The 115,343-nt window shown below is 28.3% G+C and carries 101 protein-coding genes, 7 tRNA genes and 3 rRNA genes (1 of these 111 only partly in view); 50 read left to right on the plus strand and 61 right to left on the minus strand.

What is annotated here, in order from left to right; translation table 11 throughout:
• Nucleotides 1-100 precede the first annotated feature (100 nt).
• The 11 genes from nusG to mraY form a co-directional block, all read right to left on the minus strand.
• Nucleotides 101-628: a transcription termination/antitermination protein NusG gene (gene nusG, locus LPB137_RS11630; RefSeq protein ID WP_076088258.1), complete on the minus strand. Its 528-nt coding sequence runs from the start codon at nt 626-628 to the stop codon at nt 101-103.
• A gap of 11 nt (nt 629-639) precedes the next feature.
• Nucleotides 640-822 (minus strand): preprotein translocase subunit SecE, encoded by a 183-nt coding sequence (gene secE, locus LPB137_RS11635; RefSeq protein ID WP_076088260.1) that lies wholly within the window; start codon nt 820-822, stop codon nt 640-642.
• A 176-nt stretch (nt 823-998) separates the two neighbouring features.
• A tRNA-Trp gene (locus tag LPB137_RS11640) sits at nt 999-1,074 on the minus strand.
• A gap of 44 nt (nt 1,075-1,118) precedes the next feature.
• Nucleotides 1,119-1,289, minus strand: a complete 171-nt coding sequence (gene rpmG / locus LPB137_RS11645) for a 50S ribosomal protein L33 (RefSeq protein ID WP_076088262.1) — start codon at nt 1,287-1,289, stop codon at nt 1,119-1,121.
• A 10-nt stretch (nt 1,290-1,299) separates the two neighbouring features.
• On the minus strand, nt 1,300-2,508 hold the full coding sequence (gene tuf / locus LPB137_RS11650; protein ID WP_076088264.1) for an elongation factor Tu: 1,209 nt from the start codon (nt 2,506-2,508) through the stop codon (nt 1,300-1,302).
• 227 nt (nt 2,509-2,735) lie between these two features.
• Nucleotides 2,736-2,812 (minus strand) — tRNA-Gly (locus LPB137_RS11655).
• Nucleotides 2,813-2,823: 11 nt separating this feature from the next.
• A tRNA-Tyr gene (locus tag LPB137_RS11660) sits at nt 2,824-2,908 on the minus strand.
• 57 nt (nt 2,909-2,965) lie between these two features.
• Nucleotides 2,966-3,043 (minus strand) — tRNA-Thr (locus tag LPB137_RS11665).
• A gap of 12 nt (nt 3,044-3,055) precedes the next feature.
• Nucleotides 3,056-3,131, minus strand: a tRNA-Phe gene (locus LPB137_RS11670).
• A 39-nt stretch (nt 3,132-3,170) separates the two neighbouring features.
• Nucleotides 3,171-4,346, minus strand: a complete 1,176-nt coding sequence (gene murD / locus LPB137_RS11675) for a UDP-N-acetylmuramoyl-L-alanine--D-glutamate ligase (protein ID WP_076088266.1) — start codon at nt 4,344-4,346, stop codon at nt 3,171-3,173.
• Nucleotides 4,347-4,362: 16 nt separating this feature from the next.
• Nucleotides 4,363-5,424, minus strand: coding sequence for a phospho-N-acetylmuramoyl-pentapeptide-transferase (gene mraY / locus LPB137_RS11680; RefSeq protein WP_076088268.1), 1,062 nt, complete (start codon nt 5,422-5,424; stop codon nt 4,363-4,365).
• 68 nt (nt 5,425-5,492) lie between these two features.
• Here mraY and gpmI point away from each other — a divergent pair, with 68 nt between their 5' ends.
• From gpmI to LPB137_RS11695, 3 genes are read left to right on the plus strand one after another with little or no spacing between them, the layout of a single operon-like run.
• Nucleotides 5,493-6,974: a 2,3-bisphosphoglycerate-independent phosphoglycerate mutase gene (gene gpmI / locus LPB137_RS11685; protein ID WP_076088270.1), complete on the plus strand. Its 1,482-nt coding sequence runs from the start codon at nt 5,493-5,495 to the stop codon at nt 6,972-6,974.
• Between the two features lie 6 nt (nt 6,975-6,980).
• The gene (locus tag LPB137_RS11690) at nt 6,981-7,676 is read left to right on the plus strand and encodes an ATP-binding cassette domain-containing protein (RefSeq protein ID WP_076088272.1); all 696 of its coding nucleotides are present in this window, start codon (nt 6,981-6,983) and stop codon (nt 7,674-7,676) included.
• A gap of 1 nt (nt 7,677) precedes the next feature.
• Nucleotides 7,678-9,651: a transglycosylase domain-containing protein gene (locus LPB137_RS11695; RefSeq protein ID WP_076088274.1), complete on the plus strand. Its 1,974-nt coding sequence runs from the start codon at nt 7,678-7,680 to the stop codon at nt 9,649-9,651.
• Between the two features lie 82 nt (nt 9,652-9,733).
• On the opposite strand, the gene glnA is transcribed toward LPB137_RS11695, so the two are convergent.
• The 5 genes from glnA to LPB137_RS11720 all read right to left on the minus strand — a co-directional run bounded on the left by glnA (nt 9,734) and on the right by LPB137_RS11720 (nt 14,002).
• The gene (gene glnA / locus LPB137_RS11700; protein WP_076088276.1) at nt 9,734-11,161 is read right to left on the minus strand and encodes a type I glutamate--ammonia ligase; all 1,428 of its coding nucleotides are present in this window, start codon (nt 11,159-11,161) and stop codon (nt 9,734-9,736) included.
• A gap of 125 nt (nt 11,162-11,286) precedes the next feature.
• The gene (hisJ, locus tag LPB137_RS11705; RefSeq protein WP_076088278.1) at nt 11,287-12,078 is read right to left on the minus strand and encodes a histidinol-phosphatase HisJ; all 792 of its coding nucleotides are present in this window, start codon (nt 12,076-12,078) and stop codon (nt 11,287-11,289) included.
• The gene (locus tag LPB137_RS11710) at nt 12,075-13,331 is read right to left on the minus strand and encodes a GGDEF domain-containing response regulator (protein WP_337251436.1); all 1,257 of its coding nucleotides are present in this window, start codon (nt 13,329-13,331) and stop codon (nt 12,075-12,077) included. The genes hisJ and LPB137_RS11710 overlap by 4 nt, the downstream gene beginning before the upstream one ends.
• Entirely contained in the window at nt 13,322-13,765 is a 444-nt protein-coding gene (locus LPB137_RS11715) for a molybdopterin synthase catalytic subunit (protein ID WP_076088282.1), read from the minus strand. Before LPB137_RS11715 ends, LPB137_RS11710 begins: the two co-directional genes overlap by 10 nt.
• Before the next feature lie 15 nt (nt 13,766-13,780).
• Nucleotides 13,781-14,002 (minus strand): MoaD/ThiS family protein, encoded by a 222-nt coding sequence (locus tag LPB137_RS11720; protein WP_076088284.1) that lies wholly within the window; start codon nt 14,000-14,002, stop codon nt 13,781-13,783.
• A 70-nt stretch (nt 14,003-14,072) separates the two neighbouring features.
• Between LPB137_RS11720 and LPB137_RS11725 the strand changes: the two genes are divergently transcribed.
• Together LPB137_RS11725 and LPB137_RS11730 are read left to right on the plus strand one after the other, a co-directional pair.
• Complete coding sequence (locus LPB137_RS11725; RefSeq protein ID WP_076088286.1) at nt 14,073-14,720, plus strand: MqnA/MqnD/SBP family protein; 648 nt, start codon at nt 14,073-14,075, stop codon at nt 14,718-14,720.
• A 12-nt stretch (nt 14,721-14,732) separates the two neighbouring features.
• Nucleotides 14,733-15,518, plus strand: coding sequence for an undecaprenyl-diphosphate phosphatase (locus tag LPB137_RS11730; RefSeq protein ID WP_076088288.1), 786 nt, complete (start codon nt 14,733-14,735; stop codon nt 15,516-15,518).
• Here the strand turns inward: LPB137_RS11730 and LPB137_RS11735 are convergent.
• Together LPB137_RS11735 and LPB137_RS11740 are read right to left on the minus strand one after the other, a co-directional pair.
• Entirely contained in the window at nt 15,483-16,511 is a 1,029-nt protein-coding gene (locus LPB137_RS11735) for a UDP-N-acetylglucosamine--N-acetylmuramyl-(pentapeptide) pyrophosphoryl-undecaprenol N-acetylglucosamine transferase (protein WP_076088290.1), read from the minus strand. The genes LPB137_RS11730 and LPB137_RS11735 overlap by 36 nt on opposite strands.
• Before the next feature lies 1 nt (nt 16,512).
• Nucleotides 16,513-17,760 (minus strand): FtsW/RodA/SpoVE family cell cycle protein, encoded by a 1,248-nt coding sequence (locus LPB137_RS11740; RefSeq protein WP_076088292.1) that lies wholly within the window; start codon nt 17,758-17,760, stop codon nt 16,513-16,515.
• Nucleotides 17,761-17,788: 28 nt separating this feature from the next.
• Between LPB137_RS11740 and LPB137_RS11745 the strand changes: the two genes are divergently transcribed.
• Together LPB137_RS11745 and LPB137_RS11750 are read left to right on the plus strand one after the other, a co-directional pair.
• Nucleotides 17,789-19,666 carry a peptidoglycan D,D-transpeptidase FtsI family protein gene (locus LPB137_RS11745; protein WP_076088294.1) on the plus strand — a complete coding sequence of 626 codons (1,878 nt, stop codon included), beginning with the start codon at nt 17,789-17,791 and terminating at the stop codon, nt 19,664-19,666.
• A 10-nt stretch (nt 19,667-19,676) separates the two neighbouring features.
• Nucleotides 19,677-20,177, plus strand: a complete 501-nt coding sequence (locus LPB137_RS11750; protein ID WP_076088296.1) for a peptidylprolyl isomerase — start codon at nt 19,677-19,679, stop codon at nt 20,175-20,177.
• A gap of 163 nt (nt 20,178-20,340) precedes the next feature.
• Here LPB137_RS11750 and rrf read toward each other — a convergent pair.
• The 8 genes from rrf to LPB137_RS11790 all read right to left on the minus strand — a co-directional run bounded on the left by rrf (nt 20,341) and on the right by LPB137_RS11790 (nt 28,423).
• Nucleotides 20,341-20,456: ribosomal RNA gene (rrf, locus tag LPB137_RS11755) — 5S ribosomal RNA — on the minus strand.
• A 167-nt stretch (nt 20,457-20,623) separates the two neighbouring features.
• A 23S ribosomal RNA gene (locus tag LPB137_RS11760) occupies nt 20,624-23,538 on the minus strand.
• 339 nt (nt 23,539-23,877) lie between these two features.
• Nucleotides 23,878-23,953 (minus strand) — tRNA-Ala (locus tag LPB137_RS11765).
• A 41-nt stretch (nt 23,954-23,994) separates the two neighbouring features.
• Nucleotides 23,995-24,071, minus strand: a tRNA-Ile gene (locus LPB137_RS11770).
• A 98-nt stretch (nt 24,072-24,169) separates the two neighbouring features.
• A 16S ribosomal RNA gene (locus LPB137_RS11775) occupies nt 24,170-25,686 on the minus strand.
• The 16S, 23S and 5S rRNA genes sit together here with 2 tRNA genes alongside, the layout of an rRNA operon.
• A 354-nt stretch (nt 25,687-26,040) precedes the next feature.
• Complete coding sequence (locus tag LPB137_RS11780) at nt 26,041-26,661, minus strand: type II secretion system protein (protein ID WP_076088298.1); 621 nt, start codon at nt 26,659-26,661, stop codon at nt 26,041-26,043.
• A 5-nt stretch (nt 26,662-26,666) separates the two neighbouring features.
• Nucleotides 26,667-27,857 carry a glycosyltransferase family 39 protein gene (locus LPB137_RS11785; protein ID WP_076088300.1) on the minus strand — a complete coding sequence of 397 codons (1,191 nt, stop codon included), beginning with the start codon at nt 27,855-27,857 and terminating at the stop codon, nt 26,667-26,669.
• The gene (locus LPB137_RS11790) at nt 27,854-28,423 is read right to left on the minus strand and encodes an anthranilate synthase component II (protein WP_076088302.1); all 570 of its coding nucleotides are present in this window, start codon (nt 28,421-28,423) and stop codon (nt 27,854-27,856) included. The genes LPB137_RS11785 and LPB137_RS11790 overlap by 4 nt, the downstream gene beginning before the upstream one ends.
• 109 nt (nt 28,424-28,532) lie before the next feature.
• Between LPB137_RS11790 and LPB137_RS11795 the strand changes: the two genes are divergently transcribed.
• The 3 genes from LPB137_RS11795 to LPB137_RS11805 are packed head-to-tail and all read left to right on the plus strand — an operon-like array spanning nt 28,533 to nt 31,435.
• Entirely contained in the window at nt 28,533-29,696 is a 1,164-nt protein-coding gene (locus tag LPB137_RS11795) for a hypothetical protein (protein ID WP_083657255.1), read from the plus strand.
• A 1-nt stretch (nt 29,697) separates the two neighbouring features.
• A complete protein-coding gene (locus LPB137_RS11800; protein ID WP_076088304.1) occupies nt 29,698-31,077 on the plus strand; it encodes a cytochrome P450 in 1,380 nt (459 codons plus the stop codon).
• 4 nt (nt 31,078-31,081) lie between these two features.
• The gene (locus tag LPB137_RS11805; RefSeq protein ID WP_076088306.1) at nt 31,082-31,435 is read left to right on the plus strand and encodes a hypothetical protein; all 354 of its coding nucleotides are present in this window, start codon (nt 31,082-31,084) and stop codon (nt 31,433-31,435) included.
• 10 nt (nt 31,436-31,445) lie between these two features.
• Here the strand turns inward: LPB137_RS11805 and LPB137_RS11810 are convergent, their stop codons facing one another.
• Genes LPB137_RS11810 through LPB137_RS11910 form a run of 20 tightly spaced genes read right to left on the minus strand, consistent with a single transcriptional unit; the run spans nt 31,446 to nt 56,253 of the window.
• On the minus strand, nt 31,446-32,189 hold the full coding sequence (locus tag LPB137_RS11810; RefSeq protein ID WP_076088308.1) for a Gabija anti-defense Gad2 family protein: 744 nt from the start codon (nt 32,187-32,189) through the stop codon (nt 31,446-31,448).
• A 22-nt stretch (nt 32,190-32,211) separates the two neighbouring features.
• Entirely contained in the window at nt 32,212-33,402 is a 1,191-nt protein-coding gene (locus LPB137_RS11815) for a capsule biosynthesis protein (RefSeq protein WP_076088310.1), read from the minus strand.
• Entirely contained in the window at nt 33,403-34,500 is a 1,098-nt protein-coding gene (locus LPB137_RS14670) for a capsular polysaccharide export protein, LipB/KpsS family (RefSeq protein WP_076088312.1), read from the minus strand.
• Between the two features lie 2 nt (nt 34,501-34,502).
• On the minus strand, nt 34,503-36,368 hold the full coding sequence (locus tag LPB137_RS14675) for a capsular polysaccharide export protein, LipB/KpsS family (protein ID WP_172802485.1): 1,866 nt from the start codon (nt 36,366-36,368) through the stop codon (nt 34,503-34,505).
• The gene (locus tag LPB137_RS11835; RefSeq protein WP_076088314.1) at nt 36,361-37,188 is read right to left on the minus strand and encodes a glycosyltransferase; all 828 of its coding nucleotides are present in this window, start codon (nt 37,186-37,188) and stop codon (nt 36,361-36,363) included. Before LPB137_RS11835 ends, LPB137_RS14675 begins: the two co-directional genes overlap by 8 nt.
• On the minus strand, nt 37,188-38,219 hold the full coding sequence (gene rfbB, locus LPB137_RS11840; RefSeq protein ID WP_076088316.1) for a dTDP-glucose 4,6-dehydratase: 1,032 nt from the start codon (nt 38,217-38,219) through the stop codon (nt 37,188-37,190). The genes LPB137_RS11835 and rfbB overlap by 1 nt, the downstream gene beginning before the upstream one ends.
• Before the next feature lies 1 nt (nt 38,220).
• Nucleotides 38,221-39,048, minus strand: coding sequence for a KilA-N domain-containing protein (locus LPB137_RS11845; RefSeq protein WP_076088318.1), 828 nt, complete (start codon nt 39,046-39,048; stop codon nt 38,221-38,223).
• Entirely contained in the window at nt 39,048-39,941 is an 894-nt protein-coding gene (rfbD, locus tag LPB137_RS11850) for a dTDP-4-dehydrorhamnose reductase (protein ID WP_076088319.1), read from the minus strand. Before rfbD ends, LPB137_RS11845 begins: the two co-directional genes overlap by 1 nt.
• Nucleotides 39,934-40,518 carry a dTDP-4-dehydrorhamnose 3,5-epimerase gene (gene rfbC / locus LPB137_RS11855; protein ID WP_076088321.1) on the minus strand — a complete coding sequence of 195 codons (585 nt, stop codon included), beginning with the start codon at nt 40,516-40,518 and terminating at the stop codon, nt 39,934-39,936. The genes rfbD and rfbC overlap by 8 nt, the downstream gene beginning before the upstream one ends.
• Entirely contained in the window at nt 40,515-41,405 is an 891-nt protein-coding gene (gene rfbA, locus LPB137_RS11860) for a glucose-1-phosphate thymidylyltransferase RfbA (protein WP_076088323.1), read from the minus strand. The genes rfbC and rfbA overlap by 4 nt, the downstream gene beginning before the upstream one ends.
• Entirely contained in the window at nt 41,402-42,043 is a 642-nt protein-coding gene (locus LPB137_RS11865; RefSeq protein WP_076088325.1) for an HAD family hydrolase, read from the minus strand. The genes rfbA and LPB137_RS11865 overlap by 4 nt, the downstream gene beginning before the upstream one ends.
• Nucleotides 42,036-44,363 (minus strand): 3-deoxy-manno-octulosonate cytidylyltransferase, encoded by a 2,328-nt coding sequence (gene kdsB / locus LPB137_RS11870; RefSeq protein ID WP_076088327.1) that lies wholly within the window; start codon nt 44,361-44,363, stop codon nt 42,036-42,038. Before kdsB ends, LPB137_RS11865 begins: the two co-directional genes overlap by 8 nt.
• A complete protein-coding gene (locus LPB137_RS11875; RefSeq protein ID WP_076088329.1) occupies nt 44,356-46,020 on the minus strand; it encodes a hypothetical protein in 1,665 nt (554 codons plus the stop codon). Before LPB137_RS11875 ends, kdsB begins: the two co-directional genes overlap by 8 nt.
• A gap of 6 nt (nt 46,021-46,026) precedes the next feature.
• A complete protein-coding gene (locus LPB137_RS11880; RefSeq protein ID WP_076088331.1) occupies nt 46,027-48,687 on the minus strand; it encodes a glycosyltransferase family 2 protein in 2,661 nt (886 codons plus the stop codon).
• 18 nt (nt 48,688-48,705) lie between these two features.
• Complete coding sequence (locus LPB137_RS11885; RefSeq protein WP_076088333.1) at nt 48,706-50,244, minus strand: methyltransferase domain-containing protein; 1,539 nt, start codon at nt 50,242-50,244, stop codon at nt 48,706-48,708.
• Between the two features lie 38 nt (nt 50,245-50,282).
• The gene (locus LPB137_RS11890; protein ID WP_076088335.1) at nt 50,283-52,154 is read right to left on the minus strand and encodes a glycosyltransferase family 2 protein; all 1,872 of its coding nucleotides are present in this window, start codon (nt 52,152-52,154) and stop codon (nt 50,283-50,285) included.
• Entirely contained in the window at nt 52,151-53,752 is a 1,602-nt protein-coding gene (locus LPB137_RS11895; RefSeq protein WP_076088337.1) for a polysaccharide biosynthesis/export family protein, read from the minus strand. The genes LPB137_RS11890 and LPB137_RS11895 overlap by 4 nt, the downstream gene beginning before the upstream one ends.
• 1 nt (nt 53,753) lies before the next feature.
• On the minus strand, nt 53,754-54,845 hold the full coding sequence (locus LPB137_RS11900) for a KpsE/RkpR family capsule polysaccharide export protein (RefSeq protein WP_076088339.1): 1,092 nt from the start codon (nt 54,843-54,845) through the stop codon (nt 53,754-53,756).
• On the minus strand, nt 54,830-55,483 hold the full coding sequence (locus LPB137_RS11905; protein WP_076088341.1) for an ABC transporter ATP-binding protein: 654 nt from the start codon (nt 55,481-55,483) through the stop codon (nt 54,830-54,832). Before LPB137_RS11905 ends, LPB137_RS11900 begins: the two co-directional genes overlap by 16 nt.
• On the minus strand, nt 55,480-56,253 hold the full coding sequence (locus LPB137_RS11910) for an ABC transporter permease (RefSeq protein ID WP_076088343.1): 774 nt from the start codon (nt 56,251-56,253) through the stop codon (nt 55,480-55,482). The genes LPB137_RS11905 and LPB137_RS11910 overlap by 4 nt, the downstream gene beginning before the upstream one ends.
• 186 nt (nt 56,254-56,439) lie before the next feature.
• On the opposite strand from LPB137_RS11910, the gene LPB137_RS11915 reads away from it, so the two are divergent.
• From LPB137_RS11915 to LPB137_RS11930, 4 genes are read left to right on the plus strand one after another with little or no spacing between them, the layout of a single operon-like run.
• Complete coding sequence (locus tag LPB137_RS11915) at nt 56,440-57,444, plus strand: Fe(3+) ABC transporter substrate-binding protein (RefSeq protein WP_076088345.1); 1,005 nt, start codon at nt 56,440-56,442, stop codon at nt 57,442-57,444.
• A gap of 5 nt (nt 57,445-57,449) precedes the next feature.
• Entirely contained in the window at nt 57,450-59,069 is a 1,620-nt protein-coding gene (locus LPB137_RS11920; RefSeq protein ID WP_156981741.1) for an ABC transporter permease, read from the plus strand.
• Nucleotides 59,056-60,051: an ABC transporter ATP-binding protein gene (locus LPB137_RS11925; protein WP_076088349.1), complete on the plus strand. Its 996-nt coding sequence runs from the start codon at nt 59,056-59,058 to the stop codon at nt 60,049-60,051. The genes LPB137_RS11920 and LPB137_RS11925 overlap by 14 nt, the downstream gene beginning before the upstream one ends.
• A 44-nt stretch (nt 60,052-60,095) precedes the next feature.
• On the plus strand, nt 60,096-60,773 hold the full coding sequence (locus tag LPB137_RS11930) for a GGDEF domain-containing protein (RefSeq protein WP_076088351.1): 678 nt from the start codon (nt 60,096-60,098) through the stop codon (nt 60,771-60,773).
• A gap of 22 nt (nt 60,774-60,795) precedes the next feature.
• Here the strand turns inward: LPB137_RS11930 and LPB137_RS11935 are convergent, their stop codons facing one another.
• Complete coding sequence (locus LPB137_RS11935; protein ID WP_076088353.1) at nt 60,796-62,610, minus strand: menaquinone biosynthesis decarboxylase; 1,815 nt, start codon at nt 62,608-62,610, stop codon at nt 60,796-60,798.
• Nucleotides 62,611-62,699: 89 nt separating this feature from the next.
• Between LPB137_RS11935 and LPB137_RS11940 the strand changes: the two genes are divergently transcribed.
• The 24 genes from LPB137_RS11940 (at nt 62,700) to LPB137_RS12055 (ending at nt 90,286) form a co-directional block, all read left to right on the plus strand.
• Nucleotides 62,700-63,878: a MalY/PatB family protein gene (locus LPB137_RS11940; RefSeq protein ID WP_076088355.1), complete on the plus strand. Its 1,179-nt coding sequence runs from the start codon at nt 62,700-62,702 to the stop codon at nt 63,876-63,878.
• Nucleotides 63,879-63,999: 121 nt separating this feature from the next.
• Nucleotides 64,000-64,362 (plus strand): NADH-quinone oxidoreductase subunit A, encoded by a 363-nt coding sequence (locus tag LPB137_RS11945; RefSeq protein WP_076088357.1) that lies wholly within the window; start codon nt 64,000-64,002, stop codon nt 64,360-64,362.
• Complete coding sequence (locus tag LPB137_RS11950) at nt 64,353-64,868, plus strand: NADH-quinone oxidoreductase subunit B (RefSeq protein WP_076088359.1); 516 nt, start codon at nt 64,353-64,355, stop codon at nt 64,866-64,868. Before LPB137_RS11945 ends, LPB137_RS11950 begins: the two co-directional genes overlap by 10 nt.
• Entirely contained in the window at nt 64,861-66,495 is a 1,635-nt protein-coding gene (locus tag LPB137_RS11955) for an NADH-quinone oxidoreductase subunit D (protein ID WP_076088361.1), read from the plus strand. Before LPB137_RS11950 ends, LPB137_RS11955 begins: the two co-directional genes overlap by 8 nt.
• On the plus strand, nt 66,495-66,971 hold the full coding sequence (locus LPB137_RS11960) for an NADH-quinone oxidoreductase subunit NuoE family protein (protein ID WP_076088363.1): 477 nt from the start codon (nt 66,495-66,497) through the stop codon (nt 66,969-66,971). The genes LPB137_RS11955 and LPB137_RS11960 overlap by 1 nt, the downstream gene beginning before the upstream one ends.
• On the plus strand, nt 66,971-68,218 hold the full coding sequence (nuoF, locus tag LPB137_RS11965; protein WP_076088365.1) for an NADH-quinone oxidoreductase subunit NuoF: 1,248 nt from the start codon (nt 66,971-66,973) through the stop codon (nt 68,216-68,218). The genes LPB137_RS11960 and nuoF overlap by 1 nt, the downstream gene beginning before the upstream one ends.
• Nucleotides 68,219-68,242: 24 nt before the next feature.
• Nucleotides 68,243-69,529, plus strand: coding sequence for a citrate synthase (locus LPB137_RS11970; RefSeq protein WP_076088367.1), 1,287 nt, complete (start codon nt 68,243-68,245; stop codon nt 69,527-69,529).
• A gap of 34 nt (nt 69,530-69,563) precedes the next feature.
• Nucleotides 69,564-71,000, plus strand: a complete 1,437-nt coding sequence (locus tag LPB137_RS11975) for an NADH-quinone oxidoreductase subunit G (protein WP_076088369.1) — start codon at nt 69,564-69,566, stop codon at nt 70,998-71,000.
• A complete protein-coding gene (locus LPB137_RS11980; RefSeq protein ID WP_076088371.1) occupies nt 70,997-72,277 on the plus strand; it encodes a complex I subunit 1/NuoH family protein in 1,281 nt (426 codons plus the stop codon). Before LPB137_RS11975 ends, LPB137_RS11980 begins: the two co-directional genes overlap by 4 nt.
• A gap of 1 nt (nt 72,278) precedes the next feature.
• On the plus strand, nt 72,279-72,785 hold the full coding sequence (locus LPB137_RS11985) for a NuoI/complex I 23 kDa subunit family protein (protein WP_076088373.1): 507 nt from the start codon (nt 72,279-72,281) through the stop codon (nt 72,783-72,785).
• The gene (locus tag LPB137_RS11990) at nt 72,778-73,305 is read left to right on the plus strand and encodes an NADH-quinone oxidoreductase subunit J family protein (protein WP_076088375.1); all 528 of its coding nucleotides are present in this window, start codon (nt 72,778-72,780) and stop codon (nt 73,303-73,305) included. Before LPB137_RS11985 ends, LPB137_RS11990 begins: the two co-directional genes overlap by 8 nt.
• On the plus strand, nt 73,302-73,616 hold the full coding sequence (gene nuoK / locus LPB137_RS11995; RefSeq protein WP_076088377.1) for an NADH-quinone oxidoreductase subunit NuoK: 315 nt from the start codon (nt 73,302-73,304) through the stop codon (nt 73,614-73,616). Before LPB137_RS11990 ends, nuoK begins: the two co-directional genes overlap by 4 nt.
• Nucleotides 73,613-75,499, plus strand: a complete 1,887-nt coding sequence (gene nuoL / locus LPB137_RS12000) for an NADH-quinone oxidoreductase subunit L (RefSeq protein ID WP_076088379.1) — start codon at nt 73,613-73,615, stop codon at nt 75,497-75,499. The genes nuoK and nuoL overlap by 4 nt, the downstream gene beginning before the upstream one ends.
• Before the next feature lies 1 nt (nt 75,500).
• Nucleotides 75,501-76,988, plus strand: a complete 1,488-nt coding sequence (locus LPB137_RS12005; protein ID WP_076088381.1) for a complex I subunit 4 family protein — start codon at nt 75,501-75,503, stop codon at nt 76,986-76,988.
• On the plus strand, nt 76,985-78,505 hold the full coding sequence (locus tag LPB137_RS12010) for an NADH-quinone oxidoreductase subunit N (RefSeq protein WP_076088383.1): 1,521 nt from the start codon (nt 76,985-76,987) through the stop codon (nt 78,503-78,505). Before LPB137_RS12005 ends, LPB137_RS12010 begins: the two co-directional genes overlap by 4 nt.
• A 223-nt stretch (nt 78,506-78,728) precedes the next feature.
• Entirely contained in the window at nt 78,729-79,529 is an 801-nt protein-coding gene (locus LPB137_RS12015; protein ID WP_076088385.1) for a fumarate reductase cytochrome b subunit, read from the plus strand.
• Entirely contained in the window at nt 79,529-81,514 is a 1,986-nt protein-coding gene (locus tag LPB137_RS12020) for a fumarate reductase flavoprotein subunit (RefSeq protein WP_076088387.1), read from the plus strand. The genes LPB137_RS12015 and LPB137_RS12020 overlap by 1 nt, the downstream gene beginning before the upstream one ends.
• Nucleotides 81,514-82,248 (plus strand): fumarate reductase iron-sulfur subunit, encoded by a 735-nt coding sequence (locus tag LPB137_RS12025; protein ID WP_076088389.1) that lies wholly within the window; start codon nt 81,514-81,516, stop codon nt 82,246-82,248. Before LPB137_RS12020 ends, LPB137_RS12025 begins: the two co-directional genes overlap by 1 nt.
• A gap of 97 nt (nt 82,249-82,345) precedes the next feature.
• Nucleotides 82,346-84,694, plus strand: coding sequence for a dynamin family protein (locus LPB137_RS12030; RefSeq protein WP_076088391.1), 2,349 nt, complete (start codon nt 82,346-82,348; stop codon nt 84,692-84,694).
• Complete coding sequence (locus LPB137_RS12035; RefSeq protein WP_076088393.1) at nt 84,694-86,727, plus strand: dynamin family protein; 2,034 nt, start codon at nt 84,694-84,696, stop codon at nt 86,725-86,727. The genes LPB137_RS12030 and LPB137_RS12035 overlap by 1 nt, the downstream gene beginning before the upstream one ends.
• A complete protein-coding gene (locus tag LPB137_RS12040) occupies nt 86,728-87,900 on the plus strand; it encodes a hypothetical protein (RefSeq protein WP_076088395.1) in 1,173 nt (390 codons plus the stop codon).
• Nucleotides 87,901-87,910: 10 nt separating this feature from the next.
• Nucleotides 87,911-88,309 carry a hypothetical protein gene (locus LPB137_RS12045; RefSeq protein WP_076088397.1) on the plus strand — a complete coding sequence of 133 codons (399 nt, stop codon included), beginning with the start codon at nt 87,911-87,913 and terminating at the stop codon, nt 88,307-88,309.
• Entirely contained in the window at nt 88,299-89,780 is a 1,482-nt protein-coding gene (locus LPB137_RS12050; protein WP_076088399.1) for a HAMP domain-containing sensor histidine kinase, read from the plus strand. The genes LPB137_RS12045 and LPB137_RS12050 overlap by 11 nt, the downstream gene beginning before the upstream one ends.
• 14 nt (nt 89,781-89,794) lie before the next feature.
• Nucleotides 89,795-90,286 (plus strand): YgjP-like metallopeptidase domain-containing protein, encoded by a 492-nt coding sequence (locus tag LPB137_RS12055; RefSeq protein ID WP_076088401.1) that lies wholly within the window; start codon nt 89,795-89,797, stop codon nt 90,284-90,286.
• Nucleotides 90,287-90,316: 30 nt separating this feature from the next.
• On the opposite strand, the gene LPB137_RS12060 is transcribed toward LPB137_RS12055, so the two are convergent.
• Nucleotides 90,317-91,891 (minus strand): nitrite/sulfite reductase, encoded by a 1,575-nt coding sequence (locus LPB137_RS12060; RefSeq protein ID WP_076088403.1) that lies wholly within the window; start codon nt 91,889-91,891, stop codon nt 90,317-90,319.
• A gap of 246 nt (nt 91,892-92,137) precedes the next feature.
• Between LPB137_RS12060 and LPB137_RS12065 the strand changes: the two genes are divergently transcribed.
• A complete protein-coding gene (locus LPB137_RS12065) occupies nt 92,138-92,842 on the plus strand; it encodes a 2OG-Fe(II) oxygenase (RefSeq protein ID WP_076088405.1) in 705 nt (234 codons plus the stop codon).
• Between the two features lie 41 nt (nt 92,843-92,883).
• On the opposite strand, the gene LPB137_RS12070 is transcribed toward LPB137_RS12065, so the two are convergent.
• Both LPB137_RS12070 and LPB137_RS12075 read right to left on the minus strand, forming a co-directional pair.
• Entirely contained in the window at nt 92,884-93,309 is a 426-nt protein-coding gene (locus LPB137_RS12070; protein ID WP_076088407.1) for a DsrE family protein, read from the minus strand.
• A gap of 160 nt (nt 93,310-93,469) precedes the next feature.
• Nucleotides 93,470-93,895, minus strand: coding sequence for a DsrE family protein (locus LPB137_RS12075; protein WP_076088409.1), 426 nt, complete (start codon nt 93,893-93,895; stop codon nt 93,470-93,472).
• Between the two features lie 172 nt (nt 93,896-94,067).
• On the opposite strand from LPB137_RS12075, the gene LPB137_RS12080 reads away from it, so the two are divergent.
• The 5 genes from LPB137_RS12080 to LPB137_RS12100 all read left to right on the plus strand — a co-directional run bounded on the left by LPB137_RS12080 (nt 94,068) and on the right by LPB137_RS12100 (nt 99,614).
• Complete coding sequence (locus LPB137_RS12080) at nt 94,068-94,802, plus strand: phytanoyl-CoA dioxygenase family protein (protein WP_076088411.1); 735 nt, start codon at nt 94,068-94,070, stop codon at nt 94,800-94,802.
• Nucleotides 94,795-96,918, plus strand: coding sequence for a Tex-like N-terminal domain-containing protein (locus tag LPB137_RS12085; RefSeq protein ID WP_076088413.1), 2,124 nt, complete (start codon nt 94,795-94,797; stop codon nt 96,916-96,918). Before LPB137_RS12080 ends, LPB137_RS12085 begins: the two co-directional genes overlap by 8 nt.
• Before the next feature lie 27 nt (nt 96,919-96,945).
• Nucleotides 96,946-97,341, plus strand: a complete 396-nt coding sequence (locus tag LPB137_RS12090; protein WP_076088415.1) for a hypothetical protein — start codon at nt 96,946-96,948, stop codon at nt 97,339-97,341.
• A 166-nt stretch (nt 97,342-97,507) separates the two neighbouring features.
• Nucleotides 97,508-97,942 carry a hypothetical protein gene (locus LPB137_RS12095; protein ID WP_076088417.1) on the plus strand — a complete coding sequence of 145 codons (435 nt, stop codon included), beginning with the start codon at nt 97,508-97,510 and terminating at the stop codon, nt 97,940-97,942.
• Between the two features lie 202 nt (nt 97,943-98,144).
• Nucleotides 98,145-99,614, plus strand: coding sequence for an OmpA family protein (locus LPB137_RS12100; protein ID WP_076088419.1), 1,470 nt, complete (start codon nt 98,145-98,147; stop codon nt 99,612-99,614).
• 24 nt (nt 99,615-99,638) lie between these two features.
• Here the strand turns inward: LPB137_RS12100 and LPB137_RS12105 are convergent, their stop codons facing one another.
• The 7 genes from LPB137_RS12105 to LPB137_RS12135 are packed head-to-tail and all read right to left on the minus strand — an operon-like array spanning nt 99,639 to nt 104,707.
• Nucleotides 99,639-100,022 (minus strand): RidA family protein, encoded by a 384-nt coding sequence (locus LPB137_RS12105; RefSeq protein WP_076088421.1) that lies wholly within the window; start codon nt 100,020-100,022, stop codon nt 99,639-99,641.
• Nucleotides 100,023-100,081: 59 nt separating this feature from the next.
• Nucleotides 100,082-100,852 carry an NUDIX domain-containing protein gene (locus LPB137_RS12110; RefSeq protein WP_076088423.1) on the minus strand — a complete coding sequence of 257 codons (771 nt, stop codon included), beginning with the start codon at nt 100,850-100,852 and terminating at the stop codon, nt 100,082-100,084.
• A gap of 28 nt (nt 100,853-100,880) precedes the next feature.
• Complete coding sequence (locus LPB137_RS12115) at nt 100,881-101,498, minus strand: LysE/ArgO family amino acid transporter (protein WP_076088426.1); 618 nt, start codon at nt 101,496-101,498, stop codon at nt 100,881-100,883.
• Complete coding sequence (locus LPB137_RS12120) at nt 101,498-102,136, minus strand: MarC family protein (protein WP_122893974.1); 639 nt, start codon at nt 102,134-102,136, stop codon at nt 101,498-101,500. The genes LPB137_RS12115 and LPB137_RS12120 overlap by 1 nt, the downstream gene beginning before the upstream one ends.
• Nucleotides 102,137-103,102 carry an amino acid ABC transporter permease gene (locus LPB137_RS12125; RefSeq protein WP_076088428.1) on the minus strand — a complete coding sequence of 322 codons (966 nt, stop codon included), beginning with the start codon at nt 103,100-103,102 and terminating at the stop codon, nt 102,137-102,139.
• Nucleotides 103,103-103,105: 3 nt separating this feature from the next.
• Nucleotides 103,106-103,942, minus strand: coding sequence for a transporter substrate-binding domain-containing protein (locus LPB137_RS12130; protein ID WP_076088430.1), 837 nt, complete (start codon nt 103,940-103,942; stop codon nt 103,106-103,108).
• Between the two features lie 36 nt (nt 103,943-103,978).
• A complete protein-coding gene (locus LPB137_RS12135) occupies nt 103,979-104,707 on the minus strand; it encodes an amino acid ABC transporter ATP-binding protein (RefSeq protein WP_228144714.1) in 729 nt (242 codons plus the stop codon).
• A gap of 152 nt (nt 104,708-104,859) precedes the next feature.
• Between LPB137_RS12135 and LPB137_RS12140 the strand changes: the two genes are divergently transcribed.
• The 4 genes from LPB137_RS12140 (at nt 104,860) to LPB137_RS12155 (ending at nt 107,964) form a co-directional block, all read left to right on the plus strand.
• Nucleotides 104,860-105,744 (plus strand): DMT family transporter, encoded by an 885-nt coding sequence (locus LPB137_RS12140; RefSeq protein WP_076088434.1) that lies wholly within the window; start codon nt 104,860-104,862, stop codon nt 105,742-105,744.
• Between the two features lie 72 nt (nt 105,745-105,816).
• Complete coding sequence (locus LPB137_RS12145; RefSeq protein WP_076088436.1) at nt 105,817-106,929, plus strand: glycosyltransferase; 1,113 nt, start codon at nt 105,817-105,819, stop codon at nt 106,927-106,929.
• Nucleotides 106,930-107,024: 95 nt separating this feature from the next.
• Nucleotides 107,025-107,588, plus strand: coding sequence for an HPP family protein (locus LPB137_RS12150; RefSeq protein ID WP_076088438.1), 564 nt, complete (start codon nt 107,025-107,027; stop codon nt 107,586-107,588).
• 148 nt (nt 107,589-107,736) lie between these two features.
• Nucleotides 107,737-107,964 (plus strand): hypothetical protein, encoded by a 228-nt coding sequence (locus tag LPB137_RS12155; protein WP_076088440.1) that lies wholly within the window; start codon nt 107,737-107,739, stop codon nt 107,962-107,964.
• A 40-nt stretch (nt 107,965-108,004) separates the two neighbouring features.
• Here the strand turns inward: LPB137_RS12155 and LPB137_RS12160 are convergent, their stop codons facing one another.
• Together LPB137_RS12160 and recQ are read right to left on the minus strand one after the other, a co-directional pair.
• Nucleotides 108,005-108,796, minus strand: coding sequence for a class I SAM-dependent methyltransferase (locus LPB137_RS12160; RefSeq protein WP_076088442.1), 792 nt, complete (start codon nt 108,794-108,796; stop codon nt 108,005-108,007).
• Between the two features lie 21 nt (nt 108,797-108,817).
• Entirely contained in the window at nt 108,818-110,920 is a 2,103-nt protein-coding gene (recQ, locus tag LPB137_RS12165) for a DNA helicase RecQ (RefSeq protein ID WP_076088444.1), read from the minus strand.
• Between the two features lie 91 nt (nt 110,921-111,011).
• Here recQ and LPB137_RS12170 point away from each other — a divergent pair, with 91 nt between their 5' ends.
• The gene (locus LPB137_RS12170; RefSeq protein ID WP_076088446.1) at nt 111,012-112,232 is read left to right on the plus strand and encodes a MotA/TolQ/ExbB proton channel family protein; all 1,221 of its coding nucleotides are present in this window, start codon (nt 111,012-111,014) and stop codon (nt 112,230-112,232) included.
• A gap of 6 nt (nt 112,233-112,238) precedes the next feature.
• Complete coding sequence (locus tag LPB137_RS12175) at nt 112,239-113,474, plus strand: OmpA family protein (protein ID WP_076088448.1); 1,236 nt, start codon at nt 112,239-112,241, stop codon at nt 113,472-113,474.
• A gap of 109 nt (nt 113,475-113,583) precedes the next feature.
• On the opposite strand, the gene LPB137_RS12180 is transcribed toward LPB137_RS12175, so the two are convergent.
• Nucleotides 113,584-114,516 carry a D-2-hydroxyacid dehydrogenase gene (locus LPB137_RS12180; RefSeq protein WP_076088450.1) on the minus strand — a complete coding sequence of 311 codons (933 nt, stop codon included), beginning with the start codon at nt 114,514-114,516 and terminating at the stop codon, nt 113,584-113,586.
• Nucleotides 114,513-115,343: the 3' portion of a DMT family transporter gene (locus tag LPB137_RS12185; RefSeq protein ID WP_076088452.1), read on the minus strand. It continues 48 nt past the right edge of the window; 831 of the gene's 879 nt are visible here — the last part of the coding sequence; its start codon lies beyond the right edge, outside the window — the gene reads right to left on this strand; it ends in the stop codon at nt 114,513-114,515. Before LPB137_RS12185 ends, LPB137_RS12180 begins: the two co-directional genes overlap by 4 nt.

Consider the following 115,343-nt stretch of genomic DNA (forward strand, 5'->3'; position numbering starts at 1 on the left):
CTATTCCTTTTATATTTTAATGATTTTTAATGATTAGGCATTAGGCAAAAAAACTCTATTGGAAGCGAAGTTTTTTTGCCTAATGCCTAAAGAGTAATAATTATACTACTCTTTCAACTTGTGTATATGAAATTTCAACTGGAGTATTTCTTCCGAAAATTGAAACATTTAATTTTAATATTCCCGATGCCATGTCAAAGTCTTCAACAATACCATTGAAGTTCGCAAATGGACCTTCATTAACTCTTACCATTTCACCTTCATCAAATGAAACTTTTGGTTTTGCAGCTGCTCTATTATTAACTTTATCTAAAATAGCTGTAATATCTTTTTCAGATAATGGTGTTGGTTTTTTCGATTCGCCAATGAATCTTCCAACTTTTGGCATTGCCTGAATTCCATGCCATAGTGCAGTATCTAAATCAATTTTTGCAAATGCATAAGCAGGATATAAAGGTCTTTCAACAATCGACTTTTTACCTTTTTTAACTTCAATTAGATCTTCTGTTGGAACTAATACTTCAGCTATTTTACCATCAGCCATTTCTTCTGATAATTGAATTAAAGCTCTTTTTACTGCTAGTTCACTACCAGAGTAAGTTTGAATTGCGTACCATTTGTGTGCCATTATATTATTCCTTAGTTCATTATAGAAGATAAGCTTAATGACATTACCGCATCAATAAGAGCTAAAAATAAAGATATAACTGTTACAACTATAAATACTGAAAGATATGCTGATCTAATTTGTTCTTTAATTGGGAAAATTACTTTAAACAGTTCTTCTTTTGCATTTTTATAATATGTTTTTAATTTATTCACTATTGACTCCGGATAAAATAATAATAAGCTTTTAAATTCTTTTAAAAAAAGTTGAGACTACTTTTAAAAAAATTTTAAATCTTTAATAGGACGGGAATTATATCTAAATAAACTTTGAACTAGCTTATATAATATTTTTTATAAATAAAGTGTGATGGGATTTTTGTATAAAAAAATGGCAGGCCAGGAGGGACTCGAACCCACAACCGTCGGATTTGGAATCCGGCGCTCTACCATTGGAGCTACTGACCTAATTTAATTTAAATGGAAGAAGCTAAGTGCTTCTTCCTAAAGTCTTATGACTTTAATTTTACTTCTTTGTGTAAAGTATGTTTTTTTAATCTTGGACTATATTTCTTAGTCTCAAACTTTTCAGTATGAGTCTTAGGGTTTTTCATAGTAGTGTAGTTAATATCACCACACTCTTGACATTTTAATCCAATTTTGATTCTAGTTCCGCTTGCCATAAATCAATCCTTACTTAAGGATTTCAGCAACAACACCAGCACCAACAGTTCTTCCACCTTCTCTAATAGCGAACTGTGTTCCCTTTTCAAGAGCGATAGGAGCAACTAATGCTACTGTCATTTCAACGTTATCACCAGGCATAACCATTTCAGTACCTTCAGGAAGAGTACAAGAACCAGTTACGTCAGTTGTTCTTACATAGAATTGTGGTCTGTATCCAGAGAAGAATGGAGTATGTCTACCACCCTCTTCTTTAGAAAGGATATACACTTCACATCTGAATTCAGTATGTGGAGTAATTGTACCTGGCTTAATAAGAACTTGTCCTCTTTGAACGTCTTCTTTTTTAATACCTCTAATTAAGATACCAGCATTATCACCAGCTTCTGCATATTCCATTTCTTTTCTAAACATTTCAACACCAGTTACAGTAGTAGTTTGAGTGTCTTTTAAACCTACGATTTCAATTTGATCACCTAAGTTAATTCTACCTTTAGAAATAGCACCAGTTACAACTGTACCTCTTCCAGAGATTGAGAAAACATCTTCAACAGGCATTAAGAAATCTTTATCAGTATCTCTTACTGGAGTTGGGATGTAAGAATCAACAGCATCCATTAATTCCATAATTTTTGCAGACCATGGTCCATTTGTTCCAGCTTTAGCTTCTTCTAATGCTTGGAATGCAGATCCAGCGATGATTGGAGTATCGTCACCTGGGAAATCGTAATCAGAAAGTAATTCTCTAATTTCCATTTCAACTAATTCTAACATTTCTTCTTTATCTTCGTCATCTAATTGATCTTCTTTGTTCATGAAGATAACAATGTAAGGAACACCTACTTGCTTAGATAATAAGATATGCTCTCTAGTTTGTGCCATAGGTCCATCAGTAGCAGCGATAACTAAGATAGCTCCATCCATTTGTGCAGCACCAGTAATCATGTTCTTAACATAATCGGCGTGACCTGGACAATCTACGTGAGCGTAGTGTCTAGTAGCTGTTTCATACTCAATGTGAGAAGTAGCAATAGTAATTCCTCTTTCTCTTTCTTCTGGTGCATTATCGATTTGATCGTAATCCATCATTTCTCCACCCATCGCGTTAGTTAAAACTGCTGAGATAGCTGCTGTTAATGTAGTTTTACCATGATCAACGTGACCAATAGTACCGATATTTACGTGCGGTTTACTTCGTTCGAATTTTTCTTTTGCCATAGAATTTTCCTTCTAGTTTTTAGGTTGTTGCCCTCTGAGTAGATAAGCCCACTAGCTTCTCTATTCAGAGGGGATTTATTATTATAGTTACAAATATTTAAGTATCTGTAAAATTTGTGCGTGTATTATATTAAATTAATACTAAAAAAAAACTTAGTGGGATAAATATTTATAAAGAGTTATAAAATTTGTGCTTAAAACTAAGCTCCCAATAATCAATAAATTAATGGAGCGGGAAACGAGACTCGAACTCGCGACAATCTGCTTGGAAGGCAGAGGCTCTAGCCAACTGAGCTATTCCCGCGCTCATTATAATGGTGGGAAGAGAAGGATTCGAACCTTCGAAGCCGTAGGCGACGGATTTACAATCCGTAGGATTTGACCACTCTCCAACCTTCCCGTTGAAAATTATTGTTTCGTTTAGTGTTATTCTAATAAGAATTAGGCACTATATAAATGGAGCTGGTGAAGGGACTTGAACCCCCGACCTGCTGATTACAAATCAGCTGCTCTAGCCAAGCTGAGCTACACCAGCGCCTAATTTAAATGGTGGCTCGAGACAGAATCGAACTGTCGACACAAGGATTTTCAATCCTTTGCTCTACCGACTGAGCTATCGCGCCATTTCCTTAAATTGGAGTGGAAGTATACACATAAGATAATTAAAGTTTACTTAAATCTAAAACTAAATCTTTAAAAGTTTTTCCTCTTTGTGCATAAGATTTAAATTGATCTAGAGAGGCAGCTGATGGAGACAGTATTCCAATAGAATTATCTTTTAGATTTTTATTTATTTTAATTACTGCATTTTTTAATATTTCACAATTTTCAACTTCAATATTATATTCATTACAATACTTTTCTACTCTTTTATTATTACTTCCTATTGCATAAACTTTAACATTTAAGTTTTTTATTACTTCAAAAAGAGGTAGTAAATTTGCACCCTTATCATCACCACCTAGAATTAAATGTATATTCTTGTCCTTATAAGGTACTAAGGCATTTATAGTAGCATCCACATTTGTAGCTTTTGAATCATTAACCCAAACTCTATTTTTATTATCAATAAACTCTTCTACTTTATGTTCATCAATAGTAAATGTATTTATTTTCTTATAATCAATTTCATCGAATATTATCTTTTTACTTGCAAGTGCTAAAAGTGCATCCAATAAAAATGGTTCTTTAAACTTTATTTTGCTTTTATCAATTCCGAATTTCTCACATAAATCATCACTATCTTTATAAGTGATTTTATGTGCATTGCTTTTGTAGTCTTTATAACATTGGGGAATTATTGCAATTTCACCTTTTTTCATCAATGAAAGAGGTTTTAATTTTGCATTTTCATACTCTTCAAATGAGCCATGCCATGTAATATGATCTTCAGAAATTGGCAGTAATAAATATAAATTAGGTTTTGCAGTATTTGTATAATGCAAGGTAAAAGATGATGTCTCAAGTATCCATATTGATGCATTAGTATCTAATTTACTAAGAGGTGTACCTATATTACCACCACAAACGGAGTTTCTTTCATTTAGTATATGTTGACACATTTGTGTAGTAGTAGTTTTACCATTAGTACCTGATATCCAAATAGAAAAAGGCATTACTTCATCAAATAAATCATAATCACTTTGAACATTTTTAGCTTTTGTAATCATTTCATTATATGGAGGTATTCCAGGACTTACTATGGTTTTTTCACATGAAGACAAATCATAATCTTTGAAGTCATTATCATCATAAAGAAGTGCATTTGGAAACTTTTCTTTTATAGCTTGAGCAGTAAGTCCTTTTCCAAGGACTCTGATTTTCTCATTTGTATTCATATATACTCTTTTTTGTTTATCTGATTTTTAAGCTCATTAATGCAAGTAAGTTTGTCATAAAAGAAATTATCCAAAACCTTACAATAATCTTATTCTCTTTCCAGCCTTTTTGTTCAAAATGATGATGAATTGGAGCCATTAAAAAAACACGTTTTTGTCGTAGTTTATAAGAACCAACTTGTAAGATAACCGAGACAGTTTCTAATACAAATATGAATCCAATAACTGCTAAAAGAATTTCTGACTTCGCCACAATTGCCATATAACCCATAAAAGCCCCCAATGGCAAAGAACCAGAATCTCCCATAAAAACTTCTGCAGGGTGAGAATTAAACCATAAAAATGCAATTAATGAACCAGAAATTGCTGCACCCATTATTGCTAATTCACCTGCTAGTTTAATATTTGGAACTAAAAGATAAGAAGAAAAAATTGCATGGCCTGTTACATACACTAAAGCTGATAATGTGAAAAAGGCCATTATTGATGGAACTGTAGCTAAACCATCTAATCCATCCGTAAGATTAACTGCATTTGAAGCAGCTACCATTATTAGCATCCAAAATAAAATAGCAAAAATTCCCATATCAAATAGTGGCAACTTGTAAAAAGGTGTATATAATGTAGTTGTATGACTATAATAATATATAATAAAACCTACAATTCCTGCACAAACAAACTGTAATAGTAGTTTTGCACGAGCACTTAAGCCAGCAGAATTTTGATTTTTTGCTATTTTTGAATAATCATCTTGAATCCCAATTAATGAAAACAATCCAATTGTTACAAGCCCACCTATTATATAAAAGTTATTTAACTTTGCAGATAATAGTGTTGCAATTATAGTTGCAAAAATAAAAACCATTCCACCCATTGTAGGGGTTCCTGCTTTTTCTTGATGACCTTCAGGTGCATGCTCATATATTGGCTGAGATGCATTTTTTGATTTAGCCCATTTAATAAACTTTGGTAATAAAAACATTGTTAAAAAAAATGCTATTATAAAACTAATCCCAGCACGTACTGAGATATATTGGAAAATATTTATGTCTAAATGTCTATAGAACCAGTAAAACAAACTCAAACCTTCATTTTGATATAATGTGTGCGATTATATTATATTATACTTTTTAAAAGGTTTAAACAATGACAAACAAAACTATTCTTGTGATTACTGATGGTATTGGACATAACGAATCATCAGATTTTAATGCTTTTTCGCAAGCTAAAACTCCTACTTATGATAATTTATTTAAAAATACACCATATTCACTAATACATACATATGGTAAACATGTTGGTTTACCTAATGGCCAAATGGGTAATTCTGAAGTTGGACATATGACAATTGGTTCAGGAAGGGTTTTATATCAAGATTTAGTAAAAATAAATATCGCCATTGAAGAAAACACATTAAAAGATAATAAGGTTTTTAAAGATTGTATGAATGCCTCTAATAATATTCATTTAGTTGCACTCTTAAGTGATGGAGGAGTTCACTCTCATATTAGCCATGTTATTGCAATGGCAAAAATTGCAAAAACAGAAAATAAAAAAGTTTTCATTCATATGATAACAGATGGAAGAGATGTAGCACCAGATAGTGCAAAGAAATATATACAAGAAATAATCAATATTTGTGATGAAAATATTAAAATTGCTACTATTGCAGGTAGATATTATACAATGGATAGAGATAATAGATGGGATAGAATACAAAAAGGTCATGATGCCATTGCCTTTGCAAATCCAAAAACTTTATTATCTCCAATTGATTTTGTTGAAAGTTCATATAAAAAAGATATTTACGATGAGTTTATTATACCAACAGCTTTTAATGATTATGAAGGATTAAAAGATAATGATTCAATAATCTTCTGTAATTTTAGATCAGATAGAATGAGAGAAATATCATCTGTATTTGCAGGTAATGATTTTTCACATTTTACAAAATTTACTGAAAAATTAAATATTGCAACTATGACACAATATGATAAAAATATTCCAATACCTATTTTATTTCCAAAAGAAACACCAAAAAACACTCTGGCTGAAGTAATATCAAATGCAGGTCTAAATCAACTTCATACAGCTGAAACTGAAAAGTATGCACATGTAACTTTTTTCTTTAATGGTGGAGTTGAAGAACCATTCTTAAATGAAACAAGAGTTTTAACTCCGTCTCCAAATGTAGCAACTTATGATTTACAACCTGAAATGTCAGCACCACAAGTTGGAGAAAATGTAAGAGCTGCAATGGATGATAATACTGATTTTATAGTAGTTAATTTTGCAAATGGTGATATGGTAGGCCATACAGGTAGTTTTGAAGCAAGTAAAAAAGCAGTTGAAGCAGTAGATTTTGAACTAGGACTTATTATTCAAAAAGTTAAAGAGCAAAGGTATAATCTAATTTTAACGTCTGATCATGGAAACTGTGAAAGAATGAGAGATGAAGATGGAAATACTTTAACAAACCATACTGTAGGTGATGTTTATTGTTTTATTATATCAGAAAAAGTTAAAGAAGTAAAAAGTGGAAGTCTAAATAATATTGCTCCAACTGTATTAAAACTAATGGATTTACAAATACCAGAAGAAATGGATGAAACTTTAATAAAAAGTTAATTACTGATGCTAAATATTGAAATACAGAAACTAAAAGTAAAAAGCCAAGAAAAAATCTTGCTTGATATATCTTTTAAAATCACAAAATCAACTGCATTAATTGGTGAAAGTGGAAGCGGTAAATCTTTAACATTAAAAGCTTTACTAAATCTTTTACCAAGCTCACTAGATTGCGAAAAAGAAATCAATTCAAATTTTGACTTAGATTTTAATTCAATTGGTTTTATTCCTCAAAACCCTTTTACTTCATTATCTCCAATGACTAAAATTAATAAACAATTCTTTTGCAAAAAAGAAAAAAAAGAAGAAGTATTAAAATTAGTTGATTTGGATACTTGGGTATTAGATAAGTTCCCAAGTCAATTAAGTGGTGGACAAATACAAAGAGTAATAATAGCAATAGCATTAAGTAAAGAAATCAAATTTTTATTACTTGATGAACCTACGACTGCTCTTGATATTGAAAATAGAAATAATATTATCAATTTAGTTGATAATCTAAGAAAAGATTTAAAAATACTAATTCTTTTTGTAACACATGATATTGAATCAGTAAAAGATATTTGTGAAGAGATAGTTATAATTAAAAATGGACTTATAATAGAGCAAGGAAATACAAAAAGTGTTTTAAGTAATCCAACACACGATTATACAAAAACATTAATAAACTCAACATTTAAAAATAAAGATTTTAGGAAATAATATGATTAAATATATTTTTGGCTTTTTCCTGCTTGTAGGATTAGTTATTGCAGGATGGCTATATAATTTATATGAAGAAATTAAACATGATATTGATGTAGTAATAAATTATGCACCAAAACAAAGTACACAATTCTTTGATAAGAATGGAAAGTTAATTGCAAATACTTTTGTAGGAGAAAATAGAGAATATGTTAAATATGATGATATTCCAGCAAGAATAGTTGAAGGACTAGTAGCAATTGAAGATACACAGTACTTTGAGCATATTGGAATAAATCCTGATGCAATTAGTAGAGCGATTATTAAAGATATAAAAGCACGTGCTTTTGTTGAAGGAGCTAGTACTTTAACTCAACAATTAGTAAAAATGTTAGTTTTATCAAGTGAAAAAAAGATTATTAGAAAAATTAAAGAAGCACTTCTTGCAATTAGACTTGAAACAATACTTACAAAGGAAGAAATATTAGAAAGATATTTAAATAATGTATATTTTGGTCATGGATATTATGGAGTAAGAACAGCAGCAAGAGGATATTTTAATAAAGATTTATATGAATTATCATTAAAAGAAATGGCAATTTTAGTAGGACTTCCAAGAGCTCCTAGTTTTTATGCACCTACTAAAAACTTAAAAATATCACTAGCAAGAGCAAATCAAGTTATTACAAGATTAAACACACTTGGTTGGATTAATAAAGAACAATATGAAAGAGCAATAAAAGAAGTACCAACAATTCATAAACAAACACTTACAAAAAATAAAGCACCTTATGTTGTTGATTATGTTCTTAAACTATTAAAAGATGATATTCCTGATATTAAATCAGGTGGATATAAAATTAAACTTACAGTTGATTTAGATGCACAAGAAATAGCGCAAAAAGCATTAAACAACTCACATAAAGAAGCTGTAAAAAGAGATTTAGCAATAAGGAAGAAAACTAAAAAGCTTGATAATGATTCATATATTAAAAATTTAAATGGAGCTGTAGTTTCAATAGAAAGTAGTACAGGTAAAATTTTAGCACTAGTAGGAGGTATTGATTATAAAAAATCAATGTTCAATCGTGCAGTCCAATCTAAAAGACAACCAGGAAGTGCAATAAAGCCTTTTTTATATCAAATAGGTCTAAATGAAGGATTAAATCCAGCTTCTGAACTTGTTGATATTTCAAGAACTTATGATTATAAAGTAAATAATGTAAATAAAAAATGGCAACCAAAAAACTATGGTGGAAATTTCAAAGGAGTTGTTAATCTTCGTGAATCTTTAGTATACTCAAGAAATCTATCTACAATTAATCTTGTTACTGATACAGGAGTTGGAATTGTTTATAAAGGTTTAGAAGAGTATGGATTTAGTAATTTACCAAATGATTTATCAATCACACTTGGAACAATGTCTGTATCTCCATTAGAATTTAGTGAATACTTTAGTGCATTTGCAAATAATGGAACAAAAGTAAAACCTTATATTATTGAACAAATTACAAATAAAGCAGGAGAAACAATTACCTTTGAGCCACAAACTACACCAATAAACACTCCTGAGCAAACATTTTTAATAACATCAATACTAAAAGATGTTGTTACAAGAGGAACAGCAACAAGAGCAAAAGTTTCAGGAATTGAATTAGCAGGAAAAACAGGTACAACAAATAAAAATGTTGATGCTTGGTTTGCAGGATATTCACCTTCAATTCAAACAATAATTTGGTTTGGTAATGATGATAATACTCCAATGAGAAGAACAGAAACAGGTGGTAAAATTGCAGCTCCTGTCTTTTCATACTTTTACAAAAACTATCTAGAATCACATCCTGAAATTCCTAGAAGATTTATTAAACCAACAAAAGTTTATTCATCTAAAATAAATGGGAAAACTGAGTATTATACTGATGTTTCTCCACTACCCGAAATTGAAATTGTTATTCCTCCTGAAAATCCAGGAGAAGAAGTAATCGAGTTTTAAATTCTATTAAGATAATTTAAAAGACATAAAAAAAGGTAAGTTCATATGAACTTACCTTTTTTTTATAATTTATTCTTAGTTATTAACAAGAATAAGTTGATTTAAATTCAAATGCTGTTGGTCTAGCTTCGTCAGGTAGAACTTGTGTATCAAATTTGTACTCTTGGTAAGTATCTACCATTTCTTTAGTAAATACTGGTTGTAAGAAATCATTATCTCTGATTAATGCTTCTAATGAACCTCTTAAAGTATGAGGCATTTGAGGGATTTTTCTTTCTCTAATTTCAGATAAAGACATTTCAAATAAATCTTCATCCATTGGACCAATTGGTTCATATTTATTTTTAATTCCATCAAGTCCAGCCATTAACATAGCAGCAAATGCTAAGTAAGGACAAGCAGTTGAATCTGGGAATCTCATTTCAATTCTAGTTGCTTTTTCACCAGCACCATAAGGAACTCTACAAGAAGCAGATCTATTTTGAGAAGAATAAGTTAAGATTGAAGGTGCTTCAAATCCTGGAATTAATCTTTTGTATGAGTTAGTTGAAGGGTTAGTAAATGCAGCAACTGCTCTAGCGTGTTTAAATACACCACCAACATAATGTCTAGCCATTTCAGAAAGGTTACCATATTCACCTTCTGTATAGAATAAGTTTCTACCATCTTTCCAAATTGATTGGTGAACATGCATACCATTACCATTATCACCATAAAGTGGTTTAGGCATAAATGTACAAGATTTACCATTTAAGTGTGCAACCATTTTACATACATATTTATATTTTTGTACATTATCTGCAGCTTCAATTAAATCTCCAAATACAATACCAATTTCACCTTGTGCTTGTGCAACTTCATGGTGTCCTAAAATTACTTCTAATCCAACTTGCTCAAGAACTAACATCATTTCAGCTCTTAAATCTACCATTGAATCAGTTGGTTGTGCTGGGAAATAACCACCTTTAGTTCCAGGTCTGTGACCCATATTTCCACCTTCGTAATCAGTTGACGAAGCCCATTCACCTTCTTCAGAATCTACTTTGTAGTATGATTCATTAATATTATCAACAATTTTCACATCGTCAAAAATAAAGAATTCATTTTCTGGTCCAAAGTATGCAGCATCACCAATACCAGACTCGCTTAAGTGTGTTAATGCTTTTTTAGCAATAGATCTTGGACATTTTTCATACATTTCACCTTTATAGATATCATAAACATCACAAATCATAATAATAGTTGAATCAGCAGTAAAAGGATCTAAGAAAGAAGTTCCAACATCTGGCTTTAAAATCATATCTGATTTATTAATTGGTTGCCAAGCATCAACAGATGAACCATCAAAAGGCATACCAAAATTTAATTGATCTTGAGTAACTGCACTCATCATATAAGAAATATGATGCCACATTCCCTTCATATCTGTAAATCTAAAATCTACAAACTTTACTTCATTTTCTTCACAATATTTAAAAAACTCTTCTGTATTGTTAACAAATTTACCCATTGGTATATCTCCTTGAATTTATATATAATAATTCTATCAAAAATAAAATAAACTAAGCTAAATTAATTGTATAAAAAGTATACAAGTAAGAGAAAAAAGTATATTTTTTCCTTATATACCCAAAATTAAAACTGTACTAGTTTCGAATCTCTATTAGAAAAAGTTAAACATTTAGTAAAGCCTATGTCTTGAGCAAGTGATTTTACTTCTTCATATTTAAAACCAACTTGATCTACAGCATGTGCATCAGAACCAAATGTTATATTTATATCTAATTCATAAGCTAATTCAAGTAAAGTCCTTGAAGGATATGTTTCTTTTATTGGCTTTCTTAAACCAGCAGGATTAATTTCTAAAGCCATGTTAGATTTTTTAATAGCAATAAGTGCATTTTTAGCTAATAATCTAATATCTTTTTTTGGTAAAAATTTAAATACTTTAATTAAATCTAAGTGTCCTACAATATCAAAAAGATTAGTTTTTGCCATTGCTTCAATAGCATCAAAATATTCACTCCAAATAGTATCAATATCTTTAGATTCATATACTCCAATAAATTCAGGATTATCGAAACCCCACATATCATTTTTATTTTTTAAGAAATGAACAGAACCTATTAAGTAATCAACTTTAGCATTTAGTATTTCGTCTAATAAATATCCATCTAAATAGTCAACTTCATAAGCTAATAATATTTCAATATCTTTTTTATATTTATCTTTTAAATCTAATATTTCTTTTTCATATAAAGGCTTTGAAGATATATCCATTCTATACTTTGGATCATAATTCATAGGTGCATGATCTGAGAAGCCATAAACATCAATTCCTAATTCAATTGCTCTTAATATATATTCTTCTGTAGTACCACTTGCGTGATTACATAATGTTGTATGATTGTGTAAGTCTACTCTCATCTATATCTCACTTGATTTCTTCCATTTTTTTTTGCATCATATAATCCTTTATCTGCAAGTTGTAGCATATCATCAATATTTTTTCCATATTCAAAACTACATCCAATTGATACTGTATAATTAATCTTTAGCTCATTAATTTCAATAAAATTATTTTCAAAATTTCTTCTAATAACTTCTAAAAGTTTTTCAATTTCATCTTTTGTTCTATTATAAAAAAGAATACAAAATTCTTCTCCACCTAATCTTGCAATTAAAGAATTAGAAATTATATTTTTATTTAAAATTTTTGCTACTTCTTTTATAGCTTCATCACCTACATCATGTCCATAAGAGTCATTAATATTTTTAAAATTGTCTATATCAATTATAGATAAAGCTAATGACTTATTAGCTTTTTTATTATCTTCATATATCTTTTTACCAAATTCAAAAAAATATCTTCTATTATATAAGCCTGTCATATAATCTTTATTTACTTTATTTTTCATATCTTCAAAAAGTTCAATAATCTCTAAATTAGAATTTATTCTAACAAAAAATTCTTCTTTAGAAAACCCTTTATATAAAAAATCATTCGCACCTAATTTTAAAAATTTAGAAGGAATTCTACTATCTGAGGCATTTGATGTAACTATAATAGAAAGTTCATCTTTAGAATAATTACTTCTAATTCTTTTAGTTAGTTCTATCCCATCCATTTTAGGCATCAAATAATCTGTTAATACAATTTTAATATCTTTATTTTCTTTTAAAGTTTTTAAAGCATCTTCTCCATTTGTACTAAGTAATGGAATAAGTTTATATCTATTTATAAAATCTTCTGCTTGTTTTAGAAAAGTTTTAGAATCATCAACAACAAGTATTTTTATATATTGATTCTTAATAATTCTATTTACTATAGAAGCAGCATATTGTAAGGCTGAAATACCATCTTTTACAATATAATCAACAATGTTTTTGTTTCTAAAATTATTTTCAATATCAATATTATCAGAACCAGTTAAAATTACAATTGGTGTAGTAAATTTAGCCAAGAAATCAACTACTTCACCATTAGGAGCATCAGGTAAACCCAAATCAGCTAAGATTACATCAAACTTTCCTTTATACTCAAGAATTAATTGTGCACTTTCTTTTTTTGTTTTAGCAATGTAAACTTCAATATTTATATTACTTTCAATTAAATTCTTTAAGGTTTTTCCTATTGATATACTATCATCAATAACTAATACTTTATATTTTATGCTAATAACCCTGACCCTTTGATAGAAGTACTTCTATCTTCAGCATAAACTCTATCACCTTTAATAATATCATATTTCCAAATAGGAGCTTGAGCTTTAAAATCTTCTACAAACTCATCAATTAATTCTAAAGCAACTCTTCTTTTTGGAGAACAAACTGCTGCAATGTATGAGCTTTCATGGTTTAATACATCACCACGACTATGAGCCATTAAAACAATTGCATTAAGCTCTTTTGCTTTTTCTTCCCAAGAATTAAACCAAGAATTTAATATAGGTTCATAAATATCAAATGATAAACCATCAATTTTATTCTCATCACGAACAACACCAACAAATGTAATTATTGCACCATAATTTGAATTTCTGTATTTATCATACCATGCATTTGTAATTTTTTCTACAGGTAATTTACCTTCAAATAGTTCTAAATTTTCCACATTAAACCTTTAATCTCATCCACCACAAACAGGAGGTAATAATGAAATTTTATCTCCAGAGTTTAATTTTACATCTTTACTCGAAACTAAAGTATCATTTATAGCTACGGCACATGTTTGTAACCATGTTGCCACTTCATTATCTTTTTTTAATACTTCACTTAGTTGTGAAAGATTAGAAATGTCAAGATTCATTGATTCTTTATTAATTGGTCCTAGGAATTCAACTTTAACCACTTTAACCCCTTATTTATTGTTTTTTGATTATTATACCAAAAGAATTTTAAGTTAAAGGAATTACCTTTTCATGGTTTTCGCAAAAATAGATTTTATCAATTTATTACCCTTTCATGTATATATAAAAAAACATATTAGATCAACTCAAACAAAAGCAATAATTGAATATAAAAAATCATACCCATCTGCTATAAATAAGAAATTTAAAAAAAGAAAAGTTGATTCAGCTTTTATTTCATCAATCGCTTCAAGACATGAAAAAAAATTAAACTTAGGAATTGTTGCAAAAAAAGATGTATTATCAGTATTATTAATTCCAGGAAAAGACGAAAAAGATTTTCAAAGTGACACATCGAATGCACTTGCAAAAGTTTTAAACTTAAAAGGAAAAGTAATAATAGGAGATAAAGCTCTAAAATTTTATCATCAAGATAAAGATAAAAAATTTATTGACTTAGCAGAAGAATGGAATAAAAAATACAATTTACCATTTGTTTTTGCAGTTTTGTGTTATTCCTCACATAAAAAACAACTTGAAAAAATAACAAAAAACTTTAATAAAAACCATATAAAAATTCCAACATATATATTAAATCAATATTCTAAAAGAACAGGTATTTCAAATGAAAACATTTTAGAGTATTTGCAAAAAATTGATTATAAAATTGGAATAAAAGAAAAAAGAAGTTTAAAACTTTTTTTAAAACTAACAAAATAAAGGGAAAGATGTATGACAATATTTGATACTATAATCTTAGGAATAATTGAAGGAATTACAGAATTTCTTCCAATTTCTTCAACAGGACACTTAATAGTAGCAAGTGAATTTTTAGGAATTGAGCAAACAAATATTAATAAAGCTTTTGAAGTAATTATTCAATTTGCAGCAATTCTAGCAGTAGTATTAAATTATCCATCAAAATTTACTTTTAAACACGTAGATTTGTGGACAAAAGTTATGATTGCATTTTTACCAATAGCTATAATTGGATTTATATTTTCAAAGCAAGTAAAAGCTATGTTCTCAATTGAAATAGTTGCATATATGTTTATAGTTGGGGGTATTATCTTTTTAATTGTAGAAAAATTCTACAAAGAAAATGAAACTCATACTTTAGATGTTGAAGATGTTACATATAAACAAGCTGCATGGATTGGGTTTGCTCAAATATTTGCATTAATTCCAGGAACTTCAAGAGCAGGTTCTAGTATTATTGGAGCTATGTTAGTGGGATTAAATAGAAAAGCAAGTGCTGAGTTTTCTTTTCTTTTAGCTTTTCCTGTTATGTGTGCTACAACTGCTTATGATTTATTAAAGCATTATAAAGAACTATTTACAGATGCAAATATAATGAACTTAGCAGTTGGTTTTGTTGTCTCTTTTCTTGTTGCATTTGTTGCAATAAAACTGTTTTTAAAATTTTTAGAAAATTTTACTTTTGTAGCTTTTGGTATCTATAGAATTTTATTTGGTGTTTTATTACTTGTTATTTTGAACTATAATATTACATATTAAAGAAACAGCATTTGAATTAATTGATGAAGCTAGATTTTTACTAATAGTATGAATATCACTATTTATTGCTTTAAAGAAATCTTCTTCATTCAAATCTTCTTCTCTTTGTAAAAAACATAAACCTCTATCTTTTAAATCTTTTGCATTATAAAACTGATGATCTCCTGCTGCATATTTGTAAGGAATAAAAAATGTTGGTAAACAATTAGCACAAAGTTCCCATAAAGTTGAAGCCCCAGCTCTGCTTACACAAAAATCCGCTTCTTGCATTTTTAAAGGAATTTCTTTAGAAAAATCAAAAACATCAGCTTTTATATTTAATTTTTCATATTCATCTTTTACTCTTAGAAAATCATTCTTTCCTGCTTGATGAATAATTTTAATATCCATTTCATTTAATTTAAAAGCTACTTTTAATGCAAAATCATTGATAGCTAAGGCTCCTTGAGAACCACCAAAAAATGCTATTGTTTTAACTTCTTCTCTAATTCTACCTAATTCAAAGAACTCTTGAGAAACAGGATAATCTTTAATTTTAGAACTTTTTAAAAAAGAGGAAAAAACTTCAGTAGCAAATTTTGAAGTAAGCTTATTTAAACTTCCCATTACAGAGTTTTGTTCATGAATATAAAGCTTACAATCCAGCTTTGCAATTGAAGCAAATGTAGCAGCTGCTGCTGAAAAACCACCAACAGAGATAACAGTTTTTACATTATATTTTGTAAATAAACCTAAGCAATAAGCAGTTTTAGAAAGAATATTAAATAATGATTTTACTTTTCCAAGTGCATTTTTATTCACTACACCTTTTGTATCTAGAAAATATGTTTTTTTAAACCTTTTATCATTCTCAAACCATTGTTTATCTTGACCATTTGAAGAGCCAATAAATATTACAGGTATACCTCTTTTATTAAATTCATCAACAAAAGCATCAGCAACTTTTAAATGTCCACCTGTACCTCCTCCAGTTACTACAACACTTCCTCTCATTTTATACCTTTTTCTCATTTATTTTTATATCTTCATCACTTACAACTCTACTTATGGATAAAACTAAACCAATTGCAATAGACATGGATAGCATAGAAGAACCACCATAAGAAAGAAGAGGTACAGCAATACCTTTAATTGGTATCATTCCTGATATACCATAAGAATTGATTAAAAAGGCGATTATAATCATTAAAGCAATTCCTAATGTAAATAGATGATAAATAGGATTTTTAACACGTCTACTTATTCTAAATATTCTCCAAATGATAGAAAACATTATTCCAATAATACACATTAATCCAAGAAGTCCAACTTCTTCAGTAATACCTGCTAAAACAAAATCTGTATGAACTTCAGATAAAAATCCAACTTTAATATCGCCATTTGAAATACCTTGACCTAAAAAACTTCCATTATGCATTGCATTTAAAGAATGTGAAACCTGATAAGGTTCAGGTAGTTCATCAATTCTTAAATATGATTCAGCCCAAGAAGGTAGTACAGATAAAATACCATCTTGAACCATAGCCCACCAAGAATAAATTCTCTGAATTCTATGAGGAGCCGCAAGAATCAATCCAACTAAACCTAAAAGTGCTCCCGCTCCTAAAACTAGAAATATTTTAAAAGACCTATTTGCAAAAATTAAAAGAACAACTAATATTATTCCTAAAAGAACAACTTGACCTAAATCTTTTTGTAAAAAAGCCACAATAAATACAACAGCAAAAAATGTTAAAAAATATGGTGCTAAAAGTAATGACTCTTTTTTTAAGCCAATTTTTTTAGGTTGGTCCATAACTTTTCTATGAAAAGACCATGATAGAAAATATATAAAACCTATTTTGAAAAACTCTACAGGAGACAAAGAAAAACCAGGCATTCTTATCCATCTGTTTGCACCTCCTGATGCTGTTACCATTGAGGCTGGAAGAGCTGGCATTATTGCCATAAGAAAGAAAAATAGTAAAAATAAACTCATTCCCACTTTTCCTACTAATTTATCAGGATGAATTAATGAAAAAGACCACATTATAAGTATTGCAACAACAGCAACCATAGCTTGTCTAATAAAAAAATGAAATTGACTATATCCATAATATTCAACAGTATAAATACTTAAAGAATAGGAGAAAACAACGCTTAATGAAATTAATAAAGATACTAAAATAAGTAAAGGATAGTCAGCTTGTTGACAATTTAAATTATTTTTTAGTGCTTTAATCTTATTTTTGTTAGAATACATATCTTATTATATAATATTATGGATAAAGATGTCTTCAAACAAAATCGAAAAAATAAATAAAACAAAGAAAATAGCAATATTATTTATGATTATTTTCTTATTTTTGTTAATACTAATTATTTCAGTATTTAGAACAATAACTGAATATAGGCACATGCCGACTCTTCAGAGTGAAAAAAAAGAACTATCTGTGCGTGGTGATATTGTAAGTTCTGATAATTTCAAAATTGCATCTTCTAAGAAACTTTATAAGGCCTCAATTGATACTAGACATTTATCAGAAGATAAAAAAGAACTCTTTTTGCAACTATTTTCAATTTATAGCAAAATTCCATATAAAAAATTAAAGAAGAAACTACAAAAAGCTAAAAATAAACCTGGGAATTTAGTATTATCTTATAGTATTGATTCAAGAACAGCTAAAAACTTAAAAGAACTTGCATTTAAACTTAGACGTCTTGATGTTTTTATTTCAAGAAAAGTTAAAGGTGGAAAAATCTTAAGAGGTTTGAGTATTAGAGAAAGTGGAGAAAAAAGACTTTTTTCTTACGAAGACACTCTAACTCCAGTAATTGGGTATATATCAAAATTTGAGAGTAAAGAAGGAACAACAAAAGTAAAAGGAATTAAAGGTTTAGAAAAAAGTTACAATAAAGTTTTAAATGAATCAAAAGATGGCATCTTACAAGGAAATAGAGATGTTCTTTCATATATTGCATTTGATAAAGATTCAGTAATTAGAAAAAGAATTGATGGAGCTACACTAAACTTAAATATTCCACTTAAACTGCAAAAAAACAATGAATTAACACTTGATGTTCATAAAAAGAAACTAAGTGCAGATGAAATAATGGTATCAATAATGAATAGTAAAACAGGTGAAGTTTTAACACTTGCAAGTTCTAATAGATTTAACCCAGAGAAAATTAGACAAAAAGATATACCATCATTAAATGTAAATGCAATAGAATATCAATTTGAACCAGGTTCAATTGTCAAACCAATCTCGATATCACTTGTAATGGATAAAAATAGAATTAAAAAAAATGAACTCTTTTTTGCATATAATACAAAAGGTAAAGCAAATAGTAAAGGTGAATTTCCAAAAGGTAAATATAAATTAGGCCGATATACGATTGGTGATGATCATAGATTTAAAAAACACTACTTAACATTAAAAGATGTTGTAATTTACTCTTCTAATATTGGTACATTAAAGATTGCTCAAAGATTAACAGGTCCAGAGTTTTATGAAGGTTATAAAAGATTTGGTTTAGCTAGAAAAACAGGAATAGACTTGCCATATGAGAAAAAAGGAGTGATTCATAGTGTAAGACAATATTCAGCTGGAGATAGAGATAAAGAAGATAATATTTTTAAAGCTACAGATTCTTACGGACAAGGTATTACAGCAACATTTATGCAAATGATGAAAGCCTATACAGTTTTTAATAGCGAAGGATATATGTCTACACCAAAAATAGTTTCACACTTATTACATGACAATAGTAAGTATAAAGCTTATGACAACAAACCTGAAAAAGTGATTTCAAAAGAAACTGCTCTTAGAATGAAAAAACTATTAATACAAACTGTTGAAGAAGGAACAGGAAAAGCTGCAAAAATAGAAGGTCTTGAAATTGGTGGGAAAACTGGTACAGCACAAATTGCAAGAGGTGGGAAATATCTAAAAAAATATATTTCTTCATTTTTTGGTTTTGTTAGTGATGGCGAAAATTCTTATACCATAGGTGTTACAGTGATGAATCCAAATTCAACAGGTAAATATTGGTACTATAGATATGCTTCATCTTCAGCAGTACCAGTATTTAAAGAAATTGTACAAAATTTAATTAAATTAAACTATCTTACACCTAAAAACGATATAATTTCAAAAAATAAATAAAAGGTATATAATGTTCGGAAAAAAATTAAAAAAATATGATTATACAGCAGAAGAATTAGCAAAATTCCAATATGCAAAATTTACTACAAGTAAGGGAGTAATTTTAATTAAATTATTCAATGAAGAAACACCAAATACAGTTGCTAACTTTGCAACTTTAGCAAATGATGATTTTTATAATGGTCTTAACTTTCATAGAGTAATTGATGGATTTATGGCACAAGGTGGATGCCCAAATAAAACTGGTACTGGTGGACCAGATTGGGCAATTGAATGTGAAGTAGATAAAGAGAAACAAGTACATAATAAAGGTAGCTTATCTATGGCTCATGCGGGTCCAAATACAGGTGGAAGTCAATTCTTTATTTGTTTTGTACCTTGTCCTCATTTAGATAGACATCATACAGTATTTGGTGAAATACAAGCAGATGATAGTGATAGTTTTTCTGTTTTAGACTCGATTGAGCAAAAAGATGAAATAATTTCAATTGAAATATTAGAATCAATATAAGTTTTAATATATATAAAAATAAAAAAGGTTAATCGAAAGGTTAGCCTTTTTTTATGTAAAATTTAAAAGTAAAAAGCTAAACCCGAAAATGAGGCTAAAAAAAAAGCTTTCAGCTAAAAGAACAAAGTTCAAATAGCTAAAAGCTTGTAAATAAATACTCAAGAGCTGGCAGCGGCCTACGTTTCCACAAGGGGACCCTGCAGTATTATCAGCGATGAAGAGCTTGACTTCCAGGTTCGAAATGGAGCTGGGTATTTCCTCTTCTCTATAACCACCAGCAAAACTGAGTAATCAATATACCATTGCAAAAATGCTAGTATACTCATTACTCAACTTAATCTGTGAGTAAAGATATTAATAATGTTAAAGTCAACACATTTTATTTTTTATTCATACATTGCGTACACTTAATAAGATAGTAAACCAAAGAATACTAAATTTGAATTATAAATAAGCCAAACGATCTATTAGTACTAGTCAGCTAAACGTCTTACAACGCTTACACATCTAGCCTATCAACCAGCTAGTCTTGCTGGGATCTTCAGGGAAAGTTAATCTTGGAGTTGGCTTCGTGCTTAGATGCTTTCAGCGCTTATCTCATCCGTACGTAGCTACCCAACGATGCTCTTGGCAGAACAATTGGTACACTAGTGGTACGTTCATCCCGGTCCTCTCGTACTAGGGACAAATCTCCTCAACTTTCCTACGCCCACGGAAGATAGGGACCGAACTGTCTCACGACGTTCTGAACCCAGCTCGCGTACCGCTTTAAATGGCGAACAGCCATACCCTTGGGACCTGCTTCAGCCCCAGGATGCGATGAGCCGACATCGAGGTGCCAAACCTCCCCGTCGATGTGAGCTCTTGGGGGAGATCAGCCTGTTATCCCCGGCGTACCTTTTATCCTTTGAGCGATGGCCCTTCCACACAGAACCACCGGATCACTATGACCGACTTTCGTCTCTGTTCGACTTGTATGTCTCACAGTCAAGCTAGTTTATGCCATTATACTCAACTGGCGATTTCCATCCGCCATGAACTAACCTTTGTAAGCCTCCGTTACTTTTTAGGAGGCGACCGCCCCAGTCAAACTACCCACCAGACATTGTCCTGAACGAGGATAACTCGTCCCAGTTAGTAACTCAAATATTCAAGGGTGGTATCTCAAGGATGGCTCCACTAGAATTGGCATCCTAGTTTCATAGCCTCCCACCTATCCTGCACATGAATATCCAAGCTACAGTGTCAAGCTGTAGTAAAGGTGCACGGGGTCTTTCCGTCTTTCCGCGGGTAGGAGGAATTTTCACCTCCACTACAATTCCACTGGATCCCTGGTTGAGACAGCTCCCATCTCGTTACGCCATTCATGCAGGTCGGTATTTAACCGACAAGGAATTTCGCTACCTTAGGACCGTTATAGTTACGGCCGCCGTTTACTCGGGCTTCAATCAAATGCTTCGATAAATCTAACATCATCAGTTAACCTTCGAGCACCGGGCAGGCGTCACACCTTATACATCCTCTTACGAGTTAGCAAAGTGCTGTGTTTTTGGTAAACAGTCGGGAGGGACTCTTTGTTGCAACCTCTCTAGCTTTCGGAAGTAAATTCCTATACCAAAGTAGGCACACCTTATACCGAAGATACGGTGCTAGTTTGCAGAGTTCCTTAACCAGGGTTCTTCCACGCGCCTTAGAATACTCATCCCACCCACCTGTGTCGGTTTACGGTACGGGCAACAAACAATATGCTTAGTGGCTTTTCTTGGCACGACAGTATCATCGATTCTCCATCTCCTCCGAAGAGTGTCAGGAGCCTGTAAGATCTCGGTCTCATGTAATCCGGATTTGCCTAAATTACGACCTACGTCCTTCGACCCACTATTCCATCAGTGAGCTCGATTAACTCTATGCGTCCCCACATCACGCTTGTTTGTTGGTATTGAAATATTAATCAATTTGCCATCGTCTACCCCTTTCGGACTCGACTTAGGACCCGACTAACCCTACGATGACGAGCATCGCGTAGGAAACCTTGGGTTTTCGGCGTTGAGGATTCTCACCTCAATTATCGCTACTCATGCCTGCATGCTCACTTCTATCCGCTCCAACGCTCCTTACCGGTACATCTTCAACGCTGAATAGAACGCTCTCCTACCACTCAATATAAATATTGAATCTAAAGCTTCGGTGCATATCTTAGCCCCGTTATATTTTCCGCGCAGAATCACTAGACCAGTGAGCTGTTACGCTTTCTTTAAAGGATGGCTGCTTCTAAGCCAACCTCCTGGTTGTCACAGTAACTCCACATCGTTTTCCACTTAGATATGACTTTGGGACCTTAGCTGTTAGTCTGGGTTGTTCCCCTCTCGACATAGGATTTTATCACCCTACGCCTGACTCCTGCGATTACACATATAGTATTCATAGTTTGATAGGGTTTGGTACCGCGGTAAGCAGCCCTAGCCCATTCAGTGCTCTACCCCTATATGCTACTACGCAAGGCTATACCTAAATATATTTCGGAGAGAACCAGCTATCACGAAGTTTGATTGGCCTTTCACCCCTATCCACAAGTCATCCGAGCACTTTTCAACGCACACCGGTTCGGTCCTCCACTGGCTCTTACACCAGCTTCAACCTGCTCATGGATAGATCACTTCGTTTCGGGTCTGCAGCATCTGACTAAGTCGCCCTATTAAGACTCGCTTTCGCTACGGCTTCGCACTTGGCTTAACCTTGCCAGACACCACAACTCGCAGGCTCATTATGCAAAAGGCAGTCCGTCACCCTGATAAATCATAGGGCTCCGAATGATTGTAAGCTAATGGTTTCAGGTTCTATTTCACTCTCCTCGCTGGAGTACTTTTCACCTTTCCCTCACGGTACTTGTTCACTATCGATCTGTAAGTAGTATTTAGGATTAGAGGGTGGTCCCCCTAGATTCAGACAAAATATCACGTGTTCCGTCCTACTCAGGATACCAATAGAGCTATTGAACATTTCGATTACAGGAGTATCACCTTCTACGCTTAACCTTTCCAGGTTATTCATCTATATTCTCTAGTCTCACATCTTGGTCCTACAACCCCCTATGCAAGCATAGGGTTTGTCCTAATCCCATTTCGCTCGCCGCTACTTTGGGAATCTCTTTTGATTTCTCTTCCTCTGGTTACTGAGATGTTTCACTTCACCAGGTTTGCCCACTTTCGTGTAACTAATATCTCTATTAGCTGGGTTGTCCCATTCGGAGATCTACGGATCAAAACTTCTTGACAGTTCCCCGTAGCTTTTCGCAGTCTAGTACGTCCTTCATCGCCTCTTACAGTCTAGGCATCCACCATTAGCCCTTAATAGCTTATAATAAACAGAATTTAATCTGTCGCATTTGATAATTATTCTTTGGCTACTATCTTATTAAACATACTTTAATGCATATTTCATAAAATAATAAATTGTGTTCTATCTAATCTCTTAGATAGTTTTTAAAATTGTTTATTAATCTTTACTAATAAATTAGTATTAATTAATGAAAAAATTAAAAGACTTTAACATTATATTTTTAAATATCTTGCTAGCTTAAAAAAACAAGTTTTTTCAAGGTAACGCGTTTTGGTAATTAAACCAAATATAAATACTTCTTTTAAGTACTTATATTTAGTTTAGCAACTAAACTTTTATCAGTGTAATTTGGTTTATATGATGGTGGAGAATAGCGGGATCGAACCGCTGACCTCCTACGTGCAAGGCAGGCGCTCTCCCAGCTGAGCTAATTCCCCATCGTAGTATATTAATTATTAAGTTATAGATTATTTAAGAATGGTGGGCCTACCAGGACTTGAACCTGGGACCTCACGATTATCAGTCGAGCGCTCTAGCCAGCTGAGCTATAGGCCCCTATTACCTATTAAATAAATAATCTTTATAAACCGAACATAATACTCTTTATTGTTTTTCTTGACGAACTTAGAAACGAATCTAAGTTCATATCTCTGAAAGGAGGTGATCCAACCGCAGGTTCTCCTACGGTTACCTTGTTACGACTTCACCCCAGTTACTGAATCCACTGTGGAGGGTAGCTACTTTAGCATTCCCGCTTCGAATGAGTTCAATTCCCATGGTGTGACGGGCGGTGAGTACAAGACCCGGGAACGTATTCACCGTAGCATTGCTGATCTACGATTACTAGCGATTCCAACTTCAAGCAGTCGAGTTGCAGACTGCTATCCGAACTGGGAGATATTTTTGAGATTTGCTCCACCTCACGGTATTGCTGCTCTTTGTATACCCCATTGTAGCACGTGTGTAGCCCTGGACGTAAGGGCCATGATGACTTGACGTCGTCCTCACCTTCCTCCTGGTTACCCAGGCAGTCTCATTAGAGTTCTCAGCCGAACTGTTAGCAACTAATGACGAGGGTTGCGCTCGTTGCGGGACTTAACCCAACATCTCACGACACGAGCTGACGACAGCCGTGCAGCACCTGTATGATAGTTCTAGCAAGCTAGCACTATTACATCTCTGTTATATTCTATCTATGTCAAGTCCAGGTAAGGTTCTTCGCGTATCGTCGAATTAAACCACATGCTCCACCGCTTGTGCGGGTCCCCGTCTATTCCTTTGAGTTTTAATCTTGCGACCGTACTCCCCAGGCGGCACACTTAATGTGTTAACTGCATTACTGCAAGGTCTAGCCTCACAACAACTAGTGTGCATCGTTTAGGGCGTGGACTACCAGGGTATCTAATCCTGTTTGCTCCCCACGCTTTCGAATCTCAGCGTCAATAATGTTCCAGTAGATCGCCTTCGCAATCGGTATTCCTTCTGATCTCTACGGATTTTACCCCTACACCAGAAATTCCATCTACCTCTCCCATATTCTAGATAGAAAGTTTCAAAAGCAGTTCAATAGTTGAGCTATTGGATTTCACTTCTGACTTTTCTATCCGCCTACATTCTCTTTACGCCCAGTGATTCCGAGTAACGCTTGCACCCTCCGTATTACCGCGGCTGCTGGCACGGAGTTAGCCGGTGCTTATTCATATAGTACCGTCATTATCTTCCTATATAAAAGGAGTTTACGCACCGAAATGTGTCATCCTCCACGCGGCGTTGCTGCATCAGACTTTCGTCCATTGTGCAATATTCCCCACTGCTGCCTCCCGTAGGAGTCTGGACCGTGTCTCAGTTCCAGTGTGACTGATCATCCTCTCAAACCAGTTAAGCGTCATTGTCTTGGTGAGCCATTACCTCACCAACTAACTGATACTGTACAGGCCGATCTTCAAGCTATAAATATTTCCCTTGCTCCCTTATGGGATAAAGGCATATAGGGTATTAGCAATCGTTTCCAATTGTTATCCCCTTCTTGAAGGCACGTTACCTATATATTACTCACCCGTGCGCCACTTAGCTGACAATTAAAGCAAGCTTTAATCCGTTCTCGTTCGACTTGCATGTGTTAAGCACGCCGCCAGCGTTCACTCTGAGCCAGGATCAAACTCTCCATAAAGAAGTGCGATACAAAGTTGACTTAATGTCAAGTTTTATAAACGCGTCTAGTTTGATACTGACAAATTTGTATTGTTATACAAAATTATCACTCAAATTTATAGACAAGAATTACATTCTTGTTATAATATTTTTATTTTTTTTAAATCTATTTATTTTAGATTATATATTAGAGTATTATATTCAGTTTATAAAGATTACTTTACAAACTTCATTACATTGTTAAAGATCATCCGTTTATGTGTCGCTTGCGCTCTACTTAAATTGGACGGGAATTATAGAGAATTTTTTATGCTTTGTCAAGAGGTATAACTTAAATTCTGTTTAAATTTTTAGATTTGTGTTTTTTTGGGTTTTATTCTTTATAGATATATCCTGTTTTACTTTCTAGATTTATAGTTCTTTTTTGATCTAAATTATCTACTAATTCTATCTTACAGTTATTCATGATTTCATATGAATTTGAATCATTTGAGATATTACTTAGTTTTGAATATATTTTACCATCACTTGCAAAAGATAATTGTCCTAGAGAACTTGTTTCATTACATGAAACATTTACAGACTTGATATTAAAATTTTGTGTGATTAATACGTATTTACTATTTTTAATATTTTCTTTACAATGATTTGTACTATATATATTTTTTAAAGTAAGACTATCTTTTAAACTATCTTCAATACTTGGATGACCTGAATTGTTTTTATCACTATAAATTGAATAGTAAATTCCACCTACACTTTCTCGACATCTAAAAAACTTCAAAGTCCATCTTTTTTTGTGCCAGAGATTATTGTTATTATCAAATTTGTCATTTATCATAGATTGGTATCTTGTTTGTTTTAAATACAATACAAGCCTATTTGCCAATTCATCTATATTACTAATTTTAGTTTTTGGTATAAAGGCTGTATATAAAAAGCCTAATAGAGAAATTATTAACACTAGTTCTAAAAGAGTAAAAGATTTTTTCATTTAATTTATTTAATATAAACTTTATATAGATCTTTATTATAGTAACTTACAGTCATTTTTAATTTATATGAATCAAATTCATCTAAGCTAATATAATGTTTTGTCCCTTCATTTATTCCATAAAATTTCAATCTTAATAGTAATTGCTCATCATTACTAGAAATCATATCGATATTATTTCGTTTGAGTTCTTCTGCTAATTCTTTTATAAAATGGTATTTGTAAACAAAATGTTTTTTTGCATTTGGAAGCACTAAGTATAAAGGTTTATTTACAATTGTAAAAAACACATTTATAAAAAGCATAAATAAAACTAGTACTACAGCAATATTATGTTTTTTTCTAAATTCTTTTAATCTAACTCTATATGAATGGAAAAATATCTTTAACATAAAAGGTAAAGAAATTACAACGTAAGGTGCAAAATCTTCAATATACACTCTTTGTCTAAAAGAAAATAAAAAAGATAAAATTAATGCAGTAGTAGAAATATACCATGTTAATGATTTTTCTTTTTCTTTAAAACCAATTCTATAAATACTATAAAAAAAGTATAAAAAAAGTAGTGGAGAAAAGATTGATGCATAAATTGCAAACGTGTCAAGAAAGAAACCTCTTGGTTTTCCTATTGTTGAAAAACCATAAATATACATCGATAAAGAAAAAAGAATTAATGAGATCCAAGGTAATAAACTTTTTTTATCTTTTAATGAATAAAAAAATAGTGCTAAAAATAATATAGCAAAAGAATTATCAATAAAGACAAATAAACACAAAAGAACATAGGAATGTTTATTTGTGATTTTATAATAATACAAATATAGTAAAGTAAGGAAAGTTACAATAATTGCACTATTTACTAATAACGAAGCACTTAAAACTCCAGGTAAAAGCATAAAAATACAAATAGATATAAATCTATCACTTTCTTTATTAAAGTAATTTTCTGTAATTTTATACATCATTAAAACACTTAAAATATAAAAGAGTATAAAGGGTAGACGTAAGGCTATATCATTTTGCCCAAAAATATAAAGTGATGTATTTGTAACATAAGTTAATACAGAGTTATTTACAAATACATTTAGAGCTTCTTTGTATGAAATACTAAGTGTATTTGAGACAAACAGCAGTACAACAACTAATATTGATAGTAATAAATAAAAGTAGTAATTGTATCTGTTCGTATTTATCATAATTTTAAAAAGTTATCAATCATTTCATATCCATGCTCACTCATAATTGATTCTGGATGAAATTGTACTCCGTATATTTGTTTGTCTTTGATTTCTAATGACATGATTTCATCATCATCAAGACTCATTGATGTTGGAATTACAACATCTGGTAAATTATCTTTGTTTACAGTTAGAGAATGATATCTTGTTTCTATAAACTCATTTGGTAAATCTTTAAAAATAACTGTATCTTTTAGAACTTTTACTTTTGAAGTTTTTCCATGCATCATATTCTTTGCTCTAATTACCTCAGCTCCAAATACTTGTGCGATACTTTGATGACCTAAGCATATCCCAAATATTGGTTTTGTGTCACTAAAATGCTTTATTACATCAAGACAAACCCCTGCATCATTAGGTGTTGCAGGTCCGGGAGAGATGATAATTTTTTCTGGGTTTAGTTTTTCTATTTCTTCTATACTTAATTCATCATTTCTTATAACTTTTAAATCTGCTCCTAATTCTAAGCAGTATTGAACAATATTGTATGTGAATGAATCATAGTTATCAATCATTAAAATCATTTTATTTTTATCCTTGTCGTTAGATTATATCTTATTTACTTTAGGTTTTACATAAAACTTTTGGGTAAATTTTTATATAATATAAACAAATTATTAAATAAAGTTATAAATGAAAGAAATACAAGAAAGAGAAGTTTTTTATATAGCAGGATATGATCCAAGAGGTTATAGATACTACTATTCTTTATATAAAAAGAATGCTAAAAAACAAAATAAAATAAATAATCTTAATATAAAACTTTCAAAAACAAAGATAATCAATGATTATATTTCTTCATGTGAAATAACTACAGATAAAAAAACAAATACTACCTACAACTTTTTTTCATGGAATGATATAGTTAAACAAACTTGGGCTGAGGGTTTTTTACGAAATTTTATAGATACTCTTTATTTTATTAAGATGTACATGTTTACAGGAATTTATACAAAAGTTGCAAAAGAATCACCACGACAGATAATAGCTGGATCGTATCCTTTGGTTTATTTATTTATTACAATATTTACTACTGCTTATTTATCATTTTATAGTTATGAAATTCTTAGTGAGTATATGAATAATTTGATATCGGTAATCTTAGCTTTCGCTCTTTTTCTTTTAGGTATTAAACTCATTGAAAAAGTTGGTGATAAAGTCGCAGTTTTTTGGCTATCAAGAATTTATGCTTTTTGTGCAAGATTTTCTGAAAAAAGGGTTGAAAATATTGATGAAAGAATCGAACTATTTTCTAATCATATTTTTAATCAAATCAAAAACAATACAAATAGTAAAAAAGAATTTATTTTATCAACTCATAGTGTAGGAACTATTCTTGCTATTAGAATTACAAGTGATGTTATTAGAAAATGTGTGAAAGAAAATATAGATTATTCAAACTTTAAACTTTTAACTTTGGGAAATTGTTTACCTCTTGTATGTTATCAAAAAAAGTTTTTAGAATTTAGAGAAGATCTAGAACTTTTAGGAAAAACAAAAAACTTTACATGGCTTGATTATACTGCCACAATTGATGGTGCATGTTTTCCTATGGTTGATCCTATTGTTTCTTCTGGAATAAAAAGAGAAAAAGACTGTGGTCCAATATTATTATCTACAAGATTTTTTAAACTTTTTACAAAAGAAAACTACAAAAAAATTAAAAAAGAAAAATATAAAGCACATTTTTTATATTTAATGTCTACTGAACTTGCAGGAAACTATGACTATTTTGATATAACTGCAGGAAATAAAGCACTAGAAGACCGAATACAAAACTACAAGAAGGAAAAATAACATGGGACAATGTCCATTTCACCCAAAACCACACAAAAACAAAGCTTCACTTTTTACTACACTTTTTTTGAAAAGACGTTCATGGCTTGATGGCTTATATGAAAAAAGTTATAAAATGAAAATGGGTAGAGTTAAAATGCCTGGTCTTGATTTACATGTTGTAAATGATCCTAAAGAAGTACGAAGAATAATGGTTGATGAAGTAAGAGAATTTCCTAAAAGTGAACTATTACATGAATTACTAAATCCTTTACTAGGTGATAGTATTTTTACTACAAATGACAAAGTTTGGGAAAAACAAAGAGATCTAATCAAACCATCTTTTGAAATGACAAGAATTTCAAGAGTATTCACTCATATGAAAAATGCTGCAAATGATTTAATAGAACATTTAGACAAAAATAAAAGTGGTTCAGTTGTTGAAGTAGATGAAGAGATGACTTATACTACAGCTGATGTTATTTTCAGAACAATTATGTCGGAGCGATTAGACAGAGAAGAAGGTAAAAAAGTAATAAATGCTTTTATAACTTTCCAAGAAGAAACAGCACGTGCAGCTATGAGAAAAATGTTTTGTTTTCCAAGATGGATATCTTATTTTTTAGGTGAGAAAAGAAGATTAGCAGCTGGAGAGGAAATAAGAGTAGTATTATCAAATATCATAAAACCAAGATATGATGCAGTTACAAATGGAAAAGAAATTGAAAATGAAGATATTTTATCTTCTCTTTTACAAGTAGTAGACTGTGATACAAATGAAAGATTTTCTTTTGAAGAGATATTAGATCAAGTTGCTATGTTATTTTTAGCAGGTCATGAAACTACTGCTAGTTCTTTAACTTGGACACTTTACTTACTAAGTATGTTCCAAGAAGAACAAGAAAAAGCCTATGCTGAAGTTTTAGAAGTACAAGGTGAAGAAGAAGTAACAATTCAACATATACGAAAGATGAAATATCTTACAAATATATTCAAAGAAGCTTTAAGACTTTATCCTCCTGTTGGGTTCTATGCAAGAGAATCTAAACGTGAACATATTGTGATGAGGAGTAAGAATATCAAAAAAGGTTCAGCTATAGTTGTAGCACCATGGCTAATTCATAGACATGAAGAGTTTTGGGAAAATCCAAATGATTTTGATCCTAAGAGACATGAGAATCCTAAAGAAATCAAAAAAGACACCTATCTTCCTTTTGGTATGGGTGAACGTGTTTGCATAGGACAAGGTTTTGCTATGCAAGAATCAATACTAATACTATCTTCAATACTAAAAAATTATAAGCTAGAACTTGAAGAGGGATTTGTTCCAGATGTAGTTGGTCGTCTAACAGTACGTTCTGCAAATGGAATGAATATAATTTTAACAAAAAGAGAAAAGTAAAATAATGAAAGAAAAATTAGCTGGTACAATTCTACTTTGTGCAATAGTTCCACTTGCCGTTATTAGTTATCTTTTTATAGTAATTGTAGGAACTTTTGGAAAAGTATCAAGAGTAAGACAAGGTGTACGAGCACTTGATCACTTTGTAAATGCTACACTTTTTAATGGCTACGCATGGGAATCACTATCTTCTCATGCTTGGAGGAAACGAGATAAAAAATGGGCTAAAATTATCATAAAAATTACAGACTCTTTCCAAAAAGATCACTGCAAAAGAGCCAACAAAAGAGAACAAGTTGTAGTTGATTTAATTTTAGAAAGAAATCTTGATAAACAAACAGTTGGAAAACAGTTATAAAGTTCGCTTTTTATTTTCCAATTTCATCTTGCTTATCCTCTATATAATGACTAATAGCATCTTTTATATTTTCTAACTTATTTGGGTTTCCTTGAAGTCTAATAAAGTGTTTATCAATATCTTCATTTTCTTTTATTTTTAGATCTGCAACTTTTGAGCAAATATCTAAAAATACAGAATAAGGTACATCATCTCCACGTTTTAAAAAATGTATTGCTCTTTGTAGTGATACAAAAGGATTTGCACTAACTTTTTCTAGGTTATTTACTTTTGTATTGATATAGTTTATAAACTCTATTCTTAAATCACATTTTACAATAGTAAATAATCTTTTTTTTGTATCATAATTACATTCAAAAGCAATTTTTGTAGAATCAAAATCAAAGCCATCTACTAAAAAATTCAAAGTTGCATCTTTGAATTTTTCTCTAAATACAAGTTGATATAGATCGTTTTTATATCTATATGTATATGAGTTATTTTCATATTCAAAATAGTCTTTGTTTAAAGCATCGTTGATTAGTTCTCTATCATTGCTAACTGGAAAAATCATATCAAGATCTCTAAAAATATCAGACTTTATACAAGAGCCTGCTAAGAAAAATTTTATATTTCTTTTTTTAATATTTTTTATTAGTAGTCTTTGAAAAAAATCATTTAGTTTTATAGCTACATTATCTAGTCTATAATCAAAGGTACGTGATTGTTCATATGACAAAAGTTCTTGATACTCTTCCCAAAAATTATAAATCATTTATTATACTTCCTTTTTACAATTATAAGTAAAAGTTACTATTTACTTGAGTTGTTTGTATAAGATAAGCTCTATACTTTCTAAATAACTCTACATCTACTTCTTTATAATTTTCCCAAAACTCATCAATAGACATATCTTTTGAAATAAGTCCTTCTATATCATATATTGCATCACCTAAGCAAATAGTTGGTGTTTTATGATATAAAGAGGAAAGACCAACTGTACTATTTATCACAATAGTTCCAATAGCATTTTTTAAAAAAGTTGGAAGATGTACATCCCAAGTGATAATAACTCTATCTTTTATACCTAAAGTATAAGCAATATTTCTTATATACTTTGCGTGATTTTGTCTTCCTCTATCTACTGGATGATGTTTAAATACTAAAAGTTTATCTTTAGGTGCATTTTTAGCAAAGGAGTTTAATACTTCTTCTATAAATACATGAATAGTTTTATATTTAGAATGAGTCTTAATCTGAAAATCACCATGCGTTTGTAAAGGTACAAAATAATACTTTTTTGAAAGCTCTGTTTTAAACTTCTCATTTAGACCTTTTTCTTTTACTTTGTATATATACTTTCTAAAAACATTTAAACAACCAGATTTAAACTCATCCCATAAAGAAAAGTTTCTATGATGAATATAGTTCGGATATCTATAATAAAATAAGTTTGCTAACCAATAGTAGATTATAGCTTCTTTTGCCATCTTATTAAATGTTGGTTTGAATTTTACAGCTTGATTGATTTCTTTAATTAATAATTCATCAAGTTTAAAATTATCATAGAATTCTCTATTTTTAGGTTGTATACTATGTGCATTTACACCATGTTTTTCAAGTGTAATAAAATTTGGTCTAATATACCCCTCTTCAAATACAAATATTTCTATATTTATTTTTCTTGCAAGGTTTACAGCTATTGATTGATAAAATCTACAATCACCAAAAACAAATAACTTATCAATCTTATGTTTATCATAATAGTTTGAGATAAACTTACCCCAGTTTTTAGGAGTATCTTTATAGCCAGTATAGTTCTTTGAATTTGCAAAGAATTCATCTGCCGCATTGAATCCTATACGAAAAGTATTTGCTTTGTCTTTTGTGAATTTTTCATCTAAAGTATTGAAAAAACTTCCCATTGGACCTTGTAATAATAGTATGTTTTTATTTTTTACATCGCCAACTATTTTTTTTATTTTCATTTACTTCACCAAACTTAATATCTTTTGACTTAATCTACTTAAATATGAGTATATTTTACTCTTATATTTATATATTATATTATTATTTATCTTCTTTTTTTCTTTTTCTAATTCATCAATTAATGCACTTGGAGTACAATAGTTTAAAGTCTGCGGATTTACATATCTTGGATATAGTATATATACAGCACAAACTAGTTCATCAAGAGTTAGGATTCTGTTTCTTCTTTCACAAGTTTCTTTATCATCTGTCAATCCCCATCCCGCATAAAAAGGTAAACCATAAGTTACAACTTTCTTACCATAAAGAAGACCCTCAAATCCTGTAAGTGATGTCATCGTATGTACTTCATCAACTGCATCTAAAACAGATGACATACTAACATCAATGATTACTTCATCACAATACTTTAAAGCAAGTTTTTCTTCTATATTTCCTACCCTATTTCCACTTAATACATCTGGATGTGGTTTAAAAACTATATATGCTTTTGGATTGTCTTGCTTTACTTCTTTTAAAAGCTGTAAATTTGTCATTCCACTTGCACCATACTTTATAGAAGCATCATCTTCTACTTGACCTGAAACTAATATTTTTATTTTATCTTTTGGTAAAGATAACTCTTTATGATTTGAAGTGTTATATTTTGATATCTTTGTTTTTAGTATCTTTTCCCTTAACTCTTTAGCTTCTTTTAATAACTCTTGATTTGATTGAAAATCATAAGTTTTAAGTATAGTTTCTAAACTACTAGCTTGTGTAGGATCAAAGTATATACCTCCTTTATCTATTACAAGTGAATAAGGGCGTGTCAAATCAGAACCTAAACCAACAGATCTGATAAAACCATCTTCTATTCTAGTGATTTTTATATTACTTTCTTGAGCAAAGTTTTCTATATCTTTAAACTCTTTTCTTCCCCAAATAAATATTTCACTATTTTTATCTAAGCCTTTTTTTAATGCTAACTTATAATGAGTAGAAAGTATAGGATTAATAAAATGAATATTTTCATCTTTATACTCTTTTAAAAATGCTTTTACAAAGTTATGTTTCCAACGTGAGAAACCAAATAAGTATATTTCTTTTGATATCATTGTTAATTCTTTTTATTAGATATAATATAATTAATTATATCTAATATATTACTCTTTTTATTTGTGCATGGATTTTTATAGTTTGAATATAAAATATAAGATCCTATAAAAACTTCTTCAACAGATAATTTCCTTTTTCTTCTTTTAAATACATTTTTAACTCTATCATCTGTTATTCCCCATCCTGCGTAAAAAGGAACTCCAAAGCATATACATTCTTTACCTAATAAAACAGCTTCAAACCCCATTTGTGAAGTTCTTGTATAAACTTTTTCAAAATATTTTAATAAAGATATCGAATTCACATCTTTATCAATAATTTTACATCTCTTATTATGAAAATGAAATTCAAAACTATTTTTTTGTATTTCATCTGGATGAACTTTTATGTAAACTATTGAATCTGGATTTTCATTTATAGCTACGCTAACAATATCTTCTAATGTTGTATTATTTGTCAGTCCATACTTTAGTGATTGATCATTTTTGGCTTGTGCAATGACTAATACTTTTTTTTCATCATTAAAGTAATCTTTTGAAATGTTTTCTGAATGATTATATTTTGATATGTTATGTTCTAAAATTAAATCTATAGCTTCTCTAGCTTCTTCGATTATTTTAGGATTATTTTTGAAATCATAAGTATTTAAAATAACTTCTAAGTCACTAGGTTTTGTAGCATCATAATATATCCCAAGTTTATCTTTTACAGTTGAAAATGATGGAATTAATGATTTATCTAATTCTGTAGAACGTATAAAGCCATCTTCTAAAAGAGTTAATTTACCATTAAATAACTTACTACAAAAATAAGCAAATTTACCTGTAGGTTTTTTCCCCCAACCTTTAAAGTTTTTTGATTTAAATATTTGAGATATATTATAAATATAAAAATTCTTTTTAGAAATATCTTTTTTTAAAAGTAAACCTAAAATAAAAATAATTCTGTAAAAAAAGTCCCTTTTATAAAATGAATATTTAATCACGTTATAAATCTTTTTTATGCTAGATGTCTCTTTTGATAGATATTCTTGAAACTTTATCAATACTATCTTATCATTTTTAGGAAGGCTGTAATTTTTTAGAATATATGAGATTAATAAAAGGCGATTAGTTTTTATATAAGGTAGATAAAAATTTCTTTCTAAAATTGATTTTATAATATTTTTCAATTTTTTATTATTTTGTATCTTTTTACTATTATTACTGACATTAGTAGTATGAATTCTGTACTTTACTAATTTATTATCTAGAGTTATTCTTTTACCAAATATCTCATTTATTAAAGAAATCCAATAATCATGATTTTCTATATATACGGGAAAAGGTAATATTTTTTCTTTTAATGCTTTATTAAACATTATTGTATTGCCCATAACTCCACAAGGACCTAGAATATGTCCTAAATCTTTTTCTTTTTTTAATTTATATTTTCTATATTTAAAATATGAAGTATTAAAAATCTTATCTTCATCATTTATCATAGTCAAATCAGAATGTATTAATAAAGGCAAATCAATATTATTTTCTTCTTTTTGAATATTCTTTAGTAATAACTCTAGTTTTTGAGGTTCCCATATATCATCTTGATCACTTAATGCAATATATTTTGAGCTTGAAAGTTTAATCGCTTTTTCAAAATTTCTAGCATATCCTAGATTCTTTTCATTAATATATAGTTTAATAAAATTAAATTGTTTTAAATATTCTTTGATTATATTTACTGTATTGTCAGTAGAACAATCATCACATATTACAATCTCTATATTTTTATGAGTTTGTGTTATTATAGAATCTAACTGTTTTTTTAAATATTTTTCACCATTGTAAGTTGTCATTGCTATTGAAATTAGAACAATATTATTCATAAATAAGCTTTCCAAACTTTTTATTTCTAAAATCTTTTATTCCCAAAAAAATCATGTTAAATGATTTTATCTTTTCTTTTGAAAATAAAATATGTTTAATAAAGAATCTTTGAAGATACTTATCTCTTTTTAAGAAAAATTCTTTTTGTTCCTCTTTATATTTTTCTCTTAAATATAAATAGTTTCTCATCATATAATATAATCTAAAAGGTTTATATATAGTAATGTTTTTTTTGTTTTTAGTTCCTAATTCATGATTTATAGCAATTCTATAATCTTGTAATATTGTATATTTATTTTTAATTGTTTTAAAACAAAAATCATGATCTACTTCATCAATAAATAGTTTTTCTTCAAATCCATTTATTAACAAGGCTTTTTCTATATTTAAAATATTTCCAGATGTCATGACAAATGACTCTTCTTGATAATAATCTTTAATAAATTTTTTGTTATGAATTGGTGAATAAATCATTAGTTTTGATTTATTAGGTATCTTTGAAAAATAAGCTAGTAGTTTAGTAAAATCTTTTTTTATAAAAGAACTATCTTGATCCATAGTCATAATCCATTTAAAGTTATCATTAGCAGCTTGTTCTAATGCTAAATTTATAGCTTTTGAAATACCTAAGTTTTCACCATTGTGAAGTAATTTTATATTAGTTAGTTTTTGTAATTTTAATAAAAAATCATCTCTTATCAAAGAGTTACCAACTATATACAAGGTTTTTAAATCTCTTGCATATGTTAAAATATTTTCATAAACCTCTTTATAATTGGGTTTGTAAAGTATTATTATAGCTGCTAACTCTTCTTTCATTATTTGTATTTATCTAAATACCAATCAACAGTTAACACAATCCCAGTATCAAAGTTCTCATCAGCTTTCCAACCAAGTTCATCTTCTAGTTTTGTTGCATCAATAGCGTATCTTCTATCATGTCCTGCTCTATCTTCTACGAAGGTAATTAGCTCTTTATAAGAAGTTAGAGTTTTTGATGGAACTTTAGTATCTAAAATAGTACAAATAGCATCTACTATTTGAAGATTTGTTCTTTCATTTCTTCCACCAATATTATATGTATTTGCAGTCTTTCCTGTATGATAAACTATATCAATACCTTTACAGTGATCTAATACATACAACCAATCTCTAATATTCTTACCATCTCCATAAATTGGAATTGATTCATTGTTAAGTGCTTTTCTAATTATTGTAGGTATTAGTTTTTCATCATGTTGTTTTGGTCCATAGTTATTTGAACAGTTTGTTATTACTGTATTCATTCCATATGTTTCATTATATGCTCTTATTATCATATCACTTGATGCTTTAGAAGCTGAATATGGAGAGTTTGGTGCATATGGAGTAGTTTCAGTAAACAAGTCTTTTGGATCATCTGTAAGCGTTCCATATACTTCATCTGTTGAGATATGATGAAATCTACTTTTCTTGTAATCTGCTTTATAATTAAATGGTTTATCCATCCAGTATTTATATGCTACATCTATTAGAGTAAAAGTTCCATTTACATTTGTATTTACAAACACACCAGGATTTTTAATAGAGTTATCTACATGTGATTCTGCTGCAAAGTGAATTACACCTTGAATATCATATTCAGTAAATATAAACTCTACTAAATCACGATTACAAATATCACCTTTTATAAATTTATATCTAGGATTTTCTTCACACTCTTTTAGATTTTCTAAGTTACCTGCGTATGTTAGAAGGTCTAGGTTTATTAGATTATATTCAGGGTATTTATCTAGGAAGTATGGCACAAAGTTTGATCCTATAAAGCCTGCACATCCTGTTACTAGTATTGTTTGATTGTTGTTATTCATATTATTTTTTCTCCAGTTGGTCTATTGTCTTTAAACTTGTAATTGATTTTAGTTGTGTTATAGCCATATTATTTAATATTTCTAATCTTTCTTCTTGTTTTATATTATTTTTGATTAATTCAGCATTCATACTTTCCATATTAGATAAAACTACAAGTTGTTCTATACTAGAATAGTCTCTTATATTACCTTGTAGTTTTGGATTATGTTCTTTCCACTGTTTTGCAGTAATTCCAAATAATGCTACATTTAAGATATCTGCTTCATTTGCATATATAAAAGAGCTTTGAGCTTTTGTTATCTTTTGTGGTATAAGATTTTCTTTGATTGCATCAGTATGTATTTTATAGTTTATTTTAGCTATATTTCTTTTTAAATCCCAACCTAATTGATTTTTTTCTATTTCGTCATTTTTAAGTCGTTGAAATTCTTTAATTAAATATAATTTAAACTCAGCACTTACCCAACTTGCAAATTCAAATGCAATATCTTTATGTGCAAATGTTCCACCATTTTTACCTACTTTAGTAATAAGTCCTATTGCATTTGTAGTAGAAGTCCATTTAGTAGGAGATAGTGTAAAACTATTTGAACCAGCTTCATTTTTAAAGGAGTCGAATTCGACCCCTTTAAAATCATTATTATTAATAGTTTCCCAAAGACCTAAAAATTCAATAGTATTTTTGCTTCTAAGCCAGTTTTTGACTACATCTTTTGGTTCATCTTGATTTTTACTTCTAGCAATGTCAGTTAAGGATATAAAATCACTTTTATTTATTTTAGTTAATGAAACAGTTATATCTTTAACAAACAATTTATTTTGAGGCATTACTTTCTTTCACCCAGTTTTCTCAAAACTTTATCTAAACTATCTTTCCAAAAAGGAATAGTTATATTAAACTCATTTTTTATTTTTGCTTTATTTAAAAGTGAAAAATGAGGTCTTGCTGCTGGTGTTGGGTATTGATATGTCTCAATTGGGTTAATAGTACAATCAATCTTTGCCATTTTCATAATCTCTTTAGCAAAGTCATACCAAGAAAGTACTCCTTCATTTGAGTAGTTATATATACTTACTTTATCATTTTTTATATTTGGCAAGATATCTAAAATAGCTTTTGCAAGATCAGCTGCATTTGTAGGAGTTCCTACTTGATCAAATATTACACCAAGTTCTTGCTTTTCTTTTCCAAGTCTTAGCATTGTTTTAACAAAGTTATTTCCAAATGATGAGTAAACCCATGATGTTCTTATAATAATAGAATTTAATGGATTAATATTAATCATTTCATTTTCACCATCAAGTTTTGTTTTACCATAAACTGAGTTTGGGTTTGTTTGAAACTCTTCACAATATGGTTTAAAGTTTTTACCATCAAACACATAATCAGTTGAAATATGAATTAGTTTTATATTTAACTCTTTTGAAACAAGTGCTAGTTTTTTTACAGCTTTTCTATTTGTTAGGTCTGCATTTTCAACATCACTTTCAGCCTTATCAACTGCTGTATATGCTGCACAGTTTATGATTGAATTAATATTATTTGATTCACAGAAGTTTTTTATACTATCTTTACACGTAATATCTAGGTTTTCTCTTGTTGTAAAAAAGAAGTTATAAGAGTACTCTTTTTCTAGTTCTCTTATTTCACTTCCTAATTGCCCATTTGAGCCTGTTACTAGTATATTTAAAGTATTAGAGTTTGAATTATTTTTATTCATAGTAATTTATACCTGCTTCAAATATTTCTTTATTATCTTCTATATTAAATAGCTTTGGTTGTTTTGTATCTTTTTCTGATAGTTTTAACTCACCATGTTCTAATTGCCAGTTGATATTTAAATCTTTATCATCAAAGGCTATTCCTCTATCACATTGTGGGCTATAATAATTATCTACTTTATATGCAAATACTGTATCATCTTCAAGTACTACAAAGCCATGAGCAAAGCCTCTTGGAACTAGAAGTTGTTTTTTATTATCAGCTGATAATTCAACGCTCACGTGTTGACCAAATGTTGGAGAGTTACGTCTGATATCAACTGCAACATCTAATACAGATCCTTGGATAACTCTTACAAGTTTTGTTTGTGCATGAGGTGGTAGTTGATAGTGAAGTCCTCGCAAGACCCCTTTACTTGATTTTGATTCATTATCTTGGCAGAAGTTTATTTTATATCCCAATAATTCTTCAAGTTTATCTGCTCTAAAAGTTTCTACGAAGTAACCTCTATGATCTCCATGAACAGTAGGTTCTACTATAACTACATCAGGTATTGTTGTTCTTATGAAATTCATCTAGCTACTTTTCCTTCTTTTACTCTTTTAATTAGGTATTGACCATAGTTATTCTTTTTAAGAGGTTGTGCTAATTCTAAAAGTTTCTCTTTAGTTATATAACCCATTTCATAAGCTATTTCTTCTAAACAAGCAACTTTAAGACCTTGTCTATGTTCAATAGTTTGAATAAAGTTAGAAGCTTCTAGCATAGATTCATGTGTTCCAGTATCAAGCCAAGCGTATCCTCTTCCCATTAGTTCAACTTTTAATCTTTCTTCTTTTAGGTAATCTTGATTTAGTGTTGTAATTTCTAATTCACCACGATCAGAAGGTTTTACTTGTTTTGCTTTTTCTACTACATCAGAAGGATAAAAGTAAAGTCCTACAACTGCGTAGTTTGATTTTGGTTCAAGTGGTTTTTCTTCGATTGAAGTTACATTACCTTCATCATCAAATCCTGCAACTCCATATCTCTCAGGGTCATTTACTCTATATCCAAATACTGTTGCTTTATTTTCATCTTTAGCATTTTTAATTGAGTTAGCTAAAAGGTTAGTCATTCCATGTCCATAGAAGATATTATCACCTAAAACTAAACAAGCATCATCACCATCTAGGAATTTTTCACCTAGTGTAAAAGCTTGTGCTAATCCATCTGGGCTTGGTTGAACTATATATTCAAATTTCATACCAATATCAGAACCATCACCTAGAAGTTCTTCAAATCTTGGAAGATCATGTGGAGTTGAGATAATTAATACTTCTTGAATACCTGCAAGCATTAAAATTGAAAGGGGATAATATACCATTGGTTTATCATAGATTGGAACTAGTTGTTTTGAAACTCCCTTTGTGATTGGGTATAGTCTTGTTCCACTTCCTCCTGCTAATATAATTCCTTTCATTTTTGCTCCTTTATTACTTTTTTGAAATCATTAAAGTTAGATATATAACTACCTAATTTAATAAGTTCCATATTATTGAACCCATAGAACTTAATATTATTAGCTACCGATGCTTTATAATCAGTTATACTATCACCAATGAGAATACATTCTCTTATATTATATTTATATTTAGATAAAATATTCTTTACTAAGTCATTTTTATGAGTTGGAGAACCTTCTATTGTCTTAAAGTATTTACTTAGACCTAACTCTTTACATAGGAAATTCAACTCTTTTTCTTCTGAACCTGAAACAATATGAAAATTGTAATCTTTATAGTTTTTTTCTATAAATTCTACTGTTTGTGAAATAAGGTATTTTTCATCTACTAATTTTTCTTTCATCAATATAGAAAATTCATTTGCAAAGTTGTTTATTTCTTCTTGTGAAATAGATTTATTTAGCATATTTTCATATAGGTGTTTTATTTTTACAAATCTTGATAGTCCTGCATTATATCTATGATATGTGATAAATTCATCTATTATATTTTGAGAATTAGTAGCTTGTTTAGCTATTAATTCAAAGCCTATATCTCTTACTGCCATAGAGTCAATTATAACTCCATCAAAATCCCAAAATATTGTTTTAGACAATTTTACAATCCTTATAAAGTGGAAAAAGTTTATCTTCTTTCATCATATCTCTAACTATTTCTAAACCTTCTTGTGTATCAACACTTATTGCATCACTTTCAACTTCAACACCTTTAATCTTATATCCATATTCCATTGCTCTTAACAACTCATGTGATTCAATATAATCATATTCAGTTTGTTCTAATTTTTCATAAATTTTTAGCATTTCTTTAGTATATGTCATTATGTGATAAGCTTTTAAAAGATATTTTGCTTTATTTCTACATTCAGAAGGGATATCACTTCTTGATATATACATCACTTCTGATTTTTTATTTAAAACTATTTTAAAATCTGAACAAGAATTTCTTTTGCTATATTTATTATATAAAAGAGAAATATGACAAGAAGGATCTTTTATAAGTGCATTTACTCCTTCTGTTATATAATCAGGATTAACTAAAGCTTCATCTCCATTAATTAATGTATAAATATCAGCTTCAATATGTTTAGCAACCTCTATCATTCTTTCACTACCATTATTATGATTTATAGAAGTCATAATTACTTTTCCACCATATTTTTCAACAACTTTTTTTATTCTTTCATCATCTGTTGCTACAATTACTTCATCTAAATTTTTGTTCATTGAAACTCTTTTTAGAACATGCACAATCATTGGTAAACCTACTATATTAAGTAAAGGTTTTCCAGGTAATCGTGTTGATCCATATCTTGCAGGTATTACTCCAACTATTTTTGGTTTTGATTTTGATTCAAATAGTGATGAAGTGATAAAATCTATTCTTATTGATTGTGATAAAATTTTTATAGCATTTTGTATTGATTCGTTTAATTCATTTATTGACTTAGTATCTATTAGACTATCTTTTTCATCATAAGTATAGTTTTCATTTGTAGTACTAAAGCCATCTACACCTGCTATATTTACACTTGCAAATTGATTTTTAATTAAATAATTTATCATCATAACAGCTGAGTTATCATTGTGTAGGTTTTCTATATGACTTAGTGTTTTATACTCAACTTTATATTTTGCTTTTGATTTTATATTGTTTGAAACGATAACTTTGTTATGATCTAAATCATCACTAAATTCATTGTATCTTTTTTGACTACTAAAAAAGTAATAATCAGGTGTTATGTCTTTTGGAATATGATTTAATGAAATCATTAAATATTCTTTTTTATTATTTTTAATCTCATCTATCTTTTCATTTAGATTTTTTCCAGAACCTAAAAGCAATACTTTTTTATCTTTGCTTAATAATGGTTCATTTATAGTTTCTTGTTTATTTTCATTGTAGTTTATATATAGTTTTTCTATATATTGTTTGTTGTATTCATATTTTTCATTGTCAGGTACTTGTGCCATGATACGTTTGATTTCATTGATTGTAAGATGTTTTGTATCTAATAAATATGAAGCATAGTTTGGATGACACTCTAAAGATGCTGATAAAAAGTGAGCTAATGAATAACCCCATCCTTGAGTTTTGTATATATTATAATAATAACCATCTATTAGTTCAAGTATTTCTTCAATATTATATTTTAGGTTTATTTTTTTATTAATAAAATCTGCTAAAAGTTCTGTATTAAGATTTCCTGCACCTCTTCCCATACCATATACTGATGAATCTATTATGATATTTTTGTTTTTTGCTATTTCTATAAAAGTTATAGCAATAGAATAAGATAGTTGCATATTGTTATGTGAGTGAAAACCTAATGAGATTGTATCATCTAGTATTTTATCCATATCTTCATATAGCTTTTTAAAATCATCTGAAAACATAGAACCTTGTGTATCTACTACGTATACTGCATAAGGTTTTAAGGGATTTACAGTTTTAAGTAAATATTCTAATTCTTCTTTTGTATAACTAAGTGTTGATATAGGTTGTATAAATAGCTCATAACCTTTGGCTTTGATTTTAGGCATTTCTAAAAGTGCTTTTTGAAAATCAGATTTTCTAAAAGAAAATCTAATTCCTTTTACTTTACTATCTTTTGTAAGTTCTGGCAAAGTGTCTATATCATATTTTGTATATTCTACCATTGCTACTAGCATTTGATTATCTTTGATATTAATATCTTTTACAAGATTTTCGAGGTCTTGCATAGATTTAAATCTAGTACAATTTTTACTTTTACCTTTTTCTTTGTCTAAGAAACCACATTCTACTATCTCTATATTTGCATTTATAAGTTTTTGGATTGTTTTAAACGAATCTTTATCATCAAAAGCCCAGTTGTTTACATATCCACCATCTCGGAGTGTACAATCTAGAATATTTATGTTTATTTTACTCACTTTTAATTCCTTTTCTATTTTCTTTTATTCCATGTCTATAAAAATGGAGTAAAGGATTTACTTTTGCTTTTTTAATATCTGGATATTTTTCAAGATAATAAAATGTGTCAAAAATATCATTGATACTTAAGTTCATTTTACGCCAATTATTAATATAGTGTATAATCGGATCAGTAGATAAATCTTCAATCATATTATTTTTATGATAATCTTTCCAACAGATATCATAACCTTTCAGTTCATTAAATTCTTTAATAATATGACTTTCAGGAACTATATAATCTTTAAAAATTGTATCTCTTAATTTTTCTATTTTTTCTGTTGGAACATCTATAATTTTTATATTTGTACCTTTAATTTGATTAAGTACTTCTGCTGTTAGATTATAGATGTGTTGCCATGGGATGTAATAACTGTCAAAACTATCATCAGGTTTCCCTTTTTCTTTTATATCTATTATCATTGAATGATTTGCACATTTTATAGTATTAGTATTAATTTCTCCAAAAAGCCATAGTTTTGAATTAGAGTGTAAAACTCCAGGTTTTTTACAAAATCTTAAAGGAATTATACTTGATGTTCCTGCAGATGTAATAAATAGATTTATAGTACTACAATAACATATTTTAGTTTTATAGTCTTTACCAATTAAAGAAGTTAAATTTATTGATTTGTCTTTGATAAAAGCTTCATCTAAGTTTTTAAATATTTCTTCTTCTTCTTTATTTTGTATAGTTAGTCCATCCTCCGCTGTCATTCCATCTATATATATTTTTATTGTCTTAAAATATTTCTTTAATAAATTAACAATATTAATAAAAGCTTCATTTTGGTCTATCCAAGATCTTTTTTCTACTGATATTGAAAACCATAAAATCAAATCAAAATCTTCTTTCCTCACAATCTTGTCAAAATCTTTCATGGATTGAGTATATACTGAATGTTCCATCCTCTCATCAATTTTTTCGATTACCTTCTCAAATTCTAAGTTTCTATTTCCTTTTTTAAAACGGCTGATTCCATGCATAAGAGAAGGAATTAAATAAACTCCATCAGATATGATTCCCTTATCAAAATTCTCTGGTAGAAAAAAAGTTTTTTCACATAGAATTTTTTTAGGGTAGTTGTTTTCTAATAGATAAAGATAATTTATTTGATCATAGAAATGATGATAAGGTCTTGGTTGCTGAAGTCTAAACCCTGCAAATTTTACATTATATTTTATTGATTGTAGAGAATTAATAAATACACTTTCTATTTTATTAAGACTTGAAAGAACTATATTTGATTCTAATATAGATTCACTACGGTAGATATTATCCATAGTAACTATAATATCTACCATTCTTACAAGCTGTCCTAAAATCCATGGATTTTCTAGATTTTCATCTGCAAATATTACGAAATTGGATGTTCCAATTTGAGTACTCTCTATAGCTCTCGTTTTTAAGTTTGGAATAATAGGGTGATCTAATTCTAAGTATTCTTGAGAAATTATATCTTTCCAAAAATTAAGGAGTTTATTAAAGTCTTTATTTTTTTGCCATTGATATAAGTTAGATATTTCATCTTCTTTTATATTAATATATTCTTTTACAATATATTCATCTTCCCAATTTTTTATTTTTTTTAAAATCTTTTCTATTTCTTTACTCATATTTAATTATCCCTCTACCTCAAAATTCTCATGATCTAATGTTAAATTTACATTATAAAATGGATCTCCTTTTTTAAGGAATTCTTTATGTCTAGTTTTTATAAATTCTATTTCCTTATTAAATCTTTCTATTTTTTTTGAATTATCTTCAGCTCCTCTAGAGATTGATTCATGATGATAAGCTTCACAATATGGTGTAAAAATATTTTTGTAACCTTGTTCTTGTACCCGTAAACAAAAATCAACATCATTAAAGGCAATTTTTAAATCTATTTCATTTAGTCCCTTTACTTCATCAAATATCTCTTTTTTTACCATAAGACAAGCTGCTGTTACAGCAGAAAAATTTTGAATTAAATTAAGTCTAGAAAAGTATCCAGGATCTTCTCTCTCAAAATATTTATGAGAATGACCTGCTATTCCTCCAATACCTATTATCACTCCAGCATGTTGAATTTGTTCATTAGGGAAGTATAACTTAGCACCAACACACCCAACTTCTTTTCTTTGAGAATGCATTAGCATTTCTTCTATCCAACGTTCAGATATAATTTCTATATCATTATTTAGAAGAAGTATATGTTCACCATTTGCATAAGTATTAACAGCATGATTATTAATATCTGAATAATTAAAAGGTACATTGTATTCATAAAATTGAATTCTATTATCAAGATTCTTTAATCTATTCATTTCATCAAAAGTTTCTGATTCCTCACTGTTATTACTGATTCCTATAATTTCATAATTTTGATATGTAGATTTATCAAGGATTGATTCAATACACATTTTTAGTAATTCTGGTTTATCTTTATATGGTATAACTATACTTACAAGAGGATTGTTTTCTATTTCATAAGCTACTTTATAAGTTCCTGGATATTTACCATTTGATGCCATTGCTTTTATATTTCTTCTCTTCATTGCATTATTAAGTGCTTTTGTTCCTGCTTCTTGAGCATAGGATTTATCACTATATTCAGCTGCTGTAGAACCTGGAATTTTTCTCCAATGATACAATACTTTTGGGATATGAACTATATTATTTGTATGTTCTAATACTTTTAGATATAAGTCGTAATCTTGTGATCCTTCTAAACCAATAGCCCAACCCCCAACTTTTTCAATAAGAGCTTTCTTTATTACGCCTATATGACTTATATAATTTTGTGATAAAAACATATCAGGTGCATAGTCTGGTTTAAAGTGAGGTTCTGTGAATAAACCATCCATTTCTAGTTTATCTTCATCACTGTATATAAAGTCTGCATTTTTTTCATTGATTACTTTTACTATTTCATATAAAGCATCTGGAGTTAATTCATCATCATTATCCATTAGTAGTATATATCCTCCTGATGTTAAGGTTAGTGCTTCATTTGAAGCTCCTGAAATATTTAAGTTTTTTTCTAAAAACTTAATTTTAATTTTATCACTATCTATTGTTTTTAAATATTCTATTGTCTCTTTTTTTGTACTTTTATCATCTACAATACATAGTTCCCAATTTTTATACCATTGATTATTTAAAGATTGTATTGCCAGGTGAATCCATTTTGTATCCACATTATATACTGGCATGACTATTGAAATTAAAGGTTTATAATCAAATTTTTCTAATTGATTTTTTATATCTTCTGTTAATTCAGGATTTATATATGTATATGTTTTATTTCCAGGTATTTTTCTTGAACCAGAAAGGATCTCTGAAATACCGAATAGAAGAAAATGCTCATAAGGAGATTTTATACTATTACTTTTTAATGCCTCTAATATATCATTATTAGATAAAAGATATAAAGATTCACTAATAATAGGTAAATCATTATGTATTCTTCTTTGTCCAAACCTAACTTCATTTATCCCATTTTGTATAAAATGTTCAAAACCATTTTGAAAATCATTATTTTGAACAGCATTTTTAATATCTATATTTGCATCTAAATATGATTCTTCATTAAAAACTAATTTTATTTTTTCTATCAAACTACTATTTAGATCAAAAGGATAATATCCACCAATATTTCGTTGTAATGCTAAAAATTCTTTTGCTCCATTTTCAATAAAATGATTAAATGCTGAATCAATACCTTGATTTTCCAAAGCATTTTTAATATCATTATTTAATCTTATATATTCATTTTCTACAAAGAATGGAAATTCTATTCCTAATCTTCTTTTACTTTCTTTTATTTCAATCGCACCATATAAATTAAAATGTTCTGAAGCATTTTGAAAAATTTTGTTTTCAATTGCTTCACTTATATCTGGATTAGCTAATAAATAACTTTCTTCATCTACATAGCTAAAAAGATCTTCTTTTATAACTGCAATATTTAATTCTTTTTCATTATAGCTTCCTGATAATCTCAACTCTTCACTATTTTGAAACCTATTCTCTTTTTTACCAAATAATATATAATGACTAAAAGAATCAATTTTATCTATTTCTACATCTTTATAATATTCTTTATACCAAATAGGATCAAAATCTTTATTTGGTTTCCTATTTTCTTTTATTCCGTAATTAACATAATGATCTATGGGTAAAATATCTGCAAGTCGTACATCTCTATATTCTTTTAAATAATAAATTTTATCAAATAGTTCACTTTTTTCTATTCTTTTTTTTAGTTTTTTAATTTTATTTTTTTCTTTATTAAACATTGTTATTTTCCCTTAAGCCTATTTCTTCATTTCTTTAATATGTATAATATCTGATAATAACTCTTCAATATTTATAGTTAGACTCGAATTTTCTTCTACAAGTTTTGTATTTTTTTCTTTTTCTACTTCTATCTCTTGTATTACTAATTGTTTTGTTTCTTTTACTATTTCTAAATCATTTAATATCTCGTCCATATTTTTATTTAGATTTTCTATATCTTGTGTTTTTTGATTATATTCATTTTCTAGATTATCTTTTTGAGTGCTTAACTCTTGGATTGTAGAATTTAGATTCGAATTTTCTTCTACAAGTTTTGCATTTTTTTCTTTTTCTACTTCTATCTCTTCTATTACTAATTGTTTTGTTTCTTTTACTATTTCTAAATCATTTAATATCTCGTCCATATTTTTATTTAGATTTTCTATATCTTGTGTTTTTTGATTATATTCATTTTCTAGATTATCTTTTTGAGTGCTTAATTCTTGGATTGTAGAATTTAGATTCGAATTTTCTTCTACAAGTTTTGCATTTTTTTCTTTTTCTACTTCTATCTCTTCTATTACTAATTGTTTTGTTTCTTTTACTATTTCTAAATCATTTAATATCTCGTCCATATTTTTATTTAGATTTTCTATATCTTGTGTTTTTTGATTATATTCATTTTCTAGATTATCTTTTTGAGTGCTTAACTCTTGGATTGTAGAATTTAGATTCGAATTTTCTTCTTTTTGAATATTTAACTTATTTTTTAGTTCTGAGATGTATTCTAAAATCTTTTTTATAAAAGGAATTTCATTTAAGAAGATACTATTGTCTTCTGCCAATTTATTAGGAAGTCTTCCTTCTAAAATACCATGATTTAGAAAATGCTCATAAGGATTTATTATAGACTTATCAATATCTAAATATTGTTTTAAATAATAAATTTCATCAAACTTAAGCAAGTTGAATAATTCTTTATGATTATTTTTTATATTGTGTGATAAATTATTTCTTTTTGTATAGATACCATTTTTAATTCCCCAAAAATATAAATCATGACTTTCTTTATTTACTAAAAATTGATATTTATAAAAATACTTCTCTATGTCATTTCCAAAAGTTATTTTTATATCATCTTCAACTAGATTTTTATAATAATCTTGCCAAGATTCATCACTTTGAAGTAAAGGTGCTGATTCCGGTTCACTTCTTCTTGTGCCATGTTCAGGTCTTCCTTCTGTTGCACATGAAAAAAGAAATAATCCACCAGATTTAAGCATACGATACATATTTTTTATACTTTGTTCATAATACATATCATGTTCAAGCATTTCTGTACTAATTATTGTATCAAATGTAAATTCTGGAAATTGGAGTTCATGTGCTTTTTGTACTATATCAACGTTTTTACCTTCTCCAATATCTACTCCAATATATTTCACTCTTTCAAATAAATATTGATTATTTCCATTGATGTCTAAAGAACCTACATCCAAAACAAATGTATCTTTAAAATAATCAGGATAAAGTTCTCGAACTTTTTCACAAAAATCAATTTGTTCTTTATGTGCCATTTTATATTTCCTTCTTTCTAAATATTTTAAACATTTTATTATCTATCTTTTATTCCAAAATTTTCATGTATTAAACAAAGATTATTATTATAATAATAATCTTTTATAAGATAATCTCCCCACATATTTTTCATATACTCTACTTCTGTATTAAATCTTTTTATTTTTTTAGGATTATCTTCTTTCCCTCTACTTATAGATTCATGATGGTATAATTCTACATATGGAGTCCATAAGTTTTTGTATCCTAATTTAAGAAGTTTAAGACAAAAATCTATATCATTAAAAGCTACTTTTAGATTTTCTTCATTTAATCCTTTTACCTCTTCATATAGCTTTTTTCTTACAACAATACAGGCACCTGTAACAGCAGAAAAATTTTGTATTATCTTAAGTCTTGAAAAGTAACCATTTTCATTTCTTTTGAAATATTTATGCGAATGGGCTGCAACTCCACCAATACCAAGAATAACCCCAGCATGTTGAATACTATCATCATCATAGTATAACATAGCTCCAACAGCTCCTATTTCTTCTCTTATAGCATGTGATACCATTTCTGTAAGCCAATTTTTACTGATGACTTCTACATCATTGTTAAGTAGAGTAATAATCTCTCCTGATGCATGCTTTACTGCATAGTTATTTATAGCTGAGTAGTTAAAAGGTTTATCATAATCTAGTATTTCTATTTTGTCATGATTTTTAATTTTTTCAAAGTATTTTAATATTCTAGGTCCATTACTTCCATTATTTACAACTAATATTTCGTAGTTTTTATAAGTTGTTTTTTCAAAAATACTATTGATACATTTACTTAGAAGAGTGTATTTATTTCTTGTTGGAATTATTATAGTTACTTTTGGCTGATCTTCAGGAATAGGATATATTACTTTATATGTATTTGCTAGTAGACCACCTTCTACAGTGATATTCTCATTTTTTTTAGAAAAATAGTCTTTAAGTACTTTTAATCCAGCTATATGAGCATAATTTTTTTCTTTGCTATTTAATGCTGTTGAGCCTTTAATTGCTCTCCAATGATATAGTATTTTTTCTATTCGATTAATTTCATTATAATTTATTTCGTTTAAATATCTAAGAAGTAAATCATAATCTTGACTTCCTTCATATCCTTTTCTAAATCCACCTATTTTATCTACAATACTTTTTTTAAGTAAAACTAAATGACATAGATAGTTTTGAGAATAAAACATATCAGGATTCCATCCTGATTTAAAGTGTGGATCAAATCTATTTCCTTTTTCATCTATTTTGTCTTCATCACTGTATATTAATTTTAAGTTTTTATTTTCATTTAGTTTTTTAGTCATTTCATACAAGGCATTTATAGATAAGGTATCATCATGATCTAAAAGTACTAGATATTCTCCCCATGCTAAATTTAAGGCACTATTTGAAGCTTCTGATATGTGGCCATTTTCTTTTCTACAAATTACTTTAATATTTTCATATTTTGTTTCATAATCTTTTAGCATGTCAATAGTATCACTACTTGTTGAAGCATCATCTGCTATACATAGTTCCCAATTTGTATATGTTTGAGAGATTACTGATTCTATCATCTCTTTTAAGTATTTTATTTCTGTGTTATATGTGGGTGTGATTATTGAGATTAATGGTGTATAATCTAAATCTTCTATCAGATGAATATCTTCTTCATTCTCTTCTATCCAGTTTTGATATGCTTTTTTTTGATCTAAATATTTGCTATTTGTATTGTTTGTTTTTTTGTATTCATCATCTAGACGACTTATCATACTTTTAAAGCCATCTTGTCTATATTTTCTATAAGCTTTTTTATGGATGCAAAAAGGATCACCTCGTAAAGTATCTTTATATACTATATAAGAAAACTTTAAAATTGATTTAGATATTTTTTTTATCATAATCTTACTAATACTCCAGCACCAACTGCTATTTGGTACAGTATTTGAGTTATACTTTTTATTATCGGAATACTTTTTGAGTCTAGCTTTCCTAAGACTAGGACACTATCTCCTGGCTCAATTGTGATAATTTGATTTGAAAAGACACTATTATCATAAGTTGTTACATTTCCATCTTGTTTTATTACTAAGATATTGTCTTCATCAGCCCTTGAGCTAAGTCCTCCACACTGTTCTAGATAGTTTTCTAAACTCATATCTTCTACAAAAGAGAGTGATGAAGGTATTTTTACTTCACCTTGTACTGTTACTACATGGTTTCTTTTTGGTATAAATATTTTGTCTTCATCTTCTAGAACTATTTGAGAGAAGTCACTGTTTTTATTTAAGACTACTCGCCCTTTTGGTTCTACTTCTTTTGCTCTTTTGATAAAGTCAAGCACTGAGCTAGCCTCTTGTACTCTTATAGTAGATTCTTCTGTTGTAATTGAACCTGTTTTTAAAACTGATGATTCTAGTTCTTGTAAACTTGCATCTATTAGTTCTTTTTGAAGTTTTGCTACACTTTGTCTATATAGGTTTATGTTTTCTTTTGATGATAATTCTGAGAAGTTTAGTGTTGAGATAAGCTCTTGAAGTGTTGTACCTTTTTTTACTACTATATTTTTAAGGCCATTGTGTTCACCGTCTATTTTGATTTCAATTGTTTTTGTATTGTTATTAGATACAAACTTTACATGTTGATTTGCTTCTACTTTTACTTCTTTATCATTTATTGAATACATATTTAATGTTTTTTCATTGCTAATATCAAATTTTGAAATGATTATATCACTAGCTTCTGTATATGGCTGTACTAGTTTTGCTATTGTATTTATAGTTAAATATCCATTTGTTTCAATTTTTAGTGGTTTTTGTACATCACCATCAACTGTAATGTAACCTTTTAGGTACTCAATATTTATAATATCACCTGTTTTAAACTGTAGTAAATCTAATCTACCATTTAGTAAGTACTGATATAAATCTACATTTGAAATAATATTATTATCTCTAAGAACAGAGATATTCCTAAAACTTCCATTTTGAGCTATTCCTTTAGCTTTATCTATAAACTGTAAAATAGAATCAGAAGATAATCCTTCATAAAGTCCAGGCTTAACAGCACCACCTGATACAAAAACTGATATAGGCTGAAAGTTGTCAAGGTTTGCATAAATATATACATTATCTTTGTAAGTTTTTTGAAGTCTTTTTTTAATCTTTTCTGATAGGTCTTTATTTGCTACACCTAAAAGTTTGATAGCTCCTACTTTTGGTACGAAAATATTACCTTGCTCATCAATAGTAAGCTTCATATCTAAATCAACTGCACCCCAAAGTTTTAAGTTGATAGTATCAGATATGTTTAGAAGATAATCAGGATTGTATCTGTGTTGTGAAGATTTTGAAAATTCACCATTAAAAAGATTTTCTCCAAAGATTTTTATCTTTTTATTGTCTTTTAGTATTATCTCTTCTTTTTTATTTTCTTCACTTGGTATTTCAAGTGCGTTTGAAAAGTAGATTAAACTTAGTATTAAAAATATTATTTTCATATTACTCCCTATGATCTTTTATTATGGCATTTATCATAGATAAAATCCCATATAGTAGTGATAATACAAGTATCACAGTTACAAGCTCTCGAAATCTTTTCGGTTCACTATAGCTTTGTGCAAAGTTTGGATTTACTAGTACTTGTAGTGTTTTATTCTCTTTATTTACATCTATTTTTGCACTTTGTAGTTGAAGAAGGGCTTGCTTATAAAGTTCAGTATTTAAGTCTACTTCTGCTTTGATTTTTTCAAATTCGAAGATAGTTTTATTTAGTGTTGTTTTACTTCCTCTACCTGATTGTTCTTTTTTGATTTGATTTATTGAATTTTTGATTTGTGATATTTCTCTTTTTAAATCAATTATTTCAAAAGAACTGTTTGTAAGATACTTTGATAGCTTTTGTAGTTTTGCTGTGTTTTCTACTAGTCTTCCTTTTAGTTCAGAAAGAATTGTTGTATTTGTACTAGCTTGGCTATTTGGATCAAGCGTATTTTGAGTATCTTGGTATTTCGCAAGATTTTTAATAGACTTTTCTAATACTTCTTTTTGCTTACTTGTTTCTTCTTCTATAAAGTAGAGTTGTTTTGAAGCAGTTTGTTTATTGTATTCGTTTAGTTTGTATTCTGCTTCTTTTATCAAAAAGTTCACAATCTCTTGTGCTTTTTTTGCATCTACATGCAAAAAAGATATAGTAGTGATATTTGATGTTTCATCATATATGATTCCTAGATGCTTATTGTATAGTTCTACATACTCTTCATAAGAGTTGAAGCTATACATTTTTTGTAAAAAATCTAAATCAAAACTACTGTAATATGTATTTAAATCAAATTGTTTATTAAGCTTGTCATAAACTTCATATGATTTTAAATACTCTTCTAAAATCATAGTATCTTGAGTACTGTTATTTGACTGTCCACTTACAAATCCTAATAAACTTGATGTTGTAGATATATCATCTAAGTTTTTTATAGTAATTACTGCACTTGATTGGAAGAAACTTGTCTTTATAAGTCCTACGTAAACTATACTAAGCACTAAAAGTACTATAAAAACTATTTTAAACTTCACTCTTTTTACTTTTGATAACAATCTATTGCCTCCTGAACATCTTCAAAATATTGTATTTTACCACTATCTAGATAAATACCTACATCACAAACTTCTTTTAATATAGGCATTTGATGGCTAACTATAATTGCATTAGACTTTTTAATTTTTTCCATAAGTCTATCTTTTGCCTTATTCCTAAACTTTGGATCACCTACGGCAAGAACTTCATCTATAAGCATATAATCAAAATCAAAGAAAAGACTCATTCCAAAACTTAATTTTGATCTCATACCGCTAGAATAAGTCTTTAAAGGCATATCAAAATAAACACCTAATCCACTGAATTCATTTACATATTCTATTGCTTCTTTCATATGATTATCATCTTTACCATATATTCTACATACAAACTTTACATTTTGACGTCCTGTCATGCTTGCTTGAAATCCACTAGAAAGTCCCATAGGCCATGAAAATCTTTTTTTACTTCTAATTGTGCCTTTATTTGGAAAATCAATTCCTCCTAACATTCGAAGAAGTGTCGATTTTCCAGCGCCATTTGAACCAAGGATTGCTATACTTTTATCTGATGGTATTGTAAAAGTAACATCATCTAGAATATAGTTTTTACCTATATTTGTTTCATAATACTTTGTGGCATTTATAAGTTCTATCATGATGTTATTATCTTTCTTTCACTTCTTAAATAGATAAATAAAGACAGAAATAGTGGAACTATAGTCCATAAAGTCATATAAGTATAATCTACATATCTATCATCTAAAACATTTATATAATTTGCATGTATTGCTTCCACAAAATGAAGTACTGGATTGTAAAGTAATATTTCTATTATAACTTGTGGTAAGTCTTTAAGAGAATAAAATAATCCTGATGTAAATAACAATGGCATTGTAGTAAGATTTACTATTTTTTTAAATGTCTCATAAAATGAAACAATAATTGCAAAAAGTAAACCTAAACTAGCACCAAATAGGGCAAACCAAGCTAGTAATAGTATAATATTAAGAAGGTTTTCAGGAAAAAAATCAAAATGAAAAAACCAAGCGATAAGTAAAAAGAAAGAGCTTACAAAAATAAATATTAAAAATTCAATTAGGATCCTAGAGATTATAGTATAAATTGGTCTAACTTGTCTGTAGTTAAATAAAGCTTTATTAGCATCAAAAGCTGACATACCCATCATCATTATATTTTTAAAAAAGTTATATGATAAAAAACCAACTGCAATAAAAACTGCTATATCGTATCCAGAATTTGAAGTCCCAATAGCTGCATGAATAAAAGTAAAAATTAATATCTGAACAGATGGTTCAACAACTGCCCAAAAATAACCCATTTTTTGAGAACCAAATCGCGTTTGGATTTCTCGTAAGAATAATGCATATATAACATTGAAAAAATTAATATTTGTGTTAAAGAACAAACTTGCCTTTCTATATTATATTTGATTTTTTTAACGAGCGTTATTCTAACTAAAAAATAATTAAAAAAAGTTAAAAAGTTATTTAACAAACTTGATAATCATTCTTAGTATTAAGAATAAATAAAGCTTCTTTTTTCTATTATTCTAATAACAATTATCATTATAGATAAAATAAGAAGGAAGATTATGATAAAAAAATTAGCACTAAGTGCAATAATATTAACAAGTTCATTAATAGCAAGTAATAATGTAAATGTATATTCGAGTAGACATTACGATACTGATAAACAATTATTTAAAATGTTTGAAAAAAACACTGGAATAAAAGTAAAAGTAATTCAAGCAAAAGATGATGCACTAATTAAAAGAATGGAAAGTGAAGGTAAAAATTCACCTGCTGATGTATTTATTACTGTTGATGCTGCAAGAATTCAAAGAGCAACTGAAAAAAAACTTTTTCAGCCAATACAATCAGATTTTTTAGTAAAAAATATCGATAGCAAATTAAGAGATAAAGACAATCAATGGTTCGCACTTACTAAAAGAGCTAGAATGGTTACAGTAAGAAAAGATAGCAAACTTTCAAATAGTATTAAAACGTATGAAGAGTTGGCTGATCCTAAATATAAGGGTCAAATTATGGTTAGATCTTCAAGTAATGTATATAACCAATCTTTAATGGCAGCAATGATTAAACATCATGGTGTTGAATATGCAACAACTTGGGCAAAAGGCGTGGTTGCTAATATGGCAAGAGATCCTAAAGGAAGTGATAGAGATCAAGCAAGAGGAATAAATGCAGGTCTTGGTTCAATTGCAATTATGAATACATATTACTTAGGAAAGCTTGCAAATGGAAGCTTATCAGATAAAGAAGTAGTAGAAAATGTAAATGTGATTTTTCCAAAGTTTGAAAATGGTGGAACTCATGTAAATATTTCTGCAGCTGGAGTTGCAAGATATGCTAAAAATAAAGAAAATGCAATCAAATTTATTGAATTTTTACTTTCAAAAGAAGCTCAAGAAGTGTTTGCAAAAGGAAACTATGAATATCCTATAATAAAAGGCGCTGAAATTTCACCACTTGTTGCATCTTGGGGAAAAATTCAAGATGATAATGTTACAATTAACGACTTAGGTAAATTTAATAAAGATGCTGTAAAAGCTCTTGATGTTGCAGGTTGGAAATAACATATTTGAAAAATAAACTCTCTAGTTTAAAAATAAGTAGTGTATTAATCACACTACTTATTTCTATTCCTATGATTACAATATTTGTATATCTTTTTATTCATGACTCCGAAAATTGGGAACATATAAAAAATACTGTACTTCTTGAGTACATATACAATACCCTATTTGTGATGATAGGAGTTGGAATTCTTACAACTATTATTGGCTTTACAACTGCATATCTTACATCTTTTTATACTTTTTCTTTTTCAAATTATTTTGATTATGGTTTGATTTTACCTTTTGCATTTCCTACTTATATAATAGCTTTTATGTACAATGGAATGTTTGGGATTAGTGGAAATGTTACAACTTATATATTAAATCTTCTAGATAAAAATCTTAGTGAAGTAGTCTTTTTTGATATTCAATCTATTGAAGGTGCCGTTTTAGTGATGTCTTTAGTTTTATATCCTTATGTGTATTTGGTATGTAGAACTTATTTTAATTTTGAATCTGCTTCAATTATTGAAGCAGCTAAAACATTTAACCTCTCTTCATGGCAAGTTTTAAAAAAAGTGATTTTACCAATATCAAGACCTGCAATAATAGCTGGTGCAACGTTAGCAGTTATGGAAGCAACTGCTGATTATGGTGTTATGCAATACTTTGGTGTAAACACTTTTGTAACTGGTATTTTTAAAACATGGGAAGGTATGGGAAGTATTGAAGATGCTTCAAAACTAGCTAGTATGCTAATGACTTTTCTATTTATATTAATAATTTTAGAAAAATTTCAAAGAAGAAATAAAGTATATAAAAGTTCAGGAAAAGATTTCAGACCCATTGAAAAGATTAAACTAGAAGGAAGTAAGAACTTTCTTGCATCTTTTGTATGTTTTATTCCTTTTTTCTTTGGATTCTTATTACCATTTGTTCAGCTTACAATTTGGTTCTTTATTTCTTATGAAGAGATAATTGATGAAGAATTTGTTGATTTATTACTAAAAACTTTAAAATTAGGGATAATATCTGCAACGCTTTTAACTGCTATTGCAATACTTATTGTTTATAATTCACGTGTAAATAAAGACAAAAGTTCAAGCTCATTACCTCAAATACTAAAACTTGGTTATTCAATTCCTGGAGCTGTTGTTGCAGTTGGAATATTATCATTTTTTGGAATATTACATAAATATGTTTTAGATGTATTATCAATAGATTTTCTAATCTCAGGAACTGTTGTAGCTGTTATATTTGGATATGTTGTAAGATTTATAGCAATTAGTATTAATAACTTTGAAGCAGGATTTAATCGTATTCCTCAAAGCTATGATGATGCGGCTAAAATATCTGGAATTGGTCAAGTTAAAACATTTACAAAAGTATTTATTCCTTTGATTAAAAACTCTGCTGCTGCTTCATTTATTGTGATTTTTATCGAAGTTGTAAAAGAATTACCTCTTACAATGGTGTTAAGACCTTTTGATTACAACACACTTGCAATTAGAGCATTAGAATTAAATGAGCAATCACAAACAATAGAATCATCAGTTCCATCTATGTTTATAGTATTAATTGGAATTATATCAGTATTATTGCTGACAAAAAATATGAAAAAGGCACAGAATGCTAAGTATTAACAACTTTTCAATATCTTTTAATGAAACAAAAATTTTAGAAGATATTAACTTTGATGTAAAGCAAGGAGAAATTGTAACTCTTTTAGGTTCAAGTGGTTGTGGAAAGACTACAATTTTAAGAGCAATTGCTGGTTTACAAAAAGAGCATGATGGAAATATTTGTATTGGAGACACTTGTGTATCATCTAAAGAAGTTTATAAACAAGATAGAGAAGTTGGATATATTTTCCAAGATTATGCACTTTTCCCACATTTAAATGTTGAAGAAAACATATCTTTTGCTCTAGATAAATTATCTAAAAAAGACAGAAATAAAAGAGTAGATCAACTTCTAGAACAGTTTGATATTATAGCTCATAAACACAAACAGATCCATCAACTTTCAGGTGGACAGCAACAAAGAGTAGCAATCGCTAGGGCAATGGCAAATAAACCAAAAATATTACTACTTGATGAACCTTTTGCAAATCTTGATTCACAACTTAGATATAAGACAAAAATGTGGTTAAAAAATCTAATTAAGAAATATAATTTATCTGCTGTTTTAGTAACTCATGATAAAAAAGAAGCTTTAAGTATTTCAGATAAAATTGGAATAATTCATAATAAAAAACTTTTACAATTTGACGCAACACAAGATATATATTCAAAACCAGTAAATTTTTATATTGCAAACTTTTTATCTGAGATAAATATACTGCCAAAAGCATTAATTGAAAAATTAGAATTAAATGTGAAAGAAAACCAAACAGCAATAATAGAAATTTCAAAATCTAAACTTACTAATAAAAACACTTTACTTGAAGTAGAAATAGTAGATAAATCTTTTTGTGGAGAATACTACGAAATTTTAGTAAAAGATGTAAAAAATAATGAGACTGATGAATTATCAATGATTAAATCAACATTGGAAAATATCGATTTAAATGAAAAAATATACTTAGATTTAAAAAGAGAAAATATAAAAATAATACTAAAATAATAAAGTATCTTATTATTTATAAAATTTAGTGTATAATTTATTTTATGAAATTTAAAAATATACTACTAACACCTTTTATATTAGTTTCTCCTCTTTTTTCTAATGATGAAATATTATTAGAAAAATACCTTTATACCTTTACTATTCCTTTATTACTTATAATTTTAATTATCTTAATTATTAATCATAAAATGAGAAATGAAATATCTAGAAGAAGAAAAGCTGAAAAAGAATTACAAAATTATGCTAATAAAGATAGCTTGACTCAAATATTTAATAGAGGAAAAATTGATTTACTAATAAGTGATGAAATCAAAAAATCAAAAGATAAGAAGCAAACCTTTTCAATAATATTTTTTGATATAGATAACTTCAAACGAATAAATGACGATTTTGGACATATAAAAGGAGATAAAGTTTTAGTTCAAGTAAGTTACTTAGTTTCTAAAAATATTAGAGATACAGATACAATTGGAAGATGGGGTGGAGAAGAATTTGTAATTTTACTTCCAAATACAAGTTCTAATAAGGCATTTATAATAGCCGATGATTTAAAACAATTAGTTTCTAAAACAGATTTTGGAATAAATAGTGCTTTAACTATAAGTTTAGGAATTACACAATATATGCAAAATGACACAAAAGAATGTTTAATACAAAGAGCTGATAAAGCGATGTATTTTATAAAAAACAATGGTAAAAATGCAGTTAAAATTTTATAAAGGTAAGATTTTACTCTTATCTTTATAATTGGTATAGCTTTTTAAACTCATCACTAATATCAATAACTCCACGTTCTTGAAGCGATTTTAAAACACTTGGAGTACAATCAACATCATCAGGCCATGTTCTTTTATAATTATCAAATGAGTTTTTATTTGTAGCATCGATACAAATAGTATTTGCTTCAAAATACATATCTCTATTTGAATCGATATTATTAACAACTCTCCAAACTAGCATATAAGGATTATTTACGTCATTTTGATGTGAAGCATCAATTATTATTAGAATTTTTACATTCTCTAAAATTGGTTTTAAATCTTCAAAAAGATGCTTTTGAGTTCTTGTTTTTTCAACTGTTATAATTGTAACTGGGTTTTTTGTATTTGTAAAATATTGTTTTAATTCTTTTACTTCACTTGTAATTGATTGCATTTTAAACAATAATTCATCATCTTCAATAAGAGTAATACCAAGTTCTTCAATCTCTTCACCTGTACAATCAAGTCCTAGTTTTCCACCAACTGCAAACTTTGGACTTGAGTGATCAAGTGCATCAACTACACCTTTTGAAATCATCATATCATCGATATTTATTCGATTTAATATATGTTCAGCAATTGCTTTATGATCTGTTAAATCAGGTGCGTCTTCATTTACAAATAAGGCATGTTTTACAAAACTCATTTGTCCAACACCCCAAAATGCGTGCATCATTTGTTGTGCATGTCCTGGATATAAAGTTTTGATTTTTGCTAAAATAAGATTATGAAAAACTCCATTTTCTGGCATATAATAATCAATTAAATCAGGTGCAGTTGTTTTAAGTAATGGCAAGAAAATACGCTCTGTAGCATGTCCCATATATTTATCTTCTAAAGGTGGTTTTCCAACTACAGTTGCTAAATATGTAGGCTTTGCTTTACTTGTAATTGCTGTAACTTCCATAAACGGATACTCTTCTTCAAGTGTGTAATAACCAGTATGATCACCAAATGGACCTTCAATTCTAAGTTTAGTAGGATCAACAAAACCTTCTATAATAAAGTCATTATCTTTTGGAACCCAAATATCATTTGTAATTGATTTTACAAGTTGTGCATTTTTATTTTTAACAAAACCATAAAGCATTAACTCAAAAATACCAATTGGTAATGGAGCTTGTCCACACCAAATATACATAGGATCTCCACCAATTCCAACTGAAACTGGCATTTTCTTACCTGCTTTTTTATATTCATGGAAGAAGTGATTTGAATCTTTATGAATTTGCCAATGAAGACCTAAAGTATTATCAGGGAAAACTTGAAGTCTGTACATTCCAAGATTTTTCATTTCCCCATTTAAAGAAGTTGTGTAAACCTGCCCCATTGTAATAAATGGACCACCATCTTGCTCCCACGTTGTAAGAACAGGTAAATCAGTAAGTTTTGCATCATTTCCTAGTTTTATAACTTGTTGACACTCACCTTTTCCTCTATTTTTTTTAGGAATTGTATTTTTTAATGCAAAAAGCTTTCCAAAAGTTGTAAGTTTTTCACCTAGAGTTGTTGGTGGCTTCATTTTTAATAAAGATTCAATCTCTGAACCAATCTTATCTCCATCACCTATAAATAACTCAACTGCTTTTTCATTACAAAACACATTCATCAAAACAGGAATGTCAAATTTTTTATCATTTGCTTTATCTACAACATTTGTAAATAATAATGCTTTTGAATCTTCTTTTTTAACTTCAATATATGCTATATGTGGAATTTCTAAATTAATATCTAATTCATCATCTATAATTCTTAGTAAATCATTCTTTTTTAATAATTCGATTGCTTCTTTCATATTTTCCTCTATGTAACCTAATCAGGTAATTAGTATAAATCTTATATCATTTTATCAATAAAATATAGTTTATGGTAGGAGATTTATATATGATTGATAAGAATAAATACAATTTTGATGAAAAAGTAAATAGAAAAGGTACAAATTGTGCAAAGTATGATGGTTTAAAAAAATATTTTGGATATGAAGATTTAAATCCACTTTGGGTGGCTGACATGGATTTTAAAACTCCAAAGTTTATAAATGATGAAATAATCAAAGCAGCTCAAAACTCTGCTTATGGTTATAGTATTGATAGTGATGAATTATATGATTCAATTATAAATTGGCAAAATACAAGACATAATTGGCAAATAGAGAAAAAAGATATTTATATGATAAATGGTGTTGTACCTGCATACTCAGCATGTGTTGAAGCTTTTAGCGAAATTGGAGATGAAGTAATTGTTCAAACACCTGTTTACCCTCCTTTATTTAAATGTGTACTTGCAAATAATAGAAAAGTAATAACAAATGAATTAAAAGAAGAAAATGGTTATTACACAATGGATTTAGAAGATTTAAAATCTAAAATAACTAAAAAAACAAAAATTCTTTGTTTATGCTCACCTCATAATCCAGTAGGACGTGTTTGGAGTAAAGAAGAACTTGAAGCTTTAGCAGATATTTGTATTGACCATAATATTACAATTGTTTCTGATGAAATTCACTCTGATATTACTTTTAAAAAATTTACACCTCTTGCTTCAATTAGTCAAAAAATCGCAAATATTACAATCACTCTTAATTCAGCAGGTAAAACATTTAATATTGCAGGATTAAATTGTGCTTATGCAATTAGTAAAAACTCTGATATTTTAGATAAATTTAAAACTATTGCAATTAAAAGAGAAATTCAGTCAATAAACTTTTTTGGTTTTATTTCAACAAAGGCTGCTTATGAAAATGGAGGAGAGTTTGTAGATCAATTAAAAGATTATTTACAAAAAAATATGCAATTTACTAAAGATTATTTACAAAAAAATGCTCCAAATATTGATTTTATGTTACCAGAAGCAACATACCTTTTATGGTTAAATTTTAAAAATACTTCATTAAATCACAAAGAAATTAAAAACAGACTCTTAACACAATCAAAAGTTGCATTAAATGATGGTGTTTCTTTTGGTAGCAATGGAGTTTCACACTTTAGACTAAATATTGCACTTAGCAAAGATGCTTTAAAAGTTGCTCTAGACGATATATCTAAGAGTTTTAATAGCAATTAAATAGCAAAGTATTACCTTTTTTCTCATTCTATTAAATTAAATTTTTGGAAAGCTACTAAAGCTTTTCAGAAGTGTAAAATTAGTGTACACTAGAAAACGAAATTAAAAAATAGGATATGAAATGTCAACAGAACTGATTCTTGCCTCTGTTATTTTTGTTACAATTGGTTTCATTTTAGTGGCTGTTTTTGTACTTACTCGGTATATAGGTCCAAAAGACGAAGAAGCACAAATGAAAAACACAGTATACGAAAGTGGTGTTTCAAACCCAGTAGGAAATACTAATATAAGATTCTCTATCAAGTTTTACTTAGTAGCAATTTTATTTGTTCTGTTTGATGTGGAAATAATTTTCATGTTCCCTTGGGCTGTAAATATTAAAGAACTAGGATATTTAGGACTTTTTGAAATGTTTATGTTTATGGGACTATTATTTTCAGGACTAATTTATATCTATAAGAAAAAGGCATTATCATGGGATTAGGAGCTGAAGCTGGTTTAGGCGATTCTATTGTAACTACAAAACTTGATCATGCGATTAACTGGGGTAGATCATACTCTTTATGGCCAATGGTTTTTGGAACGGCATGTTGTGGTATTGAATTTATGAGTGTTGCAGGTGCTAAATATGACCTTTCAAGATTTGGTGCAGAAGTTGTAAGATTTTCTCCAAGACAAGCAGATTTATTAATAGTTGCTGGAACTATTTCATATAAACAAGCTCCTATTTTAAAGAAAATATATGAGCAAATGTGTGAACCTAAATGGGTTATTTCAATGGGTGCATGTGCATGTTCTGGTGGATTTTATGATAACTATACGACTTTACAAGGAATTGATCAAATAATCCCTGTAGATGAATATGTAGCAGGTTGTCCACCAAGACCTGAAGCTGTGTTAGATGCAATTATGAGAATTCAAGAAAAAGCAAATGACGAATCACTATTAAAAGATAGAGTTAAACCTTTCAAAGGATTTCTAGATGCTTAAGTGTGATATGCTAGTTGATTCTACACAAATCAAAGAAACGATATTAAAATTAAAAAATGAAGAAAATTATAATATTCTTTTAGATGTAACAATTGTAGATTATTTAAAATATCCTGATGTTACACCATCACGATTTGCAGTTGTTTATATTCTAAGAGACAAAACATTCAAAAAACAAATATCTGTCAAATCTTATATAGATGATGCAACTTTAACTGTTGATTCTTTAACTTCACTTTACAAATCAGCAAACTGGGCTGAAAGAGAAGCTTATGACCAATACGGAATAAACTTCAATGGTCATCCAAATTTAAAAAGACTTTTAAATCATCATCAATTTGTAGGACATCCTCTAAGAAAAGATTATGAAATTACAAAAGGTCAAATCTGTACTGAAACTGAAGATTTAATGGATGAAATGGATCCATTATTAGTTCAAAAAGGTTACACTCCTGAAGAAATAAATGATTTAATGCTTTTAAATGTTGGTCCTTCTCACCCTGCTTCTCATGGTACTATTAGAAACTTTGTAGCAATGGAAGGTGAAACAATTAGTGCTTGTGTAACTGAAATTGGATACTTACACAGAGGTTTTGAAAAATCTTGTGAGAACCATACTTACTCACAAGTAATTCCTTATACTGATAGATTAAACTATTGTAGCGCTATTTTAAATAACATTGGTTATTCAAAAGCTGTTGAAGAAATGTTAAAAATTGATATCACTCAAAGAGCTAAATCAATTAGAGTAATAATTGGAGAGTTAAGTAGAATCATTGATCATCTTGTTTGTAATGCAGCAAATATGGTTGATTTAGGTGGTCTTACTAATTTCTGGTATTTATTTGCTCCACGTGATACTGCTTATGATTTATTATCAAAACTAACAGGTGCAAGACTTACTAATACCTATACAAGAATTGGTGGTTTAGAGTTTGATTTATATGATGGTTTTGCTGATGATTTAGAAAATGTATTAAAAGAAGTAGAAAAAGCATGCTCTGATGCTTTAAGTTTAATTGCTCATAATAAAATATTCCATGATAGAACACAAGATGTAGGTGTAATTGAATCTGATTTTGCATTAAGTGCAGGAATTTCAGGAGTAAATTTAAGAGCAACTGGAATTCCACATGATTTAAGAAAAGATAAGCCTTACTATGGTTATGAAAACTATGACTTTGATATAGTTGTAGGTTCTCATGGTGATGTTTATGACAGAATGATGTGTAGATTTGAAGAAATGGTTCAAAGTACAAAAATCATTAGACAAGCTATGAAAGAACTACCAGATGGTCCTATAAATGTTGATGCACCTGGTGTTTTACTTCCATCTAAAAAAGATGTTTATGGAAATATTGAAGGCTTGATGAATCAATTTAAACTTACATTTGAAGGAATAAAAGTACCAAAAGGTGAATATTATTCTTCAACTGAAGCTGGAAATGGTGAACTTGGATTCTTTATTGTGAGTGATGGAGATGGGAAACCATATAAAGTAAAATGTAGACCTCCATGTTTTTATTCACTTGGAGCATATTCTAATATAGTTGAAGGTGGAATGCTTGCGGATGCTGTTGTTACAATGGCAAGTATGAACTTTATTGCTGGGGAGTTTGATAGATAATGAAAACATTTGTATTTACAGAAGAAAACGAAAAAAAATATCAAGAACAATTAAAAAAATATCCTAATTCAGATGCTATGATGTTACCTTGTTTATGGCTAGTTCAAGAGCAAGAAAACTGGATATCTCCAGAAGCTATGATATTTGTTGCAAATAAATTAAAGAAAACTCCTATTCAAGTATATGAAGTTGCTACTTTCTATACTATGTTTAATTTAAAACCAATTGGTACTTATCATATTGAAGTTTGTAAAACATTATCTTGCATGTTAATGGGTGCAAATGATTTAATCAAATTTATGAAAGATACAGTTGGAATTGAACCTGGGCAAACAAGTGAAGATGGTAAGTTTCATTTAAGTGCAGTTGAGTGTTTAGGTGCTTGCGGTGGAGCTCCTATGTTTGCATTTAATGGAGAATATAAAGAAAACCAAAGTGTAGAATCCTTAAAAAAATTAATTGAGGAGAGTAAATAATGGTAGTTAAAGTAGTAAGCAAAAAATTTGATATTCCAAACTATCATAAACTAGAAGTTGCACAACAAAATGGTGCATACTCTTCAATAGAAAAACTTTTCACAATGACTCCTGATGATGTAACAACTGAGGTTGTTAACTCAGGATTAAGAGGAAAAGGTGGAGGAGGAGCTGCTTGTGGTCCAAAATGGCAACTTATGCCAAAAAATGATCCAAGACCTGCGTATTTGATTGTAAATGGTGATGAATCAGAACCTGGAACTTTTAAAGATAGACAAATTTTTCAATATGATCCTCATCTTTTAATTGAAGGTATTATTTGTTCTTCATATGCAATTAATGCACATCATGCTTATATCTATATAAGAGGTGAATATAAATTCTTTAGTGATAGAGTTGATGAAGCAATACAAGAAGCTTATGCAGCAGGAATAATTGGTGATAGTGTTATGGGCCATGATTATAAAATGGAAATAACAGTTCACCGAGGAGCTGGTGCATATATTTGTGGTGAGAAATCAGCACTAATTGAATCACTTGAAGGAAAACGAGGACATCCAAGACTTAAACCGCATCAAAAAGAGTGTGAATGGTTCTTTGATAATCCTGCAACTGTAAACAATGTAGAAACAATTGCAACAGTTCCTTTTATTATTGAAAATGGTTATGAAGCTTATACAGCTTATGGAACTGAGAAATCACCTGGAACAATGTTATTTGCAATGAGTGGGGCTGTTAAAAACCCAGGAGTTTATGAATTAGCATTTGGAAACAAAATGATTGACTTCTTAAATGAAGTTGGTGGTGGTATGAAAGAAGGTAAAAAGTTAAAAGCAATTATTCCAGGAGGTTCATCTTGTCCAATTTTAACAGCTGATGAAGTACAAAAAGCTGTATTAGATTATGAATCTATGTGGGATATTGGTTCAACTTTAGGTACTGGAGGAATGATTGTAATAGATGAAGACATGTGTATGGTTGAAGCTGCTAAAAACTTAATAGAGTTTTACCATCATGAATCATGTGGACAATGTACACCTTGTAGAGAAGGTTGTGGTTGGATTGATGATGTCTTAGCGAAAATTCTAGCAGGTGATGGTTCAAAAAAAGATATAGATACTATTCTTGATGTATGTGTATCTTTAAATGGTAAAACAATTTGTGTATTTGCACCAGCGGTTAAAGATATTATCCAAAGCATGGTACAAAAATTCCCAGAAGAATTCGAAGCATATTTTAAAAAATAAATTTTATATTAGGAGAAACAAATAATGGCAAAAAATACATTTACTTTAACAGATAATAGAAACGGGAATTCATACGAATATAACGTAATTGACGGGACTAGAGGACCAAGTGTTGTTGATATTTCAACTTTTTATAAAGATTCAGGAATGTTCACTTATGACCCAGGTTATACTTCAACTGCATCTTGTGATTCAAAAATCACTTTTATTGATGGTGAAAATTCAGAATTAAGATATAGAGGTTATGATATCGGTGACTTAGCTGGTAAAAAATCTTTCTTAGATGTTTGTTACTTATTAATGAGAGGTGAATTACCAGGAAAAGAAGCTTCAGAAAATTTTGATTTAGAAATTAGACATAGATCATTTTTAAATGAAGGATTAATTAGAATTTTTGATGCATTACCAGATGGAGCACATCCAATGGCAACTATGGGTGCTGCTACTATGGCACTTGCAGCATTTTATAAAGATCACTTAAATTTAGAAGATGACAAACAATTTAAAATAATGAGAAGAAGAATTGTTGCAAAAATGCCAACAATTGCAGCTATGGCATATAGAAATTCAATTGGTACTCCACTAATTTACCCAGATGTAAATAGATACTTCACTGAAAACTTCTTATATATGTTAAGAGCATATCCAGGTGGAACTATGAAAAGACTTCCAGATGGTACTAATGAAGAAATTAAACAAATTGAAGTTGATGCTCTTGATGCTATCTTCACTTTACATGCAGATCATGAACAAAATGCATCAACTACAACTGTAAGAAATGTTGGTTCTACTGAAGCACATCCATATGTTGCTATTTCTTCAGGTATTGCTGCTTTATGGGGTTCTGCTCATGGTGGTGCAAATGAAAAAGTAATGGATCAATTAAAAATGATTGGTGATATTAAAAATGTTCCTTCATTTATTGCTAAAGCAAAAGATAGAAATGATCCATTTAGATTAATGGGATTCGGACATAGAGTTTATAAGAATAGAGATCCAAGAGCTGAATGTTTAAAAGGTTTACAAGATCAATTAAAAGAAGCATTAAACTTAGATTCAAAACTATTAGATATTGCTGCTGCTGTTGAAGAAGCTGCTTTAAATGATGATTATTTCAAAGATAGAGGTTTATACCCAAATATCGATTTCTATTCTGGTGTAATCTTAACTGCTCTTAAAATTCCAGTTGAAATGTTTACTCCTATTTTTGTTATTGGTAGAACTCCAGGTTGGATTGCACAATGGTCAGAATTAAAACAAGATCCTAAGAGTAAAATTGCAAGACCTAGACAATTATATACAGGTAACTAGAAATAATTAAATTGAAGTGTAAGGGGTAAATTAAATGAGTGAAATGGTAGAATTAACAGTCAATGGCGCACAAATGGAAGCTTCTAAAGGAAGTTTGTTAATTGATAAATTATTGGATGAAAATATCCATATTCCTCATTTTTGTTACCACCAAGCTTTAGGTAAAGATGGTAACTGTAGAATGTGTATGGTAGAAATTGAAGGTCAAAAAAGACCTCAGATTGCCTGCGATACACCAATCAAAGAAGGAATGATTGTAAGAACTAAGGGTGAAAATATCGAGAAAGTTAGACGAGATATTTTAGAACTTGAACTTATAAACCACCCAATTGATTGTCCTACCTGTGATCAAGCTGGAGAGTGTAAATTACAAGATTACTATATGGAATCTGGTTTTTATGACTCAAGAGTAAATACAGATACGAAAGTTAATGCAAGAAAAAGAGTTGATTTAGGCTCTAATGTAATGCTTGACCAAGAAAGATGTGTACTTTGTACTAGATGTGTGAGATTCTGCTCTGATATTACAAAGACTAATGAATTAGGTGTAATAAATAGAGCTAATCATTCTGTAATTGGAACTTTTCCAGGACAAGAATTAAGTAATCCATATGCTATGAATGTTATTGATATTTGTCCAGTTGGAGCTTTAACAAACAAAGATTTTAGATTTAAACAAAGAGTTTGGTTTTTAGAAACTTTTGATGCAATTTGTAATGGTTGTTCAAAAGGCTGTAATATTTATGTTGATCATAGAAAAGAAAAATATAAAGATGACCAAATATTTAGATTTAGACCAAGAAGAAATGATGCTGTAAATGGATTCTTTATGTGTGATGAAGGAAGACTGTCATACGAAAATGAAGCTAATAATAGATTTACAACACCTTTATTAAATAATGCTCAAACTGAAATAAGTAACACAATTACAAATATGTTTAAAGAATTAACAACTCAAAAAAATATTTTATTTGTATTAAGTCCAAATCTTTCTTTAGAAGAAATGCAAAATGTAAATAATCTAGCAAATAAATTAAATGCAAATGTTTCAGGATACTCTCCTGATACATTTGATGAAGAGTTTAAAGATGATTATTTAAAAACAAATGATAAAACTTCTAATAGAGCTTCATTTAAACAATTAGAAATAAATGAAGAACAATCTTTCTTTGATGAAAAAATCAAAGATGCAACGCTTGTAATTACAATTGATAATAAATATTTTGATGATAATTTAGAATTACTAAAGAATAAAAAAGTAATTTCATTATTTTCACATCATTGTTTAACAATTGGCTCTTCTGATATTGCAATTCCAATTGCTTCATTTTATGAAAAATCAGGAACATATATTAATGTAAATGGAACAAAACAAAAAGTAATCTCAAAAATGAATAAAGATAATCCAATGGAAACAATTACAAGTGTAATTGAACATTTAAAATCTATGATTGAAAAAGGAACTCTATGAGTAGTGCAATTGTAATAGCTGTAAACATAGCACTAGCTGCTTTTTTAGCAGTTGGTCTTACTCCTGTTTTCGTTTGGTGGGAAAGACGTGTATCTGGTTTCATGCAAGATAGAACTGGTCCAAATAGATGTGGAATTGGTCCAATTAGACTTGGTGGATTAATTCAAAGTTTTGCAGATATGTTAAAACTTGTATTTAAAGAAGACTTTACACCTTCACATATAAAGTACAAATTCTTCTTTACAATTGCACCTGTAATTGTATTTTTCTGTTCTTTTCTTACTTTTGCAACTATTCCTTTTGCTGATAACCTTGTAATTGATGGTCATTCGTTTATTATGTCAGCAATTCCAAATGAACTTGGAATCATGTGGTTCTTAGCCTTTGCTGGTTTATCTATTTATGGAATCATTTTAGGTGGTTATTCATCAAATAGTAAATATGGACTTTTAGGTTCAATTAGAGCAGCAGCGCAAGTAATTTCTTATGAAGCAGCAATGGCCTTAGCAATTATATCGATGCTTTTATCTTATGGTTCTATTCACTTAACTGATATTGTAAATGCACAAGCAGGAACATTTTTTGGAGTTATTCCAATGTGGGGAATATTTATTCAACCAATTGCAGCAATTATTTTTATAGTTTGTTGTTTTGCTGAAACAAATAGAGCTCCTTTTGATATAGCAGAAGGTGAATCTGAAATTGTTGCAGGTTATCATACTGAATATTCAGCTATGAGATTTGGTCTTTTCCAAGTTGGTGAATATGCTGCTATGAGTGCAAGTGCCGCAATTATTGTTACACTTGTATTTGGTGGTTATCAAATTCCATGGCTAGATACAGCAGCTGTTCAAAATAACTTAGATTATATTATGATGGCAATGATTGTTATTTTACCTATTAAAGCATATTTTATTACAGCTTGGATGAAAAAGAATAATAAATCAAAAGATGTAAATGATAAATCAAGAGATACTGAAACAAAAATTTTATCTATTGCATTTTGGGTTTTATCGCTAGGCGTTGCTGTTTTATTAGCAATATTCTTAGTACTAGGACTTGGAGAAAATGGTGTAAATATTGCAACAGCTGTATTACAAATAGGAACATTTTTAGTTAAATTCTTTATGATGGCTTTTGTATTCATTTGGATTAGATGGACAGTATTAAGATTTAGATATGACCAATTACAAATGCTAGGTTGGAAAGTATTATTGCCATTAGCACTTTTAAATATAGTAGTAACTGCAACATTTATTGTAGTTCAAGGGAGTTAAAATGGGAATTAAAGTAGTACCAAGATACGGTAAATCATTTAAGGATAAATTATATCTTCCTGCAATTTTTGGAGGAATGAAAACAACTTTTTCACACTTTACAAAAAACTTTAAAGATGTTGAGCAGTTAAAAACAATGCAATATCCAGAAGTTCAACCAACAGATTTAAATGAAAGATATAGAGGTGTTCACAGACTTACAAAATGGGAAGATGAAACAGAAAAATGTGTTGCGTGTTATATGTGTGCAACTGCATGTCCTGCTGATTGTATTTTTATTGAAGCTGAAGAGCGATTTGATGAGCATGATGAAAAAAGACCTAAAGAGTTTAAAATTGATTTACTTGAATGTGTTTTTTGTGGTTATTGTGTGGAAGCTTGTCCTTGTGATGCAATTAGAATGGATACTGGAATTTTTTCATTTACAGCAAGTTCAAGAGAAGAGTTTGTTCTAGATAAAAAAGCACTAATGGCAAATGACAGATCAAAGGATTTAAGTGATGATTGATGTAATATTTATAGCACTTGCTTTTCTAGCAATTTCAGGTGCCATTGCTATGATTGTATATGCAAATCCTATGTATTCTGCACTTGGTGTTTTAATTTCAATGCTTAGTGTTGCTGGAATGTTTGCGCTTTTAAATGCAACATTTTTATTTTTAGTTCAAATCATTGTTTATGCAGGTGCAATTATGACTTTGATTTTATTCATCTTAATGTTTTTAAACATTAAAGAAGAAGACTTACCAAAAGAGCCTAAGAAATTTAAACTAATAGCACTTGGTGCTGTTATTATGATTCCTTTAAATGTATTAATTTTAAAAGCAGTTTCAAAACTACCTGCAAAAGATTTTTCAATTTCAAGTAGTGATTTTGGTGATATAAAACCAATTGGACTTCAATTATATAATAACTGGTTATTAGCTTTTGAGTTAATTTCTATCTTACTTTTAGTAGCACTAATTGGTGCAGTTGTACTTGCTAAAAAAAGAAAGTCAAAAATAAATAATGAAGGAGAGCAATCATGATTTCATTAACATCTTATGCATTTGTTGCAATGATGCTTTTTTCTATTGGGGCAATTGGTGTAATTTCAAGAAGAAATATTTTTGTAATTTATATGTCAATTGAAATGATGTTAAATGGAGTTAACTTATTTTTAGTTACATTTGCTAGATATCATTTTAATATGGATCCTCAAGTAATTACAGTTATGGTAATTGCTATTGCTGCTGCAGAGGCTGCAATTTTCCTTTCAGTTATTATTCTTTTATATAGATCAAGAAAATCTCTTGATACTGATATTTTCAATACTTTAAAACAAGGAGAGAGAACATGAGTACAAACTTACTAGTTTGGATTATCTTAGCTCCTTTACTTGGAGCTATTTTAAATGCAGGATTTTACTTCTATCATATAAAAAAAGAAAAAGTATCTGATTTAGTTTTTTCAATTATTGGAACAGGAACACCACTTATTTCTTTTTTAATTACACTTTCTTTATTTTTAAGAATGAACGAAGAAAATATTATATTCAAGCAAGATTTATTTACTTGGGTTAGTATTGATAAACTTCATATAGGAATGTCACTTTTAGGTGATAACCTATCAATTTTTATGTCTATGTTTGTTACTTTTGTTGGTTGGTTAATTCATATTTATGCAATTGGTTATATGAAAGGCGATAAGGGTTTTGGTAAGTTTTTTGCATACTTTAACTTATTCTTAGCATCAATGTTAATTTTAGTATTAGCAGATAATCCAATTATTCTTTTCATTGGTTGGGAAGGGGTTGGAGTTTGTTCATACCTTTTAATTAAATTCTATTATGGAAAAGCTGAAAATGTAATCGCTGCAAATAAAGCTTTTATTGCAAATAGAGTTGGAGATTTTGGTTTCTTACTTGGTGTTGTAACACTATTTTTTGCTCTAGGAGAAGTTGATTTATCATTTGCTTCAATTGAAGCAAATATGGCAAATGCAAGTAGTGAACTTTTAGTGCTTTCTGGAATTTTACTATTTATTGGAGCTATGGGTAAATCTGCGCAAATTCCATTATATGTTTGGCTTCCAGATGCAATGGCAGGTCCTACTCCAATTTCAGCGTTAATTCATGCTGCAACTATGGTAACAGCTGGTGTATATATGGTTGCAAGATTTCATTTCCTTTATTCAGGAATGGAAGATATAGGATTGTTTATTGCATATATTGGTGCATTTTCAGCTCTTTTTGCTGCAATTATTGCAACGAAACAAACTGATATTAAAAAAATCCTTGCTTACTCAACTATGAGTCAATTAGGTTATATGTTTATAGCTGTTGGTCTTGGTTTTTATTCAACTGGATTATTTCACGTGTTTACACATGCCTTTTTCAAAGCAATGTTATTTATGGGTGCAGGTGGAGTTATAATAGCTGTTCATCATGAACAAAATATTTTTAAAATCGCACAACATAGAGCAACATTACCAATTATTGGATTTACTTTCTTAGTTGGTGTTATAGCAATTTCTGGAATACCTCCATTTTCTGGATTCTTTTCAAAAGATGCAATCTTAGCAGCAGCTTTCCAAGAAGGTCAATATTTAATATGGCTTATTGCAATGTTTACAGCATTCTTAACTGCATTTTATATGTTTAGATTATATTTTATTGTTTTCGTTGCACCTTCGCAACATAAAGAAAAATATGAATATACATCAAAAACAATTACCTTCCCTCTTGTATTATTAGCAATTGGAGCAATTGGGGCAGGATTCTTAAACTTCCCTGCAATATTTGGAGGAGAACATCAAGTTGATACTTGGTTAGCTCAGCTAAATTCAAAAACTATTCATATGTCACATACAACTGAATATATACTAATGGTATTATCAATTATAGTAGCAGCTGCTGGTATAAAAGTTGCTCATAGTAAATATGCAAACTTTGATGTATCAAAACCTGAAGAAGAAACAGGACTAATTGGAAATAAATTCTATATTGATGAACTATATGACAGATTATTTGTACAATCAAGTAAAAAACTATCAGTATTTATTGATAAAGTTTTAGATGATAAAATTATTGATGGCTTTATAATGAAATCTTCAATAAATTTTGTTAATTTAGGGAAGAAAGTTTCGATGATTCAAAATGCAAATGTAAGATTTTACGCTGCAACAATGCTTGTTGGAATGACTTGCATATTTATTTATTTATATATTAAGTTAGGATTATAGTATGAGCTCAGATATACTTTCATTTATCATATTTTTACCTGCAATTGTAGCATTTGGTTTAATGCTAACAACTAGGGATGTTAATACAATTAGAAATATTGCATTTCTTACAACTACTGTTATTTTAGCTCTTGTACTTAAAATTTATATAGAGTTTGAACCAAGTGCTGGAATGCAGTTTGTAACAAACTCAACTTGGATTGAATCTTATGGAATTAACTATTATGTTGGATTAGATGGTTTTTCTTTAACAATTTTAATGATGATTGCTATCTTAATTCCTACTTCTTATCTTTTATTATGGGAAGGAAGAACAAAAGGATATTGGATAAATATGCTTTTAGTTCAAACAGGAGTTACAGGAACACTATTATCTTTAGATGTTGTTTTATTTTACTTCTTCTGGGAAGTAATGCTTTTACCGGTATTTTTAATGATAGGTTCTTATGGATTTGGAGATAAAATATTTACAACAATAAAAGTAACTGTTTATACAATGGTTGGTTCTTTATTAATGTTTATTGCTATCTTATATTTAGGTGTTGCTTATCATTCAGAATTTGGAGTATGGTCGTTTGCTTATAATGATTTAATGAAAATTACAACTATAGAATACTCAACAAAAGTATGGTTATTCTTAGCATTCCTTGCAGCATTTGCTATTAAAATTCCTATTTTTCCATTACATACATGGATTATGGAAACATATAAAAATGCACCTACGGGAGCTGTATTTTTACTTTCTTCTATTATGGCAAAACTTGGTGTTTATGCAATTGTTCGATTTATGATTCCTATTTTTCCAGAAATTTATATTGAGTTTTCAGTATATTTTGTAGCTATTGGATTATTTGGACTTGTGTATTTTGGAATTGCTGCGCTTATGCAAGATGATATAAAAAGAATGTTTGCTTATTCATCTGCATCTCACTTAAGTTTTATTGCTGCTGGTATTTTTTCATTAAACGAATATGGAATTAATGGAGCTTTATATTTAATAATAGCTCATGCAATAGCAACTGGAGCACTTTTCTTACTTATAGGTTTAATTCATGAAGAAACTGGATTTAAAACAATAAAAGATTTAGGTGGAATTGCTAAACAAGCACCAATTTTAACTTTTATATTTGCAATTATGTTATTTGCAAATATCGGATTACCAGGTACTAATGGTTTTGTATCTGAATTATTAATCATTTTTGGTATTTATGAATTTAATCATACTTTAGGATATATATCTGCAGTTACAGTAATCATTGGTGCTTCATATATGTTATGGATGTTCCAAAGAGCTATTTTAGAAGATAGAAAAGAAGGAGCTCCTGCTTTAAAAATGAGAGACCTTAAAATAAAAGAAATCATTGGACTTGCTCCTTGGGTTGTTTTAGTATTTTTAATGGGTATTTATCCTGATATCTTTATTGATAAATTTGAACCTACAGTTACTCACTACTTAAGTGATATCTTACATATTGGAGCAGCAAAATGAGTGAATTTATCTATTTAATTCCAGCAATTACTGTATTAATTGGAGCACTTACTCTAATGTTTATGAGTATGTATGAAAAATATTCTGTTAAAAGCTTCATTACTGTTTCTACATTATTTTTAGTTATTGCTCTAGGGTTCTCATTATTAAGATTTACGGAGTCTTATTCTGTTCAGCCTTTCAATGAATTATTAAATAATGTACTAATCTTTGATACTTTTTCAAACTTCTTTGATATTTTATTAATTCTTGGAACGATTTTAACACTTTTAATTGGTGAGCATTATTTCCAACATAGATCATATTTTAAAGGTGAGTTTTTCTCAATTTTATTATTTGCTTTATTTGGAATGATGCTATTAGGTCATACTAATGAACTTGTAACTGCATATATTGCATTAGAAATTGCATCATTTTCTGTTTATATTATGGTTGGTGTTAATACGGAAGACTCAAAAAGAGTTGAAGCTATATTTAAATACTTAGTTTTAGGTGCTTTTATTGGAGCATTTTACTTACTAGGAACTGTATTAGTTTACGGAGCAACTGCAACTACAAACTTAAGTGAATTAGGTGCATATATAACATCACATTCTGGTGATGATATGATTTTAGTGTATATTGGATTAACATTAATTTTATTTACATTCCTTTTCAAAATTGCAGCTTTCCCATTCCAATCATGGGTTTTAGATGTATATAGAGGTGCACCAATGGTGATTACTGCTTATATGGCATCTACTTTTAAAATTGCAATTTTCTCATTTTTCTTAAGAGCAATACTTCAAGACATTGCTCCTATTATTGATTTTTGGGATGGTATTATTTCTGTAATTATAGTTTTAACTTTAGTATTTGGTACATGGTTAGCAGTTACACAAACAATTATAAAAAGAATGCTTGCGGCTTCATCTATTGTTCATACAGGATATTTATTATTAGCATTCATAGCTCTTTCATATAAAGATGGAGAAATTTTAAATATTGATTCTGCATATGCTACAATGTTTTACTTAATTGCCTATCTTTTATCAGCACTAGGAGCTTTTGGATTAGCTTCGCATATTATTTCTGAAACAAATGTTAGAGTTACTTATGATGACTTTAAAGGTTTAGCTCATGAACGACCTTTTTTAGCTGCTATGATGACAATCTTTTTATTCTCTCTTGCTGGAATTCCTTCAACAATTGGATTTATAGGTAAGTTTTATGTATTTACTGAAGCTATTCACGCTGGATATATTGGTCTTACAACACTAGCTGTAATTGCTACAATTGTTTCAGTTTACTACTACTTTAAATTAATTGCAGTAATGTATTTCTACCCTGCACCACTTACTTGTAGTATTGAAGGATTTAATGATAAAAGAGTTTCAACTTATGCTATTGCATTTGTTGCAATTTTAACAATATTAGGTGGAGTTGGATCTGCAATTGTATTCTTTATTCCAGTTTTAAATATTGATTCAATAATTACATTAAGTCAAACTGCAGTTCAATCATTATTTATAAAATAGAGTGTGTTAATACGTAACATATAAAAATATTTAAGACTTCTTAAAGAAAACAAAAAACTCTATGGAATGAAAGCCCTTTAAATGGGCTTTCTTTTTCTACACAAATGCTACTTTTTACACAAATGTACATTTTTAGTACAGACAAATACAACGATATTGAAGCACTTCTTTGCTATTATTATGCTATTAAAAAATAAAATTAAATCACTGGAAAGGATTGAATATGAGTAACCTAATAGAAGGCTATTTAGGTAAAACTGTTGAGGGGAAGAAAAGTAGATTACCTGCTAAACTTGATTATTTACAAAGTGTTACAGGTGGATTTTTAGCACTTTTCATGTGGGCACATATGTTACTAGTATCTTCAATATTAATTTCTGAAGACTTTATGTACACAATTACAAAACTTTTAGAAGCAAGTTTTATTATTGATGGAGGAAGCCCATTATTAGTAAGTATTACTGCTTTTGTAATTTTTGTAATTTTTATTGCTCATGCTGGATTAGGAATGAGAAAATTACCTGGAAACTTTAAACAATACCAAGTAATGAAAGCACATGCAAAGCATATGCAACATGATGATACAAAACTATGGTTTACACAAGCGGGAACTGGTTTTACTATGTTCTTCTTAGGTTCTGTACACCTTTATATCATTATGACAAATTCAGATGCAATTGGTCCATATGCAAGTGCTGATAGAATTTGGTCTGAGTGGATGTGGCCATTATATATTTTATTATTAATTGCTGTTGAATTACATGGAACAATTGGTCTTTACAGATTATGTGTTAAATGGGGATGGTTTGATGGAGAAAATCCAAAAGCTACAAGAATTGCCCTTAAAAAAGTTAAATGGGGACTAACTGTGTTCTTCCTAGCATTAGGTTTTGCTTCTTTAGCAGCTTATATGAAAATTGGTATGGAACAAGTAGAGAGAAATAATGTTGGTAACAAATTTGTACCAACTGCAAAAATTATGGAATATAAAATTCCGAATAAAATTATTGGAGGAATCGCATAATGAAAATTAATTACTGTGATGCATTAGTAATTGGTGGAGGACTTGCAGGTTTAAGAGCTGCAGTTGCTGCACAAAAAAAGGATTTAAGTACTGTTGTATTGTCACTTGTTCCTGTTAAAAGATCTCATAGTGCTGCTGCACAAGGTGGTATGCAAGCATCTTTAGGTAACTCTAAAATGTCTGATGGAGATAATGAAGATTTACACTTTGCTGATACTGTAAAAGGATCTGACTGGGGATGTGATCAAGAAGTTGCAAGAATGTTTGTACATACTGCTCCAAAAGCAATTAGAGAATTAGCTGGATGGGGTGTTCCTTGGACTAGAGTTAGAGAAGGTTCAAGAGAAGCTGTAATTAATGCTAAAAAAACAACAATTACTGAAGATGCTGATAGACATGGTTTAATTATGTCAAGAGACTTTGGTGGTACTAAAAAATGGAGAACATGTTACACTGCTGATGCAACTGGACATACTATGTTATTTGGTGTTGCTAATGAAGCACTAAAACATGATGTTGATATTAGAGATAGAAAAGAAGCACTTTCATTAATCCATGAAAACGAAAGATGTTATGGAGCAATTGTAAGAGATTTAATTACAGGTGAATTAGAAGCTTACGTTGCTAAGGGAACATGTATTGCTACTGGTGGATACGGAAGAGTATTTAAGCAAACTACTAATGCTGTAATTTGTGAAGGTATCGGTGCTGCTATTGCACTTGAAACTGGAGTTGCTACTTTAGGAAATATGGAAGCAGTTCAATTTCACCCAACACCAATTGTACCATCAGGGATTTTATTAACTGAAGGATGTCGTGGTGATGGTGGAATCTTAAGAGACGTTGATGGTCACAGATTCATGCCAGATTACGAGCCAGAGAAAAAAGAACTTGCTTCAAGAGATGTTGTTTCTAGAAGAATGATTGAACATATTAGAAATGGTAAAGGTGTTCCTTCTCCATATGGTGATCACATTTGGTTAGATATTTCTATTCTTGGTAGAGAGCATATTGAAAAGAACTTAAGAGATGTTCAAGAAATCTGTCAAATCTTTAATGGTATTGATCCAGCAGATGAAGGTAAAAAAGGATGGGCTCCAGTTTTACCAATGCAACATTACTCAATGGGTGGAATTAGAACTAAACCAACAGGTGAATCTCAAAAATTAAATGGATTATTTGTTTGTGGTGAAGCATCTTGTTGGGATATGCATGGATTCAATAGACTTGGAGGAAACTCAGTTTCTGAAACAGTTGTTGCTGGTATGATTGTTGGTAATTATTTTGCTGATTATTGTATTGCAAATGATGTTGTGATTGGAACAAAAACTGTTCAATCTTTCCTTGACGCTCAAGATACTTATCTTGATGAAATTTTAGCTTACGAAGGTAATGAAGATATTTTTAGAATTAAAAATAGAATGCAAAACCTAATGGATGAAAAAGTTGGAATTTTTAGAGATGGTAAAGGACTTTCTGAAGCTGTTGATGAATTAGAAGACTTACTTAAAAAGACTAAACAAATTAATGTTAAATCTAAAGAAAGAGTTGGTAATCCAGAATTAGAAGAAGCATATAGAGTTCCAAGAATGTTAAAAGTTGCACTTTGTGTTGCTAAAGGTGGAAGAGAAAGAACTGAATCAAGAGGTGCTCACTATAGAGAAGATTTCTTAAAAAGAGATGATGCTAATTGGTTAAATAGAACACTTACTTCATGGCCAAACCCAAGTGATACTCAACCAACTATCACTTATGAAGAATTAGATATTATGACAATGGAAATGCCTCCAGCATTCAGAGGTTATGGTGCTAAAGGTATGATTATTGAAAATGAATTATCAGAAAAAAGACAAGCGCAAGTAGATGAAACAGTTGAAAAAATGCAAGCTGAAGGTAAAGATAGACATGAAATTCAACATGAATTAATGCCATTTGATTTACCAATGAACTACAGAGAGAAAAATGAAAGAGCAGGAGACTTATAATGAGTATTGAAAAAGGTAGAGATATAACAATATCAGTTCTTAAATTTAATCCAAGATCTAAGGTTTCAAAACCTCATTTCGTGGATTACCATTTAGAAGAAACTCCAGGAATGACTTTGTTCATTGCTTTAATGAAAATTAGAGAAGAGTATGATCCAGATTTATCATTTGACTTTGTATGTCGTGCGGGAATTTGTGGTTCTTGTGGAATGGTAGTAAACGGTAAACCTGCACTTGCTTGTAGAACACTAATTGCAAACTACCCAACTGGTGTATTACAATTAATGCCTATGCCAGCGTTCGAGCTTATCAAAGATTTATCAGTTAATACTGGTAAATGGATGGATGCAATGTCAAAAAGAGTTGAATCTTGGATTGTTGATAATGGCGAAGAAAACGATATTACTAAAATGGAAGAAAGAGTTGATCCAGATGTAGCTGATGCAACTTTTGAATTAGACAGATGTATTGAATGTGGTATTTGTGTTGCTTCTTGTGGTACAAAACTTATGAGACCAGATTTTGTTGGACCTGTTGGACTTAATAGAGTTGCAAGATTTGAAGTAGATCCTCATGATAAAAGAACTGCTGAAGACTTCTATGAGTTAATTGGTGATGATGATGGAATCTTTGGTTGTATGTCTTTACTTGCATGTGAAGATCATTGTCCAAAACACTTACCATTACAAAATAAAATTGCTTATTTAAGAAGAAAATTAGTAGCACTAAGATAATTATAAAAGGGATAAATCCCTTTTATAATTTAATTCAAGTATAAAAAGTTAAGTATCAAATTTTGATATTTAACTTTTTGTATTTTAGGGAGATTTAATGAGCTTAGCTAACGACTATTTTTTACTTTACCACGGTATTACATTTGAACAAAATTTAGATGTTGAACCAATTGAAACAAATATTGATGATCAAACATATTCTATTTATGCTTTAATTTTAAGTGCTACAAGAAAAGATTATGAAAAATATATTCCACTAAACTCTTTTATTACTTTATGTAAACAGCTTAATATTAAAACACCTTCAAATATTAGTGAATTAAATCACTTACAACATAATATTGTTGAGAGTATAAAAGTTAATAAATCAAAGAAAAATATTGATACTTTACATGATTCATTTGAATATCTTAAAAGTAATTCTATTTTGAATCATGAAAATTATGACAAATTAGTTTCTTTATTCGATTACCAAGAATTAAATATAAATGAAGAAGAAATAGAAGAAATATCTACACCAATTATTGAAAATAAATCTTCATTTAAAGATTTAAAAAGTCTATTAGAAAATATCATTATTGAATTAAAAACAAATGCCTCAAATGAAGAAATTAAAAATGAACTTAATGAAGTTGATTCATACTTAAATAACCAAAAATTCTCAATTGGAATTACAGGTGTTATGAATGCTGGTAAATCTACAATGTTAAATGCTTTAATGGGAAAAGAAATATTAGGAAGTGCAGTTGTACCTGAAACAGCAAACTTAACAATAGTAAAACATAATGAAACTGAGAAAGCAAAAGTTTTTTATTGGAATCAAGCTGAATGGGATAGAATAGAAAAATCAGCAACACAACTTGAATCTATGAGAGCTTATGTAAATGAGACAAAAGAGATTTTTGGCGATACATTAAGCTCTTATGTAAAAAAAGAATCTAGATTTGATGAAGTTGATATAAATGATTTATCTTCATATACATCAGCTGAAGCTGAAGGTAAAAAATGTAACTTAGTTAAATATGTAGAATTAGGTTCTAACCTTGATTTTTTAAGAGATGGTATTGAAATTGTTGATACTCCAGGACTTGATGATCCTGTTATTCAAAGAGAAGAAATCACAAAAGAGTATGTATCTGCTTGTGATATGATGTTACATTTAATGAATGTATCTCAAAGTGCAACTCTAAAAGATGTTGAATTTATTATTGATGCACTTTTATATCAAAATATTTCCAAACTTTTAGTTGTAATTACAAGAGCGGATACTGTTTCGAAAGAACAACTTGAAGAAGTAATTGAATATACAAAAACGTCAATCAAAAGACAACTAAAAGCACAAAATAAAGACTCACAACTTGACTATATTTTAAAAACAATAAAATTCATACCAATTTCAGGGAAAATGGCATTACTACATAGAACAGGAAGAGAACAAGAAGCACTAGATGCAGGATTTAGTATTGAAGATACAGGAATTCTTGAAATTGAAGAATATTTAAATGAAACGCTATTTGGTTCAAACTCACAAAAAGGTGAGCTAATTATCCAATCTGGAAAATCACAAATTCTTAAAACTATAGAAAAAGAAAATCTGAGTTTAAATTATGAGTTACAACTCTTATCAAAATCTAAAGATGAATTAGAGAATGAACTTGATATGTTTAACAAGAAAAAAGCAGTAAATGGAAGAATGTTTACAGCTATGAGTGAAGATATTACTTATTATAAAAATGATGCAAATAGTTATATAGAATCTCTTGAGACTTTTCTAGAGAGTGAATTAATAGATTTACAAACAGTAATCAAACAAAGAGTTATTTCTGATGTTAGATATTCATTTGAGAAAACGAAAAAAAGACCAGAAAATTCTAGAATTAAAGTAATAGTAGAAACAGCAATAAAAGACGGAATAATTGATGTAATTAGAGATTATAGATATAAATTTATTAAAAAATCTCAAACAATTGGTGAACAATGTGAACAAAAATATCATGACTTTGGTTTTTCAATTGGACATAAAAATGATAACTTTGATGCAAGAGGTTTCTTTCAAGATGATTTTAAAGCAGGTTTCTTAACATCAAGTAATGAAGTACTTATTTCACAAATTGTTAATGCTGTATCAGTATCAAAAGCCAACAAGTTAAATGAATTAGATAGAGAGATTGAAGGATTTATTAAAAGTGAATTTTCAAGTATTGAAACAGATATAAAAGCAAAAGCAAAAAAAGTATCAAAAGTATTAATTGAATCTTTCTTTGAAACTTTAAATGCACCATTAAAAACAGTTGAACAAAAAATGATTAATGATGAAAAAATCATTCAAAATCAAATAGCTTCATTTGAAAATAATGATGAAAATAGAGCTGCCTTATCAATAGAAATACACAAAAAAATCAAAAAACTTAATGCAACAAGTAATAATATTAAAGGACTTAACTAATGAGTGCAAATATCAAAATATTAGAAAGTTTTATTAATGAATATAAAGAAGCTTATACTGAAAAAGAAATAGTTTATGAAAATACTCTTGTTGGTGATATTAAAAAAATTCAAGATAAATTACTTGATGAAAAGTTTTTACCTTCATCTCAATTAGTAAATATCTTAAATAAGCAAATAAGACGTGCAAGATTTCCAATGGAAGTTGCAATTACTGGACAATTTTCAGCAGGTAAATCAACTTTTCTAAATGCCCTACTTTCAAGAAATATCCTTCCAACAGGAATTACTCCTGTTACATCTAAAGTAAACTTTATAAATTATGGAGAAGAGTATAAATTAAAAATTACTTACTATTCTGGAGCTCAAGAATACGCTCCTATTGAAGCGATTTCTGATTTTACAGATCAAAGACAAGATGAAATGAAAGATATCAAATATCTTACATTATATGCACCTATGGATATTTTAAAAGAAATATCATTTGTAGATACTCCAGGACTTAATTCTCAATCCCAAGGTGATACAGATACAACAAGAAGTGTATTAAGAGATGTAGGTGGAATTATATGGCTGACACTTATTGATAATGCAGGGAAATTATCTGAAGCAGAAGTATTAGAAGAGTATATGGAACACTTTAAGGAAAAATCTTTATGTGTATTAAACCAAAAAGATAAGTTCACGCCTGAACAAGTTGAAACTACGACAAAATATGTATCAGAAAAATTTGGTAAATATTTTTCTCAAGTAACACCAATTTCAGCCAAAATGGCACTTGATTCAAGACAGTTACAAAAATCTGTTTTAATTGAGAATTCTGTAGATTCAATTTTAAAAGAATTCAAAAAAGATTTAAATGAAAATATGGATGATAATTCACTTGAATTCTTCAAAAGCAAATATGATAATTTTCAAAAAAATATAAAAGAAATTAAACAAAAAGATGTTTCTTCAAACTTAAAGCTATTAGAAGAATCAAATATTCAAGATGTTTTAGACTTCATAGAAAATACTATTAGACCACAAGCAGAAGAATCAAAAGAGTATGCAATTAAAAAAGATTTAAAAGGTGTTTGTGATATTCTAGAAAAAGAATACCAAACTATTATTGGTGTTTATGATGCACTTGAAGAAGTATTAAAATCATGTGAAGAACATGTGCTTGAATCATTTAATACTATTCATAAAAAATATTCTCAAGAGCTTTTTACTATTTATAATTCGCTTGAAGCAATTATGGAAAAAATTGCACATGAAACATATAAAAATATTAAAAGAAAAAAATCTCATAGATTTGAAGAATCAAAAGGTTCATTTTTAAAAAGTGATAAAATTCAGAAATTTGAATATGAAACATTCTGGATTGACTCTGATAATGTATATAAAAGCTTATTTTATGATGACCAAACAATTGATAAAATGTTTAAAAGGTCAATAAAATTACTTAAAAACATTGAAATAGATACAGTTGAAGCCTTTAGAGTTGTATATAGACATATTCATTCTGAAGTTGAGAAATGGCAAGAACCTTATGAGCTTATAAAAAAACACAGAGAGATTGCTTCAGATACTGAGTTTTCAAATACAAGACACTTTGCAGCAAAAGTTTATGAAAATGTTTTAAGAACTTTTTATAGAGCAATTTTGGAAAACATTTCAGCACTTAGAAAAAAGTTTGCTTATTTTAATGGTGCATTATCATATTCATATATCCAAACAACACAAGCAACTATTTCACATTTTGAGCAACAAATTGCAGAATCAGAAGAGTTATTTAAAAAAGAACCTACAAGATTTGCAGTACAACATCCAAGAGAAGATGAAATTCTTACAAAACTAAAAGCAAATTTTGGTTTTGAAAAAATTGAAGACTTTTTAACTTCAAAGAGAAACTATTTATTTAAAATTACTAAATACTCAAAAGAACAATATTTAGAATTAAATGAAGATAGAATTGCTTTTGTAAATTCTAAAAAAGAAGAGTATGTAGATAAAATAGAAGATTTACAAAAGATTAAAGAAGAAATCTAATTGAAAATATTTTTATTTTTAACTTTCTTTGTATTAATAAATCTAAATGCAAATGAAAATAAACTTGATACAAAATTTTTTGGGACCTTAGGTGGAGTTTATAATGACAACAGTGCTTATAAATTCACAAGAGGTGCTCATTCTAATGATGGCTCATCTAATGATTTAAATCTCTATGTAGATAGTATTCTAGGTCTACAATCAACATACAAACTTAACGATAACTTTTCTGTAATAGCACAAGGAATTGTAAATAAAAATGATAAAGGTAATGTAAAAGCAAAAATTAATTCAGCTTACTTAAAATATGATTCAAATGAAAATATAAGCTTTAAAATCGGTCGAATTAAATTGCCTTACTACAAGAATTCTGATAATAATGATATTGGATTCTCAAAGCTTATGATTAGAGAACCTATTTCTGTTTATGGACAAATGCCTCTTGATACATATAATGGAATAGAGTTTATTTATTCTAATATTATAAACAAATATTTTTATACAATTCAAGGAAACTATGGGCAAGAAAAATTTGATGTTCCTATTCAAACAATGGATCAAGTATTTGAAAATGAGTTAAAAGAGATAAAAGCCTTGAACTTTACATTTGGAAATGATGTAATTGAAGCTAGAGCCTCTTATTTGTATGGGAAAATTTCTACAAATAATCAAATATTAGATTCAATATTTTCAAATGTATCAAAAGAATTAGCACAAAAATATGAAATGAAAGATAAAAAAGCACAATATTTCGGTTTAGGAGTATTTGTTGATTACAATAATTTTATTTTCTCAAGTGAGTATGGAAAAAGAAAAGTTGATTCATTTTACTTAGATACTCATGGTTTTTATACAACTTTGGGATATAGATTTGGTTCAATAATTCCATATATCTCTTATGAAAAAGTAATGATGACTAAAGACACTTCGCTGAATACAGGTAATACAATTGCTAACAAACAATTAGATTATTTAGTTGAAATCCAAAATGTTGCACAAAGTTCAAGTACAATAGGATTTAAATATAACATAAATAAAAATTTAGATTTTAAGTTTGAATATCAAAGAGTAAAACCAAAGGGAAATCATGGTGGATTTAACCTAGAAGCAGAAGATCCATATACAAACTCAAATTCAAATATCTATTCTTTTGTAATAGATTTTGTGTTTTAGGAGCTGTTAGATGAAAATATTCACACTTCTATTTATTTTTATATTTACTACTTATCTTCAAGCACAAATCGTACTTGTTACAAATAAGAAATCAGATATAAATCATTTAACAAAAGAATCAATCAAATACTTGTATCTAGCAAAAGTAAGTAAAATTGCAGGAATAAAAATTAAACCCTTGCGTACTAATAATATGATATTACATAAAGAATTCATTAATGAAATCATTGATAAAGATATTCATCAATACAGAAGTTATTGGGCAAGACTTGTATTTACAGGAAGAAAAGCTATTCCACAAAGATTAAATAAAGAAGAAATTAGACAAGCGTTAAAAGAACTAAATACTATTATGTATATTAATAAAAAAGACATGAATACAAATTGGAAGATTATTTATGAGAAATAGTATTAACTTTTTAAGTAACTTTGTTAAATATTATAACTCCTTATCTATTTTAAAAAAATTTCTTATACCTTCATTACTTGGATTTATGTTTTTTTTACTTTTTTATATCTACATATTATCAAATACAACATATATGAAAGAAAAAATTCATGAAATAAATACACAAACAATTCCTTTGTATGAAACTATTTTTGATAATGAATTTTTATTACAAAAAATCTCACATGAGCTTCAAAGTGCAGTTTCTGCAGATGAATTGGAGTTGATTAAAGATACTGAAATTTATGCAAATAAATTTAGAAAAAACCTTGAAAGAATTAAAAAAAGTTCATCAACAAATAAATTAATTCATATTGAAAATGCCTTTAATAACTATTATAAAGAAGCTTCAAATTTAGCAAAAGATATGATTATTAATAAAGATGATTATCTTTATTTACATAAAAAAACACAACTTGTTGTAAATAAATATAATAAACTTTTAGATCTTTTTCAAAAGTCTAGAAAAGAAATAAAAGAAGAAATAAAATTTAATGTAACATCTGTTTATTCAGTTTCAAGTGAAATTTTATTTGGTAGTAGTTTAGCTTTTACATTATGGATGATTTTATCTATTCTAGGACTTTTATATGTTTATAAAGATATGAAATCTAGAATAAAACAAATTGTAGAAGAATCTGAAAATATTGCATCAGGAAAAGCAAATTTTCATAAAAGACTATCTTCAATCTCATCTGATGAATTAGGACTTGTTGTTAATTCTATTAATACATTTATTTCAAAATTAGAAAAGAATCATCATGAATTAGAAGATGCAAGAGATGATATTAAACGGTTTATAGCAGATACAGTTCATCAAATAAGAACTCCTCTTTCTAGTATTTTAATTAATGCAGAAATGATAAGAGATTCACAAAAAGATGATTCTTTAACTGTATTTGTTGATTCAATTGATGCTTCTATTAATATGCTTTCAAACTCTTATGAAGATCTATCATATGTGACATCTTATGATTCAATTCAGTACAAAGCAAATGTACTAAAATTAAGTAATTTAGTAGAAAAAAGAATAGATTTTTTTGGTACTATTTGTAAAATGAATTTAAAAGAAATTGAATCAAATATTGAAAAAAATCTTGAAACTTTTATTAATACTGTTGAATGTGAAAGAATAATTGATAATAATATTGCAAATGCAATAAAATATGCAGATATCGAGAAACCTATTTATATCAATTTATCAAAAGTTGATTCAAGCAATAAAATTATCTTAGAATTTAAAAGTTTCGCAAAAGAGATAAAAGACAAAAACAAAATTTTTGAAAAAAACTATAGAGAAGAAGACTCAAAAAGAGGTCTAGGACTTGGCTTAAATATTGTAAAAAACATCTGCGATAAATATAATATCTTATACAAAGCAAGTTACAATGATAATCAAAATATCTTTACTTATGTTTTTGAAGAAATTTAAAGAAAAGATTATAGATGAAATATTTAGAACACTATCCACAAAATATTCAAGAGCAAATTCAAACGCTTATAAATAAGGGTAAATTAACAGACTACTTAAAAAACAAGTATCCAAAAGAAAATACTTATAAAACAGATAAAGCATTATATTCTTACGTAATGGAATATAAAAATGAATATTTTAAAAAGTATCAACTTTCAAAAGTAATTTATGATGGAAAAATAAATGTTATAAATAATGCATTAGGTTTACATACAATTATTTCAAGAGTTCAAGGTAGTAAGTTAAAATCAAAAAATGAAATACGTGTTGCTTCAATTTTTAAGAATGCACCTATTAAATTTTTGGAAATGATTGTAGTTCATGAATTATCACATTTAAAAGAGAAAGAACATAATAAAGCTTTTTACAATTTATGTACTTTTATTCAAGATGATTATCATCAAATTGAGTTTGATTTGAGAGTTTATTTGTTACATTTAGATTTATATGGAAAACTTTATTAAGCTTTCCATATAAGATTTATTTTATTAATTTTATTTTTCTAGTTCAACTATATTTAAATAGTTTCTAAAAGAGTCTTGCCCTAAGTTATCAGTTTTATATGAAGCAATTAAATCACTTACAAACCCAACAAGTTTTGAAGCTTCAACTTTTACGCCGCTTTTATGAGCAATTCTACTTCCATTAGCACCATGAAGTTGTCCACCTAATAAAACATCGTAACCTTCAACTCTTTTTCCTTCTTCATCTCTAACTTTAGTTCCAACAAAACCAATATCAGAAATTTGTGGATGAGAACATCCATTTCCACATCCTGAAATTGCAATCATCACACTTTCATTAAAGTCTGGATTTTTCTCTTCTAATTCAAGTACAACTTTTTTAGCATACTCTTTTGTCTCTGTAATTCCAAACTTACAGAACTCTCTTCCTGTACATGATTGTAGTCTTGCTCTAAAAGTTGATGGCTCATATGGATAACCTAAGTCTTTAATTTCATTTGCTAAATTTAAAGCATCTTCATCTTTAATTCCATAAATTATGAAGTTTTGAGTAGAAGTTAAAGCCATTCCACCCGCATTATATTTTTTACAAATATCACTTATTAATTTGAAATCATTTCCATCAACTCTTCCTGAGTTAGTTGCAAACTCTACGAAAGATTCACCTTCTTGCTTAGATTTATTAATACCAAAATGGTTTCTATTTTCTAAAGGTGTAATTGTTGGTTCTTCTAAACCATCTTGTAACTCATAACCAATTACTTTTTCAATTTCATCAACAAACTTTTCTAAACCCCACTCATTTACTAAGTGTCGAACTCTTGCTTTATTTCTATTTGCTCTATTTCCATAATCTCTAAAGATTTCAGCACATGCAACAGCAACATCTTTAACTTGTTCTGGTTTCACATATTTATTAGCTCTTAATGCAATTTGCTTAGATTTTGAAAGACCACCTGCAAGTGTTAAATCAAATAATACCTCACCATTTTCATCTTTAAATGCTGCAAATGCAACATCTTGAATTTCATGTGCAGCTGCGTGTTTTGAACATCCAGAAATTCCAATTTTATATTTTCTAGGGAAATTACAGAATCTATCTTCATTTTCATCAAAATAAGTATCAACTTCTCGAGCTAGAATACTTGCATCAATAATTTCATCAGCATCAATCCCACCAACTGGTGAAGTCATGATTGGTCTTGGACCATCTCCTGATGCCATTCTTGAAGTTAATCCAACAGATTCTAAAAGTTTGAAGATCTTTGGAATATCTTTTATTTGAATATAGTGAAATTGGATATTTTGTCTATCTGTCATATCAACTAAACCTTGCGCATATTCAAGTCCAATAATTGACATTACTTCTAACTGTGCTAAATTCATTTTAGTATCAGTTAATTTAATTCTTTTCATAAAGTATTTTTTATCTTCAGTTTCATCTGCATTAATATGTGGATACATACCATACCATTTTAATAAACCTATATATTCATCACTTAAAGGAATACCTTCTTGTGCCTCTTTATACATATCTTCAACAACTTTTAAAGGATTCCTAGATGCTTTTAACTGCTCTACTGCTGATAATTCTTTCTCTGCCATGCTAACTCCTATATAGTTAATAATTATATTATCTATATATTATTAATTTTAATTTTCAAAAGTATAACATATTTAATTAAAAATATCTTTAATTAAATATACAAGTAAATTACTCAAGATATTTAAAGCACCAATATTAAGACTATAAATATATAATTTATATACAAGTAATTTACTAGTGTATTAACTTTTATAAAATTTGTTTTAAATGATTGCAATTAAGATATAATTCGAGGAAGGAATAAAATGACACAAATTAGTAATAATGTTTATTGCGCTGATTTTCTTACATCACTTAATATAGAAACAAAATATTTACCTAATCCATATTATGATTATCCATTCTTAATAATTGAAAATTTTATGAGTGAAAAAGGATGTAAAGAAATCAATTCTCTAATAAAGAAAGATAGAGATTATAAAAAAGCACAAGTAAAAATCAAAGAAAACATAGTATCAAGTAAAACAAATGAATCTATAAGAAAAACAAATATTTATAAATTAAACAAGAAATATTTAACAATATATAAAAATAATTTTAGAAAACATCAAGCAATGATTGAAGATTTTTTTAAAATGCCAATAACAAAATCTACTAAAGTACAAACACTAGAATACTTAAAAGATTTCTTTTATAAAATGCATAGTGATGATTCAAGTATGATATATAAAAATGAGAATCTAGTCGGATTTTTAACAGTTAGTAATGAAAGAAAATTATCTAGTGTTTTATTTACAACTTCTTATGATGAAAATGTAGGTGAAAATAGTTTTATTGGAGGAGAACTTTTATTTAACTATTTATATGATGAAAATAATGAACAAATAAAAATAAAGGCAAAAGCTGGGATGATGATTATATTTCCTAGTAATCCATTTTTTACACATGAAGTTTTAAAAGTAAAAGAAGGCAGAAGAATATCACTAGTTCAGTGGCATAACACCTTATAAGGTAAAGAAATATAAAATATTATATTTCTTTACTTAAAATATTAATAACTTAAATTTTGATATTCAGTATTTAATAAACCATTTGCTACATCCATAGGTTTAGCAACAGTAATTCCATCTAATAAAACAGAAGCATCTTTACCTGCATTTGGTAAATATAATGGACAAACTTTTACTTTTGCTCCTTTTTTCATAATTGCTTGTAACATCATTTTTGGACTTTTATCTTGAGGTTTTAAAACAGTACTTTTCATTCCTTTTACAGCTAAATCTCCTGCATTTGAACAAAGAGTCATATTAACTTCTTTCTTTTGTTTTAATGTCATCATTGATAAAACCATAGCCATCATTTGTGTTTGTGCATCAGAAGATGTAACAACAACATTAAGACCTTTTGCAGGGTTTGCACTTAATAAATTAGGGATAAATAGCATTGCTGCTAGTGTGATTGCGAATATTTTTTTCATATAATACTTCCTTTTAAAATATATTTTAGTTATTAACTAAATTGAAGAATTATATTATTTGTATACTTACATTATAATTAATTATAATAATAGTTGTATAAGCTAAGCTTATTTAAGAAAATAAAGTAGATAAAAGGAATAATTTCTTTTATCTATGATTTTAATAAGTTAAATTTTGAAAGTCTAAATCTAAAAGTTCTTTTGCACCATTTGCAGGTGTTGCCATTGTAATACCTTCTATTAATACAGATTTATCTTTATTAACATTTGGTAAATAAATTGGACATAGTGTAACATTTGCACCTTTTTTAATTAATGCTTTTAACATCATTTTTGGACTTTTATTCATTGGTTTTAAAACTTCACTTTTTATTCCCTTAACTGCTAAATCTCCTACATTTGAACAAAGAGTCATGTTTACTTTCTTATTTTGTTTTAAAGTTGCCATTGATAAAACCATAGCCATCATTTGAGCTTGTGAATCTTTAGCTGTTACAATAACATTTAAACCTTTTGCAGAATCTGCACTTAATAAATTTGGTATAAATAACATTATTGCTAATGCCATTGCGAAAATCTTTTTCATATAATATGTCCTTTTGATAAAATATCCTAACTTATGATAGTTAAAACTTATATATTATAAAGATAAAAGCCTTTCATAATAATTAATATTATGTAAATTAAATTATGTAAAATAATCAAACAAAAATAGTATTTTCACTATAATAAGCCAAACTAATAAACTAAGAGAAATAATGAAACTATCAAAAGAACAATTATCCCAATTCAATTCAAACGGTTTTCTAATACTACGAAATTTTGCAGATAAAGACTTATGCGATAACATTCTAGAAAAAGCAAAAGAACATTTAAAAAGAAAAGAAGCTCCCATTGAGAGCGAACAAGAATATATGAATGTAGATGAAGAAAAAATTACAGTTCGAAGATTAAGACAGGTTTACGATAGAGAACAAATTTTTCAAGATTGGATGACAAATAAAGAAATAAGACCAATTTTAAAACAGATTTTAAATGATACACCTGTTCTTACACTAGCTCATCATAATTCAATCATGACTAAGTTACCACATGAAAGTACTAGAACTTATTGGCATCAAGATAGAAGATATTGGAATTTTAAAAATGATGATTTAGTTTCTATATGGCTTAGTTTAGGTGATGAGTATTTAGAAAATGGACTTTTAGAATTTATTCCTGCATCACATAAGATTAACTTTTCAAAAGACAGATTTGATAGTAGTTCAAATTTTTTAGATGAAAATTCTGAAAATCAAGAGTTAATCAAAACTAAAACATCTCAAAATTTACAAAAAGGCGATGTAGTACTATTTCATTGTAAAACTTTACATCATGCAAGTAAAAACCAAAGTGATGATGCAAAAATTTCATTTGTTTATACTGTACGAGCAAAATCAAATACACCAATAAAAGATACAAGAAGTGATTATAAGGAAGTAATACTTGACTAGTAATTTACAAAAAGACTTAATTAATCTTTTAAAAGAAAAAACTAAGTTATCAAATAAAGCAATTGAAAATATTATAAACTTATTAAATGAGGGATGTACTATTCCCTTTATTGCAAGATATAGAAAAGACCAAACGCAAAATGCAACAGATGAAGACTTAAGAAAGTTTGAGGAAGTGTATAATTATTCTCAAAGACTTTTGAAAAGAAAAGAAGAAATTATAAATTTACTTGAAGAAAAAAACTTTTTAAATGACAAAGTTAAACAAACTATTCAAGAAATAAAAACATTACAAGCTCTTGAAGATATTTATGCTCCCTTTAAAGATAAAAAATCCTCAAGAACTTCATCTGCAATTGAAAATGGCCTTGAACCTTTAGCAAATATTATTCAATCACTAAAATACACAAATGAAGAGATAAATCAAAAAGCAAAACAGTTCACTTCTAAAAGTATCAAATCTTCAGATGATGCAATAACTGGTGCAAAAGATATAATAGCCCAAAGATATGCAGATGATTTTAAATCAAAAGAAATTATTAGAAATTTGATTGCTAACTGGGGTGAGCTTCAAATAAAAGAAGGCAAAGAATTTGATAAAAATGGTATATATGCTAGTTTTGCCAAAAAAAATGAAAAATTAAAATATATTAAATCTCATAGAGTATTAGCAATTTTAAGAGCAGTTAATGAAAAAGAATTATCAATAAAAATAGATATTGATGAAAATCATATTTTAGAAAACATTAAAAAGTATAAAATTCCATCATGGGCTAGTTCTTCAAAAGATATAGTTTTTGATGCTTATAAAGATGGATTAAAAAGACTACTTCTTCCTAGTTTAAAAAGAGAAGCGATAAATACACTAAAAGAAAAAGCAAGTGAGCAAGCAATTGAACTTTTTGGAAAAAATTTAAAAGAGTTACTTCAAACAGCACCTTTAGTAAATCAAGTAATTTTAGGAATGGATCCTGGGTTTGTTTCTGGTTGTAAGTTAGCAGTTATTGATGAAAACGGTATTTATTTAGATTCAAATGTAATTTATTGCACAAAACCAAAAGAAGATATAAAAACTTCAAGTAAAATCGTTCTTGACCTTATAAAAAAATATAAAGTAAATTCAATAGCAATTGGAAATGGAACAGCTTCAAGAGAAACAGCACAATTTATATCAAAGCTTATAAATGAAAACAATCTAGATATTAACTATGCAATAGTAAGTGAAATTGGTGCTAGCGTTTACTCAGCTTCTAAAATAGCAGCACAGGAATATCCAAACTTAGATGTAACAATAAGAGGAGCAATTTCAATTGCTGGACGACTAAGGGACCCAATGGCAACCTTAGTAAAAATTGACCCTAAATCATTAGGAATTGGACAATATCAACATGATGTAAACCAAAAAGAATTAGCGTTAAAACTAGAAAATACAACTGTAGATTTGGTAAATAAAGTTGGAGTAGATTTAAACTCTGCATCTTATAAATTATTATCTTTTATCTCAGGGATTTCTGAAAAATTAGCAATAAATATAATAGCACATAGAGATAATATAAAAAAATTCAATAGTAAAAATGAACTTCTAAAAGTAAAAGGCTTAGGAGCAAAAGCTTATGAACAAGCAGTAGGATTTTTAAGAATCAAAGAGGGAAAGTCTATTTTAGATAATACAGCAATTCATCCTGAAGACTATACTCTAACAAAAGCCTTGCAAAAAAGCTATAAGATTGAAGAAATAAAAGACAATCAAATTGAACAAATTGCAAATGAATTAAACACAAGTGTACTAAAACTTCAAGATATTATAAATGAACTAAAAAAACCAGGATATGATGTAAGAAATGAATTTAATCAAGTAAAATTCTCATCAGATGTAACAAAACTTGAAGAGCTTAAAGAAGGTTATATTTTAAGTGGTATTGTAAGAAATATCACAGATTTTGGAGCTTTTATAGATATTGGTCTAAAAAATGATGCCCTACTTCATATTTCGCAAATATCTGCAAAAAGAATTTCACACCCTAGTGAAGTTTTGAGTATCAATCAAAATTTAGAAAATATTAAGGTTGTTAGTGTTGATTTAGAGAAGCAAAGAGTTGGATTAAGTTTAAGATAATAAGCAAAATTATATTAAAATACTTTTATGGAAAAAGAACTTATAGAAACAACACAAGTATTATCACCAATCATAATTGGTTTAATAACAATGTTTTCAGGACTAACATCTGGTTTAATAGCTATATACTTGGGTCCAAAAATTAAGTTTAAATATGAAGATAAAAAAAGAAAAGTTGAATATAAAATAGAGACAATAAAAAATATTAGAAGAATGCTAGATAACACAACGAAAATCGAAGAGATTCAAGCTTCTTCATATTGGGGATTTATATTAGAAAACTTATCAGAAGAAGAAAGAAAAGAATTTTTTACAAATGCAATTATTATAAGTAATGGGCAAAACTCAACATACATACATAAAAAAGGAACCATTACACAAATGCTTACTAGAAAAGAAAAAGAATGGGAATTATTTAATTAAATAAGCTTATAACTCTTACTTCTTTCATCTTATATAACAATTTTATTACTGCAATCAAATATATTAAAAATATTACAGATAAATTTTTATTTACTTAATTGATTAAAATCAATTCTTTATACGACAATATTGATTATAATTATCAAAAATATTTAAAGGTCAATAAATGGAATATACACTAATTCTAATCATCCACTTACTTTCAGCAATCATTTTCATAGGTTTTATCTTTGCAGATGTGATAGTTTTCCCAGCAGTTAAAAATAAACTAGGAGTTGAGTTTCATACAAAAATGATAGAAGCAATCGTAGGACGGGGTCTTAAAATTTATCCACCAATTGTAATACTACTGATGGCTACTGGTGGATATATGTTTTCAAAGTATGTTAATAGTGAATTAGGATACTTTGAAACTTCTATGCAAGTTTTATTATGGATTAAATTAGCTTTTGTTGTTCTTATCGTTCTAGGAGTGATTTATACTATGTATTGTAAGCTTACAAAAACCCAACCCATTGCTTTTATGAACTATTTTCATTCCTATGCTTTAGTTTTAGGAATTGCCATTGTGATTCTTGCAAAAGTGATGTTTGTAGTTTAAATTTAGAAAATAATAATTGTGTATTAAATCATTATTTCTCTTTAATTAAATAAGTAAAATTGTAAATAATATATTAAAAGGTTTTTATAAATAATCAAAAGCCCTTTATAACAGTATCAATCAATTAGATTTTAAATAGTATTATGTAAAAATAAGTTATTAATAACTATTTGTAGTTATAGATAAAACCCAAGGAGACATAATGAGAAAGTTAAGTTTAATTGCATCTGCGTTTGCAATTTTATTGTTTACAGGTTGTGCAAATATCAATCTAAATGAATTAAAGAAATTAAATCCATTTGAGGATTTTAATAAAAAGTATACATCTGATAAAGACGTATTTATGATGATTCTTGATAGTTCAGGAAGTATGAATGAAAAAGATAGATATGGTCTTGTAAAAATGGATGCGGCAAAAGATATTATTAAAGATATCTCAACAAAATTAGATCCTAATAAAACAAATGCAGGATTAGTAAACTTCTCAAATGGCTGTTATAGCTCAAAACTTTTAGTTGAACCTAGTAATAATGATTTCAGTAAAATAGTTACAAGAACACAAACAATACGTGCAGGGGGAAATACTCCACTTGCAGCTGCAATTAGGAAAACTGGACAAATTATGCAAGATATTGATAAAAATATCAATATTGTAATTTTAAGTGATGGTCAAGAATCTTGTGGTGGAAATCCAATTGCAGAAGCTCAAAAACTAAAAAATATATTTGGAAATAGATTAAATATATTTGTTATAGGTTATTCTGTAAATTCAACAATTGAATATCAATTAAAACAATTAGTTGCTGGAAAAGGTGTTTATTTTGCTGCAGAAGATGGAAATAAACTTAACACTATATTAGATAAAATTACAGATGAGTTAAATATCAAAAACAACAATTGGTCTTCAGGTGTTTACAACTTTAATGTTAATTTTAATTCAGGTTCAAGTTATGTAAAAAAACAATACTATCCTCAAATTAAAGAGCTTGTAACATATTTAAAAAACAATGATTATAAAGTTGAAATCCAAGGACATACAGACTCAGTTGGGAAAGAAACTTATAATCAAAAACTATCAGAAAAAAGAGCAGCATCACTTAGAAAAGAAATACTAAAGTATGGAATTAATCAAAATAGAATATATTCTGTAGGATACGGAGAATTAGCTCCAATTGCATCAAATAAAACTAAGAGTGGAAAGTATCAAAATAGAAGAGTAGAAGCTCATATAGTAAAAGCTGGCGGATTAAATGTAGATTTAATTAATAATGCTAACTTCGCAAAACCTATTGATGTAAGAAAAGCAGACAAAAACTCATTTGTTGGTTACTACAAAATTCTAGATCAAAATAGATCTTATGCTAAATACCATGCTTATTATAAAATTTATGCAAATAACACTGCCTATTCAGCTGAATTTTTACCTTCACAAATATTAAGAGCAGATGATATTACTTGGGAATATAATAAAAATACACAAAAACTATTTATAGACTGGGAAAAAGGTGGCGAGAGTAATGCTACTATCAATGGAAATACTAATCATTTTTATTCAAACTCAGTTTGGTCTAATGGAACAAAATCTGTAACAGAATTTATTAGAATTTCAAAAGAAGAAATGGATTGTATGGATGCAAAAAAAAGATTTGTAAATAATAGATGTCAGTATTAAAAATTAAAAACTAGAGAAAATTCTCTAGTTTTTAAAAGCAATTGCATCAACTTCAACTAAAACATTTTTAGGTAAAGTTTTCACTGCTACTGTTGCACGTGCTGGTGCAGTTTCAGCTTTAAAATATTCTGCATATACCTCATTAAAGCTTGCGAAGTTATCCATATCAGATAAATAACAAGTAGTTTTTAATACATTCTCATAAGAAGACCCTGCTTCTTCTAAAACTGCTTTTAAATTATCCATTACAACTTTTGATTGCTCTTTTATTCCACCTTCAACTAATTCCATTGTTTCAGGTATTAAAGGGATTTGCCCTGATGTAAAAACTAAGTTAGCTAATGCTGTTGCTTGATTATATGGTCCAATTGCTCCTGGAGCTTTTGATGTTGATATTATTTCTTTCATTTATATTATTCCTTTATTTTTTTAAAATGTATTATATTAAATTTTAGTAAATTAAACTATTAATTTTCTATAGGAAAAAATAGCTCAAAATCTTTATTTATATGGGTTAGTGTTTGATGATTAGCACATTTAAAACCTTTTTGGTTTATTGCTGTTTCTACTATTGCTTTTGAATAATCTAAGACACTCTCATCACTTAGATAATCATCAACACTAACCCATTTAGCATCAATTATTTCTTCAGTATCTTCAATATTTATTTCAAAAGATTTTGCTTTTGCAGTACAAAGAATATACATATTAGATTTATGAAATTGATGTGGATAAAAATGACCTAAAGAAACAATAGATTCAAACTCTACATCTATTCCTGTTTCTTCTTTAACTTCTCGTGCAACCGCTGTTGATATCATTTCACTATTATCAATATGTCCACCAGGAAGTTTAAACCCTACATTTGAGATTCGCTCTTTGATAACTAAAAGTTTATTCTCATGAATTACAACTACACCAACACCTAAAGTGTGGTTAGCGGCAGTTGGAATAATCGCGTTATTGATTAATCTTTTTACTAATAAGACATATTTTTCTTCACAAGAATGAAAATTAAAACCTTTTTTAGTAGCTAAGGGAATAAAATCAGAATGATTTATTCCTATATAAATCCAAACTAGATTCCTTTTTTCTTTTGTTTCTTCAATTAAATAATCGAGATTTATTTCAAACTCATCTTTAGTACTTGGTAAAGATGTTTGCTCTATGGTAATTCCATTATAAGGGTCTAAAATTGTTTTAAAACACCCTATTTGTTCTATACTTGTATTATTCATAAATTCAACCTTTGAATGATTATACTAGCTAATATTTAATTAAACCTATTAAATTATAAGCAATTATAAGCATAATAATACCTATTGAGGTATCAAGTATTTTCCAAGTTATTGGTTTTTTAAATAATGGTATTAAAAGTCTTGCTCCAAAACCTAAAAGCATAAACCATGTAGAAGAAGCAGTAACTGCACCAAGTAAAAAGTATATTTTTAAATCACTTTGAATATTTGCACCAATTCCACCAATTAATAAAACTGTATCTAAATAAGTATGAGGATTTAAAAAAGTAAAAACCAAAAGCATTGTAATTACTTGTTTTAAAGGATTTGTTTTGTTTTTACCATCTATTTCTAAACTCTCATTTTTAAAAGCAGATCTAAAAGACATAAATGAATAAAAACATAAAAATAAAATTCCAATTATAGCAATACCATTAATTAGAAGCTGATTTCCTTGAATAAAAAATCCAAGACCAAAAACTCCTGCAGAAATTAATAAAGTATCAAATAATATACATAAAGAAACTGCAATGCCAATATATTGCTTTAAAAGACCAAGTTTTAAAATATATGCATTTTGCGCACCTATTGCAACAATAAGAGAAAAAGTTACAATAAACCCTTTTAAAAATATTTCAATAATCATTATATATACATCTTTGCTAAATTTATAATACCTGAAACTATAAATTGTATTGATATAGCTCCAACAATTAATCCCATAAGTTTGGTAATAATATTTTGTCCAGTTAGTCCTAAATATTTTTTAATATATATTGAATTTTTTAATACTATATAAAAAAGTGCTGCATTAACTAAGAAAGCTAAAGTAATTGATATCAAATCTGTATAAACTTCAGCTTGATGCTTAAAAATAATAATAGTAGTAAAAATACCTGTACCAAATGCAATTGGAATTCCTATTGGAATAACAGATAAATCGTCATGATTTTCTAAATCTTTGCCTTCTTCTTTTGTAGGTTTTTTATCTGTAGCACTTCCATTTACCATACCTATAGCCATTAGAAGTAAGATTATTCCACCCATAACTTTTAGTGAATGTTCACCAATACCAAATAGTTTTAAAATAAAATCACCTGTAATTAAAACTACAAAAAATGCTATTATTACAGTTATTGTAGATTTTTTGGCAACTTTATTTATTTGATCTTTAGTAATATTGTTATTAAGCAATGATAGTGCAATTGCACTAATTCCTATTGGATCCATAATTGCAAAAAAAGTAATACCCTGCTGCAAAAAGGTAGAGAAAAAAGATTCCACCTAAGACATTCCGCCTTTTGCTGCCATTCTTTTTTCTAACCTATGCCCAATAAGACTTAGTATAGAAGTAATAGATAAATATAAAAGTGCAATTACAATCCATGTTTCAAATGGAGAGAATGTATTTGCAACAATTTCTTTTCCAACTTTCGTTAAATCTGTAATCGAAATAACAGATACTAAAGATGAATCTTTTACAAGGGCAATAGTCTCACCTACAAGTGTTGGTAAAGCTCTTTTAAATGCTTGTGGTAAAATAATATGTCTCATAGCTTGAAAGTTTGAAATACCTAATGATTTTGCAGCTTCAAGCTGACCTTTATCAATAGATTGTATAGCACCTCTTAAAATCTCAGCCATATAAGCACCAAAGAAAATACCAAGAGATAAAATACCTGCAACCATTCGCTCTAGTTCAAAAATATTTGCAACTATAAAGTAAAATAAGAATATTTGTACAAGTAAAGGAGTACCTCTAATAATAGTAATATATACAGTTGCAATATCTTGTAAGAATATCATTGAAGATAACTTCATAAGTGCAACTATAATACCAATTACTAAAGTTAATAACATTGCAAAAAATGATATTTTAAGTGTAACCCAAAGACCAGATAAAATAGGTCCTGCATGAAGTTCTTCTTTTGAAGCGATATAATCACCTTCATATACATCTTCGCCTACTTCATAATCAAATGAAAAACTACTATCTAAATTAGTTACTTCTACTTTTTCATCACCTTGAATAAAGTATTTATTTGATTCTAATACTAGTTTTCCATCTATTGGAGCTTCAATTGAAATTGTTTCGTCATATGCAAAATATTTTGGAACACTATTCCACTTCCAAACATAGTTCATGTTTGCTGCTGCTGCATAGAAAAAGTATCCTACGGCAACAAAGAACAATAAGGCAACAAAGTGCCCTACTGTTTTATTTTGTCCTAATGGTATTCTTTTAGCCATTTATTACTGAACTCTTTTTAACCATTTTGTATCTCTTAACCATTTCTCATTTAATTTTCCATGGAAGTCAACAACTTTATCACCCTTCATTTGTCTTAAGAAGTTATTTAACCAGTTAAGAAAATCAGGATCACCTTTTCTAATAGCCCAACCAAGAGGTTCGTAAGTTAAAGGAGTATCTAAATGTACTAATTTATCTTTACCTTTATCAGACATAAATACAATGTTGTAAGGTTGATCATATACTACTCCATCAGCTTTACCATTTAATACTTCAGATACTGCATCTGATTCTGTTTCAAAAGTAATGATTTTTGCATTTTTGAAGAATTTTCTTGTTGCAATTTCACCTGTAACCCCAAGTTTTGATACAACAGTATATTCAGGTTTATCTAAATCAGCAGCAGATTTAATTTTTCCTGCTAACTCTTTTCTAATCATAATTGTTTGACCAACAACTACATATGGATCTGCAAAGTTAATTTTTAAGTTTCTTTGTTGAGTAATAGTCATACCCGACATAATAATGTCATATTTATTTGTTAATAAACCAGCAATAATACCATCCCAAGCAGTAGGAACAAGTTTTAATTTAACACCCATTTCTTTTGCCATTTTCTTAGCCATATCAACATCATAACCTATAATTCGACCTTTTTTGTCTTTCATTTCAAAAGGCATATATCCAGGCTCCATACCAACTCTTAACTCACCTCTTTGTAAGATTTTATTTAATGTAGAATTTTTCCACAAATTAATATCATCTGCAGATGAATTTGCAACAAACAATGTACTAATAGCAAAAACTGCTACTAAAAACTTTTTAACTAAATTTCTCATGTTTTTCCTTTTTTTTAGATTGGGTTTATTAACTACTTAGTGTGTTAAAATTTCTTTTAGAAACTTTTGTGCACGTTCACTTTTTGGATTATTAAAAAACTCTTCAGGAGAATTTTCTTCAACAATAACACCTGCATCCATAAATACAATTCGGTCACCAACTTCTTTTGCAAAACCCATTTCATGAGTAACACAAACAATTGTAAAGTTTTCTTCTGCTAAATCTTTCATAACTGATAAAACATCACCAATAGTTTCAGGATCCAGTGCTGATGTTGGCTCATCAAAAAGAATAACTTTTGGCTTCATTGCTAAAGACCTTGCAATTGCAACTCTTTGTTTTTGTCCACCAGATAAATCTCCTGGATAAGAATCAGCTTTATCTGAAAGTTTTACTTTTTCAAGTAACTCTTTTGCAATTTTTATTGCTTCATCATTTGATCTTTTTTTAACCAAATTTTGAGCAAGTGTGATATTTTCTAAAATTGTTAAGTGAGGGAAAAGATTAAAATGTTGAAATACCATTCCAACTTCACTTCTAATCTCTTTTAAATTCTTTTTACTTGCATGAATATCAATATTATCAACTAAGATAGTTCCATCATCAATTTCTTCAAGTCCATTTATACATCTTATTAATGTAGATTTTCCAGAACCTGATGGTCCACATACAACAACAATCTCACCTTTTTTTACAGAAAAATCAATATTTTTTAATACATGAAAGTCATCATAGTATTTATCAATTTTTGTCATAGAAATTATATTTTCGTTCATTAAAACTCTTTTTTATTTTGCATAACTTCAATGATACTAAACAATTGTTTAATTTATAATATAACTAAAGAGTATTTTATATACAATTTATCTATAATTTATATGATATAATCCCGCAAATTATCTTGGAGAAGTGAAAAGTGAAATCAAAACTATATGAATTAAGAGCAGATTTATTGCTATTAAGTGTTGCAATTGCATGGGGTGTTACATTTTTAATGGTACAAGAAGCTATTGATTCAACTCCTGTTTATTCATTTTTATTTTTTAGATTTGGCTTAGCTTCAATTTTAATGTTTTTTATTGCATATAAATATTTCAAAGAAATCAATAAACAAACAATATTATTTGGAATACTTCTAGGTTCAATTCTTTTTTCAGCATTTGCTACACAAACTTTTGGGCTAGCTTATACAAAAAGCTCAATTGTTGCATTTATTACAGGTCTTAATGTAATTTGTGTGCCTTTTTTAGCTTATTTTATATTCAAAGACCATGTTAGAAGAAATGTATTAATAGCAAGTATTATTGCTGTTGTTGGTCTATACTTACTAACAATGTCAGGAGAATTAACTTTAGGATATGGAGAGTTTTTAACACTAATTTGTGCTTTTCTTTTTGCTTTACATATTATTTTTACTGGAAAGTTTTCAAAAGAAGTTAATGTTTACCTATTAGTTTTATTCCAACTTATTACTGTATCAATTTTATCTTTAGCTTTTTCGTTAGTTTTAGATGACACTACTTTTAATCTTAATTATGATTATACATTTTTTAAAGCAGTAATTGTAACAGCAGTATTTGCAACAGTTTATGCATTTTTAATTCAAACATATATGCAACAATTTACAACTGCCACAAAAACAGCTGTAATATTTACAATGGAGCCTGTTAGTGCTTCTATTTATGGATATTTCGCAGGTGGCGAGATTCTTACAAGTATCCAAATTCTTGGAGCTATTTTAATAATTTGTGCAACATTAGTAGCTGAATTAAAATTCTCTAAAAAAGGATTAAAAACTTAAAATATTATTATGCTTTATTCCTGCTACTATTAAGTGCTAAGATTTAAGATTAAATTAAAGGAGACTTACTAGATGCAAAAGTTTTTATATATTACAGATCAAGATGAATACACTGAACATAGTTTTATTGGCCCTTTATTCGAGAAATACTTAAATAAACACTTCGATATTAATGTGATTTATTTTTCAAAAGCAAAAGATGATTTTGAAAAAAAAGATGATACTAAATTTATAATTCCATATAGATACAAAGATAATGTATTAAAAGAGTTAGAATCAAATGGAATAAATATAGAAGAATACTCTTACATTACAATAAGAAATGATATTTCTATTTTAAAATCAATTTTAAATGATAAGCTAAAATACAACTATAAAGTTGGATTTAGATTATCTTTTCCTAAAAGAATGGCAAAAATACAAATTGATGAAGCAAATAACAAAAAGAACTATTTTGATATTATCAATAACAAAATACAAACTTACAAAGAATCTTCACTAATTAATGACTGTGATATCTTTCTTCCAACTTCAAGACAAATGAGAGATGATTACCTAAAATCTGTTAAAACTAGATCATTCGTAATTCCTTCTGCAATTGACCCTGATATGATGCAACAAAATGTTCACCATGAAGGTGCTGAAAAAAGATTTTTTTATGCAGGAACTTTAGACAAATTAAGAGAGTTTGAAACAGTATTAAAAGCTTTTAGCCAAATTGATACTAGTAACTTTAAACTAATGGTTTCTACAAAAGATCCAGTTTATGCAAAAGAGTTATTTGCAAAATATCCAAATCTCGATGATTCTATTGAAATTTATGATGCTAAAACAAAAAAAGAACTTTTAGAAGTAATTGCAAAAGCAGATATTGGTCTTGCAGCTTTACCTAGTATTGAATTATTCAATAGTTCAACACCAATGAAAATCTTAGATTATTACTCAAGTGCAATTCCTTGTGTTATGACTGATAATGAAAACAACCGTTCAATATTTACAGATAATACAAGTGCATGGATGACAGACTTTACAGAAGATGCAATAAAAGAAAAACTAGAATACATTATAAATCTTTCAAAAGATGAAATCACTCTTGTTGGTGAAAATGGTCAAAAAAGATTGTTAGACGTTAGAAATTACGAGCGAATTGCTGCAGATTTAGCACACCAATTAAATATACTATAAAAAGAACTTTTTTCTTTTTATAGTTTTTTGACCAAAATCATGAAATAGCTTTTTATCTTGTGCTAAGATATTTTTTATTTATTAAAGGATATCTTTTGAAAACATTTTTAAAGCAATTTAAAAAAGTAAACTCCGAACCTTTAGAAAAATCCAATATTCTTTGGTCATGGATTGGTTCTTTTTTAGGAATACTTGCAATATCATATTTTCATAATGACATATTAAATGATAAAGATTTAACTTTAGTAATTGGTTCTTTTGGAGCAAGTGCTGTTTTAGTTTATGGAGCAGTAAACTCACCTCTTGCACAACCTAGAAACTTAATTGGTGGGCATATTTTATCTGCAATAATTGGTGTGATTTCTTTTAAACTCTTTTCTCAAAATATTTTATTAGCTTCCGCTTTTGCAGTATCTACTTCAATTTTTGTAATGCAATTAACTTTAACTCTTCATCCTCCAGGAGGAGCTACAGCATTAATTGCAGTAATTGGAAGTCCACAAGTTCATGAATTAGGTTTCTTATATGTATTAATTCCTGTAACATCAGGTGCTTTTATATTATTAAGTATTGCTGTAATTATAAATAACATACCAAAACATAGATATTATCCTGAATCATTAAAAGATTATAATAAAAAATGGTTTAGTGATGATTAGTTTTCATTAGTAAAAGTGCTTTGTTTTAGTACTTTATGTTGAAATTTTATAAATAGGATATAAATTGTCCTATTTATTGATTTAAATCAAGACAATTTTTGTCCTATTTAATTATACTTCACTTACAAATTTAATTAAAGGATAAAAAATGAAAAGATCTTTCAAATCTCTTTTGTTTTCGTTATTAGTATTTAGTACAGCATACGCTGGAGACAAATTTGGCAATTTAGATGAGAGTTACCTTAGTGATAATGCCTCATTAAATGTAAGATTAGTTATTGCAAAAGATCCAAAGACATCTCATAAAACACTACAATTATTAACACACGACAGTAATAAAGAAGTAAGAGAACACGCAAAAACTAACTTAAAATAATTTATAATGATATAGTAGATTATCTCCCTTTTCTACTATATCACTTTTTATCCCAAGATATTACAGCCCAATAAGCATAATCTTTTTCTTGTTTTTTCTCAAAATCTAAATTATCATAGTAATTTTCTAATCGTTTTACCTCATCAGAGCTTAAACCATCAATACTCCAAGAAACACTTTGAATAAACTTTTCTTTTGAAGTATAAATTGTACTTCTTCCTTCACTTTGAATAAAATTAACACTAGCATTTATTCCCATAGAATATAAAATATTTAAAACATAAATATAATCAGGCTTTTTAATAATATCTCTTTGAAGTATTTCTAAAATTTCATCACTTACAAAAGAGCCACCCTTTTTATAGGTAATTACAACTTTTTTATTAGCCTTTTCATTTAACTTTTCCAAAGCTTTTTTCATATCTTTAACTTCCATAGAACGAGATGCTATTACTAAATCAGCACTTTGTAGTTCATCCCAAGAGTCATACCAAGATTTGTTTATAATATTTATATTTTTTATATCTTGTTCTTTCGCATTTTCTTGTAATATTTCAAGCATTTTAGGTGAATAATCTAAACTATAAACTTTTTGTATTTTCTTTGCTAGTATCAATGATAAGTTTCCAACACCACAACCCACATCTAAAACACTGTGTATATCTTTTAAATCAATTAAATTTAAAAACTGTTCATTATAGATTGATTTATGAACTTTTTTATTCATAGAAGGTGCTTTTTCATCCCATGCATCTTTGCCTTTTGCTTTAAAAGAAGTAAGCTGTTTTTGCTTTACGTATAACTCATTAAAATCTATATCTTCAAAATTCATTTTTTATTCCTTTACTTTTCTTTACATCTTTTTTAAATAATCATATAAATACAAATGCTGTCTTAACTCTTGTATACTTCCATACTCTAAACCTTTTTCAATCCATTGTTTTATTTCTTGGGGAACTTCTAAAGGCTTTAATAACTCTTCTTTTTTTTCATTTGATATTTTTTCATGTTCATTTAATACATTTACATGAGAAAGTATACTTGTAAGTCCTAAGTCTCTTTTCATAGCAATATCTTCTAATCCAAAACCTTCTTGTAATAACTGATATGTATCTAAATATGTTTTTGTTAATTTCTTCAAAGGTCCTCTAGTTTCAATTTTATCTTTAAACTCTTCTTTTATTTCAAGACAAAGATTTAAAAAATCTTGTCCATACTTTTCAAACTTTACAAGCCCTACTCCATTTATATCTAACATTTGCTCTTTTGTAGTTGGAAGTTTTGAGCTAAACTCTTTTAAACTTTTATCTCCAAAAATTACATAAGCAGGTACTTCATGCTCTTGTGCCATTTGTCTTCTTAGACTTCTAAACTTTTCATATAATTCTTCATCAAAAGATAATACTTCTTGCGATTGCTCTTGTTTTACTGCAATTCCTAGTTTATCTTCATCTATTAAAAGTTTTTCATTTCCTTTTAAAATTTCCATTCCAAGTGCATTTATTTTAAGTACTCTAAACTCACCTAAATTAATAGCTTGAATATCAATTAATTTATCAGCAATTGCTACCCATTCATTTTTACTCTTATTAGCACCTAATCCATACACTTTTAGTTTATCATGCCCAAATTCTAAAAGTTTTTGATTTTTTGAACCTCTTAGTATGTCTATAATATGATTAGTACCAAATCTTTGCTCACTTCTATAAACAGCAGATAAAAACTTTTGTGCATCTACACTTACATCAACTTGTTCAATCTCACCTTTGGTACAATTATCACATAAGATTTTACACTCATCAATTTCATCTTCAAAATAAGAAGCAATTATTTTATGCCTACAATTATTTGACACACAATATCTATACATGGCTTCAAGTTTATCAAGTCCTGTTTGTTTATATGAATCATCAATTGCATCTTCTATTTGAAGTTTTCTTTTTACCTCATCACCTTTTGAATAAAGTAAATATACATAAGACATAGCTCCATCTCGTCCTGCACGACCTATTTCTTGATAATAGTTTTCTAAAGTTTTTGGCAAGCTTGTATGTATTACAAATCTAATATTTGATTTATCAATACCCATACCAAAAGCAATGGTTGCAACTACGATATCTACATTTTCATATACAAAATCATTAAAGACTTCATCTTTAACCTGCGCACTTAATCCTGCATGATAAGCTTTTGATTTATATCCATTACTAACTAGAAACTGTGCTGTTGATTCTGCTTCTTTTCGTGTAAAGGTATAAATAATTCCACACAAACCCTTATGAGATTTTAAAAAGTTTATTATTTGATTTTTACCATTAGCAATTCGAGGTTCAACTTTTATTTCTAAATTATCTCTTTGTGTTTTTGCTCTAAAGTGTTTTGCATTAACTAAATTTAATGAAGAAGCAATATCAGTCTCAACTCTTTTTGTAGCAGTTGCTGTAAAAGCTGCAATATTAGTATCAGGGAAAAACTGCTTAAGTCTATTAAGATTTCTATACTCAGCTCTGAACTCATGTCCCCAACCAGATACACAGTGAGCTTCATCTATTACAAAGTAGTTTATATTTATTCTTTGTAATACTGCTACAAACTCATTTGATGTAAATCTCTCAGGTGCAACATATACAAACTTTAATTCATTTGCTAATAGTTTTTGCATAGTAAAAGAGTTTTCATCATTACTTTGAGATGAAGATATCATTTGAGCTTTAATATCAAGGTCATTAAGAGCTTTTACTTGGTCTTGCATAAGAGCAATTAAAGGAGAGATTACAACTGTAACACCATCCATAAGTAATGTAGGAAGTTGATAACAAAGTGATTTTCCACCACCAGTTGGAAGTATTGTTAGTACATCTTGCTTATTTAATATACTATCAACTACTTCTTCTTGAAAGCTTCTAAAGTTATCATGTCCAAATATATCTTTTAATATTTGTTGTTTTTTATTCATGAATGAATTTTAGCATATTAATGATTTTATATTTAAAAAAATTATGATAATATTGATTTTCACAAATTGATTTCTCTTCAAGGATAAACTAATGTTAACAAACGAAGACTTTATAGATTTAAACTCAAAATTTTATACCTCATGCAGACCAACAGCTAGAATATTTAACCTACTTACAATTCCTACATTTATATTTGCTTTAATTATTTTAGGATACTTAGACCTTTTTCCCTTAAAAGTAGAAATTCATAGTGTTATATTAATTGGATTTATTTATATTATTTATCTGTTTTTTATAAAACACAATGCGTATTATGTATCTTGTAAATTTAAAACAAATTATCAAGATTTAGTTTTTAATTTAAAAAACTATATCAATGCGAATACTTTAACTATTGGAGATACTACAAAAGCAAATGGTAGTGCCGATGATTTTCTAAAAGATTACACTAGTAATATTAGAAATACAAACTTTTCCTCAATTGCTTCAGGTGTTTTTCCAACACTAGGAATTTTAGGTACTTTTATCTCAATTGCATATAGTATGCCTGATTTCTCATCTGGAACTTCAAGTGCATTGGAGAAAGAAATTTCACTTTTACTTGGTGGTGTAGGAACTGCTTTTTATGTTTCAATTTATGGAATATTCTTATCACTATGGTGGACTTTTTTTGAGAAAATTGGAATGAGTAGGTTTGAGCATGATACCTTTATCATAAAGGAAAATACAAAAACATTCTTCTGGACAAAAATTGATATTGAATCAATTAATATAAAAAGTAATCTTGAAAATTTTCAAAGAATGTCTGATGTATTTGAGCAAATTACTTCTAAAAATATACTTGATAATATCAATGAATCAATTGAGAAAAGAGTTACTTTACTTGAAGATATTATACAAAAAGAGACTCTTCTATCTTCGCAAGTTTCAAATAATATAAAAAACAATGAAGACTTATCGAATGTTATTACTTCAATGACATCAAATATAAGTTTAAGTATTCAAAACTTAGAAGCACAAAAGCAACTACATCAAACAAGCACAGAAAATTTAAATAAAAATGTTAATAATTTAAATCAAACACTTGCAAACTTAAGTGCAAAGAACTTAGAAGAGATTTACGTAAATATTATAAAAAGTATTGAAACTATGAAAAATGAAACAGATAAAATTGGCTGGAGATTTCACAAAGAGTTAGATGAATATGATTCTAAATTCTCAGAAAAACTAAAAAATTCTTTAGAATCAATTGATGAGCAAACGGTAAAGATAGTCGAAGATTTACAAGAGTTTAAAGAACTCTCAAAGTAGTAAGATATGTATAATAATGAACAAAAAAATGATGAAAACTTTTGGATATCTTATGCAGATTTAATGGCAGGTTTACTTTTTGTATTTATACTTGTGATTGGTGCTATTATTGTAAAGTATCTATATACACAAAACGATTTACAAGTAATTAAAACTGATTTAGAAAAAGAAAAACAAGCTTTAAATATGAGTGAAGAGGAATTATCTTCAAAAAAGAAAAAGCTTGAAGAAGTAAATGAAAAGTTTAAACTTTTACAAGACGAGAAAGTTCATTTATCTTTTGAACTAGCAAAATCACAAAATATGTTTGATAAAACAAAAAAAGAATTAGAAGAACAAAAAAAACAATCTGAAGAATTATCAAAAATACTTGATAATAAAAATAAAGATTTACAACTATCACTAGAGCAAATTGAAGAGATAACTGCAATTTTAGAAGGCAAAGAAAACAGTATAAAAGAAAAAACAAAACAACTTAGTTTAAATCAAGAAGAAATAGAAAAACTAAAAGCTTTATTATTAGCTTATGAAGTTAAAACTAAAGATTTTGAAAAAGAAAATACAACCTTATCAAGTAAATTAAGTGATAATGAAAATATCATCAAACTAAAAGATGATGAGTTAGTAATGCTTCAAAAAAAACTACTACTTCAAAGTAATAAACATCAAAAACTAGTAGAAGAGTTTGATATAACAAAAATTAAAATTAAACACCTTACAGGTATTAAATTAAATGTAATTTCAAATTTAAGAGAAAAACTTGGAAAGTCTATAAACATAGATGAAAAAAGTGGTGCTATTAAATTTTCTTCAAATATATTATTTGATCAAGGTGAGTATAAGTTAAAAGAAGATTCAAAACAAGAATTAAGTCTGATATTAAAAAAATACTTTGATGCTTTATTAGAAGATAATAATATCAAACAATATATTCAAAGTATTACAATTGAAGGTCATACAAATAGCGATGGTTCATATTTAGATAACTTGCAACTTTCACAAAAAAGAGCCTTGGAAGTAATGCAGTTTTTATATCAATCAAATATTATTGATAAAGATTTAATTAGTAAGTATGTAAATTCAAGTGGAAGATCTTTTTCAAACTTAGTTTATAAAAATGGAATTGAAGACAAAGATAATTCAAGAAGAATTGAAATTAAGTTTACAGTTAAAAATGAAAGTGCTATAAAAGAGCTTCAAAACTTTTTAAATACTAAACAAGAAAAGAAAGAAGATAAATAAATGAAAGATTATTTACATGATCCTAAAAAATTGAAATTTTTATCTTTAGAAATTAAAACAAAACTTGAAAAAAAGAAAAACACTTCTTTTTTTCAAAAGTTAAAAAATATTATTTTGAAGAAATAAAATTTCTTACATTATTTGCAACTAACTCAATTAGTTTAGTACGTGCTTCAACACTTCCCCAACCAATATGTGGAGTAAGAAGTAATCTATCTTTGTTTTTTACTTTTAGTAAAGGATTTGATTCTTCAATAGGCTCAACATTTACAACATCAATTCCACAGTAAATCTCTTTTTCATCAATTATCTTAGATAAATCTTCTTCATTAATAATTCCACCACGCCCAAGATTTAGTAATATTGCTTTATCTTTGATATTTTTCATATTTTCATAATTAAGTAAATTTTGCGTTTGAGGATTTAAAGGACAGTGAATTGAAATAATATCACTTGTTTTTAGTAACTCATCTAACTCAACTCTTTTAAACTCATTATTTGAATTTTTTCCACTAGTTGAATAATAAACAACTTCACAATCAAAAGCTTGTGCTCTTGAAGCAAAAGATGAACCAATTGCACCAAGACCAATAACACCTACTCTTTTTCCATCAAGTTCAAAAAATGGCTCATCAATATGAGTAAATAGTGGTGATTTTTGCCAATTACCATTATCTACGTATGATTTGTAATAGTTTAGTTTCCCAACAAAATAAAATATCATAGAGAAAGCAACTTGAGATACAGAAGAGTTAGAATAACCAGCTACATTTTTAACTTCAATATTATTATTCTTTGCATATTCTAAATCTACATTATTCATTCCTGTTGCAGTAATTGCAATAAATTTTATTGTAGAGTCACTCATTTCTTCTTTACCAAGTACTACTTTATTTGTAAGAACAATATCAGCATCTTTAACTCTTTGTTTTGTTTGATTAGGAGTTGTTAAATCATATGAAGTTACTTCTCCTAAAGTATCAAAAACTGATACATCCATGTCAAAACCTAAGCTTGCTCTATCTAAAATTACTATTTTCATAATTTTCCTTTTTTATTTTTTGGTTTTTTATTGATAAGAACTATTGCAAATAGCACTATTATTATTCCAAGTATCGTAACTAAATCTATTTGTGCATCAAATAAAAGATACGAGATAAAAACTGCACTAAGAGGTACAAGATAAAAAATAGATGAAACCTTTGAAACATCTGCATTTTTTATCATAATATACAACAATGATAAAGCTCCAATACTAACACCTACACTCATATAAAGTAAAGCAATTATAAAATCTCTATTCCAAACAATATTAATATCTTCATAATATAAAAAAGGAAGAACAAGTATTGTTGAAGCTAGCGTTTGTATTGCTCCACCTGAAAAAAGATTCATATTTAGACAATGTTTTTTTTGATATATATTTCCAATACTAAGACCTAAAAGTGCTAAAAAAGAATATAAAATACCAATAGATAAATCAATATTATCTATTTTTTGAGCAATTACAAAAAATACTCCAATAAAACCTAATAAAAATCCAAATATAATTTTTGTATTTCTTTCTTCATTTAAAAACTTCCATGCAAGAACTGCAACAAGAATTGGTTGTAATGCAATTACTAAAGCACTTAAAGATGCATCAATTCCGTAAGATATTGATAGAAAAACACCAATTGAAAATGTTCCAACAGTTAGACTTCCTGCAATTGCAATATGTATAAACTCTTTAATATTTTTTGGCCATGAAACTTTTAAAACTACTGAAAGTATTAGTAAAATCCAAAATGCAATAATAAATCTAATTGCTAAAAATGCCATAGGACTTGAATTTTCTAAACCATACTGTGTAAATACAAAACCACTTCC

The organism is Poseidonibacter parvus (assembly GCF_001956695.1).
Classification (GTDB): Bacteria; Campylobacterota; Campylobacteria; order Campylobacterales; family Arcobacteraceae; genus Poseidonibacter; species Poseidonibacter parvus.

Coding starts and splice junctions, on each gene's coding strand:
- nusG (WP_076088258.1), bottom strand. CDS start 628: ATGGCACACAAATGGTACGCAATTCAAACTTACTCTGGTAGTGAACTA.
- rpmG (WP_076088262.1), bottom strand. CDS start 1,289: ATGGCAAGCGGAACTAGAATCAAAATTGGATTAAAATGTCAAGAGTGT.
- tuf (WP_076088264.1), bottom strand. CDS start 2,508: ATGGCAAAAGAAAAATTCGAACGAAGTAAACCGCACGTAAATATCGGT.
- murD (WP_076088266.1), bottom strand. CDS start 4,346: ATGAATACAAATGAGAAAATCAGAGTCCTTGGAAAAGGACTTACTGCT.
- gpmI (WP_076088270.1), top strand. CDS start 5,493: ATGACAAACAAAACTATTCTTGTGATTACTGATGGTATTGGACATAAC.
- LPB137_RS11690 (WP_076088272.1), top strand. CDS start 6,981: ATGCTAAATATTGAAATACAGAAACTAAAAGTAAAAAGCCAAGAAAAA.
- LPB137_RS11695 (WP_076088274.1), top strand. CDS start 7,678: ATGATTAAATATATTTTTGGCTTTTTCCTGCTTGTAGGATTAGTTATT.
- glnA (WP_076088276.1), bottom strand. CDS start 11,161: ATGGGTAAATTTGTTAACAATACAGAAGAGTTTTTTAAATATTGTGAA.
- hisJ (WP_076088278.1), bottom strand. CDS start 12,078: ATGAGAGTAGACTTACACAATCATACAACATTATGTAATCACGCAAGT.
- LPB137_RS11725 (WP_076088286.1), top strand. CDS start 14,073: ATGGTTTTCGCAAAAATAGATTTTATCAATTTATTACCCTTTCATGTA.
- LPB137_RS11730 (WP_076088288.1), top strand. CDS start 14,733: ATGACAATATTTGATACTATAATCTTAGGAATAATTGAAGGAATTACA.
- LPB137_RS11735 (WP_076088290.1), bottom strand. CDS start 16,511: ATGAGAGGAAGTGTTGTAGTAACTGGAGGAGGTACAGGTGGACATTTA.
- LPB137_RS11740 (WP_076088292.1), bottom strand. CDS start 17,760: ATGTATTCTAACAAAAATAAGATTAAAGCACTAAAAAATAATTTAAAT.
- LPB137_RS11745 (WP_076088294.1), top strand. CDS start 17,789: ATGTCTTCAAACAAAATCGAAAAAATAAATAAAACAAAGAAAATAGCA.
- LPB137_RS11750 (WP_076088296.1), top strand. CDS start 19,677: ATGTTCGGAAAAAAATTAAAAAAATATGATTATACAGCAGAAGAATTA.
- LPB137_RS11780 (WP_076088298.1), bottom strand. CDS start 26,661: ATGAAAAAATCTTTTACTCTTTTAGAACTAGTGTTAATAATTTCTCTA.
- LPB137_RS11785 (WP_076088300.1), bottom strand. CDS start 27,857: ATGATAAATACGAACAGATACAATTACTACTTTTATTTATTACTATCA.
- LPB137_RS11790 (WP_076088302.1), bottom strand. CDS start 28,423: ATGATTTTAATGATTGATAACTATGATTCATTCACATACAATATTGTT.
- LPB137_RS11795 (WP_083657255.1), top strand. CDS start 28,533: ATGAAAGAAATACAAGAAAGAGAAGTTTTTTATATAGCAGGATATGAT.
- LPB137_RS11800 (WP_076088304.1), top strand. CDS start 29,698: ATGGGACAATGTCCATTTCACCCAAAACCACACAAAAACAAAGCTTCA.
- LPB137_RS11805 (WP_076088306.1), top strand. CDS start 31,082: ATGAAAGAAAAATTAGCTGGTACAATTCTACTTTGTGCAATAGTTCCA.
- LPB137_RS11810 (WP_076088308.1), bottom strand. CDS start 32,189: ATGATTTATAATTTTTGGGAAGAGTATCAAGAACTTTTGTCATATGAA.
- LPB137_RS11815 (WP_076088310.1), bottom strand. CDS start 33,402: ATGAAAATAAAAAAAATAGTTGGCGATGTAAAAAATAAAAACATACTA.
- LPB137_RS14670 (WP_076088312.1), bottom strand. CDS start 34,500: ATGATATCAAAAGAAATATACTTATTTGGTTTCTCACGTTGGAAACAT.
- LPB137_RS14675 (WP_172802485.1), bottom strand. CDS start 36,368: ATGAATAATATTGTTCTAATTTCAATAGCAATGACAACTTACAATGGT.
- LPB137_RS11835 (WP_076088314.1), bottom strand. CDS start 37,188: ATGAAAGAAGAGTTAGCAGCTATAATAATACTTTACAAACCCAATTAT.
- rfbB (WP_076088316.1), bottom strand. CDS start 38,219: ATGAATAACAACAATCAAACAATACTAGTAACAGGATGTGCAGGCTTT.
- LPB137_RS11845 (WP_076088318.1), bottom strand. CDS start 39,048: ATGCCTCAAAATAAATTGTTTGTTAAAGATATAACTGTTTCATTAACT.
- rfbD (WP_076088319.1), bottom strand. CDS start 39,941: ATGAATAAAAATAATTCAAACTCTAATACTTTAAATATACTAGTAACA.
- rfbC (WP_076088321.1), bottom strand. CDS start 40,518: ATGAATTTCATAAGAACAACAATACCTGATGTAGTTATAGTAGAACCT.
- rfbA (WP_076088323.1), bottom strand. CDS start 41,405: ATGAAAGGAATTATATTAGCAGGAGGAAGTGGAACAAGACTATACCCA.
- LPB137_RS11875 (WP_076088329.1), bottom strand. CDS start 46,020: ATGAGTAAAGAAATAGAAAAGATTTTAAAAAAAATAAAAAATTGGGAA.
- LPB137_RS11880 (WP_076088331.1), bottom strand. CDS start 48,687: ATGTTTAATAAAGAAAAAAATAAAATTAAAAAACTAAAAAAAAGAATA.
- LPB137_RS11885 (WP_076088333.1), bottom strand. CDS start 50,244: ATGGCACATAAAGAACAAATTGATTTTTGTGAAAAAGTTCGAGAACTT.
- LPB137_RS11890 (WP_076088335.1), bottom strand. CDS start 52,154: ATGATAAAAAAAATATCTAAATCAATTTTAAAGTTTTCTTATATAGTA.
- LPB137_RS11895 (WP_076088337.1), bottom strand. CDS start 53,752: ATGAAAATAATATTTTTAATACTAAGTTTAATCTACTTTTCAAACGCA.
- LPB137_RS11905 (WP_076088341.1), bottom strand. CDS start 55,483: ATGATAGAACTTATAAATGCCACAAAGTATTATGAAACAAATATAGGT.
- LPB137_RS11915 (WP_076088345.1), top strand. CDS start 56,440: ATGATAAAAAAATTAGCACTAAGTGCAATAATATTAACAAGTTCATTA.
- LPB137_RS11925 (WP_076088349.1), top strand. CDS start 59,056: ATGCTAAGTATTAACAACTTTTCAATATCTTTTAATGAAACAAAAATT.
- LPB137_RS11930 (WP_076088351.1), top strand. CDS start 60,096: ATGAAATTTAAAAATATACTACTAACACCTTTTATATTAGTTTCTCCT.
- LPB137_RS11935 (WP_076088353.1), bottom strand. CDS start 62,610: ATGAAAGAAGCAATCGAATTATTAAAAAAGAATGATTTACTAAGAATT.
- LPB137_RS11940 (WP_076088355.1), top strand. CDS start 62,700: ATGATTGATAAGAATAAATACAATTTTGATGAAAAAGTAAATAGAAAA.
- LPB137_RS11945 (WP_076088357.1), top strand. CDS start 64,000: ATGTCAACAGAACTGATTCTTGCCTCTGTTATTTTTGTTACAATTGGT.
- LPB137_RS11950 (WP_076088359.1), top strand. CDS start 64,353: ATGGGATTAGGAGCTGAAGCTGGTTTAGGCGATTCTATTGTAACTACA.
- LPB137_RS11955 (WP_076088361.1), top strand. CDS start 64,861: ATGCTTAAGTGTGATATGCTAGTTGATTCTACACAAATCAAAGAAACG.
- LPB137_RS11960 (WP_076088363.1), top strand. CDS start 66,495: ATGAAAACATTTGTATTTACAGAAGAAAACGAAAAAAAATATCAAGAA.
- nuoF (WP_076088365.1), top strand. CDS start 66,971: ATGGTAGTTAAAGTAGTAAGCAAAAAATTTGATATTCCAAACTATCAT.
- LPB137_RS11970 (WP_076088367.1), top strand. CDS start 68,243: ATGGCAAAAAATACATTTACTTTAACAGATAATAGAAACGGGAATTCA.
- LPB137_RS11975 (WP_076088369.1), top strand. CDS start 69,564: ATGAGTGAAATGGTAGAATTAACAGTCAATGGCGCACAAATGGAAGCT.
- LPB137_RS11980 (WP_076088371.1), top strand. CDS start 70,997: ATGAGTAGTGCAATTGTAATAGCTGTAAACATAGCACTAGCTGCTTTT.
- LPB137_RS11985 (WP_076088373.1), top strand. CDS start 72,279: ATGGGAATTAAAGTAGTACCAAGATACGGTAAATCATTTAAGGATAAA.
- LPB137_RS11990 (WP_076088375.1), top strand. CDS start 72,778: ATGATTGATGTAATATTTATAGCACTTGCTTTTCTAGCAATTTCAGGT.
- nuoK (WP_076088377.1), top strand. CDS start 73,302: ATGATTTCATTAACATCTTATGCATTTGTTGCAATGATGCTTTTTTCT.
- nuoL (WP_076088379.1), top strand. CDS start 73,613: ATGAGTACAAACTTACTAGTTTGGATTATCTTAGCTCCTTTACTTGGA.
- LPB137_RS12005 (WP_076088381.1), top strand. CDS start 75,501: ATGAGCTCAGATATACTTTCATTTATCATATTTTTACCTGCAATTGTA.
- LPB137_RS12010 (WP_076088383.1), top strand. CDS start 76,985: ATGAGTGAATTTATCTATTTAATTCCAGCAATTACTGTATTAATTGGA.
- LPB137_RS12015 (WP_076088385.1), top strand. CDS start 78,729: ATGAGTAACCTAATAGAAGGCTATTTAGGTAAAACTGTTGAGGGGAAG.
- LPB137_RS12020 (WP_076088387.1), top strand. CDS start 79,529: ATGAAAATTAATTACTGTGATGCATTAGTAATTGGTGGAGGACTTGCA.
- LPB137_RS12025 (WP_076088389.1), top strand. CDS start 81,514: ATGAGTATTGAAAAAGGTAGAGATATAACAATATCAGTTCTTAAATTT.
- LPB137_RS12030 (WP_076088391.1), top strand. CDS start 82,346: ATGAGCTTAGCTAACGACTATTTTTTACTTTACCACGGTATTACATTT.
- LPB137_RS12035 (WP_076088393.1), top strand. CDS start 84,694: ATGAGTGCAAATATCAAAATATTAGAAAGTTTTATTAATGAATATAAA.
- LPB137_RS12045 (WP_076088397.1), top strand. CDS start 87,911: ATGAAAATATTCACACTTCTATTTATTTTTATATTTACTACTTATCTT.
- LPB137_RS12050 (WP_076088399.1), top strand. CDS start 88,299: ATGAGAAATAGTATTAACTTTTTAAGTAACTTTGTTAAATATTATAAC.
- LPB137_RS12055 (WP_076088401.1), top strand. CDS start 89,795: ATGAAATATTTAGAACACTATCCACAAAATATTCAAGAGCAAATTCAA.
- LPB137_RS12060 (WP_076088403.1), bottom strand. CDS start 91,891: ATGGCAGAGAAAGAATTATCAGCAGTAGAGCAGTTAAAAGCATCTAGG.
- LPB137_RS12065 (WP_076088405.1), top strand. CDS start 92,138: ATGACACAAATTAGTAATAATGTTTATTGCGCTGATTTTCTTACATCA.
- LPB137_RS12070 (WP_076088407.1), bottom strand. CDS start 93,309: ATGAAAAAAATATTCGCAATCACACTAGCAGCAATGCTATTTATCCCT.
- LPB137_RS12075 (WP_076088409.1), bottom strand. CDS start 93,895: ATGAAAAAGATTTTCGCAATGGCATTAGCAATAATGTTATTTATACCA.
- LPB137_RS12080 (WP_076088411.1), top strand. CDS start 94,068: ATGAAACTATCAAAAGAACAATTATCCCAATTCAATTCAAACGGTTTT.
- LPB137_RS12090 (WP_076088415.1), top strand. CDS start 96,946: ATGGAAAAAGAACTTATAGAAACAACACAAGTATTATCACCAATCATA.
- LPB137_RS12095 (WP_076088417.1), top strand. CDS start 97,508: ATGGAATATACACTAATTCTAATCATCCACTTACTTTCAGCAATCATT.
- LPB137_RS12100 (WP_076088419.1), top strand. CDS start 98,145: ATGAGAAAGTTAAGTTTAATTGCATCTGCGTTTGCAATTTTATTGTTT.
- LPB137_RS12105 (WP_076088421.1), bottom strand. CDS start 100,022: ATGAAAGAAATAATATCAACATCAAAAGCTCCAGGAGCAATTGGACCA.
- LPB137_RS12110 (WP_076088423.1), bottom strand. CDS start 100,852: ATGAATAATACAAGTATAGAACAAATAGGGTGTTTTAAAACAATTTTA.
- LPB137_RS12115 (WP_076088426.1), bottom strand. CDS start 101,498: ATGATTATTGAAATATTTTTAAAAGGGTTTATTGTAACTTTTTCTCTT.
- LPB137_RS12125 (WP_076088428.1), bottom strand. CDS start 103,102: ATGGCTAAAAGAATACCATTAGGACAAAATAAAACAGTAGGGCACTTT.
- LPB137_RS12130 (WP_076088430.1), bottom strand. CDS start 103,942: ATGAGAAATTTAGTTAAAAAGTTTTTAGTAGCAGTTTTTGCTATTAGT.
- LPB137_RS12145 (WP_076088436.1), top strand. CDS start 105,817: ATGCAAAAGTTTTTATATATTACAGATCAAGATGAATACACTGAACAT.
- LPB137_RS12155 (WP_076088440.1), top strand. CDS start 107,737: ATGAAAAGATCTTTCAAATCTCTTTTGTTTTCGTTATTAGTATTTAGT.
- LPB137_RS12160 (WP_076088442.1), bottom strand. CDS start 108,796: ATGAATTTTGAAGATATAGATTTTAATGAGTTATACGTAAAGCAAAAA.
- recQ (WP_076088444.1), bottom strand. CDS start 110,920: ATGAATAAAAAACAACAAATATTAAAAGATATATTTGGACATGATAAC.
- LPB137_RS12170 (WP_076088446.1), top strand. CDS start 111,012: ATGTTAACAAACGAAGACTTTATAGATTTAAACTCAAAATTTTATACC.
- LPB137_RS12175 (WP_076088448.1), top strand. CDS start 112,239: ATGTATAATAATGAACAAAAAAATGATGAAAACTTTTGGATATCTTAT.
- LPB137_RS12180 (WP_076088450.1), bottom strand. CDS start 114,516: ATGAAAATAGTAATTTTAGATAGAGCAAGCTTAGGTTTTGACATGGAT.